The sequence below is a fragment of the Pseudoalteromonas sp. 3D05 genome, from assembly GCF_002723455.1.
In the GTDB taxonomy this organism is placed as follows: Bacteria; Pseudomonadota; Gammaproteobacteria; order Enterobacterales; family Alteromonadaceae; genus Pseudoalteromonas.
Genome location: NZ_PDUS01000020.1, coordinates 1 through 93,938 on the forward strand (window position 1 = coordinate 1; position 93,938 = coordinate 93,938).

The 93,938-nt window shown below is 41.4% G+C and carries 65 protein-coding genes and 1 tRNA gene; 33 read left to right on the top strand and 33 right to left on the bottom strand.

Annotation, left to right across the window (positions count from 1 at the left end):
- Window positions 1-8,099, bottom strand: an 8,099-nt coding sequence (locus tag CSC79_RS16710; protein WP_180270452.1) for an Ig-like domain-containing protein, incomplete at its 3' end; no start/stop codon positions are given.
- A gap of 582 nt (window positions 8,100-8,681) precedes the next feature.
- Here CSC79_RS16710 and CSC79_RS16715 point away from each other — a divergent pair.
- Window positions 8,682-9,479, top strand: a complete 798-nt coding sequence (locus tag CSC79_RS16715) for a hypothetical protein (RefSeq protein WP_099296886.1) — start codon at window positions 8,682-8,684, stop codon at window positions 9,477-9,479.
- Window positions 9,480-9,676: 197 nt separating this feature from the next.
- Complete coding sequence (locus CSC79_RS16720) at window positions 9,677-10,063, top strand: MmcQ/YjbR family DNA-binding protein (RefSeq protein ID WP_099296887.1); 387 nt, start codon at window positions 9,677-9,679, stop codon at window positions 10,061-10,063.
- 139 nt (window positions 10,064-10,202) lie between these two features.
- On the opposite strand, the gene fadJ is transcribed toward CSC79_RS16720, so the two are convergent.
- Window positions 10,203-12,470 (bottom strand): fatty acid oxidation complex subunit alpha FadJ, encoded by a 2,268-nt coding sequence (fadJ, locus tag CSC79_RS16725; RefSeq protein ID WP_099296888.1) that lies wholly within the window; start codon window positions 12,468-12,470, stop codon window positions 10,203-10,205.
- Window positions 12,470-13,780, bottom strand: a complete 1,311-nt coding sequence (gene fadI, locus CSC79_RS16730) for an acetyl-CoA C-acyltransferase FadI (RefSeq protein WP_099296889.1) — start codon at window positions 13,778-13,780, stop codon at window positions 12,470-12,472. The genes fadJ and fadI overlap by 1 nt, the downstream gene beginning before the upstream one ends.
- Before the next feature lie 286 nt (window positions 13,781-14,066).
- On the opposite strand from fadI, the gene CSC79_RS16735 reads away from it, so the two are divergent.
- From CSC79_RS16735 to CSC79_RS16775, 9 genes are all read left to right on the top strand, one after another.
- The gene (locus CSC79_RS16735; RefSeq protein WP_099296890.1) at window positions 14,067-15,023 is read left to right on the top strand and encodes a MoxR family ATPase; all 957 of its coding nucleotides are present in this window, start codon (window positions 14,067-14,069) and stop codon (window positions 15,021-15,023) included.
- Between the two features lie 3 nt (window positions 15,024-15,026).
- Window positions 15,027-15,971, top strand: a complete 945-nt coding sequence (locus CSC79_RS16740; RefSeq protein WP_099296891.1) for a DUF58 domain-containing protein — start codon at window positions 15,027-15,029, stop codon at window positions 15,969-15,971.
- A gap of 1 nt (window position 15,972) precedes the next feature.
- A complete protein-coding gene (locus CSC79_RS16745) occupies window positions 15,973-16,410 on the top strand; it encodes a DUF4381 domain-containing protein (RefSeq protein WP_099296892.1) in 438 nt (145 codons plus the stop codon).
- A complete protein-coding gene (locus CSC79_RS16750; RefSeq protein ID WP_099296893.1) occupies window positions 16,403-17,386 on the top strand; it encodes a VWA domain-containing protein in 984 nt (327 codons plus the stop codon). The genes CSC79_RS16745 and CSC79_RS16750 overlap by 8 nt, the downstream gene beginning before the upstream one ends.
- Window positions 17,386-19,281: a VWA domain-containing protein gene (locus tag CSC79_RS16755; protein WP_099296894.1), complete on the top strand. Its 1,896-nt coding sequence runs from the start codon at window positions 17,386-17,388 to the stop codon at window positions 19,279-19,281. The genes CSC79_RS16750 and CSC79_RS16755 overlap by 1 nt, the downstream gene beginning before the upstream one ends.
- Window positions 19,275-20,909 carry a BatD family protein gene (locus CSC79_RS16760; protein WP_099296895.1) on the top strand — a complete coding sequence of 545 codons (1,635 nt, stop codon included), beginning with the start codon at window positions 19,275-19,277 and terminating at the stop codon, window positions 20,907-20,909. Before CSC79_RS16755 ends, CSC79_RS16760 begins: the two co-directional genes overlap by 7 nt.
- Window positions 20,910-20,972: 63 nt before the next feature.
- On the top strand, window positions 20,973-21,530 hold the full coding sequence (locus tag CSC79_RS16765) for a sigma-70 family RNA polymerase sigma factor (protein WP_099296896.1): 558 nt from the start codon (window positions 20,973-20,975) through the stop codon (window positions 21,528-21,530).
- The gene (locus CSC79_RS16770) at window positions 21,530-22,309 is read left to right on the top strand and encodes a DUF3379 family protein (RefSeq protein ID WP_099296897.1); all 780 of its coding nucleotides are present in this window, start codon (window positions 21,530-21,532) and stop codon (window positions 22,307-22,309) included. Before CSC79_RS16765 ends, CSC79_RS16770 begins: the two co-directional genes overlap by 1 nt.
- A 179-nt stretch (window positions 22,310-22,488) precedes the next feature.
- Complete coding sequence (locus tag CSC79_RS16775) at window positions 22,489-23,322, top strand: Tim44-like domain-containing protein (protein ID WP_099296898.1); 834 nt, start codon at window positions 22,489-22,491, stop codon at window positions 23,320-23,322.
- 330 nt (window positions 23,323-23,652) lie between these two features.
- Here the strand turns inward: CSC79_RS16775 and CSC79_RS16780 are convergent, their stop codons facing one another.
- From CSC79_RS16780 to CSC79_RS16795, 4 genes are all read right to left on the bottom strand, one after another.
- A complete protein-coding gene (locus tag CSC79_RS16780; RefSeq protein WP_099296899.1) occupies window positions 23,653-24,843 on the bottom strand; it encodes an amino acid aminotransferase in 1,191 nt (396 codons plus the stop codon).
- Between the two features lie 80 nt (window positions 24,844-24,923).
- Window positions 24,924-25,583 (bottom strand): GAF domain-containing protein, encoded by a 660-nt coding sequence (locus tag CSC79_RS16785; RefSeq protein ID WP_099296900.1) that lies wholly within the window; start codon window positions 25,581-25,583, stop codon window positions 24,924-24,926.
- A 68-nt stretch (window positions 25,584-25,651) separates the two neighbouring features.
- Window positions 25,652-27,298, bottom strand: coding sequence for a fused response regulator/phosphatase (locus CSC79_RS16790; RefSeq protein ID WP_099296901.1), 1,647 nt, complete (start codon window positions 27,296-27,298; stop codon window positions 25,652-25,654).
- Window positions 27,298-27,603, bottom strand: a complete 306-nt coding sequence (locus CSC79_RS16795) for an STAS domain-containing protein (protein ID WP_099296902.1) — start codon at window positions 27,601-27,603, stop codon at window positions 27,298-27,300. Before CSC79_RS16795 ends, CSC79_RS16790 begins: the two co-directional genes overlap by 1 nt.
- 143 nt (window positions 27,604-27,746) lie before the next feature.
- Here CSC79_RS16795 and CSC79_RS16800 point away from each other — a divergent pair, with 143 nt between their 5' ends.
- Window positions 27,747-28,076 (top strand): stress response translation initiation inhibitor YciH, encoded by a 330-nt coding sequence (locus tag CSC79_RS16800; RefSeq protein ID WP_099296903.1) that lies wholly within the window; start codon window positions 27,747-27,749, stop codon window positions 28,074-28,076.
- Between the two features lie 248 nt (window positions 28,077-28,324).
- On the opposite strand, the gene CSC79_RS16805 is transcribed toward CSC79_RS16800, so the two are convergent.
- Window positions 28,325-29,362 (bottom strand): endonuclease/exonuclease/phosphatase family protein, encoded by a 1,038-nt coding sequence (locus tag CSC79_RS16805; RefSeq protein ID WP_099296946.1) that lies wholly within the window; start codon window positions 29,360-29,362, stop codon window positions 28,325-28,327.
- 422 nt (window positions 29,363-29,784) lie between these two features.
- On the opposite strand from CSC79_RS16805, the gene yghU reads away from it, so the two are divergent.
- Window positions 29,785-30,621 carry a glutathione-dependent disulfide-bond oxidoreductase gene (gene yghU / locus CSC79_RS16810; RefSeq protein ID WP_099296904.1) on the top strand — a complete coding sequence of 279 codons (837 nt, stop codon included), beginning with the start codon at window positions 29,785-29,787 and terminating at the stop codon, window positions 30,619-30,621.
- Window positions 30,622-30,642: 21 nt separating this feature from the next.
- Window positions 30,643-31,941: an MFS transporter gene (locus CSC79_RS16815; protein WP_099296905.1), complete on the top strand. Its 1,299-nt coding sequence runs from the start codon at window positions 30,643-30,645 to the stop codon at window positions 31,939-31,941.
- Window positions 31,942-32,007: 66 nt separating this feature from the next.
- Here the strand turns inward: CSC79_RS16815 and CSC79_RS16820 are convergent, their stop codons facing one another.
- The gene (locus CSC79_RS16820; RefSeq protein WP_099296906.1) at window positions 32,008-33,930 is read right to left on the bottom strand and encodes a S9 family peptidase; all 1,923 of its coding nucleotides are present in this window, start codon (window positions 33,928-33,930) and stop codon (window positions 32,008-32,010) included.
- A 212-nt stretch (window positions 33,931-34,142) separates the two neighbouring features.
- Here CSC79_RS16820 and CSC79_RS16825 point away from each other — a divergent pair, with 212 nt between their 5' ends.
- Complete coding sequence (locus CSC79_RS16825; RefSeq protein ID WP_099296907.1) at window positions 34,143-35,525, top strand: VCBS repeat-containing protein; 1,383 nt, start codon at window positions 34,143-34,145, stop codon at window positions 35,523-35,525.
- Window positions 35,526-35,575: 50 nt separating this feature from the next.
- Here the strand turns inward: CSC79_RS16825 and CSC79_RS16830 are convergent, their stop codons facing one another.
- Together CSC79_RS16830 and CSC79_RS16835 are read right to left on the bottom strand one after the other, a co-directional pair.
- Window positions 35,576-38,209 (bottom strand): TonB-dependent receptor, encoded by a 2,634-nt coding sequence (locus tag CSC79_RS16830; RefSeq protein WP_099296908.1) that lies wholly within the window; start codon window positions 38,207-38,209, stop codon window positions 35,576-35,578.
- A gap of 115 nt (window positions 38,210-38,324) precedes the next feature.
- Entirely contained in the window at window positions 38,325-38,873 is a 549-nt protein-coding gene (locus tag CSC79_RS16835; RefSeq protein ID WP_099296909.1) for a flavin reductase family protein, read from the bottom strand.
- A 193-nt stretch (window positions 38,874-39,066) separates the two neighbouring features.
- On the opposite strand from CSC79_RS16835, the gene CSC79_RS16840 reads away from it, so the two are divergent.
- The 6 genes from CSC79_RS16840 (at window position 39,067) to CSC79_RS16865 (ending at window position 43,830) form a co-directional block, all read left to right on the top strand.
- The gene (locus CSC79_RS16840; RefSeq protein ID WP_099296910.1) at window positions 39,067-40,380 is read left to right on the top strand and encodes a DASH family cryptochrome; all 1,314 of its coding nucleotides are present in this window, start codon (window positions 39,067-39,069) and stop codon (window positions 40,378-40,380) included.
- 2 nt (window positions 40,381-40,382) lie between these two features.
- Window positions 40,383-41,897, top strand: a complete 1,515-nt coding sequence (locus CSC79_RS16845) for a deoxyribodipyrimidine photo-lyase (RefSeq protein WP_099296911.1) — start codon at window positions 40,383-40,385, stop codon at window positions 41,895-41,897.
- On the top strand, window positions 41,887-42,045 hold the full coding sequence (locus tag CSC79_RS16850) for a DUF2256 domain-containing protein (RefSeq protein WP_099296912.1): 159 nt from the start codon (window positions 41,887-41,889) through the stop codon (window positions 42,043-42,045). Before CSC79_RS16845 ends, CSC79_RS16850 begins: the two co-directional genes overlap by 11 nt.
- Window positions 42,046-42,228: 183 nt before the next feature.
- Window positions 42,229-42,783, top strand: a complete 555-nt coding sequence (locus CSC79_RS16855; protein ID WP_099296913.1) for a zf-TFIIB domain-containing protein — start codon at window positions 42,229-42,231, stop codon at window positions 42,781-42,783.
- A 117-nt stretch (window positions 42,784-42,900) separates the two neighbouring features.
- Window positions 42,901-43,038: a DUF2256 domain-containing protein gene (locus CSC79_RS16860; RefSeq protein ID WP_099296914.1), complete on the top strand. Its 138-nt coding sequence runs from the start codon at window positions 42,901-42,903 to the stop codon at window positions 43,036-43,038.
- 120 nt (window positions 43,039-43,158) lie between these two features.
- On the top strand, window positions 43,159-43,830 hold the full coding sequence (locus tag CSC79_RS16865; protein ID WP_099296915.1) for a hypothetical protein: 672 nt from the start codon (window positions 43,159-43,161) through the stop codon (window positions 43,828-43,830).
- Window positions 43,831-44,050: 220 nt separating this feature from the next.
- Here CSC79_RS16865 and CSC79_RS16870 read toward each other — a convergent pair whose 3' ends face one another.
- The 4 genes from CSC79_RS16870 to CSC79_RS16885 all read right to left on the bottom strand — a co-directional run bounded on the left by CSC79_RS16870 (window position 44,051) and on the right by CSC79_RS16885 (window position 49,323).
- Window positions 44,051-45,346, bottom strand: coding sequence for a HAMP domain-containing sensor histidine kinase (locus CSC79_RS16870; RefSeq protein ID WP_099296916.1), 1,296 nt, complete (start codon window positions 45,344-45,346; stop codon window positions 44,051-44,053).
- A 10-nt stretch (window positions 45,347-45,356) separates the two neighbouring features.
- Window positions 45,357-46,046, bottom strand: coding sequence for a response regulator transcription factor (locus tag CSC79_RS16875; protein ID WP_099296917.1), 690 nt, complete (start codon window positions 46,044-46,046; stop codon window positions 45,357-45,359).
- 81 nt (window positions 46,047-46,127) lie between these two features.
- A complete protein-coding gene (locus CSC79_RS16880; protein ID WP_099296918.1) occupies window positions 46,128-48,611 on the bottom strand; it encodes an FtsX-like permease family protein in 2,484 nt (827 codons plus the stop codon).
- Entirely contained in the window at window positions 48,604-49,323 is a 720-nt protein-coding gene (locus CSC79_RS16885) for an ABC transporter ATP-binding protein (protein WP_099296919.1), read from the bottom strand. The genes CSC79_RS16880 and CSC79_RS16885 overlap by 8 nt, the downstream gene beginning before the upstream one ends.
- 179 nt (window positions 49,324-49,502) lie before the next feature.
- On the opposite strand from CSC79_RS16885, the gene CSC79_RS16890 reads away from it, so the two are divergent.
- Complete coding sequence (locus CSC79_RS16890) at window positions 49,503-50,255, top strand: hypothetical protein (RefSeq protein WP_099296920.1); 753 nt, start codon at window positions 49,503-49,505, stop codon at window positions 50,253-50,255.
- A gap of 46 nt (window positions 50,256-50,301) precedes the next feature.
- Window positions 50,302-51,393, top strand: coding sequence for a type 1 glutamine amidotransferase domain-containing protein (locus CSC79_RS16895; RefSeq protein ID WP_201796688.1), 1,092 nt, complete (start codon window positions 50,302-50,304; stop codon window positions 51,391-51,393).
- Between the two features lie 270 nt (window positions 51,394-51,663).
- On the opposite strand, the gene CSC79_RS16900 is transcribed toward CSC79_RS16895, so the two are convergent.
- The 5 genes from CSC79_RS16900 to CSC79_RS16920 form a co-directional block, all read right to left on the bottom strand.
- Window positions 51,664-52,047: a hypothetical protein gene (locus CSC79_RS16900; RefSeq protein ID WP_099296922.1), complete on the bottom strand. Its 384-nt coding sequence runs from the start codon at window positions 52,045-52,047 to the stop codon at window positions 51,664-51,666.
- A gap of 141 nt (window positions 52,048-52,188) precedes the next feature.
- Window positions 52,189-52,542 carry a biotin/lipoyl-containing protein gene (locus CSC79_RS16905; RefSeq protein WP_099296923.1) on the bottom strand — a complete coding sequence of 118 codons (354 nt, stop codon included), beginning with the start codon at window positions 52,540-52,542 and terminating at the stop codon, window positions 52,189-52,191.
- 39 nt (window positions 52,543-52,581) lie between these two features.
- The gene (locus CSC79_RS16910; protein WP_237114050.1) at window positions 52,582-58,524 is read right to left on the bottom strand and encodes a DNA repair ATPase; all 5,943 of its coding nucleotides are present in this window, start codon (window positions 58,522-58,524) and stop codon (window positions 52,582-52,584) included.
- A 71-nt stretch (window positions 58,525-58,595) separates the two neighbouring features.
- Window positions 58,596-60,698 carry an SPFH domain-containing protein gene (locus CSC79_RS16915; RefSeq protein WP_099296924.1) on the bottom strand — a complete coding sequence of 701 codons (2,103 nt, stop codon included), beginning with the start codon at window positions 60,696-60,698 and terminating at the stop codon, window positions 58,596-58,598.
- 59 nt (window positions 60,699-60,757) lie between these two features.
- Window positions 60,758-61,378, bottom strand: coding sequence for an OB-fold-containig protein (locus tag CSC79_RS16920; RefSeq protein ID WP_099296925.1), 621 nt, complete (start codon window positions 61,376-61,378; stop codon window positions 60,758-60,760).
- Between the two features lie 288 nt (window positions 61,379-61,666).
- On the opposite strand from CSC79_RS16920, the gene CSC79_RS16925 reads away from it, so the two are divergent.
- Window positions 61,667-62,476, top strand: coding sequence for a hypothetical protein (locus tag CSC79_RS16925; protein ID WP_143483838.1), 810 nt, complete (start codon window positions 61,667-61,669; stop codon window positions 62,474-62,476).
- A gap of 97 nt (window positions 62,477-62,573) precedes the next feature.
- On the opposite strand, the gene CSC79_RS16930 is transcribed toward CSC79_RS16925, so the two are convergent.
- A complete protein-coding gene (locus CSC79_RS16930) occupies window positions 62,574-64,064 on the bottom strand; it encodes a dipeptidase (protein WP_099296927.1) in 1,491 nt (496 codons plus the stop codon).
- 184 nt (window positions 64,065-64,248) lie between these two features.
- On the opposite strand from CSC79_RS16930, the gene CSC79_RS16935 reads away from it, so the two are divergent.
- Both CSC79_RS16935 and CSC79_RS16940 read left to right on the top strand, forming a co-directional pair.
- A complete protein-coding gene (locus CSC79_RS16935; RefSeq protein ID WP_099296928.1) occupies window positions 64,249-64,407 on the top strand; it encodes a DUF2986 domain-containing protein in 159 nt (52 codons plus the stop codon).
- Between the two features lie 318 nt (window positions 64,408-64,725).
- Complete coding sequence (locus CSC79_RS16940) at window positions 64,726-66,120, top strand: pre-peptidase C-terminal domain-containing protein (protein ID WP_099296929.1); 1,395 nt, start codon at window positions 64,726-64,728, stop codon at window positions 66,118-66,120.
- A 304-nt stretch (window positions 66,121-66,424) separates the two neighbouring features.
- On the opposite strand, the gene CSC79_RS16945 is transcribed toward CSC79_RS16940, so the two are convergent.
- The 4 genes from CSC79_RS16945 to CSC79_RS16960 all read right to left on the bottom strand — a co-directional run bounded on the left by CSC79_RS16945 (window position 66,425) and on the right by CSC79_RS16960 (window position 70,155).
- Window positions 66,425-68,599: a TonB-dependent receptor gene (locus CSC79_RS16945; protein ID WP_099296930.1), complete on the bottom strand. Its 2,175-nt coding sequence runs from the start codon at window positions 68,597-68,599 to the stop codon at window positions 66,425-66,427.
- Between the two features lie 137 nt (window positions 68,600-68,736).
- The gene (locus CSC79_RS16950) at window positions 68,737-69,453 is read right to left on the bottom strand and encodes a DUF1499 domain-containing protein (RefSeq protein WP_099296931.1); all 717 of its coding nucleotides are present in this window, start codon (window positions 69,451-69,453) and stop codon (window positions 68,737-68,739) included.
- Between the two features lie 82 nt (window positions 69,454-69,535).
- Complete coding sequence (locus CSC79_RS16955; RefSeq protein WP_099296932.1) at window positions 69,536-69,730, bottom strand: helix-turn-helix transcriptional regulator; 195 nt, start codon at window positions 69,728-69,730, stop codon at window positions 69,536-69,538.
- The gene (locus CSC79_RS16960; RefSeq protein ID WP_099296933.1) at window positions 69,727-70,155 is read right to left on the bottom strand and encodes a hypothetical protein; all 429 of its coding nucleotides are present in this window, start codon (window positions 70,153-70,155) and stop codon (window positions 69,727-69,729) included. The genes CSC79_RS16955 and CSC79_RS16960 overlap by 4 nt, the downstream gene beginning before the upstream one ends.
- A gap of 226 nt (window positions 70,156-70,381) precedes the next feature.
- Between CSC79_RS16960 and CSC79_RS16965 the strand changes: the two genes are divergently transcribed.
- From CSC79_RS16965 to CSC79_RS16975, 3 genes are all read left to right on the top strand, one after another.
- Entirely contained in the window at window positions 70,382-73,630 is a 3,249-nt protein-coding gene (locus tag CSC79_RS16965) for a winged helix-turn-helix domain-containing protein (protein WP_099296934.1), read from the top strand.
- 22 nt (window positions 73,631-73,652) lie between these two features.
- Complete coding sequence (locus CSC79_RS16970; RefSeq protein ID WP_099296935.1) at window positions 73,653-74,030, top strand: DP-EP family protein; 378 nt, start codon at window positions 73,653-73,655, stop codon at window positions 74,028-74,030.
- 210 nt (window positions 74,031-74,240) lie between these two features.
- On the top strand, window positions 74,241-75,206 hold the full coding sequence (locus CSC79_RS16975) for a diguanylate cyclase (protein ID WP_343256253.1): 966 nt from the start codon (window positions 74,241-74,243) through the stop codon (window positions 75,204-75,206).
- A gap of 148 nt (window positions 75,207-75,354) precedes the next feature.
- Here CSC79_RS16975 and CSC79_RS16980 read toward each other — a convergent pair whose 3' ends face one another.
- From CSC79_RS16980 to CSC79_RS16995, 4 genes are all read right to left on the bottom strand, one after another.
- The gene (locus tag CSC79_RS16980) at window positions 75,355-76,266 is read right to left on the bottom strand and encodes a hypothetical protein (RefSeq protein ID WP_099296937.1); all 912 of its coding nucleotides are present in this window, start codon (window positions 76,264-76,266) and stop codon (window positions 75,355-75,357) included.
- A 182-nt stretch (window positions 76,267-76,448) separates the two neighbouring features.
- Window positions 76,449-77,801 (bottom strand): magnesium transporter, encoded by a 1,353-nt coding sequence (locus tag CSC79_RS16985; RefSeq protein WP_099296947.1) that lies wholly within the window; start codon window positions 77,799-77,801, stop codon window positions 76,449-76,451.
- 62 nt (window positions 77,802-77,863) lie between these two features.
- Complete coding sequence (locus CSC79_RS16990; protein WP_055011644.1) at window positions 77,864-78,862, bottom strand: AraC family transcriptional regulator ligand-binding domain-containing protein; 999 nt, start codon at window positions 78,860-78,862, stop codon at window positions 77,864-77,866.
- Complete coding sequence (locus CSC79_RS16995; RefSeq protein WP_099296938.1) at window positions 78,846-79,754, bottom strand: GGDEF domain-containing protein; 909 nt, start codon at window positions 79,752-79,754, stop codon at window positions 78,846-78,848. The genes CSC79_RS16990 and CSC79_RS16995 overlap by 17 nt, the downstream gene beginning before the upstream one ends.
- A gap of 285 nt (window positions 79,755-80,039) precedes the next feature.
- Here CSC79_RS16995 and CSC79_RS17000 point away from each other — a divergent pair, with 285 nt between their 5' ends.
- The 4 genes from CSC79_RS17000 to CSC79_RS17015 all read left to right on the top strand — a co-directional run bounded on the left by CSC79_RS17000 (window position 80,040) and on the right by CSC79_RS17015 (window position 87,615).
- Entirely contained in the window at window positions 80,040-82,346 is a 2,307-nt protein-coding gene (locus tag CSC79_RS17000; RefSeq protein WP_099296939.1) for a TonB-dependent receptor, read from the top strand.
- Window positions 82,347-82,410: 64 nt separating this feature from the next.
- Window positions 82,411-83,385 (top strand): metallophosphoesterase, encoded by a 975-nt coding sequence (locus CSC79_RS17005; RefSeq protein ID WP_099296940.1) that lies wholly within the window; start codon window positions 82,411-82,413, stop codon window positions 83,383-83,385.
- Window positions 83,386-83,396: 11 nt separating this feature from the next.
- The gene (locus tag CSC79_RS17010; protein ID WP_099296941.1) at window positions 83,397-85,349 is read left to right on the top strand and encodes a phytase; all 1,953 of its coding nucleotides are present in this window, start codon (window positions 83,397-83,399) and stop codon (window positions 85,347-85,349) included.
- A gap of 226 nt (window positions 85,350-85,575) precedes the next feature.
- Window positions 85,576-87,615 carry a S9 family peptidase gene (locus tag CSC79_RS17015; RefSeq protein WP_099296942.1) on the top strand — a complete coding sequence of 680 codons (2,040 nt, stop codon included), beginning with the start codon at window positions 85,576-85,578 and terminating at the stop codon, window positions 87,613-87,615.
- A 100-nt stretch (window positions 87,616-87,715) separates the two neighbouring features.
- Here the strand turns inward: CSC79_RS17015 and CSC79_RS17020 are convergent, their stop codons facing one another.
- The 4 genes from CSC79_RS17020 to CSC79_RS17035 all read right to left on the bottom strand — a co-directional run bounded on the left by CSC79_RS17020 (window position 87,716) and on the right by CSC79_RS17035 (window position 93,791).
- A complete protein-coding gene (locus CSC79_RS17020; RefSeq protein ID WP_099296943.1) occupies window positions 87,716-90,799 on the bottom strand; it encodes an efflux RND transporter permease subunit in 3,084 nt (1,027 codons plus the stop codon).
- The gene (locus CSC79_RS17025; protein ID WP_099296944.1) at window positions 90,796-91,995 is read right to left on the bottom strand and encodes an efflux RND transporter periplasmic adaptor subunit; all 1,200 of its coding nucleotides are present in this window, start codon (window positions 91,993-91,995) and stop codon (window positions 90,796-90,798) included. The genes CSC79_RS17020 and CSC79_RS17025 overlap by 4 nt, the downstream gene beginning before the upstream one ends.
- Window positions 91,992-93,401, bottom strand: a complete 1,410-nt coding sequence (locus CSC79_RS17030; protein ID WP_099296945.1) for a TolC family protein — start codon at window positions 93,399-93,401, stop codon at window positions 91,992-91,994. The genes CSC79_RS17025 and CSC79_RS17030 overlap by 4 nt, the downstream gene beginning before the upstream one ends.
- Window positions 93,402-93,715: 314 nt before the next feature.
- A tRNA-Phe gene (locus CSC79_RS17035) sits at window positions 93,716-93,791 on the bottom strand.
- Between the last annotated feature and the right edge of the window lie 147 nt (window positions 93,792-93,938).

A 93,938-nucleotide genomic window follows, 5' to 3' on the forward strand; every position in this document is an offset into this window, starting at 1 on the left:
CCGCTTGAATCGGCGGTGGTAGTTTTAGTCACACCGTCAATGCTGACCGTCACTGTTGCGCCTGATTCTGCCCCGTCACCTTGAATTAACACATCCTCATCTTCTGCGGCATTCACAATGCCGTCAATTTCAATCGGTGTCGAAATGCTGACAGCATTGGGCGCTGAGTTATCTAATGTGATGGATGTCGTTGCCGCCGTCGAGGTGTTACCTGCTGAGTCTGTTTGTGTTGCTGATACCGTGAGCGTGCCATTATTCAGCGCGCTAATGTCTAATTCGTTACCCGACAATGTCCAATTACCGCTTGAATCAGCTGTCGTGGTTTTAGCCACACCGTCAATGCTGACCGTCACTGTTGCGCCTGATTCTGCCCCGTCACCTTGAATTAATACATCACTGTCTTCCGCAGCATTCACAATACCATCGGTTTCAATAGGTGTCGTAATGGTAACAGCATTGGGCGCTGAGTTATCTAATGTGATGGATGTCGTTGCCGCCGTCGAGATGTTACCTGCCGCGTCACTTTGTGTGGCGCTCACACTGAGTGTGCCATCATTAAAGCTGCTGACATCAAACTCGCTGCCACTGAGTGTCCATGCACCTGAGCCGTCAGCAGCCACCGTGCGTGATTGGTTATTCGCACCATCGCTGATAGTGACCGTGACGCTGGTGTTGGCTTCTGCGCCCGAGCCTTGAATTAATACATCACCGTCTTCTACAGCATTCACAATGCCATCGGTTTCAATCGGTGTCGTAATGGTGACAGCATTGGGCGCTGAGTTATCTAATGTGATCGAGGTTGTTGCCGCCGTTGAAGTGTTACCTGCCGCGTCACTTTGTGTGGCGCTTACACTGAGTGTGCCATCATTAAAGCTGCTAACATCAAACTCGCTGCCACTGAGTGTCCATGCACCTGAGCCGTCAGCAGTCACCGTGCGCGATTGGTTATTCGCACCATCGCTGATAGTGACCGTGACGCTGGCATTGCCTTCTGCACCAGAGCCTGTAATTAGTACATCACTGTCTTCCGTGGCATTCACAATGCCGTCGGTTTCAATCGGTGTCGTAATGGTGACAGTATTGGGCGCTGAGTTATCTAATGTGATTGAGGTTGTTGCCGCCGTTGAGGTGTTACCTGCTGAGTCTGTTTGTGTTGCTGATACCGTAAGCGTGCCATTATTCAGCGCGCTAATGTCTAATTCGTTACCCGACAACGTCCAATTACCGCTTGAATCAGCTGTCGTGGTTTTAGCCACACCGTCAATGCTGACCGTCACTGTTGCGCCTGATTCTGCCCCGTCACCTTGAATGAATACATCACTGTCTTCCGCAGCATTCACAATACCATCGGTTTCAATAGGTGTCGTAATGGTAACAGCATTGGGCGCTGAGTTATCTAATGTGATGGATGTCGTTGCCGCCGTCGAGATGTTACCTGCCGCGTCACTTTGTGTGGCGCTCACACTGAGCGTGCCATTATTAAAGCTGCTGACATCAAACTCGCTGCCACTGAGTGTCCATGCACCTGAGCCGTCAGAAGTCACCGTGCGTGATTGGTTATTCGCACCATTGCTGATAGTAACAGTGATGCTAGCATTGGACTCTGCGCCAGAGCCTTGAATTAATACATCACCGTCTTCTGCAGCATTCACAATGCCATCGGTTTCAATCGGTGTCGTAATGGTGACAGTATTGGGCGCTGAGTTATCTAATGTGATAGATGTCGTTGCCGCCGTCGAGATGTTACCTGCCGTGTCGCTTTGTGTGGCGCTCACACTGAGTGTGCCATCATTAAAGCTGCTAACATCAAACTCGCTGCCACTGAATGTCCATGCACCTGAGCCGTCAGCTGTCACCGTTCGCGATTGGTTATTCGCACCATCGCTGATAGTGACCGTGACGCTGGCGTTGGCTTCTGCACCAGAGCCTGTAATTAGTACATCATTGTCTTCCGCAGCGTTCACAATACCGTCGGTTTCAATCGGTGTCGTAATGGTTACAGCATTGGGCGCTGAGTTATCTAATGTGATTGAGGTTGTTGCCGCCGTCGACGTGTTACCTGCTGAGTCTGTTTGTGTTGCTGATACCGTTAAGCTGCCGTTATTTAGCGCACTGATATCTAACTCATTACCGAGCAGTGTCCAAATACCACTTGAATCTGCAGTGATCGTTTTATTGATCCCTCCAATATTAACCGTAACTGCAGCGCCAGATTCAGCACCACTGCCCTGTACCAATACATCGCTATCCTCACTGGCATTAACATTACCATCGCCCTCAATAGGCGTAGTGATGCTAAGTGAGCTTGCACTTGTATCAATGTTAACATTTAGAGAGCTTGACGAAATGCTATTATTGCCAGCAAGATCAGTTGTAAAAGCACTAATCGAGTGTAAATTTGAAGACAACGCAGATGATGGTGTAAAACTCCACGTACCACCAGATGGCACAACCACAGATCCTAATACACCATCTTGATCTGAAGTGAGTGTAACCGTATCTCCAGCTGTAGCAGTCCCAACAAAAGTGGGCGTGGCATCAGTTGTAATATTGTCTGTATTTGAACTTCCGGTATCACTTGCACTGCTTAAATCAGGTGTACTTGACACACTTGGGATTATCGAATCTAACGTGATACTCAAACCGCTGGATATCGACGATATATTATTACTTGCATCCGTTGCAGTTGCCGTAAAGGTGTGAGTGGTGTTAGAAGTTAGTGTACTTGTTGTGATCTCCCACGTTCCACCCGTTGCAGTCCCTGTACCAATAACAGTGTTTCCAGTCACACTACTAAACAACTTAACCGTTGAGCCGGCTTCTGCAGAGCCCGACAATGTGGGGGTTGTATCATTGGTATAATTATCAGTATTTGAAGATCCACTATCTGATGCTGCATTCAAATCGAGTGACGTTGGTGCACTTGGCGCCACATCATCACTGATAGTAATAGTAAATGCCTCTTGGAATGAAGTACTGCCATCGTAAGATTGCACACAAACTATGTAGCTGCCTGCGCTAATTGTTGCTTGTGTTTCTATTATACTGCCGTTTATTTGGAAACTGCTGTTACCACTACTCGCTGTACACGTTCCACTTGTTGATGCTCCCACACTAACTAAAGTGTAAGTATGACTGTTATCATCAACATCGGTAGAGCTTAACGTTCCAACATCAGCACCAGCATTCGTATTTGATTGAGCCAAACTTGATGAAGATAACGTAATATCTGTCGGTGTATCATCAACAGCAGTAATTGTTACAATTGCTTGATTTGTGCCAGCACTATCAGACGTACCGTCATTAAAGGTGTAATCTAACGTAACACTACTTGAAGGATCTTCAGAGGTATTAGCATAAGTAAGAGACGAAATAACCGAATCAACAATACTTGATGTCGCACTGCTATTAAATGTGAGTTTAATAGTACCCGCAGAATTGGTTGTTACAGTACCTACTGATACACTATTATAAGTAAAACTATTACCTTGGGTCAGCGTTCCCAACAGACCGCTATTCGCAAATACATCAGCACTATTTGCACCACCACTTCTTGAAATTGTAAGACTTGCATTATTGTAATCGCCATTGCCACTATTGAGTGCGTCTAATTCAGTATCAGACACTGTCACGTCACTATCTATCGCAACAGCACTACCATTTTCAATAAACGTTGAACCGCCATTTAATGAAGAAAATACGGGTACACTATTACTAGCAATGAACGTGATCACCGTATTTGCACCACTATCAGCAACAGTAAATGCTAAATCTGCTGAAGGTGCGTTTGTCAGTGACAGTGTCAACTCGGATATATTAAAATCAGTCGCATCGGTATCAACTTCTAAGGTGCTTGAACCATTAAAACGTACGTTGTTAGTTGATAGCCCCGTAACGCCGGTTAACGTGATCATGTCCCCAATGGCTAAGTCTGCAATGGTATCACCAGAAAGATCTGACGTACTGCCTATAAAGTTGTCATTACCACCGTTCCCTGTCATTGAATCGGTGCCGCCACCAGGGCGGATGGTATCAGCGCCACTGCCACCAGTAAAAGTATCAGAGCCATTTAAATCTGCTGCTGAAATAGTTAACACGTCACCACTAAATGCACTCGCATCCAACGTAATTGTACCGGTGATCGCACTGCCTGTGGTATTGGTTATATCGACCGTGCCGCCATCTGATGCAAAATTATCCGTTAAAGTAATTGCAAAATTACTATTTGTTCCAATAGCTACACCTTCAACTGATGAAACCGATGTGCTGCTAAAATCAAACGTGCCGCCATCCATTAATTTCAGTGTTTCGTTGCCAGCACTACCGACCATTGACGTGCCAAAATCACCGATATTGCCAGCGTCGATAGCAACCGTTGCACCACTGCTTAAGCTCAAAGTACCAATATTAAAGTAACTACCACCAGAGACATCTGCTCCATTAGAGGCCGATACTCTATCAGTTTGACTGGTATCACCGGTTAGTGTGCCTATATAGGCACTTGAGCCTATATCAAATGTTATTGCATCTGTGGATGAAATAGCATCCACATTGGTGCTGCTTGAAACTGTAATGGTTCTAGTATTAGTGCTGTCATCACCCACGCTATAGCTTTCAACACCGGCTAAAGCAGTAAAATCACCATCTCCGCTAATGGTAATAGATTCTGAGCCAGACGCAGTTATTGTGCCACTAAACGCATTATGCTGACTTGCGGTCATACTAACTGAAGCACCTGATGCCAAAGTTAAATTACTTATGTTGCTTATGGTACCCGCTGATATATTTGCACCATTACTTAAACTCAGTGTATCTGAAACAGTATTGTCACCCGTAATGGTGCCCGTAAACGCAAGCGTGCCTAGATCAAACGTAATGGCATCGGTCGTCGATGTTGCAGTAACAGAATGCCCTGCACTGGTTACAGTCACCGACCGAGCGTTCGTACTGTCATCATTTAAAGTATAATTCTCAATGGCTGATACCGTACTCAAATTGCCATCACCAGAAACAGATACCGTTTCTGTGCCACTGCCAGATACGGTCCCTGTGAACCCTGACAGTTGGGCTGCGTTTATTGTCACAGTACCACCAGCAGCAACCGATAAATCCTCAAACCCGCTGACTGTTGCACCTGATATATTACCGCCGTTGGTAACAACCAAGGTATCTGTGCCACTTCCACCCGCTAAAGTACCCGTCGCACTCAACGCATTCACATTTACTGTGTCGTCACTACCACTACCCGTTAGGTTCTGTGACGCGCTGCCTAAGGTAAATGTATTCCCTGCTGACAATACATAGGTTTCAACTGCGCTATTCCCAGTTATGCCATCGGTCGCGGTGCTTATGGTGATTGAATCAGCGCCAGAAGCCGTTACCGTTGAAAAACTGTCGTGTTGCGCCTCAGTCATCGTCACTGAAGCACCACTGCTTAATGTTAAAGACTCGAACGCACTTACTGTGGCATTACTAATATTAGCACCAGTGCTCATTTGCAGTATGTCAGTACCGCCGCCGCCAGCAAGCGTCCCCGTAACACTTAAGCCTGCAATATTAACGGTATCAGCACTGCCACTTCCGGTAATATTTTGCGCTGCACTTGATAAAGTAATATTGAAAGCGGCATTTAAAACATACGTTTCTATGTCTGCATCTGCAATTACAGTGCTATCCCCATCGGCACTTGCCAAGGTAAATGTATTTGTGCCAGTCCCATTTATGGTTGTAAACGCATCGTGTTGTAACTCGCTAAGTGTTAACGAGCCGTTATTATAGGTAGAGAGCGTTTCAAAAGCGGTTAAACTGGTCAAGTGCGTGAGATCACTACCATCTATAACAATAATTTCATCTGTGCCGTCGCCACCTTGGGCTGTAGACCCAACAATATGACTCGCTGATGCTATAGTCAGTGTTTCATTGTCACTGCTGAAACTAATGGCTGGGCTTAAGTTGGCGCCCGATGTGGTATTAAATGATGCCCCGGTCGTACTGGCCGCTGTTACATTGGCTACACTAATAACAGCACTTCGTGACGCACTGTTGTCAGTTCCGTCGTTAACAACAACGCTCACCGTGCGCGACGTGGTATCCGGCGTCGAACTCGTATTATTGTAAGTTACAGCTTGTAAGAAAGCTGCAACCTCGGCTGTTGTAGCTGTTGCGCCCGTTATAGAGAGTGTATCTTGCAGTGTTATGTCAGAAGCGCCACTTACTCCTGTCAGCGCATTTTGCGCACTGGCTGATACATTAAGCCCTTCTGAAGCGCCATCTTGATCATTCGTTAAACTGACTGTAATTGTTGTTATTGTATCAGTATCCGTGACTGTTGGGCTTGTCATGAAGCTAACGGCACCAGACCCTTCAGAAAATGAAGCTGTGGTATCATTACCTGATGTACCACTATTTAAATCAACCACAGGTGCGGCGTTGATTGTAGTAAAATTAAAGGTGGTATCGTCACTAATGCCCGCAAAACTATTGCCTGCTGAGTCATCAACTGCCGTTGAATCTACTCGCACTGAATATTGATTACTGCCCGTTAAACTACTTGTCGGATTTATATAAATTTTGTCATTAGCGATGCCGATACGACCCGCGCTTGGGCTGGTCGTTGCGCCATCACTTTGCGTCGCAACATTAAACACCTCAAAGTTGCTGCTACCAGTGACATCGCGCACCGTTATATTGCCCGTACCCAGTGCAATATTTTCATCAAAATCAATAACAATGTTATTACTGACAGACACATCCGTGTCATCATCATTAGGCGTTGAATTACCACCGTCAAAACTAGGTGCGGTGACATCTGCAGTAGTAAAGTTAAATGTTGTATCGTCGCTAATCCCTGCAAAACTATTACCAGCAGAGTCATCAACTGCCGTTGAATCTACTCGCACTGAATATTGATTACTGCCCGTTAAACTACTCGTCGGATTAATATAAACCTTATCGTTTACAATACCAATGCGGCCCGCACTTGGGCTAGTGGTTGCGCCATCACTTTGTGCTGCAACATCAAATACCGCAAAGTTGCTGCTGCCAGTAACATCTCGGACCGTTATATTGCCTGTACCAAGTGCAATATTTTCGCTAAAGTCGATAATAATATCGTCACTAATTGGTACGTTGGTGGCATTGTCACTCGGCGTTGCGCTTGCACCATCAAACGTGGGCAAAGTTACGTCAACAGTAAAGCTCATAATAGCCAGTTCATTACTTGTGTTACCCGCAGCATCTGTAACAGTTACTGTACAATTACTATAAGTGCCATTTGCTAATGCACTACTATTATCAGTTTGCGTCAATATGATTGTTTGATTCCCTGTGCCACTTATCGTTGTTGACGTCGAAGTACCACAGCTTCCTCCCATCAAAAGCGTTCCTACTTCATCCGTACTGAAAATATAATTTGGGGTATTATCATTTGTGGGCGAAGCAACAGGTGTTACCTGACTGATAATCGGAGCCGTACTGTCAGCAGGACCATCATCAATAACGATATTAACTGGGGCGTGGCGGGGATCATAATCACTACCCATTCCCACTACAGGAAAATCAAAAGTTACCTTATCAACATTTTTAAAAAGGTCATCATTAAAGTCTGACGCTCGAGTCATGGTAAACGAGGAATTAACGGAGCCATTCGGAATAACAACGTTGCTAGTAACCATAAGGCTACCGTCTAAATAACCTTTCAACGTTACTGAGTCATTACCATTTTCTGTGGACGTTTGACGAAAAAATGTAAATGACTCTAAACTAAAGTTATCTCCATTTTCTTCGTAAAGCACCATGCCAACGCTAGTTCCCCCAGTTAAAACATTCGTGAGTGAAAAAGAATAAGCTGCTATGCCGTTAAAATACTGCCAGTCATTTATACTTGTATAGTCAGATGCCAAACCAGCGTCGAATATAAAACTAAAACCAGTAACATCGTTCACACCATTTTGCCCATCTTGCAAAAATTGCAATCCAGAGCCATTTCCAGCAGAAAAGTTTATTGTTTGTGCTGCTGCCCAAGCATCTATTGATAATGTATTAGCTGCACACGCGCCAATAAGCGTCATAGCCTTTGTGACTTTATTTAATTTCATCATATCAACCTAAATAATATTGAACTAAATATACTTTTTTTTTAGAGCAACTGGCGCAGCTCTGTGTTTACTTTTGCTTTTAAACTCGAGCTAAATAAGTATTGATTCCTTATATAACTCATCACTTGGGGAACCACGTATGGCAAAGTTGCTGTTGATTGTAAACTTTTGCTTCCATGCTGAAATGTCCCTGTGATATCCAATTATCATGCTACATTTCTTTGCAAATATTAATGCTAAATTCAGTTAAAAGCTTAGTTTAAAAGCTACAGGCCACAACTTTATTTTTCACTTATTTTATAGAGCTTTCAGTTTATTTGATTTATATCAAGCACCATAAAAACAATTATAAAAACAATTGCCTTACTAAATGCAGCTTTATTTTTATCCATACAATTTTGCTTTTTAACTTATTGCGCGTTATCACTTATTTATGGGGAATTACTACACAGGAACTGCATTAACTAAAAAACGACTGTAAACAATCTCGAAAGATACACATGCCCAAGCTAAACTTAATTAAAAAGGTGACTAAAAATGACACCCAAGCTCAACTAAAATCATAAAAAACTCAAAGGAATATACGTGCTTGATAAACTTTTTACGCCAGAACAACTTACACTGATATGCGCTGATCTAGCCCATTTACGCTTATTAGCTGATTTAAAACTGGCACCAACAATCCCTTACTTTGCTGAAAAGCCTTACCCTATTGGCCGATGTAGAGAAATTCGCGATGAAGTGTTTACACTATTGCAAACGGAATTACCTACCACAGACAAGCCTGGGCTTAACTTAATAAAAGATCTTATAGACCAAGGCAATCCTTTACAAAAAGCCTGGGGGTCACTGCGGGATGAGTACTTTCAAAATGCGTTTATACTTGGCCCTTGGTATATTGATGTATCTAACGATACAGTGCATGCCAATAAGCCAAGAGTAGAGATTTTGCCTTTAGCGACCTCAAACTTTACACCGATAAAGGATTTTGCTCAGTTTGTAAAAATAGCCTGTAGCTATTGGAAGGTTGATATTTACAGAAATGATGTATGCCCTGCGCTGGCTCCTTATATGCCACTTTTATGTGTTGGCACTAATGGCGCAAGTTGGCTTGGGGCAGCAAACGACGATATGCTAAATATTGCAATTAATAGCAATTTTGAAGAATCTAAACTTATTTTAAACGCTTTATCCACTGCCCCCGTACAAATTGTTAAGAAATGGCAGAAAGTCTTATCTGGTTATAGCCATGATAATTTATTAGCCCATGAAGGTGACCCCATTGTATATTGTGATATTTATGGGAAAGCCTCATCTAAACCTGATTTAGTAAAGCGAGATGCCGCTGTTATAGCTTACTCATCTTTACCAAAGTCAGTTTAATAAACACACTGATGTTATTTCACAATAGGCTACTCAACTGGCCTATATAAGACTATCAACATACGTTTAAGCCTTTGGCAATTATTGTAGGGGTTGTTTTTACTAATAAATTATACCTATTAATCGCTTTTTCATGACTAAACTAGGAAAAAGCTGCTATTGTTAACTTATCTTAAAATGACTTCAAGGACTGGATCATGGATCAACACACAGCACATGAGTATTTAACTAAAAAACCCTTGGTTATGGTTACCCAACCTTTTGGCCAAGAAGTTGACGTTTACAAGGTAAATCATAAAATGTTTGCCACATTATCCGTTGGTAATGAAGGACAAACAGATGAAGATGGCAACCCCGTTTGGTGGATGAACTTAAAATGCGACCCTGATGAGGCACAAGCATTACGTGATATTTTTCCTTCTGTGATACCTGGTTACCATATGAATAAACGGTTATGGAATACTGTTATTCTGGATGGTTCAGTTCCAAAGGGTGAAATTGAACGAATGATAGACAATTCCTTTGATTTGGTTGTATCTAATATGCCAGAAAAAGACCGTAAAGCTATCGAAGTTCACCTATAAAACGAGTATTGTGCTGAGTATAAAGCTCGGTGCAATGACTTATTTTGCTATGTCGTCTCAATTACCTTATCTTTACTAAGCTTTATTTTAGACATAAAAAAACGCACCTCAGGTGCGTTTTTTGTTTAGGTATACAACCCTAAGACGTTTTTCCGTCTTTTGGTTTTTCGTCTGTTTCTATCTCTTCAGTCTTAGGTGTTTCCACCGTTTCAACTTCTTCAACAACCACCTCTTCAGTAACTACTTCTTCTGCTGAAGAATCCGCCGTCACGTTTTGCTCTTCATTTACTGGAGTAGCAGGTTTAATCTGATAAAAACTCGCGCCTTTATCTGCCATATCAACCAATGTATCACATGGTGTAAATACAGGGTTGTAGTTAGCAAACGTCGCCATTTCTGAGCTTACTTTACTCGCGCCCAGTTTATCCATGTAACTAAATGGACCGCCTAAGAATGGTGGAAAGCCAATACCAAATATCGCACCAATGTCGCCGTCACGTGGGCTTGCAATAATGCCATCATCTAAACAACGCACGGCTTCGTTAAGCATTTGTGCTACACAACGCTTAGCAATTTCGCTTTTATTTAAGCGCGGCGATGGGCTGACACCTAGTAACTCGTAGATGGACTCATCCACTTTTTTGGCTTTTTTATCGTAGATATAAAAACCACGACCGGTTTTACGACCTAAACGTTTTGCATCAATTAAACGGCTAAATGCATCAGGGGCTTTAAAGCGCTCACCCAGTTCTTTTTCAAGAATTGGGGCTATTTTAGAGCCAATGTCGATACCTACTTCATCCAGTAGCGCCAATGGCCCAACAGGGAAACCAAACTCAACAAGTGCCGCATCAATTTTATCAATTGGCTCACCTGCAAGGAGTAAGTTAGCTGCTTCATTGACGTAAGGCGCTAAAATACGGTTTACGTAAAACCCTGCCATGTCTTTAACAACAATCGGTGTTTTACCCTGCTTACGGGCAAAGTTCACCACGCGAGCAATGGTTTCTTTTGACGTGCCCTCGTGCGGAATAATTTCAACCAGTGGCATTTTTTCAACTGGCGAGAAGTAATGCAAACCAATCACATTTTCAGGACGCGTGGCCTCTGCCGCTATTTGCGAAATAGGTAACGACGATGTGTTACTTGCAAAAATAGTGTTGTCTTGGCACTCACGCTCAATATCAGCGACCATACCTTGCTTTAAGCTTAAATCTTCAAATACCGCTTCAATAACAATATCAATATGCTTAAAGCCACTGTAGTTGGTGGTCCCGGTTATTTTGTTCATTGTTTGCTGTAAATCAGCTTTCGATAAAATACGGCGTTTTTGCTTTTTATCTAAAATTTTGTAGCTGTAATTCATGGCATTACTAATGCCCTGCTCTGCTACATCTTTAATACGTACTGGCACGCCCGCTTTAACAGCACTCACATGGGTAATACCTGCGCCCATTAAACCACCGCCTAATACCGCGGCTTTTTCAATGGCTGGAGCTTCATCGTTGCGCCACTCTTTTTTCATTTCAGTGGTCGCAAAAAAGATCCCACGTAGTGATTTTGATTCATCACTCATTACCAAGGTTGCAAAACCTTCGGCTTCTGTTTTGTAGGCTTTTAATTCATCAAGCTCAACACTTGCACGCACTGCTTTGATGATTGCCAACGGTGCTGGGTAATGACCGCCAGTTTTCTTCAGTACGTTTTCTTGGGCTTTTTTAAAGATGATATTACGGCCAAATGGGTTTGACTCAAGCAATTGACTAATACGATCAAGCTTTGGTTTTGGCGCTTTTGCTTTGCCTTTTAAAGCAAACTCTTTCGCCACACGAAGTAACACTGTCTGCGGTACGCAGTCATCAACTAAACCCGCTTTTTTAGCTTGTTTAGCACGAACCTGCTTACCTGTTAGCATCCACTCAAGGGCTTTTTGAAGACCAACTAATTTTGGTAAACGTTGTGTGCCACCGCCACCAGGTAATAAACCAAGCTGCACTTCCGGCAAACCTAATTTAGTAATATCGCTGTTTGAACATACGCGATAATCACACGCTAGTGCAAACTCTAAACCACCACCGAGTGCCGCACCGTGTATAGCGCTGACTGTTGGAAATGGTAGTTTTTTCATATCAAAAAACGCGCGATGGCATAGCTCACTGATAGCCAATGCATCTTCGCGTTTTTCAACGTTATCGAGCATTTTCACATCAGCACCGGCGATAAAGTTATCGCTTTTACCGCTGATAAATACCATACCTTTTACAGCTTGTTGTTTCGCATCATCAAGCAGCGCTTTTAGATCGTCGGCAAAGGTATCGCGCAGGGTGTTCATTTTCTCACCCGGCACATCAATAGTAACAACGGCCAAGCCGTCTTCAATTTCTAAACTAAATACTGAATCTGTCATTACGCACTCTCCAATACAAAGGCTGCACCTAAACCACCCGCCGCACAAGCAGTAGTCAGGGCTAAACCACCGCCACGGCGGTTAAGTTCGTGTAAGCTTTGAGTGATAAGTCGTGCGCCAGTTGCTGCAAATGGGTGTCCATATGCAAGCGATCCGCCCATCACGTTAAACTTATCCATGTTAATTTCACCAATGGCTTTACTACGGCCAAGTTTTTCTTGGGCAAACTTATCTGAAGCAAACATTTTCATATTAGCCAATGTTTGCGCTGCAAATGCTTCATGCATTTCAATTAGATCAAGGTCAGCAAGTGTGATACCCGCTCTATCAAGCGCGATAGGTGTTGAATGAGCCGGCCCCATTAGCATGTCTTCATGCACACCAATAGCTGAAAAAGCAAAGCTACGTACATAACCTAAAATATTGTAGCCTAACGCTTTTGCTTTACTTTCGCTCATCATCAGTACAGCTGCTGCACCATCGGTTAATGGCGTAGAGTTTGCTGCGGTTACTGAACCATGTTGACGGTCAAAGGCTGGCTTTAATTTAGCATAACCTTCAACGGTTGAGTTATGGCGAATATTGTTATCTTGCTCGATAAAGCTTTTATATGGTGGCAAATGCGCTGTCATTACTTCTTCAGCTAATTTGCCATCTGCCCATGATTGGCTGGCAAGCGAGTGCGAACGGTGCGCTAATGCATCTTGATCAGCACGGCTAATATTATGAGTTTTGGCCATTTGCTCAGCTGTTTGGCCCATCGATAAACCCGTTGAATACTCGGCCACAGCTGGCGGTACTGGCATTAAATCTTTCAAACGCAGTTTTGAAAATATTTTTAAACGCTGGCTAAAAGTACGTGCTTTGTTTAAATCAACTAAGCTACCAGCTAGTTTTTTGCTTACACCAATAGGTAACACTGATGAAGAATCCGCACCTCCGGCAACACCTACTTGGACAGAGCCTGCCATAATTGACTCAGCAACATTCGCAATGGCCTGAAAACTAGTCGCACATGCACGTGACACTGAATAAGCATCAACTGATACCGGCATACCAGTGCCTAACACAATTTCGCGGGCAATATTTGGCGCTTCAGGCATTTGTACTACTTGGCCAAATACCAGTTGGTCAATTTCTGACTTGTCAAAATTCAATCGCTCTAGCATTTCATTAACTACTAGCTTACCCATGTCCAAAGCTGGAACGTGGTGAAATGCAGTTGCTTGTTTTGCAAACGGTGTACGTAAGCCACTAACGATGGCGATACGGTCGCCCTTTGCTGTTTTAAGTATGTTTTGCTCAGACATTTATGCTCTCCCGCTGACAGGTCTGACCTGTTTGTTTTCCTCGATTCTAAACAACCCGTGTACTAAAGCCAATAGAGAATTTGAAAATAGTATAATTAGTTACCAACCATAGGCTTTTTTTAACCTGTTTACAAAATTATCCTTTATTTATATGTTAGGGTAAAAATCGTTAAAAAATAACGAACTATTTTGAAAATGATAGTCTAACACTTGGGTTATGGCATCCTAGCCCATATTACTTATTAAGCTTTTTTAAACCCGTGCTAACGAGGATACTCTTTTTATTATGGCCGCTAACGCTTTTTCACAACTAAAAACTTACTTAGACAGCCAAATTATTGGTCAGCCAGAATTAACTCAAGCATTGCTGATTGCCATCTTAGCCGATGGTCATCTATTAGTAGAAGGCCCGCCAGGGCTTGCAAAAACGCGCGCCGTTAATGCATTAGCAAAAGGTGTAGAAGGCTCATTTCAACGCGTACAATTCACGCCAGATTTATTACCAGCCGATGTCACCGGTACTGATATTTATCGTCAACAAACCAGTGAGTTTGTGTTTGAGAAAGGGCCGTTGTTCCATAACCTAATATTAGCCGATGAAATAAACCGTGCCCCTGCAAAAGTACAATCAGCATTGCTAGAAGCCATGGCCGAGCGCCAAGTTACTGTAGGCAAAAATACCTACCCACTGTCAGATTTATTTATGGTAATGGCCACGCAAAATCCGCTTGAGCAAGAAGGCACGTACCCACTACCTGAAGCCCAACTTGACCGCTTTTTAATGCACTTGAGCATTAACTACCCAGGTGCCGAACATGAACGTGATATTTTACGACTTACCCGTGGTGAAGCATTAAGTGAACATCAAGCGCCAGCACAACAAATAAGCCAAGCTGATTTATTTGCCGCACGTAAAGAAATTTTAGGCTTATACCTTGCTGAGCCCCTTGAGCAATATTTAGTGCAGCTTATTATTGCTACCCGTGAAGGTGGCGAGCTAGATGAACAACTAGGCCGCTGGATTGAATATGGCGCAAGTCCACGTGCCACAATCGCACTTGATAAATGTGCACGCGCACACGCTTGGCTAAATGGCCGTGACTTTGTAGCACCTGATGATATTCAAGCTGTGCTACACAATGTATTACGTCACCGTATTATTTTAAGTTATGAAGCCCAAGCAGATGGCGTAACAAAAGATCAGGTGATCAGCCGTATTTTAGAACTTGTTGCTGTACCCTAAATTATGCAAAGCGAATTAGATAATCAAAGCTGGCTCAAAACCAGCCATAGCCATGGCGTAAATTTAGCGTTAAAAGAGCTAATGTATTACAAAGCGAAGGCGCGGCTGTTAGAGCTTACACCGAAAGTAAAAATCAAAAACAGCTTAGCGGGGCAATACCTTGCACCGCATAAAGGCCGCGGTATGGAATTTGCCGAAGTACGTCATTACCAACAAGGTGATGATATTCGCTCAATTGACTGGCGCGTTACTGCACGCACAGGCGAAACCCACACTAAGCTGTTTCAGGAAGAAAAAGAACGCCCTGTTTTTGTTTTTACCGATTTTTCTAACTCCATGCTATTTGGCTCAAAGTTATTATTAAAGTCAATTCAAGCCGCGCACATTAGTGCATTAGTTGCATGGTCAGCCTGCCAACGCGGTGACAGAATTGGTGGTGTTGTATTTAATCAACATGGTCATTTAGAGCTAAAACCCAGCGCCAGAGAAAAAGCGGTGTTAAAGCTGTGCCATAATCTATGTGATAGCCACCAACAAGCGCTTACGCAAATTGATCAACCAGCAAAAAATAACTTTAGCGATAATTTAAAACGCCTTAACCATTTAGCCAAACCCGGCAGCCTTGTTTATTTAATCTCAGATTTTAGTGCATTAGATGATGCCAGCTTTAAGCAACTTGAAATATTGAGTCGCCACTGTGAGCTGATCGGCTGCCACATTAGCGATCCATTTGAACATCAGCTTCCAGCATTTAAACAAACAGTAACAGTAAGCGCCAATGGTAACGAATTTGCGCTGCCATTAATGGACAAGGGCTTTCGCGACAGCTTTGCAAAAACAGCTGAGCTGGCCTTTACAATTCGAATGGATAGACTGACGAAGTCAGGCTTAAATTTAATATCATTTGATGCAGCCTCCCCACTCGAGCTGCAATTAGTGAGAAAGTAATATGCAAGCATCTCCTTTAGATGGCCTTAACGATGTCATTGTGCCAGACCAAGTGGCTTGGTGGCCACTCGCCCCTATTTGGTGGGTTATTATCGCAGTTACAGTAGTGGCCGCTACTTTATTAGTCATAAAGCTATACCGTAACAGCCAGTTTAAAAAAGCAAAACGTTACGCCATTACACGCAGTGATACTGTGTCAAACGACTGCGCGGCGTTACATATACTGATCAAACGCCTTGTCTTACATTATTACAGTGCTGAACATGCAAGTTCATCAACCAAAAACTGGTGTAAGACATTAAATAAACTCACTGAACAGCAGTTTAGTGAACAAGAAATAATGAGTTTATACCAAGCAAATAATACACAACCTGAACTAGCCGCGAAATTAAAAGCGGGTATAAAACAGTTTAAACTAAAGGAGTCGCTAAATGTTTGAGTTTAGTTGGCCATGGCTGTTCCTTTTGCTACCGCTGCCTTTATTAATACGGTTTTTACAACCCGCTAAAGATGAATCGCAGGCTCGGCTACGTATACCCGGTTTTGCGAAACATAATTTAACAAGCCAAGGAGCTGTAAAGCATGCCCGTGGTGTTAGTTTTACTGAATGGCTAATCTGGGCACTTTTAGTCTGCGCAGTTGCAAACCCAACATGGCTTGATGACCCAATCACTTTGCCAAATGAAGGGCGTGACATTATGCTCGCGGTGGATTTGTCAGGCTCAATGAAAGAGCAAGATATGGCCTACCAAGGTCAATATGTAGACCGCTTAACCATGGTTAAAGCTGTATTAAGTGAGTTTATAGAGCAGCGCCAAGGTGACCGGCTAGGGCTTATTTTATTTGGCGATACCGCCTTTTTACAAACTCCCTTAACACGTGATGTAAAAACAGTGAGCCAGATGCTTTCAGAGGCGCAAATTGGCTTAGTTGGGCGTGCCACCGCCATTGGTGATGCACTCGGTTTATCAGTCAAGCGTTTTGCAAATAAAGACGAAAGTAATCGAATTGTTGTGCTACTTACTGACGGTCAAAACACTGCCGGTAATTTAGACCCTGACGAAGCTTTGCTTTTAGCTCGCGAAGAAGGCATAAAAGTCTATACCATAGGTGTTGGCTCAGATAACCCCCGTGGCTTTAGTTTATTTAACATGGGAAGCAGTGGCAGCAGCTTAGATGAAAGTTTACTTACGCGTATTGCAGAACAAACCGGCGGGTTATATTTTCGTGCTAAAGATGTGGCAGGCCTACAACAAATTTACCAAGAGCTCGATAAACTCGAACCCATTAGCGCTGATGAACAAACTTTTAGGCCCCAAAGTTCACTCTTTTATTTACCATTATTAGTCGCGCTACTGATTATCAGCCTTCGTGTTATGCTGATCACTGGCCGCGCTTTTAGGCAGGAGGTCTAATGGACTTTGAATTTATACGCCCCACTGTTTTATGGCTACTAATCCCAGTTATTGCACTCTTTATGGTTGCATTAATTAAACATAAAAAAACGGGCCAAGGCGAGTTAATAGCCCCGCATTTAGCTCACTTTGTTATGAACAAAAAAAATCAAACCACAGGGCAGCCTATGTGGTTTGTTGCACTTTTTTGTGTTTTAGGTGTGATTTTTAGCGCAGGACCTAGCTTTGAAGAAAAGCAGGTGCCTGTATTTCAGAGTAAGAATGCCCGCGTTATTGTGATGGATATGTCGTTATCTATGTACAGCACCGACATTGCGCCAAACAGGCTTGTTCAAGCACGATTTAAAGCTCTTGATATGGTCCAATTATTTAAAGAAGGTGATACAGCACTGGTCGCTTATGCAGGCTCTGCCTTTACAATTTCACCGTTAACGAATGATGCTACAACGCTTGAGAATTTAATCCCGAGCCTAAGCCCCGACATCATGCCAGACAAAGGCTCAAACGTGCTGGCAGGCCTTGATCAAGCAAAAGAGTTATTAACTCAAGCAGGTTACCTCGAAGGCGATATTATTTTGATAACAGATGGTGTCGAACAAAATGAGCTCTCTGACATTAATCAGTTTAGTAGCTCTAACCGTTATCGGTTAAATGTTTACGGTGTAGGCACTGAACAAGGCGCTCCCATCAAATTACCTGAAGGTGGATTTATTAAAGATAATTATGGCCAAATTGTGGTGCCTACACTCAATGTGTCACAATTGTCAGCGATAGCACGCAACAGTGGCGGACACTTTGCACTTTACCAGCCTAGCAACACTGATATCGCCGTATTTGCACCAAGCGCGAATACAGAATTGCTTAAAGACGAAAAGCAAAGTAAGGCGCTTTGGCGAATTGATGCTGGCATGTACGGATTGATCATGTTGTTGCCTATGATGGTTTGGATCTTCCGAAAAAGCGTACTTGTCGGCGTTTTTGCATTAGTTAGCTTTCTACCAACAGATACCGTATACGCCGTTGAACTTCCAAGCATATTTAAAAACCAAGATCAACGCGCATTAGAGGCCTATCAGCAAGGCGAATATGAGCAAGCCGCAGCCGCTGCTAATTCAAACCAACTCAAAGGAGCAGCGCTGTATCAGCAAGGTAACTTTGATGCCGCATTGGATGCATTTAGCCAAGATAAAAGTGCAAATGGATTTTACAATTATGGCAATGCTTTAGCTAAAGCTGGGCAACTTGATGAAGCGATTGACGCTTATAAACAAGCGCAAAACCTAAAACCCGATTTTCCATACGCTAAAGAAAACCAAACTTTAGTGGAGCAGCTGAAAAATCAACAGCAACAACAAAATCAAGACTCGCAAGACGGTGAACAAGGCGAAAATCAAGAGCAGCAAAACGAGCAAGGTCAGAATCAGCAAAATCAAGATGGTTCACAACAAGATGAACAATCAAAGCAAGACTCACAATCACAACAAGGCGAGCAATCTGACCAGCAAGATAAGTCACAAGACGGTGAACCTTCTGGACAGCAAAGTGGTGAGCAAAACAAACCTGATATGCAAGCCGAGCCTGAGCAAGCACAGCAAAGCGAATCAAATGATTCACAACAAACACCAAACGAAGAACAGCCTGAACCAAGTGAGCAAGCTCAGCCACAAATGAGCCCTGAGCAACAAAAACAGGCTGAAGAATCTGCAAAGCAACAGGCAATGCAAGCACAAACCGCTCAGCTAACAAATGAAGAAAAAGAAAAAGCCCAGCAACTTAATCAATTGCTGCGTAAAGTACCCGACGATCCTGCTATTTTGTTACGTAACAAAATGCAATTAGAAGCACAAAAACGAAACTATCAACGTCGTCCACAAGGAGTCGAAAAATCATGGTAATGCGATTATTTTGCTGTTTATTGCTTATCAGCGCTATGCCCCTGTGGGCTATGACCCAACTGCAAGCCAGTGTTGACAAAAACCCTGTATTAGCAGGTGAATTTTTTATGCTCACAATCACTGCTGATGACACAATAAAGAACGATCAGCCTGATACCTCGGCTTTACTCAAAGACTTCGTTGTCGGCCCAATGAGCGTGAGTACACGCACAAATATTGTTAATGGCAGTATTTCAAAACAAACCAATTGGTCTGTTAAGCTTATGACCCGAGATGCAGGCGACTATACGATCCCGTCGTTTAATGTTGCAGGCATTAGTTCTGAGCCTATCGCATTAAAAGTGGCAGAGCGAAGTAAAGAAACAGAACAAAATAATGATATTTTTATAAAGTCATCTATGTCATCAGACTCTTTGTTCGTGCAAGAAGCTGGGGTTTACACTGTTAAACTCTACCTTGCCAAAGAGCTACTTGATGGTAATTTGACCGCCCCGACGATGCCAGATGCGCAGCTTAGCCAAATAGGTAAACAGCAAGAAGAATATGAATTGGTTGACGGCAAACGCTATTTAGTGATTACTCGAGAGTACTTAGTACAACCGCAGAAAAGTGGTGTCTACACGATAGATGCACCGGTTTTCCAAGGCCGTATACGTCAAAATTATCGCCAATTAGAAGTCTCAGCTATGGGTGACAGTACCACAGTTGAAATTAAGCCTATTCCAAGTGACTACCAAGGTGCATGGTTGCCCAGTGAATTAGTTAATTTAGATGAACAATGGCAGCCAGATAGCGATACTGTCGAAGTTGGTACGCCAATCACTCGTACTCTAACACTTACCGCTCTGGGGATAACTAAAGAGCAGCTCCCTGATATTGAGCTGGCCGAGGTGCAAGGGATCCGTAGCTACCCGGATGAAAAAGAAAATAATCACCTTGTGCGTGATGGCCGTGTTATTTCCCAACAAACCGCTTCATATGCATTGTTGCCACAAACACCGGGCACCTATACTTTGCCTGAAGTCAGTGTCCCTTGGTACAACACAAAGATTAAACGTATTAGTTACGCAACATTACCTGCACGCACAATTACTGTAACAGCAAGCAGCCTGAACGCAACTGTACCTGCTCCTGCGCAAACACAACCGATCACTGAACAACCCCTAGCAGAACGTGTTCAGACTGTTAAAATCAATAACACCCCACTATGGCTTATTATTGCATGCGCTATTGGTTACTTACTGTGGTTAATTACGCTTGTTTTATGGTGGAACAACAGAGCCACACCTTTATCAGGTAAATTACATACCAAAACAACAGAGGATGATAGTTCAGCCGCCTCATTAGCACGGTTAAAAACACAGAGTAAAAAGGCAGATTTATCTGCATTTCACCATGAGCTCAACTGTTATGCCAAGCTAGTAACTCAACAACCACACAACGCGATAGATGTGCTTACACAACAAATCAATGACCAACAACTTACACTACAAGTAGCTAAATTAAGAGCAGCGCTCTATAGTTCAACTGAAAGCACTGTTGAATTGGCAGAAATATTAAAAGTATTAGAGGCAAATAAAAATAATAAACGGACAAATCAGCACACAGCATTAAAAGGACTTTATTAATTTAATCAATTGCTTGCATATTTAATATGCAAACTAAAGACTCCTTAATATAAAAAAGAGCTTATGCCGGGAAATAATAATTCTAAAAGTCAGGTCTTAGTTGATATGACAGAGAAAAAAGCACGCTATGAAAAACTTGTTCATGTTTATCATAGCGAATTATATCGCTTTGCCTATTGGTTATGTCGCGACCCTAATATTGCTGAAGACCTTGTCCAAGAAACGTTTTTACGTGCTTGGCGTGCGCTTGATTCATTATTAGACCAAAAAGCAGCTAAACCATGGCTATTAACGATTTTGCGCCGTGAAAATGCACGACGTTTTGAACGAAAACAGTTTGATTACAGCGATGTAGAAAATGATACGCTGGTCGATGAAAAAAGCGTAACGCTAGATGATGAAGTAGAGCAAGCAATCGTTCAGCGTCAAATAGCTAAACTACCTGATGAATACAAAGAGCCGTTACTACTTCAAGTAGTCATGGGCTGCTCAGGGGAAGAAATAGCTAATATATTAGATTTAAATAAAAACACGGTTATGACTCGCCTCTTCCGTGCAAGAAACCAACTGAAAGAGGCACTTAGCCGTAATGATGAACAACTTAAAGGGGCATCAAAATAATGGATGATCTCGAGTTTCGTCGCCGAGTAATCGCACAACCTCATAATGAGGAGCAGGATATTGCTGACTATGCAAAACAAGATCCTGAACATCAACAGTTCATCGAGCAAATGCAAGAACTTGATGATTCATTAACTCAAGCATTGGATATTCCCGTGCCTAAAGGGTTGGCTGATCGTATTTTGGCTAATACACCCGAATTTAACGATGAGTACAATACGCCTAGTAACGAAAGCCAAGTAAATGAGGCCGCTGAAGATAACGTTATCAATGCACAATCGCGGTTTAAACTTGGTGGTACACCACTCGCTATGGCGGCATCATTACTTGTCGCTATTGGTGCTTTCTTTTTTACCAGTAGCGAGCATAACGTTGCATATGGTGCTGGAGAACATGCACTGACACACATATACCATGAGATTAACTCACTGGAAAAAACTAACGAAATAAGCCTACAAACTGTAAACGAAAAATTTGCCGAACTCGGTGGAAAATTAGATGAGCTACCAGGTAAGGTGACTTATTTAATGTTTTGCGATTTTAAAGGTCAACGTGGTTTACACTTAGTATTCGAATCTGACTATGGGCCAATGACCGTGTTTATTGTACCGTCTAAAGCGCAGTCTTTCGGTATTGGCGACAATGATTTTAGCGATCAGCGTTTTGCAGGTCATATTGATCGCGGCCCTGACGCTGATACGATCTTAGTGGCTAGTTTAGGCGCGCCTGTTGACCAATATACTAGCCGTATTAATAGTGCCATCCGCTGGTTGCATTAAAAACCAATATTGCTGCCACTTATTTAAAGTGGCAGCAGAGCATTTTTCAATCTACAAATGTGTTAAATATCAGCAAACGCGCCCTGTTCGTTTAGTTTTCATGCCATTTCCACTTGTACCTATTTATCCAATCATTGAACTGATTTAGAATCTGCTTTCTAAATTTTTTGAGGATATTCATGAAAAACCTGATTGTTATTTTGTCTTTACTGACACTGTTATTTACTACAAGCTTTGATGTAGAAGCGCGTAAAAAGTTTGGTAGTAAAAAACGTGGTAAAACACCAGAAACTCAACAAACAGCACAAAAACAACAAACTGATACAAAGACAATTGCCCCCGCCACTAAGCCTAAATCAAACAAGAAAGGGATCATGGCCGGTATTTTTGGTGGGCTATTAGCGGGCGGTTTGATTGCCGCGATGCTGGGCGGTGACTTTGAAGGTATGCAACTATTTGAAATATTGTTACTCGCAGCGATTGGGTTTATTATTTTTAAAATAGTGATAGGTATTATACGCCGTAAAAATACCCCGGCTTATGCTCACGCTGGGCAAAATACCCCACAAATGAAGCAAAACGATACTGCTCAAGCCAGTTCAACTGGTTTTGGTCAAACAAGCAATGTGCCATTTAACCTTCCACCTAACTTTGACACTAGTGGCTTTCTACAAGGTGCTCGTAGCCATTACCACACCCTACAAACAGCGTGGAACAATGCTGACTTTAGCACAATGGCAGAATACCTAAGCCCAGAGCTTGTTGAAGAATTTAAAGCAGAACGTGAAGCGATTGAGAGCGTAGCAACAGAAGTGATGTTTATTGATGCAGAGCTCGTACGCGCTGACACTGACGCACAAAAATGGCAAGTAAGTGTTCGCTTTAAAGGTAAGTACCGCGACTTAGGTGATAAAGAAGAGCATGCAATTTTAGAGATCTGGCATTTAGAACGTGCAACTAGCGATGATTCACCTTGGTTGATCGTCGGTGTTGAAGATTTAATCGACGCATAATTTATTATACCCAAACAACATCAAGAGGCAGAATTCAGCATTTCACAGGGGCTTAATATCAAAGCGTTACTTTGCAAGCATGGCAGTCCCTTTGAAGAAGGAACAACGATGGGACTAAGTCTTTGTGAAACGCTCTACGTGTTGGTTTAAAAGCGATTTATACTGCGTTATTGATTTTAATAATAGAATCACTATTATCTGCAATCAATGCCTTGCCTAAATCGCGTTTAATTCCAACGACGCTCGCATCTTGAGGTCGCTTGGGTATAGATAAAAAAACCGCACTTCATATTATGAAGTGCGGTTTTTTATTGTATTACCTACACGGTATTACTTACAAACGTCAGCCACAGCGTTAGCAAAGTAGTCAATATTTGCTTGGCTTATACCAGCGACATTGACTCGGCTAGAGCCAACGATGTAAATACCGTACTCTTTTTGTAAACGCTCTATTTGCTCTTTATTAATACCTAAGAATGAGAACATACCATTCTGACGGTCAATAAATGAGAAGTCTTGGTCAATATCTTTTGCCGCTAAGCTATCTTTGATCAACGTACGAAGACCATTAATACGGTTACGCATTTCATCAAGCTCGCTGTGCCATTCTTGAGTAAGCTCTGTGCTTCCTAAAATAGTGTTAACAATATCTGCACCGTGCGCTGGCGGCATTGAGTAAATGCTGCGTACAACACTCAGCATAACTGAGTTTGATATATCAGCAGATTTGCTATCTTTAGCGATGATTGAACATGCGCCAATACGCTCACGGTATAAACCAAAGTTTTTAGAACATGAAGAACAAATTATCAACTCATCCACTGCATCAGCCAAGATACGTAAGCCATTTGCATCTTGCTCAAGACTTGCACCAAAACCTTGGTAAGCGATATCAACAAGTGGCGTAAAGCCGACTTCTTTCGCAAGCTCTGCAACAGCTTTCCATTGTGCTTCGTTTAAGTCCATACCACTTGGGTTATGACAACAAGCATGCACAAGTACAACATCACCTTTTGGTACTTGCTTAAGCGTGTCCATCATTTCATTGAACAATAAATCTTTGTTTTCATAATCGTAATAAGGGTATTCTTTTACAGTTAAACCCGCAGCTTCAAATAAACTAATATGATTAGCCCAGGTAGGGTTAGTAACCCAAATAGTTGCTTCAGGATTACAACGTGCAACAAACTCAGCAGCAACACGTAAAGCACCTGTTCCACCTGGTGCTTGCGCTGTACGAACGCGATTAGCCAATAAAGCTTGGTGCTCGCCTAATAGAAGGCTTTCCATTTTTTGGCAGTAATCTAAGTTGCCAGCCAGACCAATGTACGATTTACTCGTCTCGTTTTCTAAACGAAATGCTTCTGCTTTTTTGACGGCAGTTAATACGGGTGTGTTACCTTGCTCATCTTTATAAACACCAACCCCTAAGTCAATCTTATTTGGGTTAGTATCTTGCTTATAGGCCGCCATAAGGCCAAGAATAGGATCTGTTGGTAATGGTTTTAGTACTGAGAACATTGACTATCTCTTATCGTTATTTAGGGGTTAGCTGTTGTACTTAGCTTAACATAAAAGCTCACTAGAATGACTAGTGTTATTTACACTAAAAAGTGAGGAATTTTAATACAGCACGCAATTAATAGTGCAAGCGTTTGATCAGTGAAAAAATCATTTTTAAATGCTTCACCATCTACAATCCCTACACAGTTATTTTGCGCATCAAAAAGCGGTAAACAGGCTTCTGATTTCACTTTAGGATCACATGTGTAATATTCTCCGCCGCTCGCTAAATACTGCTCCACGTTATTGATCACTCGGCCTTTACTGCTCATAGCAACTTGAACATTATTACTACCACTAGCAAATTGCTCTGTTAACGGAAAAAGAGGTCGGCTGGGTGCCCCAAAATAAGCCAGCTTAAGTAATTGCACTCCCTCTTCGGTTTGGGTGTTTTGATATATCCCAAACCAGTCAACACCCGTTTTCTCAACAACATAATCAACTACGCTTTGTAACTGAGCCAGCTTTTGCCTCGTTTGAGCATCTTCAGCCAGATAATCGGTGAGTTTAAATGGTTCATCCTGAAGGTGACCAAATAAACTACATGCTCCTCCTTCACCAAGTTCAGGTATTTGATACTCCCAGCGAACAGCTGAGGGTTGGCTAGTAACCAAAAAATCTTCTAGCTTTGCAAGCTCCAAAGACACTAGTTGTTGAGGCACATTAAGTTGTGCATGAGATAAATAAGAAGAAACCATCTAGCCGTCCAAACATCCAAATAAAGCAAAATAGTAACATGTGATTTATTTGTAGACCAGCTTTGTACCTAAGTTAGTTTATAACACATTTCTATTTGGTTTCCGGAGGCGTTATAAGTCACATGCTCTGCTATTTCTTCTAATAAAGAAATACCACGGCCATGCTCTCTTGATAAGCTCATTCCGTCACTAGCACTACTCTTATGGCCATTTCCCGAGTCACAAATAGTAAAATAAAGACATAAACTGGTTGGGCAGTAACGCATATCTACGATGATCATCGCACCTTGCAAACTGTTTAGGGCTGCTTCGCGTTGTTGATAAAATTCTAAAAAACCATCTTCTTGGTTTTTTATATCAGAATCTAAGCCGAGTAACCCATGATCAACCGCATTATTGTAGGCCTCAGACAAAAGCAAAAATATATCCGAACGATGTGCTCTCAAGCCACTTATTCGAGTTAATACATCGACGATTTCAAGCACCGGATCAGTGGTTTTTATTTGCGTCGAATTCAAACTTAAAGACATATTAAATGGCAGTGGTGAATAACTTTCTTGTTCGCCTTTTTGTTGAGGTATTTGCAGGCAATTAAACAACACAATACTTAAATCATCTTGTTGCTTTTCGCCTTGTGCAAAATGAGTAACATGATGAATAATGTCATCACATGAAATGCTCGGTTTCTCGGCCAGCAAGTCTATAAAGCGGTGCTCACCAAAATACTCTTCTTTATCATTTGTTGTTTCAATAATTCCGTCAGTGGCCAATACAACTCTCATCGTACTGTCTACTTCAAAATGAATCAGCTCACGTTCAAACTCATGCGTTTCTAATATACCCAGCGCCATGTGTTGTGACTCTAAGGTTTTAAGCACGTTACCGTGTTGATTTATAACATAAGCATCAGGTAACCCACCCAGCCAAGCAGAAACACTTTTCCCAGAGCTACTAAGCTCGATAATTGTGGCAGCACAAAACATATTACCTGGCAGCAATTTGACCAATAATGTGTTTATCTCATTGGCTATATCACTGACCGCCATCCCCTTATTAACCATAGTGTAAAACACTTTAGAGGTTGGCAGAGCTCCCACTGCAGCCGCGAGCCCGTGTCCGGTAAAATCTCCAAGCATACAATACAAGCTACCGATTGGGCTTTGCGCAACTAAGAACACATCTCCGTTAAACATAGAGGCTGGCGATAAATGAAAGTCGATGTTATCTGGAAAGTCATGTTGGTTTTCAAGTGCATTATTAAATATATGCTCAACAATGTCGTGTTCACGTTCTGTTTGATTGTTGTGGTATTCCAATAATCTATTTTGTTTTTGCGCTTCGAGACTAAGCTTACGAGTTCTACTGTGTGCTTTTATTTTTGCTGTTAAAATTATTTTATCAAATGGTTTATGAATAAAATCATCACCGCCGAGTGCCAAGCAACGCTCAAAGCTTTCTTTATCATCTAAAGAAGTAATAAAAATGATAGGAAGGTAAACGTCTTTACTGCGCTGCTTTATTTTGGGGGCTGTTTCATAGCCATCCATTTCTGGCATGATTACATCTAAAAGCACGATATCAACAGGGCCACTATCAAGCACTTCAAGTGCTTCAATACCATTGCAGGCTGTTACTACATCATAATGTTGTTGCTCAAGCATGATCTTGAGCAAATCCCGATTAAGCTTTTGGTCATCAACAACGAGGATGCGCATCAGTCAATATCAAACTTCTTATCAAACCGTGATATTTGTAATATTTTCTTTAGTTGTGGTTGGCAGTTGCTAATACGGATTGAGTCTACAGAACTACCCAGTGTTTTTTTCATATTCAGTAGCATCCCTAAAGCTGAACTATCCATATAATCTGTTTCGCGCAAATCAATTTCCACTTTATCAGTACTATTGCCAATGTCGGCATAGGCTTGGCGAAACAATTGCACTAGATTAAAATCGAATTTACCTTTTATTTGAATTGTTAATATTTTTCCGTCACTCGATAGTGCTTTACTTAAACTCATTGTTTACTCCATATTGAAAACATAATCCGTTCTAATTGTTAATATAAACGCATACGTCCATATACGCCAAAAATAAAAGCAGGTTAGCAGAAATTTGTTATCATGCATGCCACAGAAGTCTATTTTTTCATAACAGGTTTAGCATGAGTGATAACAATCTCGTTTATTCAACAGAAACAGGTCGTATTAACCAACCTAAAGCAAGTAAAGAAATCGCCTCTAAGGTATTTAAAGACGGTGCTTTACGCATCGAGCGTCAAACCAAAGGCCGCAAAGGTAAAGGTGTTATGCTTGTAGTTGGTCTTGATAGTGAACAACATGACCTTAAAAAATTAGCGAAAACTATCAAAAGTAAAATGGGTCAAGGCGGTGCTGTGAAAGATGGGGTGATTGAAGTGCAAGGCGATGACCGTGAAAAGCTAAAAGCCATTTTAGAAGCTTTAAAGTTTAAGGTGAAAATCGCTGGAGGCTAGTCTCCATGGGCGCTCAATTATGGTTTTATAAAATTAAGAGACCGTCTCTATTAAATTATGAGCGCCATTGCTCTCATTCTAACGAGGGCTTGTTGACCTTTGCGGATTAAAACTTGTTCAAACTATGAACAGATTAATCGCCTAGGTAGAACCCTTCTGACAGCATTTATTTGGTGTTAATCTTGCGATATCAACTATTTAGAACAACCATAGAACACTTGCTAATACCAAACAGCCTGCTGCAAGTTTTAGCTTCTTAGAGCAAAAGTAACCATCACAACAGCATGATCTGTGCTTTGATCATCAATATCAAAATCTGGGTTTATTAAATGTCGGTCATATGTATTGTATGCAACAACGTCATAAAAGCTATCATGGTAACTAGCATCGAATTCGCATGATAATAAAATATAGTCAAGCACCGAGCTGTTTGCGCCAAAATAGTGTGTGGGTGTGCGTGTTGGTATGGCTTTATCAACCCTCGGACCACTTTCATGCCATAAAGCATTATTAGCCAGTGAGTTAACATACAAATCCCATGCGTCGTTAAGGCAGTATTTTGCGAGAAAAGCTTTAGAGTCAATGGCTGGTGCAAACCGTAAACTATTAGTCAGTAAATTACTTAACACGCCATCAGTAAGATTATTATTAAAATCACCCATTAATATAACCGGGTTTTGTGAACTTTCCCGTCGAGAAATTATTTCTGACATTAACAGTGTGGCTTCGCTGCCACGCTGTACTGTTGCTCCCCAACTCCCTGCAATGCTCGCACGTAGATGCTCAATAATACATTTTTCTGGCGTAACATCATTATGCTGTGCAATGTCGATGGTAGAGCGTTTCGACTTTAAATGCACAACATAGCAATCCGTTTCATCTAGGTGTGGTAAATCAACCGTTACTCGAAGCACTTTACGGCTGTATTCAAAATTAGCATCTAAACCTAACATAAGTGCTAAGTTGCGATCATGTTGCACAGCCTTAATGTTAGTAATAGGGTAAAATGACGCAATAGCAACGACAGGACGTGAATAGATAAAGTCATCTACCACCTGCGGTTCATCCACTGTGGCAAAATAGGCATAGCCGGCTTCATATAACAGGCTTTTAAGTGATTCAATACTAAACACTTCCTGAAAACCAATAACATCAGGTTGATGTTGCTTTAGATAATCAGTAATCCAACGTTGCTTTTTTGCCCATTGCTGCACAGTATAAATTCGCTCAAACTCATAAAAAGCATTCGGCGGCTCAAGATAATTAAATAAATTAAACGTTGCCACTTTTAGCAAGTTGTGACCAATATCACTTGATGCATCTTCTCTGGTTTGCACAGATGTAAAGCCCTGTTGTATTGAATGACACTGGATAATAAACACCTACTCGTTTAAAAATCAAAATTTAATGCTAAAAGGTCAACATAAAAATGCAATACTGATTCATTACAGTCAGTAACCTGAACACTGAAGCTAAGACACAAAGTTAATAGCATAAACTTACGTGCTACCAGCTTGTTTGTAGACGTAAACCTAACGTAGCTGGCGATTGAAATAGCCGTTGCAAGTAACTTTGTTATCTAAAGTTCAAGTTAAATTCTGTAATGGCTACTCTGGCCTGCTTTATTTGGTCAAACTGATCATTTAGGATAAGTAACACGTAATAAAATTAATACCCCAAATTTATTAGCAACGATTAAGGATTCCTGATGAGTGATAACGATTATACCCCGCCTCAAGTATGGAAGTGGGACGCGAACAATGGTGGCGAGTGGGCTAAAACAAATCGCCCAATCGCTGGCGCAACTCACCAGCAAGATTTACCCATTGGTGAACACCCTTTGCAACTATACTCGTTAGCCACCCCTAACGGCCAAAAAGTAACAATAATGCTCGAAGAACTTTTAGAGCGCGGTTTTAATGAGGCTGAGTACGACGCTTATTTAATAAAAATTGGTGATGGTGATCAATTCTCATCTGGATTTGTTAGTGCAAACCCTAACTCAAAAATACCCGCATTAATGGACCACAGTACTTCACCAATAACGCGTGTTTTTGAGTCAGGTGCAATTTTACAGTACTTAGCTGAAAAGTTTGATGTGCTTGTACCTCGCGACCATACGAGTAAAACAGAATGTCGCAACTGGTTATTTTGGCAAATGGGATCTGCACCGTATTTAGGCGGCGGATTTGGTCACTTTTACGCGTACGCACCTTTTAAAATGCAATACCCAATTGACCGTTTTACCATGGAAGTTAAGCGCCAACTAGATGTGCTAAATCGTCATTTAAGCGATCACGATTACATGGCAGGCAGCGAATACTCAATTGCCGATATTGCTATCTGGCCTTGGTATGGCAATTTAGTATTAGGTAAATTGTACGATGCCGCTGAGTTTTTAGACGTTGAGTCATACACTCACGTATTACGTTGGGCTAAACAAGTAGAGCGCCGCCCAGCAGTAAAAAGAGGCATCCGCGTAAATCGCACTTGGGGCCCAGAGGAAGATCAACTCGCAGAGCGCCACAGTAAAGATGATTTTTAAATTGTGTAAGTAAATTTTTGTATGAAAAAGCTCAGTAAAGAAGAAGTATACCAAAGACTTAGTAACACGGAAGACGCCAGAGCATGTAAAGCCATTGACGAAAATGCCTGTAAAGTCGTACCCGGTAACTTTATTACTCTTTTGGTTAGCCAGCTGTTTAGTAAGTTTGCTGATGCTTTACTAAATCCAAAAGTGACGTTGCCTTGGCTATTACAAAGCCTAAACGTACCCAGCAGCTTCATCGCATGGCTAGTGCCGATAAGAGAGTCTGGCTCCATGCTCCCGCAACTTGCAATCGCCAATGTAATTAGGCAGTGCAAAGTTAGGAAGTGGGTTTGGGTTGTAGGTGCGCTTGTTCAAGCGCTCTGTATTGTTGCCATGCTTGTGAGCGCTTTAACTCTCACCGGTCATACCGCAGGATACGCAATCATTGCGTCTCTTATCGTACTTAGCCTTGCCCGTGGATTTAATTCGATTGCCTCCAAAGACGTACTTGGCAAGGTGATCCCTAAACAACAAAGAGGTAACATAAGTGGCCTTGCAGCTAGCTTTGCAGGCTTTGCCGCCCTAACATTTGGACTTGGTTTATGGTATTTACAAACTCTAGGCTTTGAAAATGGCGTGTATATTGCGCTTATGCTCGCCGTTGTTATGTGGCTATTTGCCGCCCTCTCGTACAGCCAAATTAAAGAATATGCTGGTGCAACTGAAGGCGCTAAAAATGGATTGATGCATGCTTTATCAAAATTGACCTTACTGTATGAAGATAAACAGTTTGCTCATTTTGTTTTTACTCGCGCACTGCTACTGTGTTCCGCTTTAAGTGCACCGTTTTATATTGTGCTAGCAAGCGAGCAAGCGTTCGACTTTTCATTACTTGCTACCTTCATGGCTTTATCAGGGCTAGCAAGCCTAGTGTCAGCGCCTATATGGGGAAGATTAAGTGATTTATCTAGTCAGCGTGTATTGGTGTTTGCCGCACTCTTAGTTACTCTAAATGGCCTAGCTGTTTATCTAATCGCCCGCTTTAATCCGTCAGCATTAGATGAGTTTTGGCTATTACCGTTGTGCTACTTTTTCCTCACAGTTGCTCACCAAGGTGTTAGGCTAGGTCGTAAAACCTATTTAGTCGACATGGCTCAAGGCAATAAACGCACTGATTATGTTTCTGTCAGCAATACGGTGATCGGACTTGTATTACTTATATTAGGAAGTGTGGGCCTGCTCAATGCTTATTTATCAACCGCTGAACTAATTTTATTCTACAGTTTACTTGGTTTAGTTGGAGCTATAAGTGCTTGGCGACTGCCCAACACTTAACCCTGACAATAAAAACTAGGTTGCATTAGCTAACTAAAACAAAAAGGCGACCGAGGTCGCCTTTTACTAATCTTTTAAGTGTTTATCAAAAAAATCTAGAAACGCCTGCAACGTTTTAATTCGGTAAGGCTGGTGTGATAAATAGTGATCGCCATCTTCAAGTTCAATATAAGTGACCTCTTTATCTTCATCACTGAGTTCATCTTCCATTTCTTGGCTATGATACACAGAAACGATATTGTCATCTGAACCATGCACCAATAGCACTGGACGGTTAATTTGTTTTGCAAAGTTAACAGGCGAGTATTTTTCAAGCTCATCATCGTCGGTGCCAAATTGCTTGCGCACAATTTCTTTATTAGTGAAATAACGCGCTTTTGAAACTATGTATTCCAAATCTGTGACACCTGCAAAGCTTGCTGCGCATTTAAATGTTTCAGGGTGCTTAACGACTGCCATCAATGCTGCATAACCACCATAGCTTGCGCCACCGATACAAATTTTGTCTTTATCAGCGATACCTTCATCGACTAACCAAAGTGCGGCATCTTGCAGGTCATCTTGCATTTCTTTACCAAACCCTTGCACCGAGGCCATCATAAAGTCATGCCCATAACCACTTGAGCCTCTAAAATTAGGTTGCAAAACCGCATACCCATTGTAAGTTAACAGTGCAGTCCAATAATCAAACCCGGCATAATCACGTGCCATTGGCCCACCATGCGGAAACACGATGGTCGGCAACTTATCTCCTGCTTTATAACCCACAGGTAAGCTCAAGTAGCCCTCAATGGTCAGTCCATCTCTGGCTTTGTAACTAATGTGTTTTTTATCAGTGTAAACAGTGCTATCAATATCTGGGTAGGCATTGGCAAATACCACCAGCTCGCCACTGTCGCGGTTACCTAACATGTACGTACCAGCACTGTCATCACCAGTTAAGTAAATGACATATTGTCGCTGATCATGGCTGGTATCAATAATATCCAAATCAAACTTTTCACTGGGCAACACTGAGCGAAGAGACGTATGCAGTTTATTTAAGTCTTCATCCCAATAGCGTACTCCATCCTCAAGTTGAGAATGGGTAAATCCAGCCACATTATTCGTCAATGAAGAATAAAAGATAGAGCCATCAAAATCATAATTCTCATCACTAAAGAGCAACTCGTTTTTATTGGTGGTTAAATCCATTTTATACAAAGCGTCACGGCCATCTTTAAGTGCGGTGTAATAAATAATGTTAGGGTTTTTATCAAACCCTAAAATACTCACACTCTCTTTACTAAATGCGCTAAAACTAAATAACGTTTTACGCTTTGCTCTGTCTTCGATATATAAAATATATTCAAATTGATCTTCATCCATTTTCATTGCAATGCGCACATTGCCTTGCCTATCAGCAATCCAGCTAGTTACTTTGCTTCGAGCACGCTGCACTTTTTTCTTACGGAAAGTATTTAAATTAAGCTCATACACCGCAGGCGTGTTTGCTATATCGTAATCCCCCTGAACTAAAATAGTGTCTTTTCGTTCGGGTAAAAAGCTGATCACTTGATCGCCAAACTGAGGCTGGCGTTCATCGCGACTAGAATTGGGTTTTATAGCAAGTCTAACGTTTTCTTTCTCTTTTATATTGTAGGCATACATGCGTGTTGATGAGTATTTTGGCCCACCAAACTCACGCTTTATGTAACGTGCCCCTAGCAACAAAACCTCGTCATTAGCCCAGGTGTACCAATCAAAGAAAATAGTGTGGTTATCAGAGCGAATGATTGGTGTGAAATCTTTCTTTTTTCGGTCATAAACCATTAACACCAATTCACCATTGACGTTACGAACAAAAGCAAGGTTTTCACCATTGGGAGAGAGCTTTAATTGGCTAAAAGCTTTGAGCGATGCAAATGATTCAACAGGTAATGCTGTTTTTTGGCCAGCTAACGCCGTGAAGCTCAGTATTAGTAACAAAGCAGGAAGTATAAACTTCATGGAAAGTCCATTTAAATAATTTTTGTATTAGCAATTTTAACATAACCATAATGGGAACTTCCAGATGTTAGTTGTTCACTCCCTGCGTATGTTACCCAAGCATCACTGCAATTTATTACACTTGCTTACAAAACTAAGATTGTAAAACCAGCTTGATTGTTAATAATACATTTACAAAAATTACCAACGATTAAAATTAAATGGAATTAAATATGCTCAAAACATTTTTAGCCACGTCAATTCTCTTCGCATCGCCGCTTGTACTTGCAAGTCAACAACTTGCTATTAAAACAAACAATGAATTAATAACCACAGACACCTCAATGGCATTTGCCTATAACGATGAGTTACAGCAATTGGCGCAAGTGGATTTAGCGAATAACCTTAATTATATGCTCACACTGCCACAGCATTCTTTGGGCTTTGACACGGCGATACTTGCCAATAAGCAACACCCTCAAGCTTTAATTTTGACCACTGATGGGGTCTACCTCAGTGAAAAAGATAAAAGCGTTTTATTATTCAAATATGAGTCCGTTTTAAACCGTTTAGAAAGTGATAAATTCACTAAAGTAAACTTTATCATTGATGCCAATAAAGATGGTTTAAGCGATATTCTATTGCCAGATATTGAAACGAACACCTTGTATATTCAGGATCAACAAGGGAAATTTAACGCGCATACTTTCACTAAACAAGCTCAATTTAAGGGTGACTTTAGATCCAGTCGATTTAAATTAGATATTGATATTAGTATTGCTCCACAAGTCATCGATTTAAACCAAGACGGCCTGACTGACTTAGTATTTTCAAACAAAAAAAACGCCCAAGTATTACTGGCCAATGAAACTGGTTTTGCACAAAACACCTCCTATTTAAACTTCAACATGCAACTTGGCAAAACACCGGATGGTGAAACTCTTGAAATTGAATCACTGCTGGATATAAATAACGACGGTTTTGTTGATCTTATTACCAAAAGAGTGCCCGACGTTGATGGTATGGATGCGATGAGTGCAACCGTTCACCGTCAACTTCATATGGGTTTAGCCGCTGGCGGCTTTGCACAAAAAGCGTTCAAACTACCTAAAACCAGTATGATAGGTAATATAAAGTTTGATGAAGATTTTGATAACGATGGCTTGATGGACTTACAGCTATTTAATATCGATTTTGGTCTTGGCACCATTGCATCGATGGCAATGGGCGGAGGCGATACCGAGGTAGATGTTGAGTTCTCTGTGCATAAACAACTCACAAGCGGTCAATTTAGTGAAGACCCAAATGCCGATTTTGAAGTAGAGATGCCACTTTCAATGTCTAACAACTCATCACTCAAACCACTACTTTTAGGTGATATAAATGGTGATAACAAGCTTGATGCCATCTATAAAAGCGGCCGTAAAACACTTTCTGTTTACTATGGTGGAGGCGACGACTTACTCAGTAGCAAACGCAAGAAAATCAAACACAAATTACCTGAAAAAAACCACAACATCCTACTGCTGGATATAAATAATGATGCAAAAAAAGACTTCGTGTTTAAATTTACCGACGAAGATGGCACCAGCACGATTAAAACAGTTATTAATTAAACTAAAACAATAAAATAGCCAGATACATAAATGTGTATCTGGCTTAACAACTAAAAGTTAATATTGAGCTTTAAGTAGCCTCGCCTACCGAGTAAATCGTAGGTCATTACATCCGTATTGGCGTCATTCCATGATGTTAAAAATGGGGCTTTATTATCAAAGATGTTATCAATTCCCATCGATAATGATATGTTTTGGCTAATAAAGTAACGCCCTTGAATATCATTATAAATAATACTCGGTACTGCACTACCAATTGGACCACCACCATTAACATCATCTGCGGTGCCGATATAACGCATCGCGTAATGTGCCGACCAGGTATCTGCTTTAACGCTCATGCCTAAATTAGCGCGCCACTTGGTGTAACTTCCCTGATCTTCAGTTATATACCCTAATAAACTTTGAGTTGCTTGACCTGCAAACGGGGTTGTTTCGTGTTTTAGCAAGCGTGTGGCATCTAATTCAAACAGACTAGTTAAACCAAACAACTCGGTATTGTAGCGCGCGTTAAAATCAACCCCACTGACCTTTTCAAATGCTGCATTTACTGGACGTTGGCTTAAGGAGTTAACTTGACCTGTCACAGAGTGGCGAGTGAATGTATCGCAGTAAGCACTGTAAACCTCGGGATCGGTATAACATAGCTTTAGCGCATCAGAACCATTGACTGAGGTAATGGCATCTTCAACTTCGATATCAAAATAATCAACGGTAGTCGATAAGCCTTCAATAGCACTAGACTGCCACACCATACCTAGGGTGAGTGTGTCTGCTGATTCTGGGTTTACATTTGGGTTTCCACCAACTGAGGTACGCACCGTTGTACCATCTTGAACAAAATCAGCAGGTAAACCAGCTGCTAAACAGTTTGTAGCAATATCACCCGCCGCGTTTTCACACGGGTCAATAGTGCGCAGGTTTTCAGCATTTGTACCACCAAAAAGCTCAGTGATCATTGGTGTCCTAAACGCCGTAGATTTAACCCCGCGCAGCATTAAACCATCAACAACTTGCCATGTTAGGCCCAGTTTATAAGTGAATTTACTACCAAACGTACTGTAATCTGAGTACCGCGTAGCAACTTGCGCCTCAACGCTATCAAGTACAGGGATAGCAAGCTCTATAAAGCCCTCTGTAACTGAGTAACTACCATCAATGGCATCTTCACCACCGTTTGCAAGAACAGTTGAATCCGGGTTACGCCAGCCACTTTCATCACGTTTTTCGAGCCCTGCGGCAAAAGCAAGCGCCCCTGCTGGCAGCTCAATTAAATCGCCCAATAAATTAAAAGTAAGCGACCTTAATTCATTGCCTCCATTACCTTCTCGGCGATATTTTACATAATCTATCACCTCTGGGCTTAATTCATCCACACCAAACCAATCTCCACAGGGAATAACAGCAGCACTTTCGTAACTGCAAATACTGTCATCGAGCGTATTGGCCACTTTGCTAATATCTTGATCAAACGTCCAGCCATCAGTGCCTGTATTACGACCATAGTTATAAGCTAGCTGCCAAGTCCAATCATTATTTAAAACCCCATCAAGGCCAACAACAATACGTGTAGTATTGGTTTCCTGGAAAAAGTACGGGGCGCCAAGCTCAACATTGCGTCGCCTTGTTATTTCTAAGTCTTGCCCTGTCGGATTATAAGCAAAGTCTTTTGACACCATGATGCCACTGATACTACGCGGCGTAACAATCTGCTCAGATTGACGATTGCTGTACTGCGCTTCGGTAAATAAATTTAACTTGTCGGTCAGCTCATAGGTAAAATTGGTCGATACATTTACCCGCTCACTTGGGTTAACAGCATTTAAGTAGCTGATATAATTAAACCCATGTTTAGCTGAGTCATAAGCTTCATAGCTATTACCATCACTATTTGGGTCTTGATTAAACTGCACGCTACTGCCATCTGCTAATAAAGCGCGCCCACCAGCCGTTGTTGCGCTGCCAAAACATGTTAACTGGCTACTACCATCATCATTAATCGTTTCATTTTTAGCGCAATCAATTCGGTCTGACTGCCTGACTGCTTCGGTATTTATATAGCTTGCACTAAAAAAAAAATGGCCTCGTTCAAACTCACCGCCTATATTAAAACTCAGCTCTTGGCTTTGCCCTTCACCATCATCGGCAGCACCTATTTTAGCGGTAAACTCTGCGCCATCTAGTTGTGTTTTAGTGATAATATTAACCACCCCCGCGACTGCATCCGCACCATATATAGCCGATGCACCATCTTTAAGAACTTCAACGCGTTCTATAATTGATGTGGGGATCATGTTTAAATCGACTGAACTATTTGCACCGGTTCCTCCGTTTACAACACGTCGGCCATTGAGTAGTACAAGAGTACGTTTGATGCCCATCCCTCTTAAATTTACTTGAGCTGTGCCATAGCCCCCACTGGTCCAGTATGCGTTAGTGGCATTACCTGCAACCCCCGCAGAAAAGGACATACGCTGTAGTAAGTCTTCCACATTTACTATGCCTGTCTGAGCAATCTGCGCAGCATCAATAACCGTTACCGGGCTGGCACTTTCAAAATCAGTGCGTTTAATATGAGAGCCCGTCACATGAATGCGTTCAATACTTTCATTTTGGTTATTCGCAAAGGCTTGGCTATGGATTAATGCAAGGGAGATGGCTGAAAGTGCCAAGAAGTTTTTCATAATACGGCCATTAAGTTTTTTTATTTTAAAAATAGCCGCTTATGATAAAGGTTTTAGGAACATTGAAAATGTGACAAATTGTCGCAGGATAAAAACTATACTAATAGGTTTAACATTAAAGTTGAGGCCGAGCTAAGCTAAATAACTGCTGTGTGGTGGCAAAATCATTACCGCCCATTTTACCAACACTCTTTAAAGCAGTTGGATCAATATAACCATCAACAAGTACTGTATCGTCAATATAAACTCCCACTACATTAAGTAACATCATTTGCCCACCAGCTGATTGTTCACTAATGGTAATCACCTCGCGAAGGGTGCACTCATAACGAACTTTTGATGACGCGACACTTAAAGGTTTTACTGTTTGGCTTGCTGTGGACTCGATATTTGCAGCTATAAATTCACTGACTTCAGGTGAGTAGTTTGCACAACTTTGGTTCATTTGCTCCACTTGCTGTTCACTGACAATATTAACCACACACTCTTTGCTCGCCAACAGATTGTTTAGCGTATCTTTATTGCGCTTTTCACCGGGGTTAACCTGGGTAACACTCAATACAGGCGGGTTCACACTTGCTACAGTAAAAAATGAATAAGGCGCAATATTTGCCACGCCATCAGCACTAAGCGTACTTACCCACGCAATTGGGCGAGGAGTAATACCGCCTACTAACTGACTTTAGATAGTTGGTTTTTCAAGAGGGTGAGTTAAATCTATAAACACGTATCGCTCGCTTTAATGTTAATATTTAATGTTAATAAAAATAAAAAAGTCATACGTATTAAACGCGTTCAGTGTTTGTCACGTATTGAAATAAAATGGATTAATAAAACCCTAATGGCAAGTTTATTATATGACACACTCTGTATATTGGTTCACTCACGACCTACGGTTATCAGACAACGTGCTTTTACGGCGTGCATGTGAACAAAGCTCATCAATCAGCTTTATCTATTGCATTGATCCTGAGTGGTTTAAAAGCAATCGGTTTAATTGCCAAGCTTTGGGAGGGCAACGATGGGCGTTTTTAGTCAAATCACTGCACCAATTAAACAGCCAGCTGAACGCGCGTGGTCAACATTTAGTTGTTTATTTTAAGTCGCCGCTGGAAGTGATTGATCATTATTACTCTCATCATAATACCCGAGTAATTTACTGTAGCGACCAAGTTGGCTTATACGAACGGCAATCACTCAGTGCAATCACTGATAAATACAGCGAGATTACACTTAAACAAAGCAATACATTTACCTTATATGACATACATCAATTACCTTTTGATTTAAGTGAGTTGCCGTCAACATTCAGTAAATTTCGTAAAAAGGTAGAATCATCAAACCTCTCGATAAAATCACCGGTTGAGAGACCTAGCCATTTCCCCCCACCGTTAATTGCGCCGGTACCTTGGCCTAAATCTTTGCCTCAGATTGAACAGGTAAACTGTGAGTTTGATGCGGGTGAAATAGCAGCTAAAAACCATCTTAACCAGTACTTTTCAAGTTCAGCTCCGAGCGAATATAAACTGACTCGTAATGCCCTCGATGGCATGGCAAATTCAACTAAATTTTCGCCTTGGCTTGCCAATGGTAATGTGTCGGTGCGACAAATCATGCACGCACTGCAAGAATATGAGCAACAACACGGCGCGAATGATTCAACTTACTGGATTTACTTTGAGCTACTTTGGCGTGAATATTTTCAGCTTTATAGTGCGCGCTATGACCAGCAATTATTTGCATTTAGCGGCATAAGTTCAAACAAACCACTCACAAGTTTTTATCCTGGACGCTTTAAACAATGGTGCATGGGCACTACCCCCTACCCCATTGTCAACGCCTGTATGAAACAACTTAATAAAACGGGCTACATGTCTAATCGTGGACGACAACTGGTTGCCAGCTGTTTAGTCAACGAGCTCAAATTGGATTGGCGTTTTGGTGCGGCTTACTTTGAACAACAACTCATTGATTACGATGTGGCAGCAAACTGGGGCAACTGGCAATACCTTGCTGGGGTGGGCGCTGATCCTCGCTCTGGCAGGCATTTTAACTTAGTTAAACAAACTCACACTTATGATCCCGAAAATACCTTTATTAAGCGCTGGCGAGGTGATGAGGTTTATAGCATAGACTCTGCTGATGCTGCAGATTGGCCATTAAGCAGTTAATAATGCGCGAAAAGGTTAATTTAGTCTGGTTTAAACGAGATTTACGTTTATCTGATCATCAGCCACTTAAGTACGCGTTTGACAGCGCACTGCCAACCCTACTTATTTATAATTTTGAGCCGCTGCTGCTTGATGATGCTCACTATAACGAGCGTCATTGGCGTTTTGTTTATCAATCGTTGATTGAAATGAATAAACAACTCGCGCGCTTTAATGCCCGCGTTTATCTGTTTAACAATCCTATGGATGAGCTACTCGATTCATTAAACAACCAGTTTGAAATTGTTAGCTTATTGAGCCATCAAGAAATTGGCTTAAATAACACGTTTGAGCGCGATAAAGCGGTTAAAAAATGGTGTAAATACCATGCAATAAACTGGCTTGAGTTTCCTACCGGTGGGGTTATACGCGGGGCTAAAAGCCGTAAGGGCTGGAACGAACACTGGCATCAATACATGCATAGCCCTATTGCTATTCCAAACTGGAAAAACGTCAATGCGGTGGCATTAAATGATTACCAAATGCCCACGTTACCCGATAGCTACATAGAGCAACATCCACACTTTCAAATTGGCGGTGCGTTGGAAGCACAGCAAGTCATGCAAAGTTTTTTTGAAAGTAGAGGCAAAGGCTATCAAAAAGGTATTTCAAGCCCCAGTTTAAGCCAAACCCATTGCTCTAGGCTCTCGCCTTACTTAGCGTGGGGCAACATTAGCCTTAAGCAAGTGTACCAAAAGGCAATCGATGCATATGACTCAAAACACTCTGACAAACGAGGCTGGAAGCGCCCACTAGCGGCGTTTGTCTCGCGCTTACATTGGCATTGCCATTTTATGCAAAAGTTTGAAAGTGAATGTTCAATGGAATTTAAAGCGCTTAATCCGGGGTATCATCAATTTCCCTACCGCGATGACGATAAGGTCGCAGGCGATATACAGCGTTGGGCCCAGGGGCAAACAGGCGTGCCGATTATTGACGCCTGCATGCGCTGCTTAAAACACACCGGCTACATTAATTTTAGAATGCGCGCCATGTTGGTCAGCTTTGTGACCCACCACTTAAACATAAGCTGGCAGCAAGCGAGCTTCCCCTTAGCTAACTACTTTTTAGACTTTGAACCGGGCATTCACTATCCGCAAATACAAATGCAAGCCTCAGTGACCGGTATCAACACCATTCGCCACTACAACCCAATTAAGCAATCTGAAGATCAAGACCCACATGGCGAGTTTATAAAAAAGTGGTGCCCAGAACTTGAAAAGCTGCCCATAGAATACTTACATGAACCATGGCAACAAACGCCAATGGAAGCGTTATTTAACGACTTTAAAATAGGCGAAGACTACCCCGAGCCTATGGTGGATTTAACAAAAGCCTCAAAAGAAGCGCGCGATAGGCTGTGGCAATACCGTGAACGGCGCGATGTACAACGGGCTATCCCAGCGATACTCAAAGCCCATGTAAGCATTACACCGCGACCAAAAAACACTAAAAAGAAGCGTAACAATGGCGCATAAGAAATTACATTTACCGCAAAAAACCTGCCCCGTTTGCAAGCGTGATTTTACCTGGCGCAAAAAATGGCAACGGGACTGGGACAAAGTAATTTATTGCTCGCAGCGGTGCAAAAAAATCAAGCAGGCTTTTTTAAATTCAACTAGTTAACTAAACATAACAAAGCTTTGTTATCACCTCTTAAAATACGGTAACATAAAACTTCTTAGTGCGGCCGTTGTCGCAATCAAACTTGAACGCAAATAAAAACTAAATTATGCGATGCTCTTTAGCGGCTTATAATAATTTTAAGCATATAAGCTCTTCAAGTAACAATATAAATTAAGGGACACTATGAATTGTACAAGTTGTGGTAAAGGGTTACTTAAACCTAGTTTTATTGAAGGTCAATTTCGTTCGCATACATGCACGCACTGTAATGGCCACTGGATACTAATCGAAGACTTTGCAGCTTGGAAAGAGCGTAATCCAAACTTTGCATTTGCTGAGAACATCTCATTCGAAGCCGACGCTACAGACACTAAAAAAGCATTAATTTGCCCGGTATCAGGTGTCATTATGCGGAAATTTCGTATTTCATCATCAACTGACCACCGTATAGATTACAGTGCACCGGTAGGTGGTATCTGGTTAGATGCGGGTGAGTGGGAATTACTAAAAGAAGAAGGCTTAGCTGGTACACTGAACGCAGTAGTAACACAACAATGGCAAAACCAAATTCGCGAGCAAAGTACCAAGCAAAACTTTAGTGACATATATGCTGATAAATTTAGCAATGACACTTATGCAAAAGTAAAAGAGCTCAGGGAATGGTTGAATGCACAGCCGCAAAAAGCTGATTTAAGAGCCTATTTATTAGCCGAAGATCCATACTCCGCAGAGAAGTAATATCTTAATTTAGCAAAATTATACTGCCATTATTAAGATAATATTGGCAGTAAAGTTACCTCAAAGCCCATGTAAGCGTTACACCGCGGCCAAAAAACACTAAAAAGAAGCGTAACAATGGCGCATAAGAAATTACATTTACCGCAAAAAACCTGCCCCGTTTGCAAGCGTGATTTTACCCGGCGCAAAAAATGGCAACGGGACTGGGACAACGTAATTTATTGCTCAGAGCGGTGTCGGCGTAATTCAAAGTAAAGTGAACAAAAAATCAACCTTGCTTTATTACGCCAAGATGTTACATTTTAGGTACAACCAGTTGAAGCTATATTTCAAAGCAAAAACATGGAGTAACATAATTCTTAACAAGGAGTGATTATGAAGTTACTAAGTCTATTTTTAATCGTTTTTACACTGACCTACTCACTGTCTGCAAATGCTGCGTTTACAAAGTACTTCTTTGAAGACCGCAATAAAAATGAAGTTGAACTATTATTGGTCGGCCATTTTAAAAATCCGAGTGTTGTTGGCTTTATACAAGACTGTTCGTTAAATAACTGTGATGACTCAGAGTCAATTAACAACCAAGTCCATGATTTTGTGGCATCAGTACAACGCAATGAAATTTATACGTATAAAAATACAACCATGATGTATTCAATGCTTACTTGGCTTAACTCCCTATTACCAACAAAAGACTCTTCAACACTCAGTATTCAACGCACTGAGGCGATTACACATTACTTAATGTCTGCTGATTCAAAAAAGCCACCTATTATGATGGTTAGAAAAGAAGCCGACTCGCCTGTGGATGTATGCGCAATAGACAGTACTGGTTGTAAAGTGATTGACGACATTATTTTCACAAAAGCACCTAATGGGGGCGTTTCTGTAGGAATGACTGCAAACCCTTATAAAACAGAAAATACGCTGTTGTATAAGAACCTGTTAGAAACGTTTATGCTTAGCATGCACAATAAGTGGCGCTGTGCCAGTACAGGAACTAACAGTGATAGTGATATAAAGTGGTCTATGGCATGTGACTATTGATGAGAGTCGTCTCTCAATGACCCCTTTTAACACCATTGCTTACACTTGGTGTTAAAAGGGTTTTAAATTTAGCCCTTAATGATAAGCCCGAAACTTCCTCAATTATCACCGCTGATATTGTGATTACTGACAATAACAATATGAACATTCCCCCATAATTAAACGCGCCGGCGATAAACTTAAAAGCACGACTCCTAGATCGCATTTATCGCAACACTCGTTATTGAGTTAACGTGATATGAATTTCAGTCCCTTGGTTATTAACTGTTTTGAATAACCAATTTTGATGCTCACATAATCGCTTAACTATTGATAAACCAAAGCCATAGCCTGTGCTTTGCTCCCCTTTCACAAAGGCGTCTGTTATGTTTGCTGATATGCTTTGTTCAATACCAGGCCCGGTATCTGCAACAATTAATGTCATACCCCGTACTTCAATACTCACCTGTCCTTGTGTTGTATATTGAAATGCATTGCCAATAATATTATCCAGTAACACTTTAACCATACCCGGTTGCGCCATCACGCTAATATCGCAATTATCATGCACTTTAACGTCTATTGGCTTGTTATTAATCAAGTGGCTATGATCAATAACCGCCTGCTCAATTAAGGGTAATAACTTTACGTTGTGTTTATCCGCATCAGTATGCTCTTGCCGTGCTAAGGTTAACAACGTAACCACGGTTTGCTCCATTTGAGTGCATGCTTGCGATATACGACTAATCACTGGATTACTCGCATCGTCAGGGTGTGTTGTACGATACACTTCAACTGCGTTTTTTATAATCGCGATGGGGGTTCTTAACTCATGGCTTACATCGCGTGTGAAGCACTTTTCGCGAGTAATCGCTTTATTAATGTTCACCATGGTGTCTTCGAGTGTCTGTGCCAACAACCCTATCTCATTGTTTGGAAACTGCGCCGCAAATTTAGCGGGCACTTTATCGGGTTCAACACCATGCACTAAATCTGTTAGCTTCTTTAATGGCAGTGCCGTTTTTCTACCGAGTAGCCATGAAACAAAAAAAGTTAACACCACTAATACAGCGCTTAGTATCAACATCAACCTCAGTGCTCCGTTGGCATAAGGCCTGATGATTAGCATATCACTCACCTGTGCTACAAGTAATGGTGTGGCATCTGCTTGCAGTGCAAATATATGGTAATGCCGCCCTTGCTCACCAAAAAACTCCCTTCCTTTTGGGTTGGCAATGTACTGAGCATGTATATCCTTGGGTAAATCATTGGGTGTAAAAACCAGCTGCATATGACTCATGCGAGGTGACACCCACGTACCCGTTTGCGCATAATTAAGCTGTAAATAATGCGCCTCTTTTTTTACCTCACGCTCGATATATTCATCTTCAACAAAATACAGTAGCGTAAAGCTTAACCCACCCCACAGAGCTGAGGTTATCAAGCTAATCAAACAAAATTGACGCACTATTTTTTTACTTAAACGATGAAATTTAATGGGTCGAGTGTGTGAATTTTTTAGTGTGTGCTTACTCATCAAATAACACCTACTTTTTTACGTCTAACACAAAACCAATACCATGGATGGTTTTGATCATTGGGTATTCAAACGGCTTGTCTATTGTATTTCTGAGTTGGTAAATATGCGATCGTAACGCATCTGATTCGGTGGGTTCATCCCCCCATAATTTTTGCGACAACTTAGAGCGGCTCACTACCTGAGGGTATTCCTGCGCTAATATAGTGAGGATCCGATACCCCATGCTATTGAGCTCAAGCGTTTTATCTGCACGTGTGACGTGCTGTTTTTTCCTATCAATTATAAGTGTATCAAATGTAAGCACATCACTGGTTTGCAATAAGTGTCGTCGCGACAACGCAAAGCAACGTACCTCCAGCTCTTCCAGTGAAAAAGGTTTTGTTAAATAATCATCCGCGCCTTTTTTAAATCCTGATATTTTGTCGTCAATACTGTCTCGTGCTGTTAACATTATAATTGGTACGTGGGCCTGCGCTTGCGCACGTAACGTTTCACATACCGCAAGTCCGTCCATGCCTGGTAGGTTCAAATCTAATATAACCACATCGTAAGGGTTCGCTAACGCCAATGACAACCCTAATTTGCCTTCGCTGGCAAAATCCAAAACATGGCCTTTGCTTTCCATGTAACTTGCAATATTTTGAGCAATGCTTTGTTGATCTTCAACAACCAGAATATACAACGACTGATCATTCACAAGAGTCACCCTTTTGATTGTAATAAATTAATATGCATACGCTTATGCGTTGTTTGCACACGTCAGTTAATCTAGTCAATATTAAACATCGCTCATTAATGCTTTCACCGAGCTTTTTAAACTATGCCTGCTGGCGTAAACCCCCAGCAGAGTTACCGAGCTTAAAATAATACACAGTGTTGCTATCATCACACTTAGGTTAGGGATATAAGGCAATGAAAACTGTGATTGATAAATTAAAGTCCCTGCCACATAGTTACCAAAAATAGCCCCGACCCCAACCAGAAGTGCCGTGATTAACCACTCAATAATATTAAGTTTTAAACACGTACTTTTTAGTAACCCAAAACTCATAATAATACTGTTTTTCTTTTTATCATTCGCCTCAAACACATGAATTGACGACAATATAACAACAATCGAGAGTAGAATAATCATCACTGAAAAGCCACTAATAACCGCCGTAATCATCGCTAGCGTATCATCAAATTGCTGGGTAAGCTCTTGTAAAGAAACCATTCTAATTGTTGGGTGTACTTGCCAAAGCTGCCCAAGCAGAGGCCATTGCTGGCTGTTTAACTCCAAACTCGCCATGTAGTAATGCGGTGCGTTTATGTGTGCGATTGCCGCTGGTGGCATTTGCACCCAAAAGGTAATTGAACCCGCCCCCGCTTTATAAGCATGGCTTGCACTAATACTAAACGTAAAACGCTGCTGATTGATGACCAACGTTATTTTGTCGCCAAGCGAGAGGCCCAAATCGGTCATGACTTCTTCTTCGATAGACACTTGCTGCCAGTCTTCAGTCGTTTGCGACCACCATGTTCCATCAACTAATCGATTGTTTTGTGGAATATCATTGCTCCAATGCAATCGAATGGAATGCGATAACGTAGCTAAGCTTTCACTGGGTCTATCGGTAAATTCATCCAGCGCTTGGCTATTAATCTCAGTCACCTTGGCAAACAAATACGGTTTTGACTGACGCAACTCAATAGCATGCTGCACTGCCCAATCCTTAATTGCATCCATTTGTGTTTGATTTGCTTGCGATACCAGCATGTTACCATTGTGCACTCGCTCATAAGAAGAAATAGTCTCGCCCAAGTCCCTTAAAAACATAAGCGTAAATAACAACAAAAACGTGCTTAAACCAATGCCTAAAACTTGGGTGCTTTTGCTTACTAATCGCTGCTTCATCATAAATAGAGTAAAAGGAATTAACCCCGAGAATCGTTCAGATACTTTTTCCCCTAGGGTTAAAAACAACCAACTGATAAACATCATCATGATAATGGTTATCCCTATGCTGCTTACTAGCATCAGCGTAAGTAGCCCGTTGTCAGAATAATTTACCGCGACCATAATCATCACTGCTAACCCTGCTAAATTAACAAATGCTAATGAGAATGACGTTTGATTTTGAATAAGCAACTTTGATACCGACACGTGATACAAGCTCGCCCAAATAGGCGAATGAAATGCCATAAAGATTAAGCTACACGCCATTAATACATATAGGGTTGCTTCGCCTTCAAATTGCCAGATTACGCCAACAAAAGTGGAGGATAGCCATTCGACAATAACCCAATGCAGCGCACTTGATAGCACCACCACCAAGGGTATTAATAGCACAAGGTTAATCAGCCACTTGAGCAGTGACAATACTAAACCTGTTGATTTAGATGCCCCCAAACTCATACAGACCGCTGAAAAATATTGCTCTTTTTTTATGTGTACTTGGACAATTTGTGCAATCGCAATAGCCGCCATAAAAAACAAGATAATTGAGCTTAAACCGAGTACATTTTCGGTTCGTTGCCAAAATATCGCTAACGGGTGCTTACCCTGTTTATGGTGCAGTGTTGCCGCGGGCAAGGTCTCCTTTTGCCAATCAATAAGCCCATTAACCTGCGATTTAGTCGCCGCTATCAGGTATCGATAAAGGACTGCCCCATCATCAATATTCAATGCGGTCATATCATCCAGGTTTATCATTGCTCTCATGGCAACCGTGTGGCTTTCCATTAAACGATCTGGCTCATGCACTAATACACGTGATACTAAAAACGGCCTTTTCGCCAGATAAAGGGTATCTCCTATGGCGATATTTAAACTCGATAACAATCGGCTATCTAACCAGATCTGCCCCGATTGAGGTGAGCCATGGGTTACTTCTGATGGACTTTGCAAAGAAGCTGACGTTAATAATTCACCTTGCAACGGGTAGTCATTCGCAATCGCTTTTAGCTTGGCGCTTTGCCATTGGTCATTAAATGTCAGCGTCGCATTAACTTGCATGGTCTCAACAACGGCATCGCTAGAGCGTTTTAAATGCAGGGCCTGTTCATTCGTTAATTTATTTTTTTGCGCTAAAACGGCATCAGCCCCCAGTAAGCTAGCTAAGTTTTGGTTGAGGTAGTGTTGAATGGTGTTACTTGATAATGTCAACGTGGTGATAAACACCATAAGAATCACTTGCACCCATCTCAACAGCTTTTGATGAGGCTGTGAGTACTCTTTGACAAAAAAGTGCCAAGCCAACTGTAAGTGAAGTTTAAGCATGCTGTTGGCCTGTATGTTGAGTTAAATGGCGGGCAGGTCCCGAGTTTATATTTTTGCAATCAAGCGTGAGCCTTCCCTCAGTAAATGAGTAAATATTTTGTGCTTTATTTGCAAGTTCATTGCTGTGAGTCACAATAATTAAACCGGCGTTATGCGCTTGGCTGCACTCAAATAACATATCTGAAATATCACTGGCATTGCCTTGATCTAAATTACCGGTTGGTTCATCAGCAAATATAAATTTAGGTGAGAAAACAAGAGCTCTGGCAATGGCAACACGTTGCTGTTCACCACCGCTTAATTGTGAAGGGCGATGATCAGCACGCTTTGATAAACCGACCTTCGCTAACCAATGCTCGGCTTTGGCTACTGCCTGTTTATCACCGCGTAATTTTAATGGCAGCGCAATATTGTTAAGAGCTGATAGTTCTGGCAACAAGTGAAACTGTTGAAAAATAAACCCGACATGTGATCGCAAGCTGTCCAAAGGTAAAACAGTCTCTGCTTTTATAAACCGCCCTTGCCCTTTTGTTGGCTTTTCCAGCCCCGAAAGCAACATAAGCAAACTCGTTTTACCGGACCCAGAAGGGCCTGTTATGGCATAAGACTGGCCTTGTTCAACAGTTATATCGAGCTTTTCAAATAACGTAATTGTCGACGTAGTGGTTTTAAATGACTGAGAAACACCTTCAAGTTCTATTTTGCAGGACATAACATGCACCTTAACGTTTAATTAGAGTACAACGGTATGCCACTGTGTGTGAAACAAATGTGAAATACACCCCTTCCCTTTTTTATGCAACACGCTGCAATATGAAGGCGTTTCATTTCACTCATTTTTCACATTAACTGATTTAAGGTCTCATTTTTATTACCTAAAAGAGATGACCCATGAAAAGATGCTACCTACTTCTATTTTTACCTTTCATTTACTTAATCATGTTCACTCAGGCGATTGCCTCAGACAATGAAGCCACCCAGTACAATAAACTTAAAAATAGCATCGACGCCGCCATTACTAAATTTGAACAAACAGACAGCCAACGCTGGTCATTCACGGTTTCTCGCTTTGAAAATGAAGAGGGTGATATTACACGCTCTGTCGAATACTATAACCCACATGCAGCAATGCCTTGGCAGCTTATAAAAACCAATGGCCAATCCCCCACATCAGCGCAAATCAAGCGTTTTACAGACAAAAAAAGTAAACAAAACAACGCACCCGATAAAAAAGAGCGTATTAGCATGCCACTGCGTAAATTTGTTGATCTTGAAAGCCTTACGCTCATCTCTGAGGACGAAAGCACCATGGTGGTTGATTATAATGTACACATCAAAAAGCTAGGCGATGACGCCATCGGAAAACTCCGCGGCACCTTGGTTTATAACAAATCATTGCACTTTATCGAAACGCTATCTATTGTAAATACGGCTGACTTTTCACCCATGCTCTCCGCCAATATCACCGACCTTGCCCTTTCGTTTAACTTTATAAATAACGCAGGGAGTATTTTACTTAAGCAAAATAAAATGAACATGAAAGGCACTTTTGCATACTTTACGCAAATAAACGAAACCTCGACTGATCACTACACCGACTATCAGTTGTTGCCAACACAACATGCTACTGACATTTCACACTGATTTCACATACTCACCGCCACACTGCACCCAAATCTCAAGAGGAAAAATGATGTTTACTCACTATCGAAAGACAAAAATTACCCTAATCACAATTATTAGTTTATTTGCGTTGCTAGTTGGCTTTATTCTTTGGATCAGAGCAGTCGTACCTGCTAGCCCTAATAAGCTCAACGTGACTAATACAACGCCGGACGATTTAGTCTACCTAAAGCAAAACGTTAAAAAGTCACGAGGAAAAATACTGGCTGTGGTAACAAGTACTGACAAAATGGGCTGCAGTGACAAAAACACAGGGTATGAGTTAACAGAGCTGGCGCGTGCATACTATGTATTTCAAGCGAATGGCTTTGATGTTGATATTGCCAGCCCTCAAGGGAAAAAACCGCCCGCAGTACTCGATGATGATGACATGGGACAATACGACTACGCGTTTTTAAATGACCCCTTTGCACAAAGCAAAGTTAACAATAGCATCGCACTAGAAGAGGTAGATACGCTCCAATACAGTGCTGTTTATTTTGTTGGTGGAAAAGGCGCAATGTTTGATTTTCCTAACAATACAGCAATCCAAGCCATGCTGCGTGAATACTACGAGGCCAATAAAGTCATTGGGGCAGTGTGCCATGGGCCTGCAGCACTGGTGAATGTTACTTTGTCAGACGGCACGCCGATGATCAATAACAAAACCGTCGCAGCATTTACCAACGAAGAAGAATTACTACTCATTCCAGATGCTAAAGAGGTATTCCCCTTTTTATTACAAAACAAATTAGTTGAACAAGGGGCAACCTTTGATGAGGGGCATCTGTACCTTAACAACATCGCACACGACGGTAATTTAATTACAGGGCAAAACCCATGGTCGGTCTGGTCTGTTGCAGAGTCGATGATTAAGCAGCTTGGTTACACGCCAGTCAAGCGCCCAATCACCCCTGAAGAAAATACCATAAATGTATTGATAGACTACGAAGAACACGGCATCGAACAAGCCAAAAACAGCATCACCTTTTTGCGTTCAATCGACGAATATGTGCTAGATAGGACGATTATCGCCATTCATATGTTTGTTTATGCATTAAGGTGGGAACTAGGTAAATCAATTGACATGATACGCTTGCTTTCATTCGCTAAAATATGAATTAAAATAATGCTAAAGTATCACGTGCCCTGGCAACACAAAAATGCTTGCAGGGTACTATTTACAAGGCCCGGTGAATGCTCAAAAAGCTTTATAAATTTTTTGCCGCAGTCACCTTATATCAAAAGTTATCTTTACACGCTTGAGATACACCACCTGCCATGGTCACTGTTTTTATTAGCGCCCTTTTACAGCCTGCTGATTGCTTGGCCGAACCCTAGTTTTTCCTTATAGGGCCAGTTTTGATGCATTTTTTATATTTGAAATACTCTATTTTTCAATAATTGGCGGGCTTAAATTAAAACGGAATTTTATTTTCTCTTTAAATTCAATTGGAAAATCAATTGCAATATTATGTGATGTAGCTTTCTGTGAAGAAAAATGTCGTTTTGATGAGTATAAAGCCTCTTCAATTGGCGCTAAAGGCAAAGAAGAAGGCGTCAAACCCAAATTTTTAATTTTAACAACTTTCCCTTTTTCATTAAAAGATATCTTGGCATTCACCTTTCCTGTCTTCGCGTTAATAACCGTTCCTTCTTCAAAAACTGGATTAGGCACTTCCACGAATACCTCTGCGATATCAATATTCACCGAAGGCATACAAGCAAGGCTTGAGAAGCTAAAAGTTAAAAGCACAATAAAGAGATATTTCATAGTGACCTTTCAAATATACCAATTTTATCAAAGAGTCCTTTCCCCATTTTTACTTGGGAGGAAAACACAAAAACAATAAATACACTCAACCAAAACTGTACCATTGGGTAAAATAGTGGCTTGAACAATTATTCTAAACGACTAACAAGCAGCTGTTAATTGCTGTTGTGCTAGCAGTTTTTTGAGTCGCTCGTTTTCTTCTCTTAATAAAGCAACTTCCTCTTCCAGCGGTAATTTTTTATCTGCGGTGTGTTCGCCGTGGCGTTTTTCGCGTAGGTGCATAATGACTTGTTCTGAGCTTACAATGTCACCTACTTTTGCTTTAAAAGTATGAATAACGCCTGCTTGTGGTGTCACCACCTCTAGCACGGCTTTTTCAAGTTCTACATCAAACAGTGCTTGATTAGCGATGACTTCTTGACCGTCATTCACATAAATAGCGGCTATCTTTGCCTCGCCCATTGAGTCGTATAATTCTGGTGCGTTGATTTCCATCTCTTTTTCTCCTTTATGTTTAAAAACAACTTATGTTTTTTATAACAACGTTGGCATAGAACCATCTTGCTGATCTTTTTCGCTTACCTGCGTAACCACTTGCCTTGGCTGATTTTTTATTGCACTAATGAGTGTCTCTAAGGCCTGTTTATGTTCGCTGTGTTGCAAAGCGTTTTGTTGCGTATTATCTACGCTTTGCTGTGCAATAAGCTCAAGCACATCACGATTATTCGCAACCTTTAACTCACTGAGCAACTGGCTTATTAAGTGTTGAGTTTGCTCGTTGCTGTTGGTGCTTTTTAGCGCTGTTAATATATCGGCTAATTTTTCACTGTGATCCAGTGTAGTCAATGCGCTAAGCAATTGCTCACTCAAGGCGTTTATTTGTACCTCACTACCAGCAAGTAATGCCTGCTGTAATGCTAAAATAGCGCTGTTAGGGTTAGTATTGATTATCGCTTGGGTAAGCTCTGCGAGCTCGGCTTTTGTATTTAATTGCTCGGTTTGGCTATTTAACGCAGCAATAAGCTGTTGCACACCGTGTTGCATATTATTATTTTTAATAGAGTCCCTCAGCTGCTCACTTAATGCATCAATATGCGAAGCCGTATTGTTACTCGCTATGGTCTCTATCAAGGTTTGAAGCTGCTCTTTGTTATCTAAAGGGGCTAAATACTCTGCTAACTGTTGCCCCAGCATAGCTAATGTTTGATTCGTGTTATTTGCAGCAATGCTTTTCGTTAACGCGGTAATTTCACTCTTATTGTTAATTGAACCAATACTTTCACCTAGCTGTGAGGCTAATGTATTTAACGTGTGATTAGTATTATTTTCAGTTGTTGCTTTAACTAACGCGTTTAGTTGTGCTTGGGTATTATTTTCAGCCGTGTTGTCTGCTAGCTGTTTGAGCACGTCTTTGTACGGTGTTTGCCCAAAGCCGCTTTCAACAGCTTGCGCAAGTGCTTGTATTGCATGGTTGCTGTCTGTCCCTTGCACATTGAGCCCAAGTGTTTGCAATAATTCGCTGTAATCGTGGCTGAGGTTAGTTTTGCTCAACTTACCGGCAATATTTTGCAATGATTCATGCAAATAACTCATTTGTTCAACAGCCATCATTACCGGGCTGCCCGCGCCATCGAGCTTATTGAGCCTTACAAAATCATCTTTGATCTGTGAAAAGCGCTGCTGCTGCTCATCACTGAGTGTACCGCGCAACTCTCCTAGTTTAAGTAAGTTTTCTTCTGAGCCTTTACTGAGAGTTTGCGCCTCGCCGCGATAGTGATCGCGTATTAGATTTTCAAGCTCTTCATCGTTCATGGCAGCAACGACCTTCTCTGCCATTTTGTTCATATTACGGTAGCTACCTTGCAGTTTAAAAGGCGGCTCAGTGCGGTAGTTATTATCTTGTGCGGCTGAAGCGATGTACTGAGCATTTACTTTTAGCACTGTGTTACGAATGGTCATTAAGCGGGTTAATACCGCTTTAATTTCGTTTGCCTCGGCTTGAGAGTAACCATGTTCAAGCTCATTTAATGAGATGTCTTCGCCCTCGCAAATACGCACAAGTTTGTATAAATCTTCCATATTACGATTAGCAAGCGGCGCAAGTACTGAGTTTGAGGTCAGCGCGTTTTCAATAAAGCTCATGGCAAACTCTTGTTCGCAGCCGGCTAAGGTATCACCTAAGTTATAAATATCAGCACGGTTGGCTAGCATGTCAGGTATTTTAAAGCTCTCGCCAGATTCCGTGTACGGGTTACCCGCCATAACCACGGCAAACTTTTTACCCCGTAAATCGTAGGTTTTACTTTTACCGTTCCACACACCATCAATACGGCGCGAGCCATCACACAATGAAATAAACTTTTGTAAAAACTCAGGGTTAGTGTGCTGTATATCATCCAAATAGAGCATCACGTTATTGCCCATTTCGAAGCTTTGGTTAATTTTAGCAATCTCTTTTTCAGCGGTTGCATTAATCGCTTGCGCCGGGTCAAGTGAGACTTGGTCGTGCCCTATTGATGGGCAGTTTACTTTTACAAAGGTCAGCCCTAGTCGATTTGCCACGTATTCAACAAGCGTTGTTTTACCGTAACCGGGTGGTGATATAAGCAATAACATGCCCATTAAATCACTGCGTTTATTTTTACCCGCAGAGCCAATTTGTTTAGCTAAGTTATCGCCAATAATTGGGAAGTACACTTTGTTAATAAGCTGGTTACGCACAAATGAACTTAAAGGCCGGGCTTTAAACTCATCGAGTTGTAGGCGCTCTTTTTGCTCTGCAAGTATGTCGGTACGCAAGCTATGATATTGCTCAAATGCAGGTACTTGCTCGGTGATGTAGTCCCGTGTACGAGCATAAAATTCAGCGTAATCAAGGTTAAGAGCCTGCTCTCTTACCCGCTTATGTTGCCCCATGAGGTTTTCAACTTGCGTTGCAGGGGTTACATCTAGCACTTGGTAAGCTAACCCTGTGCTGGCACTTAAGTGCAAATAATTAGCGGCTTCCGCTTGCTCAACAGCGCTTATCTGTGGGTAATGTAAGCAATACGCGTTTAACCAGCTTAAATACAACAAAGCACGCTCATCGGTGCTGTTCACATTTTTACGCGCGCTCTCTAATTCACTACTAAAGCCTTTTACCTTTGCCTCATTTGTGAATTGTTCGGCAAGCTTTTTAGCCTGTTGCGACACCACAAAGCTAAGCTTATCTGGTGATTTTTGTTGCGCTAGTTGTTGTATCAAATATCCGGCTGTTAAATCACATGAAAAATCAGTGAAGCGTTGGCAAAGTAACGCAACTTGCGGTAAGAAATGACTAACTTGCGTGCTTATTTGTTCGGTTAAATTGGTAATAAATTGTGTTGCTGCAAAGTGTTTATCCATCAATATGGCGTTATTTGCCTGATGATAAAAATTACTTAACTGCTCTGTACTTAATTGCGCACTAAATAATTGCGCAATGATACGGCAACTGGCGGGGTAAATAAGTAAGTCTAGGGTACTTTTTTGCGTCAGTAAGGTGCTTAAAATAGCGCATGCATCGTGATCGTGTATGCCTTTTTCATAGCCTTCTTGATAACGCGGTTCAGCAAACTTTTGTACTACATTTAACAAGCTGCCATCCGCTTGCGCATCGTGTAGCTGGCTAAATGTAAGCGAGTGCTCGCTATTTTCACACGCTAGAAATAATTGCGCTGCAAGGTATTCACCGCGGTAAACTGTGTCATTTTCAGATACCAGAGCTTGTTGCCATAAATGTTTACTTTGCTCAAGTGTGGCAAGGCTTTGCTCATCTTCAATGGCTTCAAAATAATCAGTGCCTGTTAGGTGCAGCATTAATTGTTCATCGCGCGGCAACAGCGTTAAATCAAGCAGTTGTTTGTTTACACTAAATGCATGCTTACCAATGCTGACCGTGTTACCGCCATCGGTATAAATATCTTGTTTATCACGCAGTGAACGAATGCCCTGATCTTTGCTCGCTTTAAGCTTAGATTGAATATCATCAGCGCGTATTTCATCGCCTAATTCTTTAAGCTCGTCAGTTAATGCGCGTAACTTGCTGATCATCGGATCAGCGGCAAAGTAAGTATTGAGTTTATCAAGATCAGTAAAGCTTTGAGCGCGGCGATTTACACCTTGTAAAATACGCTCAGCGGCATTGGCTAAATTAAGTGCGCGACGTTGGCGGGCATCAATCAGGCTTTGTTTGTGTGCTTCAAAGCTTTCGTAGACGTCATCACGTTTGGCAATAATTTCGCTGAGGTATTCATCAAACTCACTAAATTGAGACTCAAGCTCCTCCAGCTGGATAAGCAGGCGTGAAAGCTGGTCATCACAGGCTTCAGGGGTTTTTGCATTATTCAGCGCATTGGTAATGCTTTGCGAAAACAGTTTAAAACGCGCTGCAAATTCCGCTTTTGCCTCAACACTGCCTAAGCTTTTTTGGCGTATTTCAATACTGGCTTTTGCACGATTAACCAGTGCATAAACGGCGCTGATATCTTCTAATATTTGCGTACGAACGCGACTGTCATCAATGTCCAAATCAAGCATAGTGTGGTTAAGTAAATCAAGTTCTACACTTTGCTCATCCAGGGCTGCAATATAGGTTTTTAGCTCGCTGACACTTTCGCTTTTTGTGCTCAGTGCTTCAAGTTCGCCTAACTTATCATGGTAAGGTTGCAAGGCACTGTCTTGCTGTAAAAATGCCGCTGTAGCTTGGCTTACTTCGCTAAGCTTTTCATCAACGTGTTGTTGTAGCTCGTTAAGGGCATTGAGATCAATGTACTTAATATCTTCAAGGCTGATTATTTGCCCTTTTAATATTTTGAGTGCGTCAATTGCTTGCACAAATTCAGGCGCGGTTTTAAAGCTATCTGGGCGTACTTCACGGGTGACCTCCGTGTACTGCTTATTAATATCAACCAGCGATTGTTTAGCTTTATTTTGAATTTCAGTGACTTTTTCAAACTCGTCAAGCACTTGTTCGGCGGTTTCAAATATACTGTGCAGGCTTGTTGCAATCTCTGCAAATTCGCTCTCGTTAAGCCAATGGTAGCGGTCAAAAATATTACGGCTTAACGCTATCATATCTTCATAGTGATTGAGGCTTGGGCTTTGCTCGCTAATAGCTTTACACACACTGTATAAATCAGAAATACCGCGCACTAAATCAGGGTTGCCTATTTTGCCAAAAAAGCTGGTAAGTACTGGAGCATTGGCAGCAAATTCACTGGAGACAAACGGGCTTTGCCAAATTTGTATTGGGTGAACGCGCTCCGCTTCGTCTTTGTCTGCTTTAAAGGTCAGTGTTAAACCATCGTTGTAAATAGCGTAGCCGTGGCAGTAGATTGGGTTTTGCAGGTTTTTATCAATAATGTTGTAGGCAAACAGCGCATAACGCCCTTCACTTGGCTCGTAAAACACGTACAAAACATCTTCACCGTTAGGTGATTTAACATGACGGTGAAACTCTAAATCATCTATTTGCTCTTCAAATGAGCGGGCTTGGCCTGATTGTAAATAATAACCACCGGGAAAAATAATCCCGTGGTCTTCTGGTAAGGTTACACATGCACTGCCAATGGCGTCTTGGCGCATAACCTGTTGTGTGCGGGTGTTATAAATAAAATAACGCCATGTTTTTTCGCGGTATGGCAGTATTTTAAGGAGTATTAAATCACCCACCAGCGCATAATCAACATCACTGTCAGCAAGGGATTGATTTTTATCATCCACCGCTTCTTGGTAAATACCTTCGCCTGTGTCTGTGCTGTTTTCGATTTTAATGGTGAGTGTGCCACCGGTGGTTTCAACAAACAATTGGTCGGCAATGTTTATGTGGGCAAAACGCCCTTCAATGTGATCGTTGCGATCTGTTTTGAGCCATTCAAAATCGTAGTCATGAGCGTGTTGAATATCTCGCTCACCGCGGTTATCAATGTAATTAATGGTGTTATCTGGGTGAATTTCCCAGCGAAACACGCGTACATCCGTTAACTTGTCACCAATTTGGAATAACGCAAACAGCTTACCATTTTGCTGGTATAGGTGCTGTAGGCTGGTTTGTTTGTAATAGGTATACAGCTCTTCAAAATCACGAATAAACCGGCTGTCGGTTAAAAATCGGGTGGTATCAGGGTAAGGTTCTATTTCGTAATGATCATCTTGTTCAACCAGCTTTTGAACACTAAATACATCACTAATAGCGGTTTCTTTTTTTAAGCCTAACTGTACGTTATAAGCAAAAATGACTTTATCACCCACAATAACAATATCGCGGGGGGTGCAGTTTTGTTCAGTACGAACGCGTACGCGCCCTTTGACTTGTAACTCTGTGCTGCCAAACTCTTCAATACGTTGCTTATTTACTGTGTCTATTTGGGTTTTTAAATCGGTGCCAAAATTAGATAAGCGGCGCTTAATTAAATCGTAAGAGCCCTGCTCTAGCGCTTGTTGAGTTACGTCCGTCATGAAAACCTTTCCTGATATTTAATAAAAGCAAGCCGCAACATTTGCTGTTGCGGCTCTTAGCATTGGCAAAACTAGTCTTTGGGATCTAGTTTAATTTTATCATCTAAGCCGCTACCTAAATTGCCGCCTAACATGCTCAGTAATTGGCTTTTTTCAGCTGCCGTTGTATTACTTAACTGCTTAAGTAATTTACTCATGTTAAAGTTTTTTAGTGTTTCAGCTGAGCCATTTGCCCCTGCTAATACACCTTTTAGGTCTTCTATTAAATTACGGTCGCCGTTTAAGTGGTCTTTAAATACCGTTTGCACTGTTTGGCTTTCATCAACTAAACCATCAATTGATTTACCTAAACTAATTGCACTCATAAACTGGTTAAAGAACTGGCCGTCTCCGCCCATGATATTAATATCAGCGTCACCCAGTGCTTTTGCCATAATATGAGACTGATGCTCTGCAATGTCTTTACTTGCTGAAATTTTAGCAAGCACTAACTCTTTTTGTTGGTTTAGTTGCAGGGTAAAGCTTTCGTAATCACGGGCATCTTGATCCATTGCATTGAGTGCTTGCAGCTTCTCTTCAAGGCCTTTAGCCTCTGCGAGCATCTTACGCTCAAGGTTAATTGCTTCAACTTCGCCTTGTTTCTCGTTTGCATCAGCCATCGCGGTTTGTACTTGGGCTTGAGTTAAGCCTATTTCGCGGTCACCTTGTGCTTGCGCTTCAAGTTTTTGTTGCAGTACGCGCGCATCTGTTTCGCCTTGTATTGCATTTGCTTCTGCCTTCGCTTTAATTACGTCCGCTTCTGCAAGGCCTTTAGCGGCTGTTTCAACTTGCTGTGCTTGCGCTAAAATCTTCTTAGACTCAGCCTGTTGGTTGGCAATTCTCAGCTCAGCATTTGCCATTGTTTCAAGCTCACGGGCTTTGTATTCTGCCGCTTGCTCTTGTGCTTTTGCCGCTTCAATGTCTTTTACCAACGCTTCTTCAGCCTCGGCTTTGGCACGAATAATTACCGCTTCTTTTTCACGCTCTGCGCCAGCCAGTACTTGTACATCTTTAATACGTTCTTCTTCTTCGGCCACTGATTTTTCGACAATTACACGGTCGCGCACCACATCAGCAATTTCTTTACGCTCTACCTCAAGGGCTTTTTCTTTATTGATGCGTAAAATTTCGGTTTCTCTTTCACGCTCGATCACTTCAATTTCACGCGAGCGCGATACCTTTTCTTCTTCAATACCGAGCACGCGCAAACGGTTCTGCTCTGCTATATCAAGCTCACGTTGTTTGTTTTGTTCGGCAATACCAATTGCTTCATCAGCTTGTAAGCGTGCTTGCTCAGATTTAAGACGCTCCTCTTGGCGGACTTTTTCAGCTTCTGCAAATTCACGGGCTTTTACAGTCTCAATTTCGCGCACTTGGCGTGACATAGCATCTTGCTTTTGGCGTTCAATCTCGAGTGTTTTCTCGGTTGCCTCTTGGTTTTGAATCTCAATTTTAGCGCGCTCATCACACTTTAATTGGTTGGTCGATACATTTTGCAAAGCCGTCATTTCTGTAATGCGACGAATACCTTCTGCATCTAAAATATTTTGTGAATCTAATTTATCTATTGAGGTTTGTTCAAGATAATCAATCGCGACATCTTCAAGGGTATAACCTGATAAATCTTGGCCTATCACTTCTTTAATGTTGTCACGAAACTCGTTACGATGAGTAAATAGCTCAACGAAGTCCATCCGTTTACCAACAGTTTTAAGCGCTTCTGAGAATTTTGCTTCAAAGAGTTCTTGTAGCGTGTCGTGCTCTGATGCACGTGCGCACCCTACATGTTTTGCAACACGCAAAATATCTTCTTTGTTTTCATTAACACGTATATAAAAAGTAATCGCTATATCGGCACGGATATTGTCTTTACAAATTAAGCCACCTTTGTCTTTTCGCTCAAGAACCATGCGCTTAGTCGAAATATCCATTACTTCCATTTTATGGATCACCGGATAAACAATACCGCCCGTTGTAGTGACATCAGGCTCGTTTTTCATTTTGTTGATGATTAAAGCTTGGCCTTGCTCAACCTTGCGGTAAAACTTACCAACGATAAGCAAGATAGCAAAAATGATCGCTATTGCTATACCTACAAACGTGAGTATAGGGATGAGGTTATCTAAAAATTCCATGTTATGTCCTAACTTGATTGTCGATTTTTATATGCTACAGGTACAATTACGTAAGCCATTTACCATGGTTTACGGGTTATGGTGTAACAGTGTTGTTCTTTGAGGTGTTCAAGTAACACGGCTGTGTCACCTGATGAAAACGGTTCATTGTCGTTACTTCGCACTTGAATGAGTTGCTCAGTACCTTGAAACTGCACGCGAGCCTGACCAAAAGTGCTGGTCACTTTCCCTGTAACGATAATGCATTCTAACCCAAGTAAGTCAGTGCTTTTTGAGGTCTCTGCGCTGGTAAAAAAGCGCTGTAAAGGTTTAGTTGCAATAGCAGCAAGAGGAAGCGCTACAAGTAAGCTCGCTAACAGCATTAGCATGCCAAACAGATAAAATAAAATGCCATCACCTAATAGGTGAGCAAATAATTTATGTGTATAAATACTGATTAACCAGCTGGTCATCACAATGAGGCTAAGTGAAACTGTAATTGGCACCCCACCAAATCCCAGGTTAAACCATGATGACACGCTTGAAGTTTGTGCCGCATCGGCATCAATATCGAGATCTGATTCAAACATATCTATATCAGCAAAACCTACAAGGGTTATCAGCCAAAACAGAATGACAACTAACAGTAGTGTCGTAAAAACAGCTGTGGGGAAAGAAAATGCTAAATTCAAAAAATCCATAGTAACTGCTACCCAGCTTTATATTTATTATCCTTATAGAAACTTTTTACCATTTTAAGGCACGATTGTTAAGAAATTTATAACAAAAACAATTTATTTTGCTGTTGTTCGCTTTAGCAGTTATGCCTAAGTTGAATTTCAACAATTAACTTTTTATTAAGCGAAATACACTAAATTTAATTTATACTCTTACTCTAGCGGGTTGTTTTTTATCTTGTCGATTGTTTTACAAATTAAGCAAATGAACATTTAACGGGTTTTGTTTTTAGAATTAATAAATTCGAGGGAATGATGAACAAACATTTAATTATTTATGTATTAACGCTTGCGCTAAGTGCATGCGGTGGAAGTGGCTCAACAAAAACACCAGAAGACTCAAGCAAAGTGGCGAGCTCGCCTGACCAACCGGCCAAATCAGCGGATAATTTAGCAATTCCCAACAACCAAGAGTCAGATACATATAACATTTTAATATTAGGTAACAGCCATGTCGCAGGCATTGAGGTTTTACTAACTAATATATTTACTCATGCCAAAGCCGATAAAACTATTAATATTGAAACTCGTGGGGGCATGTTTCTCGACACTATTATCAACAACGAAAGCATTGTTGAAGCATTACAAAATAACCAATGGTCACATGTTATTTTACAAGGGCAAAAATACTCTCAAAGTCATTCAGTTTTATACCCTATAGATGCGACTGTTACTTGGATTCAACGTGCTAAAGCGATAGGAGCCACGCCAATTCTTTTTCCAGAACATCCGCTGAAAAATAGGCCTGAAGATGCCGTTTACGTACACGGTATACACACAAATATTGCACAGAAACAATACAGTTGTGTTGCACCTATTGGATTAACATGGAATAAAGCGTTAATGCTGTCCCCCGGGTTAGACCTTCATAGCTCAGATGGAAACCATGCGAAACAGTTAGGTAAACTCCTCACTTCGCTTGTTTTATATGAAACAATAACAGGCGAAACTGCCGACTTATTAACGTTTGTCGATACGCTACCAGGTGATGCCTCTGTTCAAGCCTTATTTGGCCAAGTCAGTTCGCAAACGATAATTGAAAATCCACCTTGTGACTTTTGAAATAAGATAGTACCCATGCTTTTATCACAACGCCATGGATACTATCATGCGTCAAACCGTTAATTTTAAACGCCTTTATGCAAGCAAAATTAACGTGTTACATATTACCCAGTTTGATCATCATTGCAGTATACATTTTAAGGTTTAACTTAAGCTGCTCAACGGTAATAAACTCATGCTCTGAATGCCCTGTGTATTTTTTGCCAGGCATGGATGGACCAAACGATACCGCATTTTCAAATAACTTAGCGTTCGTGCCGCCACCAATTGATACAAAACCTGCGTCCTCATCACCGGTGAAATGCTTAAATATATCAAGCAATGCTTGAGCATGCGGCGCGCTATCAACCAACATTGGTGTACCTATCACAATATCAATGTTCTTTAATTGCACTTGATTACTCGCTTGCCAGTTTGCCAGAGCTGTATCTATTTGCTGTTGCAATTTCGCTCCATCTTTACCAACAGGACGGCGCATATTTACAGATAACGTAATATCATTACCATCGCGTTTTAATAGTGTTGGTGATACCGTCATCGGGCCCATAAAGTCATGGCTATACGCAATTTCGCCAAAGTTATTACCATATAAATCAAGGCCAATAAGCTGGTTGATAAACTCTATGGCTTGACCGTCGCTGTTGTTCTCAAGCTCGATACCTTTAAATACCTCTGCTAAGTGAGCAATGGCATTAAATCCCGCCTCTGGCTCAGATGAATGCGCTGACGTGCCTTTTACTGATACTTTGATGCCTTGATTAACCTCAGTAACCGCCACTTTAACATCCTTAAGTGTGGCAATATTAGTATTAAGCGTTTCAATATCCGCATCGCTTGCGTTATGTAGCACAGCGCTGGCATCCTCTGGAATTTGGCTAACAAATGCGCCACCTTCTAGCTCACTTACATATACGCCTGTTTGTGGTGATGTGCCTGTAAAGGTTGGCGCAACTAGACTCCAGCCTTTTTCTGCTACAACAACGGGGTACGATGCATCAATGGTGACTGCATATTTTGGCTGCTCATACGTTTTCATAAACTCTTCAAGCGGGCCCCAATCAGATTCTTCGGCTAAATAGACCATTAACTCTATGCGGTTCTCAAGCGTTATACCTTGATCTTTAATAGCTTTCATCGCATAAAGTGCAGTCGCTATAGCGCCTTTATCGTCTTCAGTTCCGCGAGCGATTAATTTACCTGGCTCTGAGGTGCTGTCTATTTTAAACGGACTTTGTTGCCATTTACTGGCATCCGCTGGTTGCACATCGCCGTGAGTTACAATCGTCACTTTTTGCGACTGTTCACCCATACCAATCAACACTGTGTGCCCTAAATCTTGATAGTCAAAACCAAGTGCTGCTGCTTTCATTTTTAATAACGCTTTAAAACCAATGAAATCAGGATTTGTAAGTGTTGAAATCCCTTCTTTATTAACCGTTGGATAAGAAACTAAATTAGCCAACGTGTGAATTTGCGTGTTCTGGTAAGTGTCTACCGCGTATTTTGCAGCATCTTGACTAATTTGGTCGATATTCGCATGACTACTTGCGGCCACGATTGCGAGGCCCGCTAAAACTAACTTTTTCAAAGCAAATTCCTATTAAACGAAAGGGAAAAAAGACACTCTAATTGTAACGCTGTAAAGACACGTTACGCCAGCTTTGTACAAAGTATCTTGTTGTAATTAAATGTTGGATATTTAAATAGCTAAACATAGCTTATACGCTGTATACTACGCGACCAATTTTAAGCATATGTGTATAGGGCATGGCATGAACCGTAGAAAGAAAATCGTCACTAAATTTCAAAAGAAAGATAAGCGCGCAAACGCTAAATTACATAAAAGTAACAAGCCTGCCTATGTGTCAAAAGCTGATCGTGAAAAGTTAGCGCTTGAAGATACTGTAATAGCACCAAACGAATCAACGTAAGCGCTAATCAAATCAAGCTGTAAACAAAAAGTTAAAATAAAGTTGCCATAGCGCAAATCCTGTGCAATATTGAGTATTCAGCAATTATGCTGAAACACGTCAATAATCACTAAGGAGGCGTTTATGAATAACTTATTTATCGCTGCCCCTAGTGCTCCTCAAGAATGCTCTGTTAACTATCACCTAAGTGAATGGTTCGACGAGTAAACCTTAAATTTTATAAATAAAACACTCAGCCTCGTTGTTCGTAGGCTTTGCTGAAACTTCTATTGCCGATAAAAATGTTGGTGATAGCTCTATAAGATTTAGGTAATTATAATGAAAAATAAATTCTCAATTCTGACAGGAACACTAGCTGCATGCCTGCTTTTCTCAGGTACAAGTCATGCATGTTTAACCAGCGAAAACGAATCAAATGATACAGAAAGTAATGCCAACTCAGGCCTTTGTAGTAATACTACATTGGCTGGGTCATTGAGGCGAAATGATACTGACTGGTTTTCATTTCAAGTAACAGAATCCGGTAATATTGATATCTCTGTTGCGCATAACAACAATGATGACTTTGACTGGCACTTATACCAATCAAGTGGTGGTGCAATTGCACAAGGCACTACTGGCTCACAGCCTGAGTCAGGCAGTTACTACGCATCAAGCACAGGTACTTATTTTATTAAATTAACACGTTACTCTGGCACTGGCTGGTACGATTTAGATGTAAGCTTTCCTGATGGAGGCTCATCTAACCCTGGAGGCAATGATTGTGGTTATGGAAATAAACCAAATAAACCCAGTTCGCTCACCTCGTATATAACTGGTTCAGACGGTGATAGCTGTAACTCATTAACAACAAGTAATGGCGCGGTGTTATTAATGGGTGGCGGCAGCGATGTTGACCAAGCATTTAGCAACCGCGTTGCAAATCACACAGGAAGTGGCGCTGACGTTGTAGTACTTAGAACATCAGGCAGTGATGGTTATAATGATTACCTGCTGGGGCTAATGAGTGCTGACTCTGTAGAAACCCTTATTGTTGATACCACAACGAAAGCCAATAGTGACTACGTTGATTGGGCTATTCGCAGTGCCGAGTTTGTCTGGGTTGCTGGTGGTGATCAGTCTGATTATTTAAATCAATGGCAAGGCACCAAGGTGCAAGCAGCTGTTCAACATGTATTTGATAGAGGCGGTGTTATTGGAGGGACTTCAGCGGGCATGGCATTGATGGCAAACAGCATTTATGACCCTGATGGAGTTGCCGGCGCCGTATCTGATGAAGTTGTTACTGATTTCTGCCACGAAACACTTAACTTTAGTAACCGCTTTGTTGATGTGCCATTTTTAGATAACAGCTTAACTGATACTCACTTTCAAGAGCGTGACAGAATGGGCCGTGCAATTGTGTCGCTTGGCCATCATAGTAGTCAGCATTTTTCAATTGCAGCGAGTGAAGCAACATCACTGTTTATTAATACAAATGGCGATGCCGTTGTTGATGGAAGCGCTGAGGTCTATATATTTAAAGAAACAACACGAACAAACCGAGCAACACTGCAATGTGGCAGCGCCGTAAATTATCAAAATGTAAGTCGTGTGAAGCTACTGCCTGGCGATAGCTATAATGTAAACACTCATAGCCATAACGGTACACAACTCGATGTGAGCGTTAATGGTAATAACAGTAACTATTACTCACCAATTAACCCTTATTAATCTCCCAAATTAGGAGCCCTCGGGCTCCTAATATACCCAAACCACCTCAAGATGCAGAATTCAGCGTTTCACAGGGGCTTAATATCAAGGCGTTACTTTGCAAGAATGGACATCCCTTTTAAGAAGTAACAACGATGAGAGTAAGGTCCTGTGAAACGCCCAGTGGGTTGGTTTAAAAACGATTTATACTGCGTTATTGATTTTAACAATAGAACCACTATTACTTGCGATCAATGCCTTGCCTAAATCGTTTTTAATTCCAACTGAAACTCGCACCTTGAGGTGGCTTGGGTATACAACACATTTAAAACGCGTAACTCATTCCAATATTCACAGAGCGGCCCTGCCCTGCTAACTGATTAAAGCCTTTGCTCATGTCGCCTTTAAATTCTGCAATACTCACTCCGCCTAGTGGCTGTTGATAGTACTCATCAAGTAAGTTAGTAATCGCAAACTTAGCCGTTAAGTTATCCCACGTTGCCTTTGTTTCTATGTTAAGCAAATGGTAACTATCGGTTTGGTTTTCTAATCGGCGTGGATCTACGCGAGTTTTACTGTCGACCCATTGCCACGTGAGTGAGTTTTGCCATTTACCGATGGTTTGCGCTAGCGCAAGTTTACTGTGTAATGGCATAATTTGATAAAGTGGCTCATTGGATTTATCTCTCTCACCCCGTGTGGCTGTAATAGCGCCTGTTAAGTCCCATGTGCCTGCATGCTTAGTGTCGCTTATGCGCACAGCGCCTTCAAGCTTCGCGCCATAGAGCGTGGCATCGATGTTGGTAAATTGCAGTTTATTGCGCTCAGTGGACGCCATTTTCATACGCTGTGTCGTGCCTTCAACGGTTACATCAATATAATCATTTACTTGGGTATACCATGCATTTGCACTAACTTGCCACGTGTCGTCATGCGCTGATTTAGTATAACGCGCACTGATAGTATGTGCAGTTTCTGCGTCAAGATCTGGGTTGCCAATGTAACCATTGCCATCACCAAACCAGCCTATCATGCTTGTGGCCATGGTACTTACACCCCAGCTATAACGCTCATATAAATTAGGTGCCCGATTTTTACGCGCAAGACCCAGTTGTAATTCGTCATGATCACTGTACTGATAGCGCAATAATAAGCTAGCATCAACAAGTGTGTCACTGCGCGCTCTGTCCATGGCATTAAAGGTTTTCGCGGCCTCTTGGTTAGGATCTGTCATGTTCATGCCATGCATTCCCCCCATATCTGACATATCGCTCATGCCTGACATGGTATCCATGTCGTCGTTCATACTCATTTTAGTGTATGGCTGAACCTCACCCGCGTTTGTTTTTACGTATTCAATACGTGTTCCTGCTGACACCCACCACTTTTTATTAAGTTGATGTTGCAGCTCTACGAATCCAGTGAAGCGGTCACGCTCGCCATCATTAATATTTACATACTCGTTTGGCCCCATCATCATAGAGCCTTCAACCGCAGGCCACCAATCATCAATACGGTACCCATAATATTCTTGACCCAGTAACAATGTGCTGTCGGCATTAAGGTCCAAGCGCCAATTAAGTTGGTAACTCATATCTTGCGCATCGGTATTCATTGGCATCATGCCGGTTTTTTCATCGGTGAAAAAACCCATCTCATGCTGCACATCGTTAAAATTCACCTGTGCTTGAAAATCCCCACTATCAATGGTGCGTTTATATTGGGCAATAACGCCGTAACTGGTGTTATCGGTCATATCCATATATTGATTGGGGAAACCTTGAAACGGTATTTTTTGATGTGTTAGTTTTACAACAATCTGTTGTTTTTTATCACGTAGTGCGGCTGTGATTGCATGGTTTTGCACTCTATAAAGCGTATCTAGTACCAAATCGCCGTTACCATCTTCATAGCTTTTGGCATCTTCAAAAGCACCTTGATAGTTTAAACTAAAGGTATTACTGGCTAATCGCGCGCCAAGTCCAACCGCTTTCGCGTTGTTGCTACTGCGATATTGTGCTGAAGCATACCCTGAATGCCAGTGAATTTCTTCGCTATCACTATATTGGGGAGCAATAGAGTTAACCTGAATAACACCAGCAATATTATCACCACCCGCACTTACGGGTGATACACCTGCGACCACTTGGTAAGACGTGATCTGATTAGCCGAAATATAAGACAAAGGCGGGTTCATTTGATTACCACACGCAGCAGTTAAATCTGCACCATCCACTAACACTTTGACTCTATCTCCCATCATTCCATTTAAAATGGGTAAGTTAGACACACCACCGGCTGCTGAAAAATCGACACCTAAGTCATTCAAAAGCTGATCCGCATTGCCTAAGTTGGCGTGTGAATTTAAGTGTTGGCCCTGCACTTCAATGTGCTCAATTGAATCATCAGCAAAAGCAGAAGGAGTTAGTAAACTTGCGATACACAATGCTAAAGGAGTAAACACGAAGTGAGAGTTAGAAAGTGATAATTTGCTGCTCATTTTATTCTTTAATTACAACAGGTTTAAGGTGTTCAAATTATATAGCGTGTTTATTAATGTGAACACGCGACAAATTGTCGCACCCTTTTTGTAATTAGAGCGCATGCTACCGAAGGGCAGCATGCAAATGAGTATATCTACTTAGCAGTAAGCTCTTTATTCAATAGTGCAATAAATTGATTAATGCGCTCAGCATTTTTACCTAAATCGCTTTTTCCTACGCGTGACTTACTGCGGATATCTAATGCACTTGAGTCACCATGAGCAACGACTCTGATCACCACATCATCTTTAAAGCCAAACCACGTTGTTGTATCCGTGGCTTCAATCACACCTTGCTCAACGTCAGCATTAACAAGCTCCCAGCCTAAACTTTTTACAGTATCGATAGAAACACGAATCACATGCTTGGTGTTTTCTTTATAATTAAGCGTGGCAAGCTCAGGGTAGGCTTTTAACTGTTGTGCTGCTGTTTCTGCACCTGCATATTCAACAGGGTTTGGTGCATCAGCGCGTAACGGTGCAATAGCAATAAATTTTGGCGGTGTTATTACATCGGTAGAAATATCATGTATTGGTGGTACACTTTTCGCTTTATTCATTATGCTTAGAGGCATCGCAATTGCCACTGCCGCAAACACACAGCTTACACCAAACACAGCCCAATTTGTTTGCTTACGAAAAAAGCCTGCTTGAATCACAAGTAGCACAGCCCCTGCCATTGCAGCAAACACACCATAGCGGATCCCGGTAAATGCAGTCCCTAACTCAATTAACTGCCATTTATACAAAGGCCCAGGCAACACCACCAATAAAATGGCTAACAGACACACCACGCTACTTAACTTCTTCATCTAACTGCTCCGTACTATTCGATAAATATACACAATCACAACAATACCTTAATTATGCTAGTAAGGATCAACTAAGTGTCGTTTATTCTTCATCTTGAAAGATGTCTTCAATTGTTAAATTAAATAAACGAGCGGCTTTGAATGCCAACGGCAAGCTAGGATCAAACTTACCCTTCTCTATCGCATTAATCGTTTGGCGCGACACATCTAATAATTCAGCGAGTTTCGCTTGAGTGAAGTTATGCTCTGCTCGCAACACTTTCAAGCGGTTTTTCATTCTTCATCTCCATCATTTAATTGCTTATTCATCACAAGTACACTGATCAAATAAGTCAGCCCCATAAACAATACTAAATGTGAAATATCTTCCTTAAATTGCAGCAACCCACTCGATTGCACCACAGAATAAGCCAAACCAAAAACTAAGCTTGCGCCTAACGTAATCGCCATGGCATTTAAGTGTAACCGCTGTTGCAGCTCGTCCATTCCTTTAATTTGGCGCTTATTTGCCATGATCATCATTATTCCTACAACCACATTAATAGCAATCGCGACCATGCTAAAAAGCGCATCTTCTTGCCATAAAATGTGTGGGCCAAATGAAGCAATCGCGAGTGTAATTACCCACGCCGACGTCCATTTAGCAAGGTTAAGGTTATTTTTTTTATTGCGCTGTTCAAATGTAAGTGCTGACTTTTTCATGTTTCCACCTTAGAAGTAAAGTTTACTTGACTTAATAATAGAGACCCCAAACAAAAAGTCAAGCTTGCTTTACTTAAAGATTGTAAAACATGACTTTTACTATTTTTTTAGTTGCAATATCAGCCGTTCACTTGCTGTTAATCTCATAGTATTGTATTAACCAAAAGACTCGGCGCATGATAGAGTTATCAACGCTAACAGTGTTTATAATAAAAATGAGTGATACATGAGTTCCCCTATTTTTTTTGTTGGTGACTGGCAAGTTACCCCAGCTACAAATAGCCTTCGTTTAGGCGAAAAGGTCAAGCAACTAGAGCCCAAAGCGATGGACGTTCTATTGTTGCTCTGTGAAAAACAAGGTGAGTTACTTAGTAGTGATGAAATTATTAGCCACTGTTGGCAAAACGTAGACGTAGGCGATAACCCGCTGCATAAAATTATCACCCAATTACGTAAAGCCTTTGATGATAAAGCAAGCAGCCCTCAGTTTATTGAAACCATTCGTAAACGAGGTTATCGCGTTATAGCGCCTATTCGCTTTGTGCTTGATGACGAAAAAAAAGCAAGTAGCATCCCTTGGCAAGGTGACTCGCCCTTTGTTGGTTTAAGTGCTTTTTCGCCTGAGCAAGCCACTGTATTTTTTGGTCGTACTAAACAAATCGCCACATTACTACAGCGTACGTCTGCGCAAATAAGTTATGGCCGTGCATTTTGTTTATTGCTTGGTTCAAGTGGCTCTGGCAAGTCATCATTAGTCAACGCTGGTGTTTTACCAGCATTAATGAATAGCGCAGGCTACGATGGTTTTAGGGTTGAATCTTACTGTCAGCTCGATTTTGCCGATATTAATAAAGGCCGACTTCTGCTCGATTTAGCTTCGACTTTGCTAGATTTAGAGGTTAACGATGCCCCTGTGCTCGCTGATATTAGTGCAGATGCACTGTGTGAATTATTAATAACGTCACCAGAGCAAGTTATTGAGCAATGTAAACACGCATTAAAACAAAAAACAAACCACTTAAAACCTTACTTATTTCTGTTTATTGACCGCCTTGAAGTCTTACTCTCATCAGCGTTATTTAGCGAGCAAGAGCGCAGTCAGTTTCTTAGCCTTATAGAATTGTTTGCTAGCAGCGATTGCATGATTATATTTAGTGCCTGTCGTAATGACTTCTATCCACATATTGTCAGCCAACCCAGCTTAATGGCGGGCAAAGCCAACGGTGCTCATTTTGATTTACTTGCACCAACGCGCGCTGAACTCAAACAGATGATACGCCTTCCCGCTTTAGCTGCTGGCCTTAAATGGCAGCTTGATCCTGAGCACCAAACACCATTGGATGAAATACTCTGTAACGACACCGCCAATAACCCCGATGCCCTGCCAATGTTGCAATACACCTTGCAGCAATTATATTTACAACGCAGTGAAAATGATGAGTTATTGGTTTCACACTACCAAGCATTAGGCGGTATTGAAGGCGCTATTGGTCAAAAAGCCGAACAAGTATTTACGCAATTACCCAAACCACAACAAGCTGAGCTGGGTTTAATACTGTCAAGGTTAATTACCTTAAACGCAGATGGTGAAACCCTCACCAGCCGCGCTGCACGTTGGGATGAGCTAAGCAACCCAGCGCAAAACCAATTAGTACAGGCGATGGTCGATAGCCGCTTATTTGTATCACACCTTAAAAATGAGCAAGCCTGCTTTAGCTTAGCCCACGAAGCATTACTGCGTCATTGGCAGCGCGCCATTGATTGGATAAGTGAACACCAAGAAAGCCTTGCGATAAAAAGCCGATTGCAACACGCTGCTGAGCGCTGGCTAAACGAGCAAAAACACCCTGACTTTTTATTAGCTCAAGGTAAACCACTACAAGAAGCGCAAAGTATTGCTAACAGTCCACTATTTAAAATATCAAACTCTGAAGCTGCACTGCTTAAAGCCTCAAACAAAAAAACAAAACGTAATAAACGCTTACTACAATTAACCACTGGGGTGTTTTTTGTTATCAGTGTCATTGCCATTACAATGAGTGTGCGCAGCTACCACGCTGAGCAAGTAGCCCAGCAAAAACGCTTAGAAGCAGAGAGTTTACTCGGCTTTATGGTGGGTGAATTTGCTGACAAACTACGTAGCGTAAAACGTATGGACTTACTCGATGGTATAAGTAATAAAGCGCTGGAATATTTTACTAACCAACAGCATAACGACTCGTTATTTAATTTCACCGATAACCAAGCTGACTTTAACAACCGCTTTCAATATGCACAAACCCTTGAGGCCATGGGAGAAGTGGCCTATTCTCGCGGCAAAACAGACGAAGCCTTTACCGCCTTTGAAAACGCCCGCACTCGTCTTGAGGCATTATTAAAAACCCAACCAAACAACATAGAGCTACTCACGCTTGCAGGGGCTAATGCCTTTTGGTTGGGTCAACTTAATTATGATAACAGTGACTACGCCGCCACTGAGCCATTATTTAAAAAATACCACGCTTATAGTGAAACCATGTATTCGTTAGCACCGAATGACTTTAACTCCATTATGGAGCTGTCGTACTCACATAACTCACTGGGGTCATTGTATTTAAAGCAATTTAACTATAACGCAGCAAAACGAAGCTTTACAGAGTCGCTCGCCCTTAAAAACAAAGCCCTTGGACTAAAGCCAAACAATAAAAACTTATTGCGCGATAAAGCCGACACCATCAGCTGGCTTGCTAAAGCAGAAGAAAATTTAGGTGATTTTAACGCAGCATTTAATATGCTTGACCAAGCAATAGCTCAGCTAAATACTTTATTAGCTATAAAGCCTGAGGATGCTAGCTTACTAAACTTATTAACTAATACTTACATGCAACAAAGCTATCTTTTAAGTTACTTCCCGCAAAAAAATAGCGCCTATTTAAAAGCAGTGAAAGCAACGGATGCAATAGAGCAAGCAATAACTCAAGATCCAGAAAATAAAAACTTCATACGAAAATACTATCGGTCTCTTGCATATCAGTTGATGCTATTAGAAAACAACAAAACGAGTAACAGACTCGAAGAAATTATAGGTTATGTCAATCAGCAGGGGTTTTCAAACACAAGTATTATCAACATCCAACTTAGCCTAGTTCACTACTTTATTAATCGTAAATATTTTGATGAAGCGAAAGAGCTTTTAGCCAAGCTTGAAAATAGCTCCGATTTTAAAGAGAAAATTAATGACATCAGCAAAGCTGAAAACTATTTAAACTTTGTAAAAATAAATATAATAAAAGCAAAACTTGCTAGCAATAAACTTGAGAAACTGGCAGCATGCAATAAAATTATAAATACGAGCAATGAAAAAAATCATGACAGTAAAAGTATAAATAAAATTTACCCTCTCATTCAAGCATACACCTGCTTAAATAAAGCGAGCAAACTAGACACATTAAAAAGCAAACTTATTGATTTAGGAATTAGTGATTTCACATTATAAACCACATTAAAAAGGAAGTAACATGAGCGAGAATAAAACCTATAACTTTACGGTAAGCATTGAATTAGATAGTAATAATGAAGCCGTATTTACTTATTATAAAAATGGTCAAAAAGTATCTGGCGGTGGAAAAGTTAACGAAAGAAACAGCCTAGGTATTTACACGTTAGATGATGCAACAATTGAGCAAGGTTTTGCATTTACAGAGGCAAGGTTTACAAATGTTGAAGGCGACTGCGCTCAAGATTTTAGTTTCTCTTTAATTGAGAACGGCCAGTCAATTCATATTGCTGATACAGATAAAAATACTGGTGTAGTGTGTATGATTTTCATCGTAGAGTGCAACGGAAAGAGCTATAAAAGCCGTGATCCTCAAGTGGAAAATGAAGAAGAGGTTTAATTAAGGCGCTAGTACTCACTAAGTTTATACAGTTCACAGGTTTTTAAGAACCTGTGAGCTATTTATAAAGACATTAAATTCAACAACTTAAAACCAGAAGGTTACCAGAAGGTATATTTGCTGTTTTTTTCATAAATTAGTAGACACCAAAAACGTATAGCAAAGCGTAAAGGAATTAACGTGTCTAACCAAACTAATAATAACAGCCAACTGTTGGCTACACATGTACAAACAGATCAAGTCGGTAGTAGCCTTTGTTCTTCACTTTCTCATCTGCAATTTGGTGCCTTAATTGAATTATTTAATGGCACTGCCGAAGGCATTTTTGTGATTGATCAGCATGGTAGTTTTGAGTTTGTTAACCCGGTAGCTGCTCAGTTATTGGGGGATTCACAGCAAGCGTTGATTGGTAAAAGTATACTGGACTTTTTATATAATACTGATCGCGACAAATACATGTATACATTATTAAACTGGTTAGACATAAAAGACACGCGACTTAACTTTGGCCCTAACGAAGTAAAAATAAATAAAACCGACGGCAGTATTATTGAAGCAGACTTATCACTATCAAGCATGCCAACAAGTATATCTAGTGCACAGAAATTATATGTTTGTGTATTACACGATCTTAGTTCACATAAAGCAATGTATAATAAATTGAAAATACAAGCTTCCACCGATCATTTAACAGGCTTAGCGAATAGATTAACGCTCGATGAGTCATTAAAAAAATATTGGGCTGACAGCATTCAAAGTAAACAAGCTTTGAGCTGTATACTCATCGATGTAGACCACTTTAAAAAGTTTAACGACACTTATGGCCATATTAAAGGCGATAAATGCCTGCAAAAAATAGCCAAGGTTATATCAAATTGTACGCCTTCTCGAGATTGTTTAGCAGCGCGATACGGCGGTGAAGAGTTTGCTATTATATTACCGCGTTGCAACCGCGAAAGTGCTAACGTGGTTGCTAAGAGTATTCAGCAACAAATAAATGCAATGACATTTAATGATATTGGCCTACCACCAGGTGTAAAAATTAGTGTAAGCCAAGGTATTGCGTGCGAGTTTAATAATCAATACCGCACTAGTGAAGCATTAGTCTGCGCCGCAGACACCGCACTTTACAGAGCAAAAACAGACGGTAGAAATAAAGTCATTACCAGTGCCTGATACGTTTTTTACCATTTATAAAAAGCGCTAATACCTTGAACTACATCGTTTAATGAGTTGATAAAAACACCTCTTACGCTATCAGTTATAAGTGTAATGAGGTGTTTTTTTATTATTTAAAAAAAGTGTAGTGGGTTTTTTGGGTTGGTTAGTTTAAGTCTTTTTTTAGTTTCGTGTAGAGATTCAAATGCCCTTGTTTTAGTTGCGCTTTATCTACCTCATTCAACATAGCTGCCGCTTTATCGCGGCGTTTACTTTGCCAATGCGCCTCAGCACTTCTTAATGTATAAACCGCATGAGTACCTTTGTTTTTAGGATATTGCATGTAAGCAAACGAGTCAGCATAGTATTTTATTGCTAAATCATAATTCGCTAGTAATTGGTGAGTACGGGCAACATTGCCAATTGCCAACGTTATTTTACTTTTATGATCGGTATTAATAATTGCGTCCAGTGCTAGTAAGCGAAACTTAAGTGCTTTTTCTAAATTCCCCCAGCTATGAAACACATTGGCTTTATTGGCATTAAGTTCAAAATGAAAAATAGGGTCTCTGCTTTTTGCAAACCGGCTACCAATATTCAAAAGCAAGTTATACGAGCGTTCCTTATCACCAAAAACATAATGTAAATTTGCCAGCTCGAGCAATCTAAAAGGATTTTCAAACGCACTATACATATTTTCGAGCTTCGCAATGGCCTTGTTAGCATAAATGATGGCTTGATCTTTATCTGTGCGTGAAATTGCTTTGGCGTAATAAAAATACAATTGTGTTTTGAATACCGTGGGAGTCGACTCTAAATCAATTAATGGCTCAACTTGAACGATAATTTCATCAAAATTTAAGGTGTCGTATAGGTAATCAATTTGAAGCGATTTAAGCTTATACCATGATTTAGTATATTGCGGCTCATGTTCTAACCCAGCTTCAATGTGCTCTATACAATTGTCGGTAGATAAGGTTAAGCAGTACTGTTCATGATCGCTAAAGTGCTCAGAAGCAAATGCAACTTTACATATAATTAAATAAAATAACGGTAAAGAAAAGAGTGCTTTAGTCATTACATTTTGTGCCCGTGAATACTTAGCTCTACCATAACATAAATTAATGGTGTGTTAATAAAGCTTCTGAGTAAAAGCTAAAACAACAATAAAAATCATGATTTCGATGTAAATGGCTGCTTTATCCAACCATTTACGCTCATCTTATTTTCACATGCCTTGAGTTTATTCACTTTGATACATTAAAGTAACAGCAAACTACCTAAACCTAAGAAGGTAACAAATCCCACAATATCAGTAACCGTAGTTAAAATAACCGACCCCGATAACGCAGGGTCTATTTTCATTTTGTCTAGAATTGATGGAATTATTACTCCAGACAATGATGCTGCCACTAAATTTAACAGTATCGCTACGGTAATTGTAATACTGAGCATAACATCATTAAACCAGAGGTTAGTCAGCACACCTATCACGATGGCCCATACACAACCATTAACTGCCCCTACCCGTAATTCTTTTTTCAGTAAGGCTTTACGGTTTGAATCGGTTACTTGGCCAAGCGCTAAACCACGCACTATTACAGTAAGCGTTTGACTACCGGCAATACCGCCCATTGAGGCAACCACTGGCATTAACACCGCAAGGGCCACTACTTGCTCAATAGTGGCTCCAAACAAGCCAATAAACCACGAGGCTAAAAAGGCCGTGGCCAAGTTAATACCTAACCAAATGCCACGGTTTTTTGCTGACTTTGCAACACTTGAGAACAAGTCTTCATCCTCGCGTAAACCACCGGCTTTAGCTGCGGCTTCGTCAGTCATTTCTTGGCGTAATTCGTAAGCCGATGAGACTTTTAATCGGCCAAGCAGTTTATTATCGGCATTAACCACAGGCATGGCCATTTTTTCACTGTGGATCACCACTTCAGCCGCTTCGTATAAGTCATCATCTGCGTGCAGCGAAGCTACATCTAAGTTGGCATAATCTAATAATGAATCTGCGTCATCCGCTTTAAATAAAGCGTTTACGCTCACTTCACCTATTAAACTGCCTTTACGACTGACTAAATAAATGACCTCGGTAAATTGCGGTAATCCTTTATGTAAAATCTTTTGTGCGCCACCTACGGTGAGCTTTTCTGATACTTTTAAAGCATCAAAATCAAGCCAGTGACCCAATTGCTCAGGATCAAATTGTTGTGCTAATTCATACTGCTTAGTTTGCACTTCATCGAGTTGCTGGCGAGCGTATGCAACAAACCGTTCAGGAATAAACTCTTCCAGCTCAAGTAACTCTGCAACGCTTACTTCGTCTAATAATGTAAAACCTTGGGTTTCATCTAAGGTTTGTAATAGCCAACGACAACTATCACCACCTAGATTTATAAATATTTCGTGTTGGGTGTCTTCATCAAGTAATTCCCATACTTCCAAGCGCTGCTCTTTTGGCAAGGCTTCAAATAATAGCGATAAATGCTCCGTGGAGAGTTTTTCTTTAGCATCCACTAATAATTTGTTTTTTCGTGTTGTGGTGTCGCACTGTAACAGTTCATCAATAAGCTGAGGAAGTTGATCAACAGGATACTCAATCATATTAATACTCGATAAAAGATTGTAATAACATGAGTCTAACTTAGGGTGACTAAAATTGGCTATTATATTTTTAACTGACTCGGCGTAATGCCAGTCCAACGCTTAAATGCTCGGCGAAAGTTAGGAATATCATAAAATGCAAGCCGATCAGCCACTCGTTCATTACCTTGCTGGCACACCCCCAGTAAATGCAGAGCTTTAAGTTTATTTTGCTCATCTTGTAATTGAGAATAACTGACACCGTGTTGTTTTAACTTACGTTTAAACGTAGCAGAGCTCATGGCAAAATGCTCAGCACTGTTAGCAAGGCTGTTGTTTTTATCACGGTAAATGCGCTGGCACACAGCCTCCACAAAAGACTGTGATACATTCTTATGTAACTCACTTTGCGCTATGCACTGCTGCCATCTAAGCTGACTAGCCTCTGGGTTTGTGCACTTAAGTAGTTGTTTATTAAAGTGCCAACGGGTATAGGGTTGTTCAAACCGTATTCGTAAGCCTAAGTGCTGCTCATATTCTTGAATATGCCGAGGGCGTTTACAAGTAAAGTCAAAATAACAATGTGGATACACATTACATACTCGTTTTAGCAAGCTCATTAACGCAGCGCTATATATTTCAAAACAATAATTTTTTAATGACTCGTCCATACCGATACTCGGTTGCAAGTACAGATATAAATCGTCTTTAAATATATGCCTACGGGTAAATAATAAAGGGGCAATAACGGTACTAATTTGTTGTAATTGCTTCAAAGCCATACCTAAACTGGGGCTTAAACGCACACTTTGCACTGCTGGGCTAACGTCATTAACCAATTGATGACCCAGTAAAAAGCCACTATCATTACTCTTCATTAAGGCTTTAAACTGGCTAATTAAAGCCAATAACTGCGATAAACTAAAGCGCTGTGATAGATCATATAAATCTTGCTCAAAAATACCCGTACCACGCAGCAATTTATGCAGCGGGATCCCTCGTCCTTGAGCAAGCTCCACCAGCGCAGTGATCATTCCCTCCGCGCTGAGGTATTTATCATCTAGACTAATATACTGCTGCACCTACAAGGGCCTTTTCTTGTTGTAATTGTTGATGTAACAGGCTGGTTTGCTGCACTGGATCTTGCGCTAAATCCATTGCCATGGTGGCGGTTAAAATATGCTGAAACTGTGCGCCTTTGCTTTTTGCGACTTTAAACGCACAATGGTTAAGCGCCGCTTTCATTTGCGCTAGTAATTCTTTGGCTTGGCTTTGGCTGGTATTCGGCATAAGCACAATAAAGCAATCTCCGGCATAGCGACAAAGCACATCATTCAAACGGCAATTCATTACTAATAAATCACTAATTTCTCGCAGTAACCTATCACCTTCACTAAAACCAAACTGCGCATTAAACTTTGCAAAATCACGAATATCAATAACACCTAAAGTGCCGCCTTGCTGCTCTGTTTGTTGTTGCTGTATGAGTGAATGTAAGTAGTTAACTCGGTATAACCCTGTTACAGGACAGACTTTTTCATGCTCTCGAAGATGCGCTTCACGACGACGCAATTGACGATTTAAAACAAATTGCTCTTGATGCCAATAATAAAGCCCTGCGCTGGTAAGCGACATACCAAACGGCGCTGGCAGTGACTCAAACCAGGTGAGCCATAATTGTGAAGGTTGCTTTAACCACTCATCGAGTAAATCGAGTGTGGCTGAGAACATAAACAAACCTAAACCTAACACTAATAAGGTAGTTACTTTGCCTGGCGGTCGTGAAATAAGTAACGCAACTATCCAGCTGAGGGTCATCAACACAATACCGCCCTCACCAACAATATCGAGCCACGCAATGTCTTGCCATTGCTTAAGTTCGCCAAAGTAAGCGCATATTGCTACAGCAATAACCAATAATAAAATGATGGTATTAGTTAATTTTGCATGGCTGGTAAATGGGTTATATCGCATTGTTTAAGTCTTCTAAGGTTTACACTATGCGTATGCTAGCGCGGTACTGATTTATTAGGCAGAGTCATTTTGGCTCATTGATATGACATTGAGATTAAAATTTTTAGGTATTTAACCTAGTAATAACCATTTTTAGTGCGCTGGAGCCGTGTTTAAACAGCTCAAATGTCTGTTTAAAAAGCGCTAAGTTGGCGTTTTGTCAGGAATTAACTGTAAAACTGTCACATTAGCGTCATTAACTTTTTTTAGTTTGCTCACCAAACCAAGGACAACCGGAGCAAATCAATGAAACAATTTAAGTTAAATGCTGTTGTGGCGGCATTAGCACTGAGCCAATTTAGTGTTAGCGTGAATGCACAAGAACAAACATCACCAAGAGAACCTGAAGTAAAGGTTTCTGAAGAGCTTGTGGTCTATGGTGAGATTGGTTATCGCAACCGCTCGCAAGAACTAGCGCCAACGCTTGAATATTCACAAGAATACTTTCAACGTTTTGAACCACTTACCGCGGGTGATGCACTAAAGCGTGTTCCTAGTGTGACTTTTTTATCTGACGTACTTGAATCAGACGGCGCTCGTATGCGCGGCTTAAGCCCTGCTTACACAAAAGTACTGATCAATGGCGAAGAAGTTCCGGGCGCCGGTGCTGACCGTTCATTTTTTGTCGACCGTATTCCAGCAGAATTAATTGAGCGTGTAGAAATTATTCGTTCATCAAGTGCCAACCGCTCTGCCGATGCTATAGCAGGCACACTTAATATTGTACTTCGCGATGGCTATAGCTTAGACGGCGGTTATATTCGCGCTGGTGGCTTACGTTACGATGACGGCGAACTAAAAGAAAGCTTTGCGGGCGTTTACGGTACTGAGTTTGCAGGTGGCCGTTTACTCGTAGGTGCCAATTTACAAGGTCGTTATAACCCAAAACAAAAATCAAGCAGACGTTATGGCGATAGCCCTGAAAATAACCCTAATTACGCAACAGACGATTTTGATAACCGTGAAGATCAATCTGATATCCGTGATGGTGATGATACCTCTTTAAATGCCAGCTTTGAAAAGGTGTTTGATAACGGTGGCAAGTTTGATATTAGCGCCATGTGGGTTGATACCGACCGTACCGAAGATGAGCGCTCTTTTGAATACGACGACGCATCTGCAACATCAGGCTCTGTCGTTGAGGGTGGTAATTTAATCTCAGATAACGCAAACGTTTCGTTTATTGACCAAACCAACTACAACATTAATTCTGGCTATGAATTACCACTACTGGGCGGTACTAGCAAATTTAAAGTAGGCTATGCCAGCTTTGAAGAGTCTGTATACGAACAAGAAGTTGAGCTTGATACGTCAGAGCTCCCAATGGTGTTTGAGGAAGCTGAAGAAACCGTTGATATCGATGATAAAGAATGGTCATTACAATGGCAGCACAGCTTACTGGTAGGTGACTCGAAAGAAGTTCAACTTGGTGCGTTTGTACAAGGCAAAGAGCGCGATACCGCCATTTTTGTCGCTGAAGATGAAAGTGATCAAACACTGACTGGATGGGCTCAATTTAGCGAGACGCCAATGTCATTAGCACAATTTAACAACGAATTTGAACCAGTAGACGGCGGTGTTAATAAACTTGAAGAAGATCGTTTTGATTTATTTGCGCTAATCAAGCACGAAGCGGATGTGTTCTCGTGGGAGATGGGGGTGCGGTGGGAGTCAACTGACTCAAGCATTACCGATACCAATGAAGGCGTTACTGCCGAAAATGATTATGACTTTTTCTTACCGTCGGCTCACTTTCGTTACAGCGTCAGTGATAACGGCCGAGTCAGTGCCTCTGTTGCTCGCAGCTTACGTCGCCCTGACTTTGACTACATGACACCCGCCCTACTTGAAGAAGAGCTCGCTGATAATGACTTTTTAGGCAACCCAAGCCTTAAACCAGAATCATCTTGGGGTATCGATTTAGGTTACGAATACCGTTTAGGTAAAAGTGGCGTTGTAGGTGTAAACGTATTTTACCGTGACGTTAGCGACCTTATTGAAATTGCCAGTACCGGTGTTGAAGGCTCAGAAGGCGAAGGCACATTTGTACTGCAACCACAAAATACCGGCGATGGTACGGTTCAAGGTATTGAGTTTGATTTATCAACCCCACTTAGCGCCTTGAACATGCCTAATACAGGTATCTTCTTAAATTACTCTTGGCTCGACAGTGAAGTTGAAGACAGTTTTGGTAAGCGCAAATTTAATGACCAATCGGATTATGTTTATAACGTTGGCTTTATCCAAGATTTACCAACTCTACGCGCATCATTTGGGGCAACGTACCGTAACCAAGGTGATGCATACGGACGCTTCGTGGGTGAAGAAGTGACAACCTCTTACGGTGCTGATTTAGAGCTTTTCGTTGAAAAGCGCTGGGATGACATCACTCTACGCCTTGTAGGTTCAAACTTACTGGATGCCAGCAAAGACGAAGTTTTCAATAAGTTTGACTCGCTTGATGATCAAAACAATCGTGCCTTTGATGAGTACGAGCTTGAATCGGAAGAAGCAGGCCCAGTGATTCAAGTAATGCTGCGTTACGCATTCTAATCGCACGTATTGTCATTTTAAGCACGTAATGGCAAAGCATCGCGTGCTTTTTTGGAGTTAAAACATGTTTAAATTGTCTTTCATAATGGCCGCGATACTGTGCTCATCAGCGCTTAGTGCAAACGAGCCTGTTGTTTATAAAGATGCACTATACCAACAACAAAAAATAGCTAAGTTAACTACGTTGCCTAATAGCCTTAACTTTATGGTTATTGGTGATTGGGGACACAACGGCCACTTTTACCAAAAAGAAGTGGCTCATCAGCTAGAAATTGCTATGTATCAAACCGATGCCGATTTTATTGTCTCGACCGGCGATAACTTTTACCCAAATGGCGTGGCAAGTGTGAACGATCCTCTTTGGCAATCAGCCTTTGAGAACATATACCATGGCCCGCACACATTTGAAGATTGGTATGTTGTTTTAGGTAATCACGATTACTTGGGTAATGCTCAAGCACAAATTGACTACACAAAAAAAAGCCAGCGCTGGCAGTTACCTGCAAGGTACTACAGTAAAACATTTACGCTTGAAAATAACGAGCAAGTGTTAATGGTTTTTTTAGATACCAATCCGATTCAGCCTGAATATAAAGACCGTGATAAATACAGTTCAACCCAAGGACAAGGCTATAAAACCCAGCTTACTTGGCTTGAAACCCAACTTGCTGGCAGTAAAGCAAAATGGAAAATTGTGGTAGGCCATCACCCGCTTTACTCAAGCGGCAAACGCTTTGGCCGCAACCAAGGGCTTCGCGACATTTTAGAACCTATTTTGGAGCGTCATAACGTGCATGCTTATATCGCAGGGCACGAGCACGACTTGCAATACAATCAACCAAAAAATAGCAAGGTGGCTCACTTTGTCTCTGGTGGTGGCAGTGAAGCACGGTTTGTAAAACAACGTGAATTTACCCGCTACGCAGAAGCAACACCTGGTTTTTTAAGTGTCTCTATCAATGGCGAAACTCTCAGTGTAAGCGCGATTAATCACCTTGGTGAAGTACGTTTTAGCACTGAAAAGCACATAGATAAGTAAAGGATAAAAGAATGAACTTTAAACTAAATACAATTTCAGCGGTACTAACAAGTGCTGTGCTTGTAACTGCGCTTGGCGGTTGTACAAGTAATGACGATACGCAAAACACGACAGAAATAGCAAAGCCGGCTGTTGAGGCTAAGTTATTTGGCCCACAACAAAACATGCAAGGCTCACAAGCAGCAGCGCTTGGTAATAATCAATGGCTAATGGCGAGCGAAAGCCAAGGCTTATTACTTGCCGATAACGAGAAAAGCAGTGTGCTGTTAGCCGGTAACTTTGAGTCAATTTCACTAAAACAATTATCAGCGCAGCAATTTTTACTCGCCAGTCTTGATAAGAGCCAAGATAACGTTGCTATTTTTAAGCTTATAAAAAATGGCCAAACTTGGCAGCTAAATGAACTCACTCGTATTAGTCCTCCTCAAGCCCAGCCTGATGCAGTGTGTTTATTTAAAAACAGCAATACCGAGACTGTATCAGCGTTTGTGCCAGATGTTAGAGGCCTGATCAGCGAAACTGTTATTTATGATTTAGCCACTAACCAAGCTAAAAATATCGCAGTACGTGAGTTCTCTGCGGTCACAGAGGCTTCTGGCTGTGCTGTTAATGATGACACTAAAACTCTGTATGTGGGTGAAGCAGAGCTAGGTGTGTGGGCTATCAATGCTGATGCAGAATCAGATGCCAATAAACAGCCTGTTGCTTTGGTACAGCCATACGGCGAATTAAACAGTGAGATTGGTGCTTTATCAGTATCACAAGACGGTACTTTATGGCTCAGCGCCACTGATGGTAATGTGGTTTATGCTTACCAAGCTCAAACAGACACGCTTAGCCAATGGTCACTTGCAGGTGAGCACACTATTGAGTCTGTTGCAGCAAGCTTTATTAATGACAATCAAGCGCAGCTAGTTTTGATTGATGATGAAATCGGCGCTTACATTCAAGCAAACGTTAACTACGCAGCGCAAACTTCTGTCTCAAATAGCAAAGTTGCTATGACTCACCTTCATGCCAGCGCACAAACCACACCGGTTGCAGCGTTTGGTGATGCAGCAGATGACCCAGCAATTTGGATAAATGAGCAAGATGCTAAAAACAGCTTAATTTTAGGCACAGATAAACGCCGCGGCTTGATGGTTTATGACCTTGCTGGCAACAAAGTACAGTCGCTCAATATAGGGCGTTTAAATAACGTTGATGTGCGTCAACATCAAGGTATAAACAACGAAACCCATACGTGGATCACTGCCAGCAACCGTACACTTAATAGCATTAGCGTATTTACTGTTGATGGAGAAAACAAAGTAAACCATGTAACAGAAGTCGAGACTAACCTACCTGAGATTTACGGCATGTGTATGTATTCGTCTGATTCTGGCCATTACGTATTTGTTAATGATAAATCAGGTTTATTCCAGCAATATAAACTCATCGGTGAGCAAAGTAATTTAAGTGGTGAACTGGTTAGAGAGTTTACCCTACCAAGTCAGCCTGAAGGCTGTAGTGCTGATGATAAACTAGGCCAATTATTTGCAGGTGAAGAAGATGCAGGTATTTGGTATATCGGCGCAGAGCCTACCGCTGGTAACAAAGCAGTAAAGCTACAAAGTGTTAATGAACAACTGGTGGCAGATGTAGAAGGTATGGAAATTTATCATGCTAATGATGCGCGCTATTTAGTGGTATCAAGCCAAGGCGATAATAGCTATGTGCTTTACAATATATCAGATGATACACAGCCGAGTTTAAGCTTTGCTGGTAAGTTTAATGTGATTGCTAACCTAGATAAAGGCATTGATGGCGTAGGTGAAACTGACGGTTTAACCGTTACAGCTAAAGCTTTACCAGGTTATCCTGAGGGCATGCTTATAGTGCAAGACGGCTACAACCGTATGCCACTGCAACCACAAAACTTTAAAGTTATTGACTGGCGCGAAGTGAAAAAAGCCATCAAATAATCAAACTCGAAAAAGTTTATTGATAAAAATGCCGCGATTAAGCGGCATTTTTTTCGCCCTGTCATGATTAGCCTAATTTAAGTAAACACTTGCCACTCTTCACTAAAAAATGTAGTCATTGCTGTATTGCCATTTAACTTAATGACGTGCTGATTAATCTCAATTATCTTGTTCAAAAAATTGGGGCGTCATAGGATGGTGTTTTATTATACAAAAATGAAAAACTATGAAATTAAATTCATTACTAACATTAAGTTCGGCGCTACTATGTGCTTCCTATAGCGTAAACCTTTACGCAAATGACACCTTCACAGCCGAAGATATTTTCCAGCTAGAGTATGTTAACAATCCACAAATAAGCCCTGATGGTAAGAAAATCATTTACCTAAGAAGTGGTTATGACATCATGAAAGATTCTGCAAAACGCAGTATTTGGATGTACGATGTAAAACAAAATCAGCATTACCCATTACTCGCTGATGAACACAATTACGGGCAACCGACTTGGTCACCGGATGCTAAAAAAATCGCGTTTACTTCTAATCGAAGCGGCAGTAATCAACTTTACGTTTATTGGTTAGAGCAAGACAAATTAGCGTTATTAACGCAGCTGCCAAAATCAATTCGCAGTCTAAGCTGGTCTAATAATTCTAATAACATCGCATTTACGATGAATGTACCTGCTGGTAAAACGGACTTTGTAAAGTCAGTTCAATTACCTAAAAAGCCTAAAGGAGCATCTTGGTCAAAGCCTGTAAAGGTTTATGAAAAAGCTCGCTATCAAGCAGACGGCTCTGGCTATTTAGAGCCAGCCTATCGTCATGTATTTGTTGTACCCGCTAATGGCGGCACAGCGCGGCAGTTAACGACTGGGAATTTCCAGCATTATGGGCCACTTGCATGGTCTCCTAATGATAGTAAACTTGCTTTTTCATCAGATCAAAATGCTGATTGGGAATACCGTGCCACTGAATCTGATTTATATGAAGTTAGCATAAACGAAGGTTCTTATACCCAATTAACTCAATTACCTGGGCGAGAGTCTAGCCCGACTTACTCAGCAAATGGCAAACAAATTGCTTTTATTGCCCGAGATAATGCACCTGTTCCGTATATAAATTCCACACTCAATATCATCACTAAAAGTAGTAAAAAAATTGCTAATGTAAGTAATAACTTTGACCGCTCAGTGGCTGATTACAAATGGACAGGTAAAGGTGATTTTGTTATTCAATATGATGACTTTGGTAAGCGCAAGCTGGCAAAATTATCATTCAAAGGTAAAGTATCAGACCTAGTTGATTCACTATCAGGTACTTCAATCGGTCGTCCGTATATCAGTGGTAGTTTTAGTCTCGCTAAAAATGGAGCAATTGCCTATACCAAAGGCAGTAGTCAACGCCCTGCTGATTTAGCGTACTTATACAAAGGAAAAAGCAAAACCTTAACTGCTTTAAATGAAGACTTACTCGGGCATAAACAATTGGGTGAAGTCCATGAGTTAAATGTTAAGTCATCATTTGATAATGAAAATATTCAAGGTTGGTACATTACCCCGCCTAATTTCGACAAAACTAAAAAGTATCCTTTATTGCTTGAAATTCACGGTGGTCCACATCTCGCCTACGGCCCTAGTTTTACAGCTGAGCTTCAACGATACGCCAGTGAAGGTTATGTTGTGGTATATGTAAATTACCGAGGCTCAACCAGTTACGGTAAAGACTTTGCCTTATTACTCGATGGAAAATATAGCTCAAAAGAAGACTTTGCTGATCATAATTCAGCGGTTGATGCCATGATAGCTAAAGGGTTTATTGATGAAGAAAACTTATTTATTGCCGGTGGCTCTGCAGGCGGTATTGCCACAGCTTACGCTATTGGCTTAACTGACCGTTTTAACGCCGCAGCAATCACCAAGCCGGTAATTAACTGGCTGAGTAAAACGTTAACGGCTGACAGTTATATCGGCCAAATCCGCAATCAATTCCCAGGTATGCCTTGGGATAATGTGGAGCATTATTGGCAGCGTTCACCATTATCATTAGTAGGCAATGTTACAACACCAGCCTTACTGATGACAGGTGAAGAAGACCGCCGCACGCCGATTTCAGAATCTGAGCAGTTTTATCAAGCGCTGAAATTACAAAAAGTAGACACGGTGCTTATTCGCGTACCGGGTTCACCCCATGGTATTGCAGGACGCCCATCTCGTATGATCTCTAAAGTAGAACACACGTTAGCGTGGTTTGAGCGATACAAGAAATAACTCTATCTCTGTAATCTAGTAATAGCTTATTTATAAAAAATGCCGCTTAATTGCGGCATTTTTTTGTTTGTCTATTTTATTGCGTAATATTGATTACTAATTACTTAAACCAACCTTGAAAGCGTTCCATCAACATATAATTTACTGGCACCAGTAACAAGGTAATGAATGTTGCAAAGATAATACCAAAGCCAAGGCTTACTGCCATCGGTATTAAAAACTGTGCTTGAGTAGCTTTTTCAAACAGTAACGGCATTAAGCCGATAAACGTCGTCAAACTGGTTAACATGACAGGACGAAAGCGTGCAACACCTGCTGTTTTCACAGCGTCCATTAACTCAAGCCCTTCATTACGTTTTTTATTAATGAAATCGACCAATACTAAGGAGTCATTCACCACAACACCAATTAATGCCAGCATACCGAGCAGGCTCATAATGGTGAGCTCCATTCCCATGATCCAATGCCCGATGACAGCGCCAATCATGCCAAATGGGATGATGCTCATGACGACTAATGGTTGTAAGTAAGACTTAAATGGGATCGCAAGCAAGCCATAAATAACAAAGAATACAAATACCATGCCCCAAAGTAACGAACCAAACGATTCGCGCTGCTCTTTGGCTTCGCCCTCTAAAGAGTGGCTGATACCTGGGTATTGCTGTACTAACTCGTCTAAATAGGTTTTTAGATCCGCTTGTAGTACTGTCATGTTAGTGTCGGTTTTTTCTACATCCGCTGAGACATTGAGCGTGCGATAACGGTCAATTCGACTGATTGTTGATGGGCTTTGACCCGGCACTAAAGTCGCGACATGCGATAACGGCACTCGCCCGCCACTTGGGGTTTGAATTAGTATATCTTTTAAGTCTGCCACTGAGCGCCTTTCATCAATCGGTAAACGCACCATTACACGGACGTCGTCACGGCCACGTTGAATGCGCTGTACTTGGACACCAAAAAATGAGTTGCGCACTTGTCTTGATACATCAACCCTATTTAATCCCAGTGCCAAACCTTGCTCAGTTAACTCTATTTGCAGCTCTTCTTTACCATCCGACATACTATCTGCGATATCAAACACACTTGGGTACGTTGCCAACCGCTGCTTTATTTGCTCTGCCACCGTTTGCAACGTTGCGATAGAATTACCCGATAATTGAATATCGATTGGGCTTGAGCTCCTGCCTATTTCAGCTCTAAACGTAAGGCTTTCGGCACCTGGGATCACCCCAATGAGTTGCCGCCACTCTTTTACTAACTCTCGTGAGCCAATATCAGACTCTCGCTTTTCAGCAGGAGTGATTTCAAAACGAACACTGCCTGAGTTAGCTGCGCCGCCTCTGCCACCAGTGCTGGCTAAAATATTGAGAATAATACTTTCACCGGTTTCGTCATCTCGGTATTTACTTTGCAGCTCGCGGGCTTTGTCTGACATATCAATAATGTATTTATTGGTCACTTCAAACGGTGTACCCGCTGGGAAGGTTAAATTAACCCGCACAGTTTCGCTAGGAATACGCGGGAAGAAAATAAACTTAGTCCACCCGCTGGTGATCATGGTTAGGATGATTAAGAAAACCCCCATAAACAAGCTGACTGTTGCCAGTTTATTGCGCAGCGCTAGGCCAAGTACAGGCTGGTAATACTTTAAAATAGCGTGCTCAAACCCATCAGCAAATCGCTGTTGTAATCGCTCTAACTTAGAGCCTTCACCTTTTTGATGACGCAATTTAATGTATTTCAAATGTGCGGGTAACACGAATTTAGACTCGATAAGAGAAAATAATAAAACAGGAATAACCACTACAGGTATTTGGGCGAAAATAGCTCCTCGCGCTCCTTCAATAAAGCCCAGAGGTAAAAATGCAGCAACCGTCGTCAACACACCAAATGTCACTGGCGTTGCCACTTCTTGAGTCCCTTTAATGGCCGCTTCTTCTCCTGATTTAGCTGTTTTTAAATGAGTATAGACGTTCTCCCCGGTGACAATGGCGTCGTCCACCACAATCCCCAGCACTAAAATAAAGCCAAATAAACTGATTACATTAATGGTGACGCCAAATGCAGCCATCGCCATAAATGCGCCCATAAACGATACTGGAATACCAATAAACACCCAAAATGCAATCGCGGGTCTTAAAAATAAAGTCAGTAAGCCCAGCACCAAAATACCGCCCTGCAAGGCATTACTCGTTAAGGTAGCGATACGGCTTTTAACAACTTCGGAATCATCATCCCAGTAGCTTAAATAAAACCCTTGCGGTAAATTAGCTTGCTCGCTGGTAATGTAATTTTTAACCGCATCGGCTACTTCTATCGCGCTTTGTGGGCCAATACGATACACATCAATAAACGCAGCCTGCTTACCATTAAAACGTGTTCGTACAGGGGTTTCTTCAAAATCATCGTTGACAGTTGCAATATCGCTTAGACGAATAATCGTACCATCTGCTTGGTTTTTGATGGCAATATTAGCAAATTCATCTTTACGATAAGCCTGCCCTTTTGAACGAATGAGTACATCTCCCCCCTCAGTTTTTAAATTACCAGCGGAGATATCAGAGCTGGAGTTGGCAATGGCATTAGAGATTTGTGCCAATGTTAAATCATATTGGCGCAGTGTATCTTGGCTTACTTCAATGGCGAGTTCGTAATTGCGTACACCGCTTAATTCAACCTGTGTAATGGCGGGTATACGCAAAAGATCGTCGCGCACTTGCTCGGCATATTCTAGTGTTTCTTTTTCGTTGTAATCACTTGAAACGGTCACTGCGATGACTTCGCGTTTTCGCTGTATTAAACCAATTACTGGCTTTTCAGCATCCGCTGGAAAGGTATTGATTGCATCTACACGGCTTTTAATATCCGCTAATATTTCGCGCTCGTCATAGCCGGTATCAACCTCAACACTCACTTGAGATGAGCCTTCAGACGAACGACTCGATATTTGTTTAATCCCTTCGAGATCCTGAAGTGCCTCTTCTATGCGTATCGTGACACCTTTTTCAGCATCTTCTGGGGTTGAGCCACGTAAGCTCACACTGATGTTAATTCGATCAGAAACAAATGAAGGGAATACCTCCAGCGGTAACTTGGACGATATGCTAAATAATCCACCCAGCACAATACTTATCAGTAATAAGTTGGCAGCCACATGGTTACGAGTAAACCAAGCTATCATGGCTGTTCTCCTCGTTTTTGAGCTTTCTTCGTCTGCTCACCAATGATTTGCACAGGCGTACCTGAACTTACCTGACCCAGCGGCGTAAGAACAAGTTGATTACCTGCTTTAAGCCCTTTACTAACAATACCTTGCTGTGCATTTTGCCATGCTAAAGCAATGTCTTTACGTTGTAGCACACCATTTTCAACAACATACACATAAGTACCTTGGTAGATAGCGCTGTTTGGAATGACCAAGACTTGCTCGGCCACTTTGCCATCAATTTTAGCTTTTACATACTGCCCAATTTTTACCGGGTATTGATTGTTACTGGTTGATTTGTAAGGGTCGTTAATCTTAGCCACAACATAAAGCTGCTGTGCGCTTTCATCGATTGCGCCTTCAGTGCGAATAAGCTGACCTTGCCACTTTTGCTCGCCAATTAAATTAGAGGTAAAGTTAACGGCTGAACCACGTGCGTTAGTCGACCCATCAGTGTATTGCTCTGGTAGATTAATAAAAGGAAGATCTTTATTTTTTAATGGTAAGCGGATTTCAACACTGTCAGTCGCAAATATAGTGGCTAACTGCATGTTATTAGATACGACTTGTCCAATATCGACAGTTCTGCTTAAAACTCGTCCCGCATATGGTGCCTTTATTTTTGTTCGCTCAAGGTTAAGCTCCGCTTTTTCTACCTGTGCTTGTGCAGAAAGTACCTGGGCTTGAGCGGCTGCTAGTTGAGGCTTTCGAAGCACTAAAACACTTGGCTCAGATTCATTCCCTAAACGCTGCCAGTCAGTCAGGGCTTGACGCCCTCTTGCTTGCTCTTCAAACAAGTTTTGCTCTGCATTAAGAAGGTTTGCTTGAGCCGATTTAACTTCCGCTTTTAAATCACGGTCATCTAACTGCAATAGCACATCACCTTCACTAAAGAACCCCCCATCACGAAACTGCTCATTGATAGCTGTTATTTGACCCGCTACCTGAGCCACTAACATACTTTGTGTTCGTGGCTTTACAGTGCCAAAACTATCGATTTGTACCGTATAATCAATTGGTTTTAGCTGCTCTACTGCAACATTAATTTTGGCTTTCGGCGGCGCAGAAAAGCGAGATGCTTTAGGTGGATTACCTTTGATAAACATAATTAAAAATACAGTCGCAATAATAATGACGGTTGGAATAATTACTTTTTGTTTATTGATTTTCATAATGCTTGCTCATCCTGTGCGGATCTTGATTTTGCAAAATCGCCACCTAGGGCAACATGTAAATTGATTCGATTGGTTAATAACTGGTTTTTTATGTCGATGAGTGAGCTTTGAGCATCAAACGAACGTGCTTGCGCGTCTAATACTGTGGTGTAACTCACTAAGCCACTTTGATATTGCTCAAATGATAATTGCTCTGCTGCCAGTGCATTTTCTTGAGCTTGTAACGTACTTTGATAACGTGCTTGTAAAGACTGTTGCTGTGCAATGGCATTTTCAACGCCGCCGAAAGCATCATATAAAGCATTAAGGTAGGCTTGCTCTTGCTTTTGCGTGTTTAACCTTGCTATTTCTTCGTTAGCTTCTAATCGACCGCCTGCAAAAATAGGCGCTGAAATGCCGCCGATTAATGACCATGCTAGGCTAGATGGCGAAAATAAATCACTTACCCTGTCTGTGCTGTCACTCACACCTGCCGATAAATTTAAGCTTGGAAAGCGCTGCTTATGGGCATAAGCCAATGAGGCATCAGCAGCTAACAATTGATACCAACTAGCCCGTAATGCTGGCTTGCGAGTGATTAGTTCAGAAGGTATACCTAAAGGGACATTCTCTTTGATAACAGGCAACTGTTGATTTGCTTCAAGCGCTCCGCGCGGGTAATCTCCAAGCAAGCGCTCGAGTGTACGCGCAGCTTTAGTTAAATTCGCCTGTTGAGTAGCAATACGTGAACGCTCATTATTTAGCTCATTTCGCGCCAAGTACACGTCCAATGCTTGGTTTAAACCTTGACGATAACCGGACTCAATAATTTCTAAATTCTGTTGCGTGTTAGCTTCTCTACGTTTAAATAGCTCAAGTAGTTGCTCAGCACTTATAAGATTGAACCAGCTGATTACAACGTCAGCAACTAATTGTTGTTTCTGCTGCTCATAGCGTGCTTGCTGAGCTAAGTAAGTGAGGTTATCCCTGCGTTTTGCGTCAGAAAGTTTACCCCATAAATCAATCTCATAACCAAGCTCCAAAGTGAGTGAGCTTGAATTATTGTAACTAACAGGACGGTTCCCTTTACTACGACCAACGCGAGAGGATATATCCAAACTCGGCCATAATGCAGATCCTGAAACAATGAGTTGTTGTTTTTGTATTTCTACATCATAACGACTTTGGATGAGTTGCTGGTTATTTTTAAGCGCACTGAAAACCAGTTGCTCAACAGCAGGCGTTGCTAAATCATCAAACCATGCATGATCCACTGAAGTAACTGACTCAAGGGCCTTTTGTTGCCACTGGACTGGGATTTCATTGGGAACTTGCTTTCGTTCTTGCGGGTTCAAAGTACTTGCACAGCCACTGAGCAGCATAATACTTATCGCCAATAAAGATGGCTTATGTTGCCAAATCATATTTAAACCTGATTAATGCTATTTATGAGCGTTATTCAAACAGCTTATTGAGCATCGCTCAATTCACTTTACATAACATTACATATTTAGCGATATAATTATAAGTTGTATCAATACGCCAAAAATTAACATGTTGATCACAAAATAATTTACATATATCTACCAACTCAATAAATACGAAAAACCCTGATGTTTATTCGAACATTTGAATTTCAATAATCAGAATAGGTGCTTGGAAGTTTGGGGGAATTGAAGAGCTCAGAGGATTTAAAATAATAAAAAAAAGCCCTGCGGATGCAGGGCTTTAATATAAATGGTGCCTCGACCCGGAATCGAACCAGGGACACGAGGATTTTCAATCCTCTGCTCTACCAACTGAGCTATCGAGGCACTTAAACAGTGCTTGTTAAATGTTCAATTGAACAGATAACTAAATAAATGGTGCCGACTAACCGAGCCGAACGGATAACTTAAATGAATTACTGATTACAAGTCAGTTGCTCTGTTCAAATTATCGAAATAAATGGTGCCGACTAA

What these genes read in the sequence shown, in the direction of transcription:
- CSC79_RS16880 (WP_099296918.1), bottom strand. Translation starts at nt 48,611, where the DNA reads ATGCTTAAACTTCACTTACAGTTGGCTTGGCACTTTTTTGTCAAAGAG.
- CSC79_RS16950 (WP_099296931.1), bottom strand. Translation starts at nt 69,453, where the DNA reads ATGAAGAAGTTAAGTAGCGTGGTGTGTCTGTTAGCCATTTTATTGGTG.
- CSC79_RS16960 (WP_099296933.1), bottom strand. Translation starts at nt 70,155, where the DNA reads ATGAAAAAGTCAGCACTTACATTTGAACAGCGCAATAAAAAAAATAAC.
- CSC79_RS16985 (WP_099296947.1), bottom strand. Translation starts at nt 77,801, where the DNA reads ATGATTGAGTATCCTGTTGATCAACTTCCTCAGCTTATTGATGAACTG.
- CSC79_RS16855 (WP_099296913.1), top strand. Translation starts at nt 42,229, where the DNA reads ATGAATTGTACAAGTTGTGGTAAAGGGTTACTTAAACCTAGTTTTATT.
- CSC79_RS16920 (WP_099296925.1), bottom strand. Translation starts at nt 61,378, where the DNA reads ATGGATTTTTTGAATTTAGCATTTTCTTTCCCCACAGCTGTTTTTACG.
- CSC79_RS16820 (WP_099296906.1), bottom strand. Translation starts at nt 33,930, where the DNA reads ATGAAGTTTATACTTCCTGCTTTGTTACTAATACTGAGCTTCACGGCG.
- CSC79_RS16745 (WP_099296892.1), top strand. Translation starts at nt 15,973, where the DNA reads ATGCAAGCATCTCCTTTAGATGGCCTTAACGATGTCATTGTGCCAGAC.
- CSC79_RS16770 (WP_099296897.1), top strand. Translation starts at nt 21,530, where the DNA reads ATGGATGATCTCGAGTTTCGTCGCCGAGTAATCGCACAACCTCATAAT.
- CSC79_RS16995 (WP_099296938.1), bottom strand. Translation starts at nt 79,754, where the DNA reads ATGCGATATAACCCATTTACCAGCCATGCAAAATTAACTAATACCATC.
- CSC79_RS16970 (WP_099296935.1), top strand. Translation starts at nt 73,653, where the DNA reads ATGAGCGAGAATAAAACCTATAACTTTACGGTAAGCATTGAATTAGAT.
- CSC79_RS16845 (WP_099296911.1), top strand. Translation starts at nt 40,383, where the DNA reads ATGCGCGAAAAGGTTAATTTAGTCTGGTTTAAACGAGATTTACGTTTA.
- CSC79_RS16895 (WP_201796688.1), top strand. Translation starts at nt 50,302, where the DNA reads ATGATGTTTACTCACTATCGAAAGACAAAAATTACCCTAATCACAATT.
- CSC79_RS16955 (WP_099296932.1), bottom strand. Translation starts at nt 69,730, where the DNA reads ATGAAAAACCGCTTGAAAGTGTTGCGAGCAGAGCATAACTTCACTCAA.
- CSC79_RS16865 (WP_099296915.1), top strand. Translation starts at nt 43,159, where the DNA reads ATGAAGTTACTAAGTCTATTTTTAATCGTTTTTACACTGACCTACTCA.
- CSC79_RS16850 (WP_099296912.1), top strand. Translation starts at nt 41,887, where the DNA reads ATGGCGCATAAGAAATTACATTTACCGCAAAAAACCTGCCCCGTTTGC.
- CSC79_RS16735 (WP_099296890.1), top strand. Translation starts at nt 14,067, where the DNA reads ATGGCCGCTAACGCTTTTTCACAACTAAAAACTTACTTAGACAGCCAA.
- CSC79_RS16830 (WP_099296908.1), bottom strand. Translation starts at nt 38,209, where the DNA reads ATGAAAAACTTCTTGGCACTTTCAGCCATCTCCCTTGCATTAATCCAT.
- CSC79_RS17030 (WP_099296945.1), bottom strand. Translation starts at nt 93,401, where the DNA reads ATGATTTGGCAACATAAGCCATCTTTATTGGCGATAAGTATTATGCTG.
- CSC79_RS17020 (WP_099296943.1), bottom strand. Translation starts at nt 90,799, where the DNA reads ATGATAGCTTGGTTTACTCGTAACCATGTGGCTGCCAACTTATTACTG.
- CSC79_RS16795 (WP_099296902.1), bottom strand. Translation starts at nt 27,603, where the DNA reads ATGAGTTTAAGTAAAGCACTATCGAGTGACGGAAAAATATTAACAATT.
- CSC79_RS16840 (WP_099296910.1), top strand. Translation starts at nt 39,067, where the DNA reads ATGACACACTCTGTATATTGGTTCACTCACGACCTACGGTTATCAGAC.
- fadI (WP_099296889.1), bottom strand. Translation starts at nt 13,780, where the DNA reads ATGTCTGAGCAAAACATACTTAAAACAGCAAAGGGCGACCGTATCGCC.
- CSC79_RS16755 (WP_099296894.1), top strand. Translation starts at nt 17,386, where the DNA reads ATGGACTTTGAATTTATACGCCCCACTGTTTTATGGCTACTAATCCCA.
- CSC79_RS16815 (WP_099296905.1), top strand. Translation starts at nt 30,643, where the DNA reads ATGAAAAAGCTCAGTAAAGAAGAAGTATACCAAAGACTTAGTAACACG.
- CSC79_RS16965 (WP_099296934.1), top strand. Translation starts at nt 70,382, where the DNA reads ATGAGTTCCCCTATTTTTTTTGTTGGTGACTGGCAAGTTACCCCAGCT.
- CSC79_RS16870 (WP_099296916.1), bottom strand. Translation starts at nt 45,346, where the DNA reads ATGAGTAAGCACACACTAAAAAATTCACACACTCGACCCATTAAATTT.
- CSC79_RS16740 (WP_099296891.1), top strand. Translation starts at nt 15,027, where the DNA reads ATGCAAAGCGAATTAGATAATCAAAGCTGGCTCAAAACCAGCCATAGC.
- CSC79_RS17005 (WP_099296940.1), top strand. Translation starts at nt 82,411, where the DNA reads ATGTTTAAATTGTCTTTCATAATGGCCGCGATACTGTGCTCATCAGCG.
- CSC79_RS16750 (WP_099296893.1), top strand. Translation starts at nt 16,403, where the DNA reads ATGTTTGAGTTTAGTTGGCCATGGCTGTTCCTTTTGCTACCGCTGCCT.
- CSC79_RS16900 (WP_099296922.1), bottom strand. Translation starts at nt 52,047, where the DNA reads ATGAAATATCTCTTTATTGTGCTTTTAACTTTTAGCTTCTCAAGCCTT.
- CSC79_RS16860 (WP_099296914.1), top strand. Translation starts at nt 42,901, where the DNA reads ATGGCGCATAAGAAATTACATTTACCGCAAAAAACCTGCCCCGTTTGC.
- CSC79_RS17015 (WP_099296942.1), top strand. Translation starts at nt 85,576, where the DNA reads ATGAAATTAAATTCATTACTAACATTAAGTTCGGCGCTACTATGTGCT.
- CSC79_RS17010 (WP_099296941.1), top strand. Translation starts at nt 83,397, where the DNA reads ATGAACTTTAAACTAAATACAATTTCAGCGGTACTAACAAGTGCTGTG.
- CSC79_RS17025 (WP_099296944.1), bottom strand. Translation starts at nt 91,995, where the DNA reads ATGAAAATCAATAAACAAAAAGTAATTATTCCAACCGTCATTATTATT.
- CSC79_RS16890 (WP_099296920.1), top strand. Translation starts at nt 49,503, where the DNA reads ATGAAAAGATGCTACCTACTTCTATTTTTACCTTTCATTTACTTAATC.
- CSC79_RS16935 (WP_099296928.1), top strand. Translation starts at nt 64,249, where the DNA reads ATGAACCGTAGAAAGAAAATCGTCACTAAATTTCAAAAGAAAGATAAG.
- CSC79_RS16905 (WP_099296923.1), bottom strand. Translation starts at nt 52,542, where the DNA reads ATGGAAATCAACGCACCAGAATTATACGACTCAATGGGCGAGGCAAAG.
- CSC79_RS16760 (WP_099296895.1), top strand. Translation starts at nt 19,275, where the DNA reads ATGGTAATGCGATTATTTTGCTGTTTATTGCTTATCAGCGCTATGCCC.
- CSC79_RS16925 (WP_143483838.1), top strand. Translation starts at nt 61,667, where the DNA reads ATGATGAACAAACATTTAATTATTTATGTATTAACGCTTGCGCTAAGT.
- CSC79_RS16720 (WP_099296887.1), top strand. Translation starts at nt 9,677, where the DNA reads ATGGATCAACACACAGCACATGAGTATTTAACTAAAAAACCCTTGGTT.
- CSC79_RS16785 (WP_099296900.1), bottom strand. Translation starts at nt 25,583, where the DNA reads ATGGTTTCTTCTTATTTATCTCATGCACAACTTAATGTGCCTCAACAA.
- CSC79_RS16765 (WP_099296896.1), top strand. Translation starts at nt 20,973, where the DNA reads ATGCCGGGAAATAATAATTCTAAAAGTCAGGTCTTAGTTGATATGACA.
- CSC79_RS16910 (WP_237114050.1), bottom strand. Translation starts at nt 58,524, where the DNA reads ATGACGGACGTAACTCAACAAGCGCTAGAGCAGGGCTCTTACGATTTA.
- fadJ (WP_099296888.1), bottom strand. Translation starts at nt 12,470, where the DNA reads ATGACAGATTCAGTATTTAGTTTAGAAATTGAAGACGGCTTGGCCGTT.
- CSC79_RS16980 (WP_099296937.1), bottom strand. Translation starts at nt 76,266, where the DNA reads ATGACTAAAGCACTCTTTTCTTTACCGTTATTTTATTTAATTATATGT.
- CSC79_RS16800 (WP_099296903.1), top strand. Translation starts at nt 27,747, where the DNA reads ATGAGTGATAACAATCTCGTTTATTCAACAGAAACAGGTCGTATTAAC.
- CSC79_RS16790 (WP_099296901.1), bottom strand. Translation starts at nt 27,298, where the DNA reads ATGCGCATCCTCGTTGTTGATGACCAAAAGCTTAATCGGGATTTGCTC.
- CSC79_RS16940 (WP_099296929.1), top strand. Translation starts at nt 64,726, where the DNA reads ATGAAAAATAAATTCTCAATTCTGACAGGAACACTAGCTGCATGCCTG.
- CSC79_RS16825 (WP_099296907.1), top strand. Translation starts at nt 34,143, where the DNA reads ATGCTCAAAACATTTTTAGCCACGTCAATTCTCTTCGCATCGCCGCTT.
- CSC79_RS16945 (WP_099296930.1), bottom strand. Translation starts at nt 68,599, where the DNA reads ATGAGCAGCAAATTATCACTTTCTAACTCTCACTTCGTGTTTACTCCT.
- CSC79_RS17000 (WP_099296939.1), top strand. Translation starts at nt 80,040, where the DNA reads ATGAAACAATTTAAGTTAAATGCTGTTGTGGCGGCATTAGCACTGAGC.
- yghU (WP_099296904.1), top strand. Translation starts at nt 29,785, where the DNA reads ATGAGTGATAACGATTATACCCCGCCTCAAGTATGGAAGTGGGACGCG.
- CSC79_RS16775 (WP_099296898.1), top strand. Translation starts at nt 22,489, where the DNA reads ATGAAAAACCTGATTGTTATTTTGTCTTTACTGACACTGTTATTTACT.
- CSC79_RS16780 (WP_099296899.1), bottom strand. Translation starts at nt 24,843, where the DNA reads ATGTTCTCAGTACTAAAACCATTACCAACAGATCCTATTCTTGGCCTT.
- CSC79_RS16915 (WP_099296924.1), bottom strand. Translation starts at nt 60,698, where the DNA reads ATGGAATTTTTAGATAACCTCATCCCTATACTCACGTTTGTAGGTATA.
- CSC79_RS16885 (WP_099296919.1), bottom strand. Translation starts at nt 49,323, where the DNA reads ATGTCCTGCAAAATAGAACTTGAAGGTGTTTCTCAGTCATTTAAAACC.